The sequence below is a fragment of the Enterobacter sp. SCRI0065 genome (assembly GCF_059766475.1).
The window spans coordinates 1-115,343 of record NZ_JCBAJB010000009.1 but is presented as its reverse complement, the minus strand read 5'-3'; the positions used below and the strand labels follow the sequence as shown (position 1 = coordinate 115,343).

Genomic DNA, 115,343 nt, shown 5'->3' with positions numbered 1-115,343 from the left:
ATTTTACCGGTGAGCCAAGCCGCGCCGCGCTCAAAGTCTCTTTCTTCGGCCCATTCTACGGTGGCTATAACGTGATTGCGTTAGACAAGGAATATCGCCACGCGCTGGTGTGTGGGCCGGATCGCGACTATCTGTGGATCCTCGCTCGCACACCGACCATTTCAGCAGAAATGAAACAGCAGATGCTTGATGTCGCGACCCGGCAAGGGTTTGATGTCACTAAATTAATCTGGGTCGAACAGCCTCATTAATGCGTGCTGAGTTTCAACCCAATAATCCCCGCGACGATTAACCCGAGGCTGGCGATGCGCGCCAGACTCGCGGACTCCCCCAGCAGCAGGATGCCGGTAATTGCCGCGCCTACGGCACCAATACCCGTCCAGACAGCATAGGCCGTTCCGACTGGCAGCGTTCGCATCGCCCAGGAGAGCAGCGCAATACTGACAACCATTGCCGTTACGGTAATGATGCTAGGTGTGAGGCGGGTAAAGCCGTGGGTATATTTCAGGCCAATCGCCCATACCACTTCGAGCAAACCGGCAATCAAAAGAATTATCCAGGACATATCAGGCTCCTTAACTTAAATAGCAGTTTGGGGCCGTCCCCGAGATCAGAAGCGCTTACAGGTCGTCCCGTAAGGCATAGTTGAGCATTATATTTTGCGCAAAAAGCGAATTTTTTTCAATCCATTTGCGTTTAGTGGGTAAAAGCAAGAAATAGCCTCAGTATGCAGCGCAGTTCAGTCCTTTATCACTCATCGGACTTCCCTATGATGGTGTACTTTCTGAGAGCAGGAAGCTGAAACCATTTGCCGATTGCGAAAACAATATGTTCAAAATTCTTTTGATTGACCGTTGTCACTTCACCCGCACCGGGTTTGAAGCGTGGATCAATCATTCCGGTCTGTTTCCCGCGACGTTCAAGGTCACCGGGCTGAACAATCTTTTTCTTGCCCGAGAACACATCCTGCAGTGGAAACCGACGTTAGTTATTGCTGATTTAAACAGTTTTACGCAGGATATGAATCATATCGAGCAGCTATCATCTCTGCTGATCGCGAGTGAAACGATCCCGTTCATTTTGCTGCAGTCGGGCGAGAAAAAGGAGATGCCCAGTTATTTAAAGCAATTCCCACTGTGGGCATCGCTCTATAAAAATACGCATCTTGATAAACTCGCCTCGGTTATTAATGACGCGCTGGCCTCTTACGCCAGTTTTGAATTGCCGCAGGTTGCTACGCCGCTATTAACCCGACAAGAAGAGAAAGTGTTAACGCTGTGGCTGGAAGGGGCAAGCAATCAGAAGATTGCCAGTAAGCTGAGTATCAATGGAAAGACGGTTTATACCTACAAGCGTAATATCCGTATGAAGCTGCACATGGACACGCGGTTTTCACCGTTTCTGACGCTTCAGGAAGTTGAAAGCTGACGGTACGGCAGTCGTTCCAGCCCCGTACCGTCCTGACATCACTGCTTAGTTCTGTGCTTTCGTTGCTGCACCAGAAATTGCGCTGCCGCCATCCGAAATATCTTCGCCGACACCCCGGGTGGTGTTACAGGCGGTCAAAACCGAAGAAAGCACCAGAACAGAAAAGATCGCTGCAATTGTTTTCTTAACCATAATATCTTCCTTTTATAGCCAAAGTTATTTGTGTATAGCTACTTAAGAATAGACAAGATCCCGCCGAGTGACGGAAAACGACGTATTTTTAGGAAAATTTACGGAATGAACAGGCACGACGAACGCCGCGCCTGTTATCAATGACAGGAATTACTTCACGCGGGAAACGTATTCGCCGGAGCGGGTATCCACTTTGATCACTTCGCCAGTCTGTACGAACAGTGGCACTTTAACCACTGCACCGGTAGACAGTTTCGCTGGCTTGCCGCCAGTACCTGCGGTGTCACCCTTCAGGCCTGGATCGGTTTCGATGATTTCCAGTTCAACAAAGTTTGGTGGGGTCACAGTGATAGGCTGACCGTTCCACAGGGTCACGATGCACTCGGCCTGATCCAGCAGCCATTTAGCGCTTTCGCCTACTGCTTTCTCGTCAGCAGACAGCTGTTCGAAAGTAGAGTTATTCATGAAATGATAGAACTCACCGTCGTTGTACAGGTAAGTCAGGTTCATATCGACCACATCAGCGCCTTCAGCGGAGTCAGTAGACTTGAAGGTTTTCTCTACACGGGTACCGGTCAGCAGGCGACGCAGTTTAACGCGCGCAAATGCCTGGCCTTTACCTGGTTTAACGAATTCGCTGGCTTCAACCGCATACGGTTCGCCATCCATCATGATTTTAAGACCAGCACGAAAATCGTTGCTATAGTAAGTCGCCATAAGGCCCTCTGAAAATTGTTAACTGGTAGCTAAGCCACAAAATGGCGCATATTGTAACCCTAAATACCCCATCCAGAGAAGATTGGTTATCGCAACTTGCCGATGTAATCACCAGTCCTGATGAACTGCTGCGTCTGTTAGAACTCGACACGGATGAAAACTCGCTCGCGGGCCGTGAGGCAAAGCGCCTCTTCCCCCTGCGTGTCCCGCGTGCTTTTGTCGCTCGCATGACAAAGGGAAACCCTGACGATCCATTGCTAAAACAAGTACTTACCTCGCAGAATGAGTTCATTACTGCGCCTGGTTTTAGCACCGATCCGCTCGATGAGCAGAGCAGCGTGGTGCCCGGATTGCTGCATAAATATCTTAACCGCGCGCTGCTGCTGGTGAAAGGTGGCTGCGCGGTAAATTGTCGTTATTGCTTCCGACGCCACTTCCCGTACGCCGAAAATCAGGGCAATAAGCGTAACTGGCAGGTTGCGCTGGACTATATTGCTACCCATCCTGAACTGGACGAGATCATTTTTTCTGGTGGCGATCCGCTGATGGCAAAGGATCATGAACTGGACTGGTTACTCACCCAGTTGGAAGGGATTGCGCATATTAAACGTCTGCGGATCCATAGCCGTTTGCCCATTGTGATCCCGGCACGAATCACCGATGAACTGGTCGCCCGATTGGATCGTTCTCGATTGCAGATCCTGCTGGTGAATCACATCAACCACGCCAATGAAATCGACAGTGCGTTCCGTTTTGCGATGGCGCGTCTGCGCAGCATCGGCGTCACGTTGCTTAACCAAAGCGTGCTGCTACGCGATGTGAACGATAATGCGCGTACGCTTGCCGACCTGAGTAATGCTCTGTTTGATGCGGGCGTGATGCCTTATTACCTTCACGTACTCGACAGAGTCCAGGGCGCGGCACATTTCATGGTAAGCGATGAAGAAGCCCGGCAAATTATGCGCGAACTGTTGACGTTGGTTTCGGGCTATATGGTGCCAAAACTGGCAAGAGAAATTGGCGGCGAGCCAAGTAAGACGCCGCTGGATTTGCAGCTACGACAGTGCTGAATTTCCCTCTCCGAGGGGAGAGGGAATTGACAATCAGTTCGGGCACTTATAAACCTGACCGTTCATTTCGCTGGCAGTTGGGACAAAGCTTGAAAGCATTCCCTGCGTTGGGCTGCTCGCGCCGTAAATCACGTTGCCACCCATTGCCGCAGCCTGATTACGCAGGGCATTTGCCGCACCGCGCATTGAGCCACCTTCGTCGCCATGTTGACCGGACATCCAGTTACTTTGTTGACCCGTCGCCGTGCCGACCAACTGACACTCGCTGCCCGGCTTATCTTCCACAAAGCGAACGCCCTGACCACCCGCGGATAGCTCATTACTGGAGCTACAACCTGCCAGCAGCATTGCTGCCCCTACGATCCCTGCACAGACTATTACGCGCATGTTATTCCTCGATTTCAATAAGCTGGACAAGAGTTGTCCCTGTGTAAACCTTATACTAAAAAGATGACCAAAAGAAAAACCCCCAGACATTTCTGCCTGAGGGTTTTTCAATTCTGGGAGATGAACACCCTAATCATTCTGTTTGCAGAATGTAGGGTGTGGGCAATTACATCATGCCGCCCATTCCACCCATGCCGCCTGCGCCTAAGTCAGGACCGTCGCCTTTCGGCGCATCGGTAATCATGCATTCGGTGGTGATCATCAGACCCGCTACGGACGCCGCATACTGCAGAGCAGAACGGGTCACTTTAGTTGGGTCCAGGATACCCATGTCGATCATGTTGCCGTATTCTTCGGTTGCTGCGTTGTAGCCGTAGTTGCCTTCACCCGCTTTCACGTTGTTAGCGACTACAGAAGGTTCTTCGCCGCAGTTCAGAACGATCTGACGCAGTGGGGATTCCATTGCGCGCAGCGCAACTTTGATACCCACGTTTTGATCTTCGTTCTGACCACGCAGGTTGCTCAGTTTAGACGCTGCGCGAATCAGCGCTACGCCACCACCAGCAACCACGCCTTCTTCTACCGCAGCGCGAGTCGCGTGCAGAGCATCGTCAACGCGTGCTTTCTTCTCTTTCATTTCAACTTCGGTAGCCGCACCGACTTTGATAACCGCAACGCCGCCAGCCAGTTTCGCTACGCGTTCCTGCAGTTTTTCACGGTCGTAATCAGAGGTCGCTTCTTCGATCTGTTTACGGATCTGAGTCACACGGCCCTGAATGGCCACTTCTTCACCCACGCCATCAATGATGGTGGTGGTGTCTTTGTTGATGATAACGCGCTTAGCCTGGCCCATATCTTCCAGGGTGGCTTTTTCCAGCTCCATACCGATCTCTTCAGAGATAACGGTACCGCCAGTCAGGGTCGCGATATCCTGCAGCATTGCTTTACGACGATCGCCGAAGCCAGGTGCTTTAACCGCAGCCACTTTCACGATACCGCGCATGGTGTTAACCACCAGAGTCGCCAGCGCTTCGCCTTCAACGTCTTCAGCAATGATCAGCAGTGGTTTGCCTGCTTTCGCAACGGCTTCCAGAACTGGCAGCATTTCGCGGATGTTGGAGATTTTTTTATCAGCCAGCAGAATGAACGGGCTTTCCAGCTCAACAGCACCGGTTTCCGGCTTGTTGATGAAGTAAGGAGACAGGTAGCCGCGGTCAAACTGCATACCTTCTACTACGTCCAGCTCGTCTTCCAGACCGGTACCGTCTTCAACGGTGATCACGCCTTCTTTACCGACTTTATCCATCGCTTCAGCGATCAATTTACCTACAGTTTCGTCGGAGTTAGCGGAGATAGTACCAACCTGTGCGATGGCTTTAGAGTCAGAGCACGGTACGGACAGCGCTTTCAGCTCTTCAACAGCAGCGATAACCGCTTTGTCGATACCACGTTTCAGGTCCATCGGGTTCATGCCCGCAGCAACAGCTTTCAGGCCTTCAGTGATGATTGCCTGTGCCAGTACGGTCGCAGTGGTGGTACCGTCGCCAGCAGCGTCGTTCGCTTTAGAGGCAACTTCTTTCACCATCTGTGCGCCCATGTTTTCGAACTTGTCTTCCAGTTCGATTTCACGAGCAACGGAAACGCCATCTTTAGTGATGGTTGGTGCGCCGAAGGATTTATCCAGCACTACGTTACGGCCTTTCGGGCCCAGGGTAACTTTAACTGCGTCTGCCAGTACGTTTACGCCGCGCAGCATTTTCACACGAGCGTCGTTACCGAATTTTACGTCTTTAGCTGCCATTTTATCTTTCCCTTAAATTCGTATGTTCAGTGTCGGTCGCGGATTACGCTTCAACAATTGCCAGAATGTCGCTTTCGGACATGATCAACACTTCTTCATTGTCGATCTTCTCGGATTTCACGCCGTAACCATCGTTGAAAATCACGATGTCGCCCACTTTAACGTCCAGCGGCTGTACAGTACCGTTTTCCAGGATGCGGCCCTTACCGACAGCGATGATTTCGCCACGAGTTGATTTGGCTGCTGCAGATCCAGTCAAAACGATGCCGCCAGCAGATTTGGTTTCAACTTCTTTACGTTTGACGATCACACGATCATGTAACGGACGAATACTCATTGATAGCTCTCCTTTGAGAAAGTCATTATCAGTTGTGGAAGACGCCGGGCCGAAAACGGTTTTCCGACTAGTGCCCTGAGAGATGGGGGTCGGTGCTTACCCCTTCAAGGGGCTGTCGAAAAAAAATTTGCGAAAGTGTTACCATCGCCTCTCTTTTTACGGTGGCAGGACGATGTAAATGAGTGGACTCAAACAGGAGCTGGGGCTGGCGCAGGGCGTCGGATTACTCTCCACATCCTTGTTAGGCACCGGCGTTTTTGCCGTACCGGCACTGGCGGCTCTGGTCGCAGGCAATAACAGCCTATGGGCGTGGCCGGCACTTATCGTGCTGGTCTTTCCGGTAGCGATTGTCTTTGCGATCCTGGGACGACACTTCCCCAGCGCCGGTGGCGTGGCGCATTTTGTCGGTATGGCTTTTGGCACGCGTCTGGAACGCGTAACCGGCTGGCTCTTTTTGTCTGTGATCCCCGTCGGCTTACCTGCCGCACTGCACATTGCGACGGGATTCGGTCAGGCGCTGTTTGGCTGGCACGATGAACAGCTGCTGCTCGCCGAACTGGGCACGCTGGCGATTGTCTGGTGGGTGGGCTCGCGCGGCGCAAGCTCCAGCGCCAATCTGCAAACCCTGGTCGCCGTAATGATTGTGGCGCTGATTGCCGCTATCTGGTGGGCGGGTGATATCGCCGTCGCTGAAATCCCCTTCCCCCCTATCGCCAACGTTGACTATTCGCAGCTTTTCGCGGCGCTTTCAGTCATGTTCTGGTGCTTTGTCGGGCTAGAAGCGTTCGCTCATCTGGCATCTGAATTCAAACAGCCGGAGCGCGATTTCCCCCGCGCCCTGATGATTGGCCTGATTCTCGCAGGCACCGTTTATTGGGCCTGTACCGTGCTGGTGCTGCACTTTAACGCTTACAGCGCGAATACTGCGGCTGCCGCATCATTACCGGGGATTGTCGTTGAACTCTTTGGCGTCAAAGCGTTATGGGTCGCCTGCGTGATTGGCTACCTCGCCTGCTTCGCGAGTCTGAACATTTATATCCAGAGCTTCGCCCGTCTGGTGTGGTCGCAGGCGCAATACAAGCCGAATAGCCGCCTGTCGCGCCTTTCCAGACGTCAGCTACCGCTCAATGCGCTCAACGCCGTACTGGGCTGCTGCGTATTGAGTACGCTGGGGATTTACTGGCTCAACATTAATCTCGACGCACTGATCGTCTATGCCAACGGTATTTTCATCATGATCTATCTGCTGTGTATGCTGGCGGGTTGTCGTTTGCTGAAGGGCCGCTATAAGCTGCTGGCAATCGTCGGTGGCGTACTGTGCCTGCTGTTGCTGGCGATGGTGGGTTGGAAAAGTCTCTATGCCATTGTCATGCTGGCGGGGCTGTGGTTTTTCTTGCCTAAGCGTGGCGCGGTTGCATAAATCAAACGCCCGGAAAAACCGGGCGTGTTGTCACTTAACGATCGTCTTTATTGTCTAAACGGTCGCGTTCTTCGTCCTTACGCTGGTATTCCCCTTCAAAGGTATCCCCATTGCCAGGCCCTGTGCTGAATCCGCCGCCCGGCATCCGGTTAAAGCGCAGATACGGCAGCAGCTTCATGGTCAGGTGCTTTTGCACTGGTGGCAACAGCAGCAACAGACCAAGTAAATCAGTGAAGAAACCAGGCAGAATCAACAGCAGACCCGCAATAATCAGGGATACGCTTTTGATCATCTCGGCTGCCGGGCTTTCGCCTGCCGCCATCTTTTGCTGCATCAACAGGAAATTTTTGAATCCCTGATTACGCACCAGCGACATGCCGATAACCGACGTAAAGATAACCAGCACCAGTGTCAGCAGGACGCCCAGCACATGGGCGACCTGGATAAAAATGGAAATCTCGATGTAAACATAGAGAAAAATGGCAATAAAAGGTATCCAGCGCACTGGCTTCTCCTGTGTGGCAGACGCCCTCTGGCCTCTGTCTGAATGTGTTTGCGACTCGCGTCTTCCAGAGATGGTGACGGTTAGCCAAATTTCAATCGGTTTGCACGGATATTTTTTTCGTAAATATTCAGGCGGTGATTCATTTCACAGATTAATAAATATCATGCCGCGAGGGCGATAATAAGTGATCCAGATTACGGCAATTCGCTATCATCAGCATATGATCTCGAGTATCTGGCTGATTGAGGGAATAATCGTCGGTCAGCAAATATTCAAAACCACATATCTACTGTGTGTTTAGTACAATCCATCGGCAGCTTTAAAAGAAGGTTCACATGTTAAACAACATTCGTATCGAAGAAGATTTGTTGGGTACCAGGGAAGTTCCAGCGGATGCCTACTACGGTGTTCACACTCTGAGAGCGATTGAAAATTTCTACATCAGCAACAGCAAAATCAGCGACATTCCTGAGTTTGTGCGTGGCATGGTGATGGTGAAGAAAGCCGCAGCGCTGGCAAACAAAGAGCTGCAAACCATTCCTAAAAGCGCCGCGAATGCCATCATCGCCGCCTGCGATGAAGTGCTGAACAACGGCAAATGTATGGATCAGTTCCCGGTTGACGTCTATCAGGGCGGCGCGGGGACCTCCGTCAACATGAACACTAACGAAGTACTGGCAAACATCGGCCTTGAGCTGATGGGCCACCAAAAAGGTGAGTACCAGTACCTCAATCCAAATGACCACGTTAACAAGTGTCAGTCCACCAACGACGCCTATCCAACTGGCTTTCGCATCGCGGTTTACGCCTCTGTCTTGAAATTGGTAGACGCTATCAATCAGTTGGGTGATGGCTTCCAGCACAAAGCGGTTGAGTTCCAGGACATCCTGAAGATGGGCCGTACCCAGTTGCAGGACGCGGTACCGATGACCCTCGGTCAAGAATTCCACGCCTTTAACGTGCTGTTGAATGAAGAAACTAAAAACATCCTGCGCACTTCCGAGCTGCTGCTGGAAGTGAACCTGGGCGCAACCGCGATCGGGACTCGTCTGAACACGCCTGATGGCTACCAGCAGTTGGCCGTACAGAAACTGGCGGAAGTGTCTAATCTGGCCGTGGTACCCGCAGAAGACCTGATCGAGGCCACCTCTGACTGTGGCGCTTACGTGATGGTCCACAGTGCGCTGAAGCGTCTGGCGGTAAAACTCTCCAAAATCTGTAATGACCTGCGCCTGCTCTCTTCCGGCCCGCGCGCTGGCCTGAACGAAATCAACCTGCCTGAACTGCAGGCCGGTTCTTCTATTATGCCAGCCAAAGTCAACCCGGTGGTTCCAGAAGTCGTGAACCAGGTGTGCTTCAAAGTCATTGGCAACGACATTACCGTGACCATGGCTTCCGAAGCGGGTCAGCTACAGCTGAACGTGATGGAGCCAGTGATTGGGCAGGCGATGTTTGAGTCTATCCACATCCTGACCAACGCCTGCTACAACCTGCTGGAGAAATGCATTAACGGCATTACGGCTAACAAAGAAGTGTGCGAAAGCTTCGTTTACAACTCTATCGGTATCGTCACTTACCTGAACCCGTTCATCGGCCATCACAACGGCGATATCGTCGGGAAAATTTGTGCCGAAACCGGTAAGAGCGTACGTGAAGTGGTGCTTGAGCGTGGGTTGCTGACAGAAGCGGAGCTGGATGATATCTTCTCGGCGCAGAACTTGATGCACCCAGCCTATAAAGCAAAGCGTTATACCGATGAAAACGAACAGTAACCGTTTCGGTTAAACTTGCGAAGGCATGTCACTTGTGACATGCCTTTTTTCTTTTTAAGCATTACCAATTACACAACAATTTAATATCAACTTGTTAATAAGCAAGGAAGGTCCTTATGTTTGGAGCAGAACTCGTCGTCGTGCTGTTGGCGATCTATTTGGGAGCAAGGCTCGGGGGGATCGGCATTGGTTTTGCCGGTGGTCTCGGCGTGCTCGTCCTTACCCTTATCTTTCAGATTAAACCCGGCGCCATCCCGTTTGACGTTATTGAAATCATCATGGCGGTTATCGCCGCCATTGCCGCCATGCAGGTGGCGGGCGGTATGGACTATCTGGTAAGCCTGGCGGAGCGCATGCTACGCCGTCATCCAAAATACATTACCTTCCTTGCCCCGCTGGTGACCTGGTTTATGACCATCCTTGCCGGTACCGGCCACACCGCGTTCTCTACGCTGCCGGTCATTACCGAAGTGGCAAAAGAGCAGGGTATTCGCCCGTCTCGCCCTCTCTCTATCGCCGTTGTTGCCTCGCAGATTGCGATTACCGCTTCACCGATCTCCGCCGCCGTGGTGTTCTTTGCGGGTATCCTTGAGCCAATGGGCGTGAGCTACCTGACGCTGCTGTCGATCTGTATTCCGGTGACGCTGATTGCCGTCATGATCACCGCCGTGGTGTGTAACTTCCTCGGTGCTGAGCTGAAAGACGATCCGGTTTATCAGGAACGTCTGGCAAAAGGCGAAGTGAAACTGCGCGGCAGCCAGGTGTTTGAGCTGAAGCCACATGCCAAACGCTCCGTGCTGCTGTTCCTGATCGGTATCGTTGCGGTCATGTTCTATGCCACCGCGATCAGTGACACCGTTGGCCTGATTCAGAATCCGGTGCTGCCGCGTAACGAAGCCATCGTGGTATTCATGCTGACTATTGCCACGCTGATTAGCATCACCTGTAAAATCGACACCAGCGAAGTGCTGAATGCCAGTACCTTTAAATCCGGTATGAGCGCCTGCGTGTGCGTACTGGGCGTGGCGTGGCTGGGCGATACCTTCGTGAAAGCCCACATTACCGACATTCAGACCGTAGCGGGCGACCTGCTGCATAACTACCCATGGCTGCTGGCCGTGGTGCTGTTCTTTGCAGCCACCCTGCTCTACTCTCAGGCCGCTACGACCAAAGCACTGATGCCTGCGGCATTGATGCTGGGCGTGACGCCGCTGACAGCTATCGCCTCTTTCGCGGCGGTTTCTGCGCTGTTCGTTCTGCCAACCTACCCGACCCTGCTGGCGGCGGTAGAGATGGACGATACAGGCTCAACCCGAATCGGTAAGTACGTGTTTAACCACGCGTTCTTAATTCCGGGCGTGATAGCGATTACCTTGTGCGTCATCTTTGGCTTTATCATTGGCGGCATCGTGCTGTAAATGTTTTGTAGTTGTAAAAATCGTTAAATTCGGGCCGCTCTGCGGCCCGATTCATTCATACCCTTCGGCCCAGCGTGATATAGTGATTTTTTCGCTGAGACGAGGTCGACCTGTGAACACGCCTGACACTGTCGTTGTACTTTGTACCGCCCCCGATGAAGCCACTGCCCAGGAGCTTGCCGCCAAAGTGCTGGCCGATAAGCTCGCCGCCTGCGTCACGATCCTCCCCGGTGCGACTTCCCTTTATTACTGGGAAGGCAAGCTTGAGCAGGAGTACGAAGTGCAGATGCTGCTGAAAACCAGCGTGGCTCATCAACAGGCGCTCCTCGATTGCCTCAAGTCTCATCATCCTTACCAAACCCCAGAGCTACTGGTGCTGCCAGTGGTTCACGGCGATAACGACTATCTCTCATGGCTCAACGCTTCCTTACGCTGATCCTGCTGCTGTGCAGCACATCAGTCTTTGCCGGATTATTTGACGCGCCCGGCCGCTCTAACGTCATTCCTGCTGACCAGGCGTTCATTTTCGACTTTCAGCAAAATCAGCACGATCTTAATCTGACCTGGCAGGTCAAAGACGGGTATTACCTGTACCGCAAGCAGGTCAGTATTACGCCAGCCAGTGCCACCATCACTGAGCCGCAGCTGCCCGCAGGCGAATGGCACGAAGACGAGTTTTACGGCAAAAGTGAAATCTATCGCCAGCGTTTAAGCGTACCCATCACGGTCAACCAGGCCGATAAAGGCGCTACGCTAACCGTCACCTATCAAGGCTGTGCCGATGCAGGCTTCTGCTATCCCCCTGAAACGAAAGTGGTTCCTTTAACCGAACTAAAAGGCGAACCCGCCCTTTCCCCTCAGCCCTCCGGCGAAAGAGCCAGGGTGGCGGACGAAAAAACCGCAGATCTTCCCTTCTCTGCTCTGTGGGCCTTACTCATCGGCATCGGCATCGCCTTTACGCCGTGCGTATTGCCCATGTACCCGCTAATCTCAGGCATCGTTCTCGGCGGTAAACAGCGTCTTTCCACTACCCGCGCGCTGCTGCTGGCGTTCATCTACGTGCAGGGGATGGCGCTGACCTACACCGCACTTGGCATGGTAGTCGCAGCTGCCGGACTTCAGTTCCAGGCAGCACTGCAACATCCTTACGTGCTGATTGGCCTGTCAGTGGTCTTTACCCTGCTAGCGCTGTCGATGTTCGGCCTGTTCACACTCCAACTGCCGTCGTCCGTGCAAACCCGCTTAACGCTGATGAGCAACCGTCAGAAAGGCGGCTCCGCAGGTGGAGTATTTGCGATGGGGGCGATTGCCGGGTTGATATGCTCGCCGTGCACCACCGCGCCGCTTAGCGCGATCCTGCTTTATATCGCGCAAAGTGGGAACCTATGGCTGGGTGGCGGAACGCTGTATCTGTACGCACTCGGGATGGGACTGCCGCTGATTCTGGTCACCGTTTTTGGCAACCGCCTGCTGCCGAAAAGCGGCCCGTGGATGGAGACGGTCAAAACCGCCTTTGGGTTCGTGATCCTCGCGTTACCGGTGTTCCTGCTGGAACGTGTGATTGGAGATATCTGGGGCTTGCGCCTGTGGGCGATGCTCGGCGTGGCCTTCTTTGGCTGGGCTTTCATCACCAGCCTTTCCGCGCAGAAAACGTGGATGCGTGTGGTGCAAATTGTCCTGTTAGCGGCGGCGCTCATTAGCGTACGTCCATTGCAGGACTGGGTATTTGGCACCCCCGCTGCGCAAACTCAGGCACATCTTAGCTTCACTCAAATCAGCAGCGTTGATGAACTGAACCGCGCGTTAACAGAGGCAAAAGGCAAAACGGTGATGCTGGATCTGTATGCCGACTGGTGCGTCGCCTGTAAAGAGTTTGAGAAATACACGTTCAGCGATCCGCAGATACAAAACGCGCTGAAAGACACCGTTTTGCTGCAAGCCAACGTCACGGCAAATAACGCGCAGGATAAGGCGTTGCTTAAGCAACTCGACGTGCTCGGCCTGCCGACGATTTTGTTCTTTAATGAACAGGGCGAAGAGCAGACAGCCGAGCGCGTGACTGGATTTATGGATGCGGCGGCGTTCAGCGCACATTTGCGCGATCGCCAACCGTAAACGACACTGTTAACGGGAGAAACCGTTAGCATACGGAGGAAAAAACCGTGCAACGTGAAGACGTACTGGGACAAGCCCTACAATTACTTGAAATACAAGGGATCGCCAGCACCACGCTTGAGATGGTCGCCGAACGCATTAATTATCCTCTGGATGAACTGCGCCGTTTCTGGCCGGACAAAGAGGCGTTGCTGTACGACGCTCTGCGATACCTCAGCCAACAGGTCGATACGTGGCGCAGGCAACTGATTCTGAACGAAGAGCTGACGGCTGAGCAAAAAATACTGGCGCGCTATACCGCGCTGGCAGACTGTGTGCGGAATAACCGCTATCCAGGCTGTCTGTTTATCGCCGCCTGTACTTTCTATCCAGACCCCGGTCATCCGATCCATCAACTGGCCGATCAGCAAAAACGCGCCGCGCATGACTTCACGCACGAGCTGCTCACCACGCTCGAAGTGGACGACCCGGCAATGGTGGCCAGACAGATGGAGCTGGTGCTGGAAGGCTGCCTGAGCCGCATGCTGGTTAACCGCAGTCTGACCGACGTTGAGACCGCGCACCGTCTGGCTGAAGATATACTGCGCTTTGCCCAGTGCCGCATGGGTGGCGCGCTAACTTAAGCGAGCATTCCCGCCCAGGCAGAAATGAACAAACACAGCGCCATCAGGCGCTGAAATCGCACCATCGCCACGGTGGTGCGAAACACCCGATTGACTGCTCGCCCCAGCCACGCCCAGCACATCAAACACGCCATCGAGATGATAAAAAACCACATCGCCATCAGTGCGATATCCCGTAATGCATGCTCGTTTGCTGGAGCAAACAGACTGACCACCGCCAGTGCCATCATCCAGGTTTTAGGATTGATGACCTGCAACAATGCCGCTGCGCGCGCGGTAAAACGCTGGTGAGAGACGCCCGAGATATTTGCCGCAGGCGCGTTAAATAGCTGCCAGCTCAGGAAGCTTAACCACAGCACGCCTGCCCAGCTCATTACCTGACGAATAAGCGGATACTGGCGCAATATTTCTCCGGCCCCGGCTCCCGAAATCAAAACAATGGCACTGGCCGCAGCGCATCCACCCAGAATCGCGGGGACGGTATTTTTCACACCAAAGTGCTGACTGTTGGCCAGCACAAGGATATTGGTTGGCCCCGGCGTTATTGAGGCGACAAAGGCAAATATCAGGAAAGGTAACGGGCTCACAGGTGGCTCCTTTTTATATGAGCCATGAATGTGCCGTTATTTATTAGAAACGTCTGGAAGGTTTGTGCACAACCGGCGGTAATGAGCAGGCGAGATACGATACGCGCGCTGGAACCAGCGCCCGAGATGACTTTGATCGGCGAAACCAAGCGCAGCGGCTACCACAACCGGTTGTTCGCCTCGCCCAAGCAGCTGACGGGCTTTTGCCAGCCGCAGCTGAATCAGCCACGCGTGCGGGGCAAGATGGAACTCCCGCTTAAAACAGCGGGTCAGCGTAAAGCGATCTGTACCCGTTTCCCGCGCGAGATCCGAAAGACCGACGTTGTCACCGATATGCGCATAAAGGTAATCCCGCGCACGATGCGCCACCGCCGCACTTTGCAGCTGTGAGGGCAATCTTTTACGCCAGTGGCAGTGGGAGGTGATTTGCGCGAGCAAACCGTCCATCGTGCTTTGCTGCACAATCTTCATCTCATCACTGTGCAACGTGGAAAACGTCCCCCCTATCGCCCGAACCAGCTGCGGCTCACGCGTTAGCGTCTGCGCAAAATGAAGGGAATAACTCCCTGGCGTGGATTCGTATAACCCCTGGAGCGTATCGGTGAGCCACTTCTCGTTGAGATAAAAGGTCAGATAGGTAAATCCGCCGTCTACGGGCGCATCGCCGTCGTGGATTTCGCCGGGTTCGAGTAAAAATGCATCGCCTGGATGGCTACGATGTTGTTCGCGTCTGCAGTGAAATTGCTGAGTGCCAGAAAGCGTGATGCCTACCAGATAACTGTCGTGCCAGTGCGGATCAAACGCGTGACCTTCGAAATGCGCTTTAATCGTTTCAATACCCGTATCTGCATGCTGACGTAGCTCAAGCCAGTCTTTCGCCATATCGCCCCCTTTTTTAGCTATCAGCATTGCCATTTCACATCACGTCTGTCTGGAAGATTTGTGCAAATTCGATGCCCAATCCGTCAGATTGCCGTAAAGTTAATCAGTTGAACAGCTTTTCCCGAAATAGGGTTGACGATCATACGGGATTAAGGTTTAATGCGCTCCGTTGCCCGGATAGCTCAGTCGGTAGAGCAGGGGATTGAAAATCCCCGTGTCCTTGGTTCGATTCCGAGTCCGGGCACCACTATTTAGAAAAACCAGCCCTAGGGCTGGTTTTTTGCTTTTGTACGCTCAGTCACCGCCCATCATTACTTCTCTTCGCGGTGTTTCAGATCGCCATACTGCGCCGTTAGCTGCTTTAGATGCATTTCCAGTTGCGATTGCGCCACAGCAGGCAGTGGCTGCCCGGCTGGGGTTTGCGCCAGCGTCCGCAGTTGCTCTTCAGCCGGTACTGTCCGGTTAAACGCCTGCATTGCTGTGAACATCACCGATTTCAGTTCGCTGACCGTTATATATTTTCCCTTCTGTTCATCTAGCCCGTTCAGCTTGTCGCTCAACTGCTGGAGCTTTGTCATCCCCTCATTCCAGCCGTTGAGGCTTTCCATCGGTAAAGCGGCTCCTTTACGCTGCTGTTGCCACTCCTGCGCCAGCGGTTTTGCCTGTTCTGGCCATAAAACCAATGCCTGCTGTACCAGTTGACGGCTATAGTCGACGGACCAGTCCGGCGGCAACTGGCTCAAGCGAGTGAGCTGCTGTCGAGTGTTTTTGATAGCCGCTTGCGCCGGAAGGTTTTGCTGACGCAACCCCTCCAGTTGCGCGGACGAAAGCCGGGCAGGTAATGGCGCGAACGTAGTAGCGAGCGCTGTTTGTAACCGGTCTGGTTGATGAAAAGTATTCCAGCCCCACACCGTGGCGGCACTTATCACCAGCATAGCCGCCATTCCCGCCGCAAAAGGTTTCCACGGTTTCGTCGGGGAAGGTATTACCGACATGACCTCCACGTTGGGCTGGAACTCAGGCTGCGCGACGTATACCCACTTCACCGCCTCTGCTGGCTCATTTGTTGCAGCGATCGAGATATCGGGCAAAGCGACAGCACTCCGATCCGACTCACTATCACTGTTTTCCAGCCGGACAGCACTGTTGTGCATCAGAGTTCGCAGCGTCTCTAGCTGACTCAGATGTTTAAGCTCCAGCCGCTGAAATATCGCTTCAAGACGCGTCAGCAACTGCTCGGCCTGATAAAGCTGGCTGAGATCGCTGTAATTCAGCGACAGCGTACGCATCATCTGCTGGATGCGCTGGCTCAGACTGCTGAGGATCTCAATTCTGGCATGCACCGCCTGCGGCCATAGCCCGCCCCACTGATGGCTGATCAGCGCCTCCAGAATGGATAACCCTTCGTTCAGCCCAAACAGCCCAGCAAGATGTGTACGCGCAAGCGTGTACCAGGCCGCGGTCTGAAGCTCTACGCCGTTTTGCTCGAACAGTGAGAGGCAGAGTTTCTCGGCATACCGCCAGTTGACGTCCGGGCGAGCCGGATGGGCCAGCTTGCCGATTTCATCGCGCAAGGCGGTATAGTCCGGCAGCGTACGCGGGTCACCGCCGGTTTTAAGTTGCAAAGCGTTATTCACGGCAGAATTTCCGTCGTTAGAAAGTAATAAGGCTGACAGTGAGGGAAGCCGTCAGTCTGAAAGCAGACCGTCGAGCATCATGAAGAATGCCTCTTCACCGAAGTCGCACCTGGACCAGGAAGAGCCCCCCGAAAGGGTATAAGTCCAGTCAGTGCTTTTGCCTGAGCGCATAAATAAACGGCTCAGCGGAATGAGTCGGCCCTCTGCACAAAGGCTGACTTCCACACATCCCGTCACGTCTTGTCCATACAAGAAAAGCGGGGTGAATTTTATCGTTCTTTTCTCGTAGTGAAGCTGTATCCCCGGAATCTCGAAAGCCCGGCTGTCCACCAGCAGGTCGGTGAGCGGCACACTCGTCCATTCAAGACTGATACCGGTGTTCTCTAGCCAACCCCCCATCCGCTCCTGAAGCTCACTCATTTGCTGACGAAACATCGCAATATCTGATTCACTCTTGCTGCCAAAAGAACAAGGAGAAGGCTGTCGTGCTTGTAGTTTTTTGAGAAACTGTGTTTTTGCGGACATATACTCTGTGTTACCCCAGAACCTTTAAAAACAAAGACTAAATTCGCGCATGTTTGTCGACATACTGCTGCTGTTTCAGATGGCGTAAAAGCACCCGGCCCTCAGGCATAAACTTAGTACCGTATCGCACCAGACCGAGACCCTTAAGTTCAGCATCAATGGCATAGCGCAGCTCTCCAGGCTGAATTTGTTCCAGTATCACCACCTCAACATTTTTCAGGCGTGGTTCATATTTCAGCAATATCTCGGAAAGCGTGATCGTGAGCTGATGCGCTGTACCCGGCATTCCCTGCAGGATTTTGGACATTTCAGGCAAGCCATAATCAGGCAAATGCGCCAGCGTCCCCGCTCGGGCGTTAAGGATTCGCTGCATATTGTCCAACACAGAAAGAATCACCTGGTTTTGCTCACTGACCTGATTCAATTCAAGTCCTCCAGTGAAGTTGCCAGCCAACATTTCGTACAACGACGGTGTAATGTGCTCCAGTGGCATTAATCCTCCTTAATGGGCTTCAAAGTCAGATAGTTATTACCCGCTTCCAGAATGCGCGGTTTATCAGGATCCAGCGCTTCACGCTCCAGCACCTGCTTCCAGGTATTGCTCTCCATATCCGGATGGCGGAATAAGCCGATAACGGCGACGAATTGCGTATCAGCTTCCAGTGGAACATCAAGGCTCGCATCCCCTCCGGGTTTGACCACCACATCGCGACTCGCCAACAGGTCATCTTTCAGTATGGTATCGCCCTCCTTCAGTAACTGCTGGTACACCGTCTTATCGAAGACTTTTCTGTCCTTCAGTTGGTAAATGCGCACTACCACCGGCTCAGAGAGCGAATTACTTTCACGCGCATCGGTGTTAAGCGTTTCACGGGCAGTGAAATCCAGATGTAGTACTTTGATTTTTTTATAAAAAACGGAGTTAAAAGCCGATTTACTCCCATCAGCGACACTCTGCGTAAGGCCACATCCAGTCAGAGTGCATGCCAACACCGGCAGCATCCAGCGTAGGGTTTTAGTCAAACTTGTACGTAACACGTTGGTTTCCTTGTTGTGGTGTAGCAGGCTGCAGACCGGTATAACGGCCCAATTCCGTGGTAAAGGCCTGTGGTATATCGTCCGGTAAAACCTCACCGTCAATGCCCAGCACACCATTCATGCCCAGCCAGAAAGGTCCCTCACCCAGCGGGGGCGCCATCAGCAAACGGGTGCTAACCGTCAGGGTTATTCGGGCTTTAAATCGCCAGCCCAGGTACACCCGCAGCATCACCAGAAAGTCCTGATAGAGCAGGCTATCGGGCTTCCAGCCCTGCGCTTCCTGTTCGTCATCAGTCGAGAGTGCAATCAGCAGTTGGCTGCTGGCATCCATCGCTTCGTCACCCAGTGGTGTGTTGCCGTCAAGAAGAAAACCCTCATCCTCATAAAAACCCAGAGGTTGCTTGATTTCGACTGGACGCAGACAGTACGGACTGACTTTCACCCTGGTGTTCGGTGCCAATAAGTTCACCAGTGCCTGCATTCCCTCCTCTGTTTTACCCGGTTGTCGCAGTACGCCAAGCAGAGCCAGAAAGCGTGATACTGGTGTGGCAATATGGTTTGCCGTGCCGGGAATGCCCAGCCCCACCAGGCCAAGCAGCGACTGGGAAATGGTGTCCGTGCCACCCGCCTCGAACGTGGCTGGGTAACAGAGGCAACACAAAGTCCGGGAACAACGACATGATCGTGCTATCCGTCCCCACCGGCTGCCATCCCGCCACGTGATGCATCGCAGTATGGCGAGAGAGCCAGGCCGTCCAGGCCGACGATGCAAGGCTTCCGCCCAGAATAGGGCCCAGTCCCCACAGCACAGCTGTAGGTGCGATAGCAGGGATATCCGAATTCTTATCCATCAGCACCGCTTTAACGTGCTGATGGAGCCACGTCATCAGGCTGTTCATCAGAACCTGCTGCTGCATGGCCATCGCACCACCAGTGGTCACCCAGGTGGCAATCGAACTGGGCGATGAGGACCCACGCCAGACGCTGATGCCCTCTCCCGGAAGACCAGCCTGCCAGAGCATATCGTTCATCATCGAACTGCCCACCAGCCCGCTGAGCACCAGGGGTACTGAATGTCCGATCTCCTTGCGCAGTTGGCTAATTTGCCAACGCAGCGTCAGAAGGCGGCTGGTCAACGCTTCGGTATCCGCATGCTTTTGCGGACAAACGCTAACCATGACCGAGAGCTGACGTCCCCAGTCAGGGCGCAAACAAAGCACCTGGCGGGCTACCTGGCCTAAATCTTGATGATCTTCAACCCGGATCCAGCAGCCCTGAGTAACGGTCAGCACTTGTGACTTTTCTGGCCAGGCCTGTGGTAAGTCGCCACAGACCAGTACCACTGGCTGACGCCAGGTTGGCTCAGGAAGATTATCGAGACATAGCGTGGCTTCATGCTCTGAACGACGGCTGACCACATACCAGACCACAGCAATCAGTCCCCAAATTAACAGCAGGATAAGCACTGCAACCAGTCGGGAAACGGGCAGAAAGCCCAGACAAACCACGCCGCTTAGCAATGCCGCCCATAGCGATAGCAGGCGCTGTTGCGCAGGACTCATTTCAATGCCCCAGGCAACAGAGTGACCAGCATCTGATCGAGCCAGTGGTTCAGACCCCACCACAGGGCATCCTGAACGCCACGGCCCTTAACGGCTTCATCAAGCAGCGCGCACTGGGCAGAGAGAATATGCTGACAGCCTGCCTCATCCAGTTCACTTGCTTTCAGAGCCTGCTGTACTCTTTCCACGTCTGCCACACAGCGATCCCATAGCTCACGCCCCTCTCCTTCCTGAAAGGAAGGGCCGTACCGCAGACTGATAACCTGTAACCACGTGTTCTGTAGCAATGCATCGATATCAATGGGCGCGACAGCGTCGCGTTTACGTTCACTCATGTTCTCAATACCGCATAGAGTTCAAGTTCAGGTTCACCCAACATGCCCGGGGTATAAAACATGCAATTCCCGCTCTCGAGCATTTCCTGAGCGGCCGGATGAGACAGGTCGAGGGAGAAATACTGGTTTTCGAGCCGTAGCGGTATGGCTGCGGGCACGTGTCGAAGCGGTCTGAGTGGGATCCCCTGGCGGGAGGTATTCACAAGACTGGTCACAAAATCCGGACTGCCCACTTTGCACTGAAGCGGGAACTGCTCCTGCAACTGTGCTACCGGGATCAGCGAACGCACGGAGAGGTAATAATCAGCTCCCTCACGCAAACGCGGGTCCTGCAGCCGGGCCAACCATTGACGCAGACGCTTGTCATGGGTGAGTTCGACAGACACCACACGGGACGGTAGGCTCGCTTCCAGCAAATCGCTTAACAGATCGAATAACGGTGGGAAAACGGCATTCAGCGCTTCATGCTGATACGCTGGAATGGCGCTGACCTGATGCTCCAGTGAGAAGGTCAGAAGGCTACCCGCCAGGCGGGCCAACTCCGGATACAGGCGCTCCACCGGACTTTCTGGGTTTCTCTGAAACTGACCGAGGACTGGCTCTGCGCTGTTGAGCGCATTCAGCAGCCAAAAGAGGGAAACGTCAGCTACGGCAAAATCAGCCATCCTTTCGTTGCTTTCACGACGCATAGCCATCAGACGAATCAGTCGAGCGCGGAGCTGAATCATTAGCTGTTCAAGCTGGATGCTCAGCCAGCGGCTGCTCTTCACCATCAGCAACGGCGGGAGGAAGGTTTCATCCAGCGTCCAGACACCCTGCGAATCCTGCAGTAAACGGGCAACCGGACAGGTCAGATAATCACTGTTGTTCTGATGGGCAAAGCGCAGCGTCAATTCTGGCTGCATCACCGCAATCTGCCGGGTGTCATCACCATAGGTGTTGCGCACATCATGCCAGCGCTGACGGTAACGTACCGGGCGCTCAGCCACCTCATCCGGGGTCAGGCAATTACCGCCGTTGGCACGCAACAGCGGAAGTGCCAGTACCACCAGGGTTTCGCGAGATTCACCATCCAGTAACAATGCTGGTGGTAGGGCATCGGCATTGTCGGTATCGGTCAGCGTGCCATCCTGAAAACGCACATGCAGCCTGCGGGCCTGCAGACGTCCGAGTTTCAGCACCTCCGGCTCAAACGTCGACTCGATCACTCCCCAGGGATGGTTAAGTCCCATCTGAGCAATACATTCCGCAGACCAGGCCGCATACGCGGCCTGTTGCTGGAAGTGCTGGGGCGAGACCATGATCCCTCTGCCCCATAACGGTTGTTCCGTTTTCATTGGCTTCCTGCCTTAGTTAGGATTTCGCCTTCGGCATTTGCGAGACCAGGGACAGATTTACGTCCATGCCTTCCACCTGGAAGTGCGGGATCGCGAAGAGCTTAACGCGGAAGAAGCCCGGGTTATCTTCGATGTCTTCCACGACCACTTTCGCATCACGCAGCGGGTGAGAAGCCTGCAGGTCATCGCCCGGATTGGTCATCTCGGTGACAAGACTGCGCACCCAGGTATTGAGCTCCAACTCCAGCAGGCGGCGGTCTTTGGTGGTACCGATGTTTTCGCGCTGAATGAGTTTCAGATAGTGCGCGATACGGGACAGCAGGAAGATGTATGGCAGACGGGAGTTGATGCGGCTGTTTGCGGTTGCATCGGCCGTTTCATACAGCGCTGGCTTCTGGGTGGAGTTCGCCGAGAAGAAACACGAGTAGTCGCGGTTTTTGTAGTACGACAGCGGGATAAAGCCCAGGTTGGCAAATTCAAACTCACGGGTTTCTGGGATCATCACCTCAGACGGGATTTTCACCTGATTACCGGTGCCGAGATCGTACAGGTGGATCGGCAGATCTTGTACCGCCCCGCCGGCCTGCGGGCCACGGATTTGGACGCACCAGCCATTATTGATAAAGCTGCGCACCATGTTTGCCGCGAAGGCGAATGACGCGTTAGTCCAGAGGTATTTGTCGTGCTCGGGTCCTTTGACCTCTTCAACATAGTTAAAGCTGCGTACAGGTACGGTGTCCGGGCCATACGGCAGACGGCCCAGCACGCGCGGCATCACCAGACCGATATAACGGGAATCATCGGTATCGCGGAATGATTTCCACTTGATGTACTCGGCGCGGTCAAAGTAGTTACCGATATCCTTGATGGCCGCCACTTCTTCCATTGAATCCTTCAGGAAGAATTTCGGGCCAGCGGAGCCGATAAACGGCATGTGGGCCGCAGCAGATACTTTGGAAATATTACGCAGCAGCGCCACGTCTTGTGCTGAGGCATCAAACTCATACGAGGAGATCAGCGCACCGATAGGTTCGCCGCCTGGGGTGTCGTATTCATCGATATAAGTATGCTTGTATAACCCACTTTGAATGATTTCAGGCGCATCTTCAAAGTCCTGGCGCAGGGTCTCTTTCGACAGATCGAGCAGCTCAATTTTGACGTTCTGGCGGAAATCGGTTTTATCCACCAGCGATTTTACACCACGCCACAGCGACTCAACGGCCTGAAACTCTTCATGGTGCATGACCGCATCAAGCTGGCGACTGATCTGGTAGTCGAGTTCCGCGATATGATGGTCAATCAGGTTTTTGTCCAACTTATCGACTTTAACGCCAGCTTTGCTGAGGCACTCCAGGAACACCTGCATACCCGCCGTCAGGCGTTCATCTGCCGTGGCGTCAGACATGGCCTGCGCATCCTGCCAGATATCCAGCGTGCTCAGTTCAGAAACCGGGCTTAAATTGATTTTTTCAAAAAGGGAGGCGTACACACCCACTGTTTCAGGACGTTCCAGCACTACGCTTTCGCCGCCAGCGGCATTTTCATTTTTTACAGACATCAGCATCTTCTCTTATTAATCCGTTAAATATCGCGACCGTTATGCTTGTTTCGGCGCCAGGGCAGACAGCTCACTGCGCAGTTCAGCGCTAAGCGCTGGGTCAAGCAGGATTTTTTCCAGTTCTTTACGGAATGCCTGGTTATCCAGCAGATTGGCTTTCAGGTCGCGCAGGAGATTGCGCATGGCGAGCATGGCTTTAAGCTGAGGGATCTGGCGGGCGACCTGTTCCGGCGTGAAGTCTTTCATGTCGCGGAAGGTCAGAGAGACGGCCTCTTCGCTGCCATCGTTGGCAAGCGTATTTTCTACAGAGAGTTTTACGGAAGGCGAAAATTCGGCCAGCACGCTGTCGAAGTTATTTTTATTGACGTTGACCTTTTCACGCTCAGAAACCGGACGCTGCTCTTCGCCGTTGCTGTAATCCCCCACGACAACCAGCTTGAGGGGTAATTCAACTTTCTTCTGCGCGCCACCGGTGTGCAGGCTTAACTGAATATTGACGCGGGCTTTGGGGATCTCGGACTGATAGGAGTTAGACATAGCTGTCCCTGTTCTATGGAGTAATAGAAGCGGTCAATGCCAGAGAGAAATTAATAAGAAAGGCTTACCCTGCCAAAACAACGTCCCTGCTTACGTCATCCGACGCAAATCAAAATCCGGGGGTCAAAAGCGAGCACATTCCATTCACTAGCAAGCATGACACAATGTTATAGGTCTAAAATTCGACTTTAAAAATTTAGGATAAGACCTATTGAGAGGAGTGTAGAAATGTTGACAAGACGATGGGAAACAAAAACATGTAACACAATGTTACAGCAATGGATTTACAAAAGAAAGATCATCCCACTGATATATAAGAAATTTCTTATCTTAATCCCTACACACCTTATAGGATAGGGCTGGACGATAAACATTCAATTTAGCTTAAGAGTAAAAAGGATTAAAAAATAACCGGTTACCTGAAAAGTCCGAATTATGACACTGCGCGAAAATTGTGAAGCCCGTCGTGAGTAAATGAGGTGAAAAAATAAAAATATTTTCCATGACTCTAAAAGGCTAACTTTATACTTAAGCGGCGCTAAATAATCTTACCGTGAAGATTGCCCTTATCAGCATTTCGGCTCTTCCTGAGCTAACAGTTGTGGCCAGATCGCCGCCCAGTCCGATCCATGCGACATCCCACTGACAACATCAACCTGGGCACATTTTCCACCAACCGCCTGCTGAAAGCGCCGAGCAACAGCGGGCGAAACGGTGTTGTCTTTTTCACCGGTGTAATGTATTTGCGCAAGCGTGCGAAGTGAGGAAGCCTTATCGATAGCGCTAATAGCCGCTGGCATTGCGGTGACATGATGCTGCGCGTTGACATACGCAACGTCCAGATTGCCTGCAACGGTACGCAACGAGCGCACATCACCGCGCCGTTCGGCGAGTAAAGCCGCGATATTCCCACCCCCCGAATACCCCACCATTTCGAGCGTCACGCCGGGAAAGCGTTTCACAATCTGATCAAGAGCATCATTCATGGCTCCAATGACGTCAGGTGAGAAACGATCGTTCGTCCACCAGTTCACGCTGCAATGGCTGGGCAAAGGAGTGACAAACTGGCAGGGGCGCGCCAGATAAAGCACGTTTACATGGATATCTGATGCGGCCATGGCCAACCCTAGCGGATTACGCGGCGTAGGGTTGTCAGAGGGTAACGTACGGCTTTTCCATGCAAAGCCGTCTCCTTCGATGTACACACGTAATGAATGAACCGGGGGCGTTATTCGGCTCCATGATCTGATAGTGAAGTTTTTAGTTTGTAAATTTTCGCTGATCAGACCAGCGCGCGTAGCCAGGGTATCTGCTCGTACTCGTGGATCTTCAGAAACACAGCCGACGAATAAAAAAGATAAATTAATCAATACGACTGCTAAGAATATATTCTTTGTAACCCACAAATCGCCGCCCACCCTAACTTAAATTAAAATCCACATAATAAAAGTGGCATTGTTTTATCGCGTAATAATTAAGAAATCCTTATTGTTTTCTTTTGCAGAATCGATATTCTGCGCCCGAATAATATCGGATTAATCCGAAGACACACTCATCTGCAATAACATCTTTCGCAACATCGTGACGGTATACCATGGAAAAGAAACACCTCAGCCAGCTGATTTCTCTGCTGGTGGCTTCAACGGCAGCACAGGCGTTTTTAGTGAATAATGCCTTTGCTATCTCTGGCATTGTTATCGACAACGCTTCAAATAATCTTCAGGTCATTAATTCAAACCCGCTGGTTCATATCACCCACACCGGATCACTGACCGGCGCTCCGACTACAGCGCTTAATGTCAACCAGAGCGCCATCGTAAGCACTCTCACCAACGAGGGTGTGATCAGCGACTCAGGCGACAACACTACCAATTCGAACAATAATATTGTCCAGATTGATGGAACGGTAGAGACATTAACTAACGCCGGGATAATTTCCAGTAATAATCGCTATCATTATGGCAGTATCGTTTCGCTAAGCGCCTCGGGCGTCGTAGAGACATTTATCAATAGCGGCACAATTAAAAATGCCCCCGATAATTATAACTTTGGCCTTTACGATGTTGGCGCAATCAGTAATGCGGGAAAGATGGGTGAATTTACCAATACCGTTGATGGCACAATTACCGGATACCGCGGGATCAGCAATCAGGGGACCATTGATAACTTATTGAATGCCGGTGTGATCACCTCTGACACCAGCGACTTTGGCATGTTCCCTGGGCAAAATGGGGCAATTTACAATAACGGAATTATTGGCACACTCCACAATACCGGCACTATTCAAACTGGCGATCTCAATTTCTTTGACAGTGCGGGAATTTTTAACTGGGGCACAATCAATACCCTTATTAACGATGGTGTTATTAAAGGCAGTTCATACGGCATCACCAACCACAACACCATTGATACTATTGAGAACAATGGTCAGATCACCGCAGACGGTTATGGCATTTTTGCGAACAGTTCCAGCGGGACGGCTATCGGAAATATCATTAACAACGGTTTGATCAGCGGCGGTTACAGCGGTATTTATCTGTCGAGCTACAGTAATCTGAACCCATCAACTGTCATCGTGAATAACGGTGAGCTGAGCGCTAACACCTACGCCCTGTATGTTTATAGCGATGCGTCTGCCAACACTGACGTCACGCTAACCAACACGGGGCTCGTCACAGGCGATATTTATTCCACCAGCGCTACGCCACTAAAAATTAATGGCGGGACTACCGCAACCGGTACGCTAACCGGAATCAATGGTATCGGCACTATCACCAGTTCACGCTCGAATGTCGTCTTTGGCAACGGTTCAGTACTTCTGGACGATCATGTTATTGCCAGTGCCGTTATGAACGATGCCGCCTCATTGCAGGTGAATAATCACATCACAATTTCGGGTGATTACCATCAGAAAGCGGCTGCTACGCTTATCTCGGGGATCTCAGATCTCACCACCTTAGGCGATGAGCTGATTGCGGATACCGGTTATGGTCGCTTGAACGTCACCGGCAACGCGATCGTTGACGCGGGATCCAACGTTAAACTGCTGCGCACGGGTAGCACCTATCGTTTCGCTGAAGGTCAGCGTTACGTGGTGATAAGCGCTGCGGGGGCGGATACCGATTACAATGCACAGAACCTAAACTACCAGGCTGTTGGCTATAACGGTGCGGTAACGGGAGCAGTCTATGCGGATGGTGCCAATAAAGCGCTAGTACTTACCGTTGGCGCTGAGCCAGTTGTGGTTCCACCGGTTGTGACGCCGCCAGTTGTCACTCCACCTGTTGTGACGCCACCGGTTGTCACTCCACCGGTTGTGACGCCACCCGTTGTGACTCCACCCGTTGTGACGCCACCCGTTGTGACTCCACCTGTTGTGACGCCACCCGTTGTGACTCCACCTGTTGTGACTCCACCCGTTGTGACGCCGCCGGTTGTGACTCCGCCGGTTGTGACTCCACCGGTTGTGACTCCACCAGTTGTGACGCCTCCAGTTGTGACGCCTCCAGTTGTGACGCCTCCAGTTGTGACTCCGCCGACTGACCCTACGCCTGCCAAACCGGTTCTGGCAACCATCCCTAGCGCCACAGCGGCACTGGGCGGTCTGGCGAGTTATTCAGGAATCGCTTCCCCACAACTGCTTGAGCTTTATAACGCCTCATTAGCGATCGATAGCAAAAGTGAAGCCAATCGAGTCGGCGAACGTCTGTCCCCAGGGCAGAATATCAACACCAGTTCAGCGGCCACCGTCGCAACCTCTACCGCTCAGGCCGTCGTAGGTGCGCACATTGACGCCGTCCGCGCCCCTGGCACTTCAGGCACCAGTGGCGTCGCAACGGGTGACGATTACGCCAGCAGCTGGATTGTCTGGGGTCAACCGTTTGGCGGCTATGCTCGTCAGGGCAGCACGGATGATGTCAGTGGTTACACCGCGAAATTTGGTGGTCTGATCCTCGGCGCGGACCGCGCGCTTGGCGACGACTGGCGTCTGGGTGCGGCAGTGAACTACAGCAACACCTCCGTCCACGGTAAAGACAACCTAAGCGGCAATACCTCGACCGCCGACAACTATGGCGTGATCGGTTACGCAGGCTACACCGGCGATCCGTGGTACCTGAACCTTTCCGCTGGCGTAAACCGTCAGAACTACAGCTCTGTTCGTCGTGCTGACTTCACCGGCTTCTCCGGCGCAGCAAAGGGTAAGTTCAACGGTCAGTCAATCACGTTGCAAACGGAATTCGGTTATCCGTTCACCCTGCCAGCAAACATCGTCCTGACGCCGCTGGCGAGCCTGACTTATGGTTATCAGCACGTTGATGGTTATAAAGAAACGGGCGGCAACGGCATGGCTCTGGATGTTGAAAGCATTCACTCCCAGTCCGTAGTGAGCGATATCGGTGCTCGCCTCGAGAAAACCTTCGCAACTGGCCTTGGCAACCTGACGCCATTCGCGCAGGTCTCGTGGATCCACCAGTATGACGATCGTCAGGTCAGCAGCAGGGCAAGCTACGCTGCCGATACCATTGGTGAAACCAGCTTTATCACCAAAGGGGCATCGCCTGTGGCTGACATGGCCGGCCTGGCTATCGGTAGCACATTGTATGATGCGAATGAACTGAGCTTTGACGCGCGCTACGACCTGCAAGCGGGCGAGCGCTATCAGGCGCACACCTTCAGCCTGCGCTTACGCAAAATGTTCTAATCGTTGTTAGTGTGAAACGGGGCCATGCATGGCTCCGTTTTTTTTCGTACTGCGCAAAATATTGAGTTTTCCTCAACGCGAGTCGATAGTAGTCATTTTGCCGATAAGTAAAATGCTATGACCCAATTTGCCCTCTCCTCTGTGTTAAAAGGCGGCGCGTTACTTTTGCTGCTGATTCTAATTTATACCGGCCTGTTGACCCGCGATCGCATGACCTGGCTTATGGAAGTCACGCCAGTTGTCATTATTGTTCCGCTGCTGCTCGCCACCCATAAGCGTTATCCGCTCACGCCTCTGCTTTACACCCTGATTTTCCTTCACGCGATCGTCCTGATGGTGGGGGGTATGTACACCTACGCCAAAGTGCCGATTGGATTTGACGTACAGGAAATGTTCAATCTCAGCCGCAATCCGTACGACAAGCTGGGGCACTTTTTTCAGGGACTCGTCCCTGCGCTGGCCGCTCGGGAAATACTGCTGCGTGGCGGTTACGTTAACGGGCGCAAAATGACAGGTTTTCTGGTGTGCTGTATTGCCCTAGCCATTAGCGCGACTTACGAGTTGATCGAATGGTGGGCAGCACTGGCGATGGGGCAAGGCGCAGATGATTTTCTGGGCACCCAGGGCGATCCGTGGGATACCCAGTCAGACATGTTCTGCGCTCTGCTCGGTGCGCTGACAACGGTGCTGATCCTTGGGCGCTACCATCAACGCCAACTCGCCCGCCTGCTATAACTGACCTGGAATCGCCACCTCCCACACACAATTCATAACGCACTCATTCAGCGTGTGAACTATAAATGTGGGAGGTTTATTCTGGAAATACACTCATGATGCGACTGACCCTGATTTTGCTTGGCGTGGATTTTTTGCGTTCGCACTGGCGCGGGCTTCGTCGTTTCGGCTGGCTAACACTCATCGCTGGCGTCGTCATTTTTATCGACGCGATGGATGGCGTACTGTTTTTCCCCATCGAGCCCTTTGCCTGTTTGCTGCTCTTTGAAGGCTTCGCCACGCTGATGGTGGCGCACAGCGGCATGGGCGGACAACGCCTGTTACGCTACGTGAAAGGCGCGACATTTTCGCTGGCTGCCATCCTGATTCTTGTCGGTAACCATGATGGAAACTTCATTCTGGCGATGATTTTTGGCACGCTGTTCTTGCTCGATGGCACGCTGCAAATTGCTTCAGCAATCGTGGTGCGCTACCGGCGTTGGCGACCCGCAATGTGGGGCGGGATTGTGGAGATTGCGTTAGCCATCTTCTTTTTCCAGCCCTGGCCCTCCCACTATTCCGGAACCGTACCTTATTGTCTGGGGTTAGGCCTGGCCTTTGCAGGCTGGAATATGTTTATCCTCGCCAACCGTGTCAGGCTGGCGGCTGCCAATCCAGGCCTGAAGGGAGAGGAGTATATGGAAGAAGCAGACACCCATCCGCCCGCCGTGGTCGAATGGGATGGGCCGCCCGAAGATGATGAAAAAGCGCTCACCATCCACGTCTGGACACCCGTTGGTTCAGCGCCGGGAGAAGCCATCCCCCGGCCGGTCATCAGCCGTTATATTGCAGCCGTCGATGTTAACGGCGTGATTTCGACGGGGCACGCCGCACTGGAATCGCCTGGCGGGATCTACATCAGCTTATACCCCGCCGTTCTGATCGATCGTTCCCCTGATGCCTTCGCCCGCCTTTTACGTGCCACGCCGGAGAATAACGTGCCGGGTGAGTTTCAACCCGATTACGCCACCGAGTCGGTAAAATGGTGTCCCTCAACGCGAAAAGTGCGCATCCGAAACTACAGCGAAGCGCGTCTACAGGCTTTCTGGGAAAATTACCGTAAAAACGAATCCTATAACCTGACGCACCGTAACTGTTCCAGCAGCGTGGCACGCGCGTTGGAAGCCGCGCTTGAAGGCTCGGTCGGAAGATTATGGCAATCGCGCGGTTTCTGGCTGGCAATGGGAAAACTGATGTCCACGCCCGAACTCTGGGTGGCGCTACAGCTACGCAAACGTGCAGAAACGATGGCCTGGACGCCAGGTCTGGTACTGGATTACGCCCGCGCCCTAAGCATGCTTGCCGACCCGCGTCCAACCGGCTGGTTCAACACGCTTGGACGGGCGATGAAAAAAATGTTCCATCGCCGCGTCGCCTGGGAAAAAGGGAAAAGCGGCGAAGGATTAACGGAAGATTAACAATGCGAAAATTCGGCAGCGTTAAAATTAATGATTCAGATTTTCATTTACCCAGAGCATGGCCTGGACTCTATTTTTAACCGCGATTTTTTTAAAGATATTATAAAGATGCGCCTTTACCGTTAGCTTACTAATAAACAGAGTGTCAGCAATCTGATCGTTAGTCGCTCCATCACGCAACGCCAGTAATACCACCTTTTCACGCTCGGTTAATAACGTATAAGCATACGGCCATGTTTTCCTGTCCTGGAAGCGTTTATTTAAATTATCGGATAAGCAGGATTCATCTTGCAGCACCTTATTGATGCCATGAATAAGGCTGTGATGATCGTCCGCCATGCAAAAAAGCCCGCGAACGGAAGGCCAGTCAAAGATATGATCTGATTGCTCGTCCTTAACATGATCAATGAGCAACAGCTTGAAGGAGGTAGGGATTTTTTTCAGGTAGCACTGCCATCTTAAATCACACTTTTCGTTGGTTGCCGTCCTGTCATACAAGATCAGCGCATTATCAGGCGGTACAACGAAGGGGTGCGTAATATTATGTAATACTGCTGTGACCGGTAATGAAGATGATAATAACTTAACCAATGCCTTCGCCTGCAACGATGGCTTGGTCACGACGAATAACGTCGAGTTTTGCTGTGAATATTTCATTGACTCACCCAAGGATAGAGATAATGAAAAAGTTATTCTCAATATTTGAGATTTTATTTTTAAAATAGTTTATGTCTGTCAACCTACTTAAAATAGTAGGTGCTCGAATATAAAATTAGTCGGAACGTTTCAGGCTGTCAATTTAGACACCACCCAAAATGGCATTTTTTTTACTGTTTTATGACAGGGCCAAAACAACGCGGGGTATAAAAAAACCCGCCGTGGCGGCGGGTTCTTCGTCTTACTCGTTAATGCGTGGATGCTGATCCACCAGCCGAGAACGTTTCTTCTGTAGCTCCTCAATCTCCACGTCAATGTTATCAATCTTCTGCTCAACATTGTCGTAGTGCTCGCGCAGGATCTCTTTCGCTTCCTGGATATCCGATGCCGCAGGCGTCGCGCCTTTAAGCGGACGATTAGCGGTCTCTTTCATGGTCAGGCCAGTCAGCAGACCAATTACCGCCACCACCATCAGATAATAGGCTGGCATCATCAGGTTCTGCGTACTTTCGACCAGTGATGCGGCAATGGTCGGCGTCAAACCGGCAACCAGTACGGAGATATTAAACGCCGCCGCCAACGCACTGTAACGAATATGCGTTGGGAACATCGCTGGCAGCGTAGACGCCATCACCCCGATGAAGCAGTTCAGGATCACCGCCAGCATCAGCAGGCCCGCAAATATCAGCCCCAGCACATTGCTGTTAATCAGAATAAAGGCCGGGATGGCCAGAGCAAACAACGCCACACTGCCCATTATAATGAACGGGCGACGACCAAAGCGGTCGCTCAGCAGGCCCATAATCGGCTGCACAAACAGCATACCCACCATGATGGCGATAATAATCAGCACACCGTGATCTTCGGAGTAGTGCAGGTTGTGCGACAGGTAGCTCGGCATGTACGTCAGCAACATGTAGTAGGTGACGTTGGTCGAAATCACCAGACCAATACAGGTCAACAGGCTACGCCAGTGCTTGGTTGCAATCTCGATGAAGGAGACTTTCGGGCCTTCCTGCAAGCCTTCGCGATCGCCCTGCTCCAGTTTCTCAACGTGCTGCTGGAACGCCGGGGTCTCTTCTAATGCATGACGCAGATACAGGCCAATCACGCCTAACGGCAACGCCATAAAGAACGGTATACGCCAGCCCCATTCGAGGAAGTTCTCTTCACCGATGACGGTAGAAATCAGTACCACTACGCCCGCACCCAGCACGAACCCGGCAATGGAACCAAAGTCCAGCCAGCTGCCCATAAAGCCGCGTTTACGGTCCGGGGAATATTCCGCGACGAAGATCGACGCACCGGTATATTCACCACCAACGGAAAAGCCCTGCGCCATCTTACACAGCAGCAGCAAAATCGGTGCCCATATACCGATAGTGGCGTAGGACGGGATCAGACCTATACAGAAGGTACTGATCGACATAATCACAATCGTGATAGCCAGTATCTTTTGGCGACCATATTTATCGCCGAGCCTGCCGAAGAACAGGCCGCCAAGGGGACGAATCAGGAAGGGAACGGAGAAAGTACCGAGCGCTGCAATCATCTGCAAGCTGGGATCGGCACCTGGGAAGAATACTTTACCTAACGCATAGGCGACAAAGCCGTATACACCAAAATCGAACCACTCCATTGCATTACCCAACGATGCAGCGGTAATAGCTTTACGCAGTTTGCCATCATCAATGATGGTCACATCACGTAGCGTAATGGGTTTTACCTTTTTCCTTTTAAGCATACCTTTCCTCGTAGACTTAGCCCTGTCCCTACCACAGATCTTCTTGCGGTCTGTGAACCAGTCATTCGCCTCATGCGAATCACCTTATTCAAGCGTAGCAGGTTTACTTACATTGACGTTTTGCGTCGATACAACCGAACCTGTTGACGCCTGATGGGCAGTTAATGACTTTCTTACCCTACCAGCGTTTAAATTCGTGATCAACTTCACATATATTTTAGGGTTATGTCAGGTGCGGTCAGCAAACGTAAAAAGGGGTTAAATGCTTCGTCCTTATCTCACCGTCAGTAAAATTCTTCCATGCGTTAATACTTTCTCAAAAAATAGAAAAACACATCACATTCATTCACATTCAATTCACAGCAATTTTAATTACCAATAATGTAGACACGCGTTTACAAAAATATGTGATCGAGATAACTAAAACACTGTTTTATTTTCATTGAATCATAATTCCAATGATCGCATGATACGTCCGAACACGCCGCTCCGGGTGCATTGCCCCGATCGTTTAAAAGGTAAAACTGTTAACGATTCAGGTAATAACAATCGGAACGCCAGACGGTTTAAATTCACAATACGTTGAATTGACTCAGCATTTTTTACCTGACTTGTCCGCCAGCACCGCGAGATAAGATGTGAGGATTTATCATGAAAATTAAAGCCACAATCGAACGCATCCCTGGCGGGATGATGCTGGTTCCACTGGTACTTGGCGCAATATTAAATACGCTGGCACCCAATACAGGGGCTTATTTCGGCGGATTTACCAAAGGTATGATAAGCGGTACGGTACCGATTCTGGCGGTCTGGTTCTTCTGTATTGGCGCATCCATTAATTTGCGTGCAACCGGCACCGTTTTACGCAAATCCGGTACGCTGGTTCTCACCAAAATTGCCGTCGCATGGGTTGTCGCTATGGTTTGCGCCATGTTTATTCCTGAGAATGGTATTCAGACTGGCTTCTTCGCAGGGCTCTCGGTGCTGGCGATCGTATCCGCGATGGACATGACCAACGGCGGCCTCTATGCCAGCCTGATGAATCAATACGGCACCAAAGAAGAGTCCGGCGCATTCGTGCTGATGTCCCTGGAGTCTGGCCCGCTGGTCACCATGCTCATCCTGGGTTCTGCTGGCCTGGCATCGTTCGAACCGCACCATTTTGTCGGTGCCGTCCTGCCGTTCCTGATCGGTTTTGCCCTGGGCAACCTCGATACCGACCTGCGTGATTTCTTCAGCAAAGCGACGCCAGTTCTGATTCCGTTCTTCGGCTTTGCGCTGGGTAACACCATCAATCTGAACGTGATTATGGATACTGGCCTGCTGGGTATCGTGCTGGGTGTGGCGGTAATCATCATCACCGGTATTCCGCTGATTATCGCTGACCGCATGATTGGAGGAGGGAATGGTACTGCCGGTGTTGCGGCCTCTTCCGCCGCCGGAGCGGCGGTGGCAAACCCCATGATCATTGCGCAGATTAACCCGTCATTCGAGCCTGTTGCAGCATCCGCGACAGCACTGGTGGCCGCGTCAGTCATTGTGACGGCGATTCTGGTTCCGATAATCACGGCACTCTACGCAAAACGTTATGGCAATATCCCGAAAGCCGCGTCAGAGCCACAAGCCGTAGAGTCGCTGCACCACTAAGTACCTCTTCTTCACAACCCTCTCATCAGAGAGGGTTTTGCTTTTACGACTCGTTAAACATCTCACCGACCATGGCATCTGCCAGACGTTTCGCCGAACACAACCTCGGCATACCCAGCGCCACCGTTTGCCAGCTCTGCGTCACCGACCAGCTCACCGGATGACGTTCTGGATGACACCAGTCTCCCAGCCAGCCCAACATATCTTTGTGATCCATTAATCGGGTCGTGACGGGGGTCGTCAGCCATTGATGATAGAAATGACGCGTTGTCGGAGAGGCATTAATTCCCTGAGCAAGATAATTCGCCGCAAGGCTACGCAGGTTATCTTTCAGCATGGCGGCAACGTCTTCATTTGCCAGACGACACGCATCACCAAACGCGCCCCAGCGCAGCTCTTCCAGGGCGATATAGCACCGTCCTGCCAGCGACCAGCCGTCGTACTGCCCTGCGTGCCAGCGGGTAAAAATTTGCTCGCTGTGTTCGCCAGCCTGCACCGTTAACCCACGCTGCGACAAGGCTTTTTCTTTATACGCCGCGCGCTGGCAAAAATGAGCAGAAAGATCGTCGTATTGCTGCATCAGCCCCGGCGTGTGCTGCCCTGGGCGATTGACCTGCTGGCGCAGTGAGGTGAGTTTATCGGTCATGCGGGTTAGGGCAAGGTGGCCCGGATCGAACATTCCGGCCAGTTTCTCCGCCAGCCCTAGCTTGAGGGCAGCATTTTCGCTGAACATTCCCGTTATCGCCCAGGGCCGAAGCCTGGTCTGAGTCATGATTTCCTGGGTTAAACGCTCACGAAATTGCTGCTGTTGAGGCACTAAAAGGGTGTGACGCGTCGCGTCCACCCCATGCACCAAATCGACCATAAATTTGGGATGAATACACTCTAGCGTCCGCCCGGGACCGTCCAGTAGTTGTGTTGTCATGTTTGCTCTGTCGCGAAAAGGGTTTGAACATCATCGCGTAACAGTCGGGTATCTTCCTGAATCCACGTCGCAGTGGTAATACTTTGCTGCAACAGCTGGCTAAGCGCTCGTGTGGAATGCTCATTTTGCTGTCGCACTGCGAGGCTATCACGCAAGCTTTCCTGTAACCCGGTCAGGCATAATGAGAATTCTGCAAAGAACGTTGCCATACCTGCCGTAACAGAGACATCGACCTGCGCCGCCAAAGCTTTACAGATTTGTTCACAAAAATGATCAATATGTTGCTTAAACCGTTCGTGAAGCTGTCCGACATCAATCACGTAGCGGGTTCGCGTCACCACACAATCTTCCCAGCCCCAGCCCGGATTGTTCAGCCAGCGTGACACCGTTTCGCGCACGCTGCTGGCCCCTGACATCTCACCTGCCGGGCGATTTTCCATCGCAATCGCATCGTTAAATAACACGCGAGTATTAAAGTTCAGCTGGCTTGCCTGGAATGCCGGGAAGCTAATTCGAGCGCGAAAACCAGCATGGCTTAACTCTTCTTTTATCCGTTTTTCAATCGGGCGCATGGCTTCGTTGAGCGAACGCGCAAGGGTTGATTCAAGCTGGTCGAAACGCAACGCCAGCTCACGGCTGATTTTACCCTGCGCATCCAGCACGATCAGCTCGCAAGAGGAGCGAATTTTACTGAGCACAATTTGCGCCTGCCCTTCATCTTCCAGCACCAGTTGTCCCATTTCAATCTGCGAATCCTTGCGCAAATTCATCTGGCTGATGCCGGCTAAATCCAGAATATTGTCACTGCTAAAGACATGGCTTATTGCCTGTTTGATGGAATTTTTCTGCTGATGAATAAAGGCATTCGACGCATCGAGCGCCTGCTCGACTTCATGCCCGACTTCATCATTCACCACTTCCTGACGCATCTGTAACAGCGCCATATCCTCTTCCAGACGCGCGATATTCACCTGCAGTTCTTCAAAGGCGACGGTCAGCCCCTGATAGCGGAAATCGAGATATTCACGCGCGTTTTGCGCGTAGTTGAGCAACTTATGCGACGCCGAACGCAGAGCATAAAGCGACGCGTTAGCGTAAGCCGCGTAGATAAGCTTGCGAATCGGTTGCTCAAACAGCGAATCTTCCCACAGCAGATCGGCCGCATGACGAATATGTTCCACGTCTTCTAAATCGGCCGTGCGCCACCGACGCCCAAGTGCGGCTTCCGCAAAATCCTGAACCCAGCGTTGCTCCTGATGGTCAGGGAGTTTTCCGTTTACGGTTAATTCATTGCGCGCGCGGTTCGCCAGGTAGGCCCACATTGATGAGACCGGGTAAATTTGCCCAGGCGAAATATTGCCCTTCATCAGCGTGCCGGAAATCATCGCCTTAACTTGTTCTTCATCGTCGCTATTACGGTCTTTTTGATCGAACTTATTAACCAACGCGTATAGCGGCACCGATTTACCCACGGCGGAAATCGCCTGGCGGACCTCTTCATCCGAGATCGATTTAAGCTGGGTATAATCCATCACCGCCAGCACCGCCGATGAGCGAGCCAGTTGTTCATTCAGCATCTTTTGCAGATGCGGCTGGCCGGCTTCATTCGGCCCCGGCGTATCCAGCAGCGTCAACTGCCCTAAATGAGAATCCAGCCCCGCAAGATGAACAAACTCCACCTCAATCACCGGAATATGTTCAACTGCCGCATATTCAGAGAACGGGAAATCAACGCCCAGCGCCTGAGAAAGTCGTACCAGGTCGTTGAGGTTTTTCAGGCACTGAAAAATTGGCTGAGCGCCAAGATAATGTTTTTCAAACGCTTCGCCTTGTTCAATTCGCCCTAACAGCGCGTTCATGTCTTTATCGATCTCAAGACGTTGGGTCAGTTTACCGCGATCGTGATTACACAGTTTCACCTGCAATAGCTTTATCAGCGTGTCGATAGGCGCAACGTGGGCGAAATGCAGGACCGGTTCCTTCTGGCCCGGCGTATGGCGGATCATGGTGGGCAGCGCGGTCATCGGTCGATTACGATTTGGCAGAACCTCCGTTCCGACAATCGCGTTAATCGTGGTCGATTTACCCGCTTTCATGGTCCCGACAATAGCCAGTACCATTTCAAGACGGGTTATCTTGCGTAATTCGTTATTCAGCATTGAAAGCTGAGCGTCAACACCACGCGAGCTAAAATGCAAAGGAAGCACATTGTTGCTTTCCCCTGTTATGGCCGCTGTAGTGCTATCCAACATTGCGATAGGTATTGATTTCAATGCATCAAGGTTTTGCAAAGCAAGTTGCAGCAACCTTTCGGCTTCCTGGCTCAATTCAAATATTGTCTGTGTATGCATGATAAAAGTCTTTCCTTAACGCAAATTTATTACTTTTATTAAGCCAGATAGTTTTAATAATGAAATTTCGGCTTTTATGATTAAGCGTGGAAAATATGTTCAACAAATATAAATGCCTGATGGCAATACAGAATATATTCTTTTCGCAGCGTAAAGCGGCCGTACACTCTTTTCAGCAAGAAAAGCCGAAAGATAAAGAGCGTAGACCATTTTTTATGAAGCTAAAGAAAGTATCTAAATAATTTACCCACCTAAAAAGAGAGGTAATTCCCGTTTGCCAAAGTAGGGTCGGCAATGCTGGGTGCCATTGATATATAACATTTGCTCGCCTCACCTTATCCGAAATGTCTGAACCTGGCAATTTACGCAATACAATATGCGATATATTTCGTTTCATTGTTTATCTCCTACGCGTGCTGTAAGCATCGCTTAACTGACTGACAAGAATTGTCACCACAATCACTTTTTTTATGTATTCTGAAAAAAAACAATGCCACCGACAAAAGTGGGGATTTACGCTATACTTGACGCCTTTTTCGGCAATCTGCCGTCTTTTGGCTGGCGCTTTCCAGCTCCGTTAGCCCTTTTTTGAGGATATAGATATGTCACTCCCGCACTGCCCTAAATGCAATTCTGAATACACCTACGAAGATAACGGGATGTTCATCTGCCCGGAATGCGCCCATGAATGGAACGATGCCGAGCCTTCTCAAGACAGCGATACGTTGATCGTAAAAGATGCCAACGGTAATTTGCTGGTCGATGGCGATAGCGTCACCGTTGTTAAAGACCTGAAAGTTAAAGGCAGTTCTTCAATGCTGAAAATCGGCACGAAAGTGAAGAATATTCGCCTGGTTGAAGGCGATCATAATATTGACTGCAAAATTGACGGCTTCGGTCCAATGAAACTCAAATCTGAGTTCGTGAAAAAGAACTGATTCGCCCGCCCGGCGGCGAAAGCTTGCCGGGCCGCTCCCCGCGCTTCCTGTCATCACACTCACCTCAACTCTTCAAACTCCCGCAACCAATACTTAACCAAAATGTCACATTAATCCGCCAGCATGAGGCCACATTTATCGTGAGGCCAGCACATGCAAACTGTCATCCGCGTCGAGAAACTGAGCAAGTCCTTTCATCACAATAAGGCCCTGCATGCCGTTGATCTGACCGTCGAAAAAGGTGAAATGGTGGCGCTGCTTGGGCCTTCCGGTTCAGGAAAATCCACGCTTCTGCGCCATTTGAGCGGCCTCATCACCGGGGATAAAACGCCGGAGAGCCACGTTGAGCTGCTGGGGAAAACCGTGCAGCGTGCGGGCCGCCTGGCGGGCGATATTCGGCAAAGCCGCGCGCAGACAGGCTGCATCTTCCAGCAGTTCAACCTCGTGAACCGCCTGTCAGTGCTGGAAAACGTGCTGATTGGCGCGCTTGGTAGCACTCCTTTCTGGCGCACTTGTTTGCGCTGGTTCTCACCGTCTCAAAAACAACAAGCGCTCCAGGCGCTGACCCGCGTGGGTATGGCGCATTTCGCCCACCAGCGCGTCTCTACCCTGTCCGGCGGACAACAGCAGCGCGTCGCCATTGCCCGCGCGCTGATGCAAAAGGCGAAAGTGATTCTGGCCGATGAGCCGATTGCTTCGCTGGACCCGGAATCTGCCCGCATCGTGATGGAAACCCTGCGCGATATTAACCAGAACGACGGCATCACCGTGGTCGTCACACTGCACCAGGTCGATTACGCCCTGCGCTACTGCGAACGCATCGTCGCGCTGCGCCAGGGTCACGTGTTTTACGACGGCACAAGCCAGGCATTTGACAACGAACGCTTTGACCATCTCTATCGCAGCATTAATCGCGTCGATGAGAACGCGCAGGCTGCTTAATTAAACCCGATCCGAGGAAAGTACATGAGCTACAAAGCCGTTGCCGCGCTGGCCTTCACCAGCATGTTCAGCATCAGCACTCTGTTAAGCCCGGCGTACGCGGAAGAACAGGAAAAAGCGCTGAACTTTGGCATTATTTCGACCGAATCACAGCAAAACCTGAAACCCCAGTGGGAACCGTTCCTGAAAGATATGGAAACCAGGCTGGGTATCAAAGTGAACGCCTTCTTCGCTCCGGACTACGCGGGCATCATCCAGGGAATGCGCTTTAACAAAGTCGATATTGCCTGGTACGGCAACCTTTCAGCCATGGAAGCGGTAGACCGCGCCAACGGCCAGGTGTTTGCTCAGACGGTCGCGGCAGATGGTTCTCCGGGTTACTGGAGCGTGCTGATCGTTAATAAAGACAGCCCAATCAATAACCTCAACGACATGCTCGCCAAACGCAAAGAGCTGACCTTCGGCAACGGTGACCCTAACTCGACCTCTGGCTTCCTGGTCCCCGGTTACTACGTTTTCGCCAAAAACAACGCCTCTGCCAGTGAATTCAAGCGCACCGTTAACGCGGGGCACGAAACCAACGCCCTGGCCGTGGCAAATAAGCAGGTCGACGTCGCCACCAATAACACTGAAAACCTCGACAAGCTGAAGACTTCTGCACCGGACAAACTGAAAGAGCTGAAGGTTATCTGGAAGTCTCCGTTAATCCCAGGCGATCCCATCGTGTGGCGTAAAAACCTCTCCGAAAGCACCAAGGACAAGGTGTACGACTTCTTTATGAACTACGGCAAAACGCCAGAAGAGAAAACCGTACTGGAACGTCTGGGCTGGGCACCGTTCCGCGCCTCAAGCGATCTGCAACTGGTGCCCATTCGCCAGTTGGCGCTGTTCAAACAAATGCAGGGCGTGAAGGACAACAAAGGTCTGAACACCGAAGAGAAGACCAGCAAAGTGTCTGAAATTCAGGCGCAGCTGGAAGATCTCGACCGTCTGACCGCCGCGCTGAGCGCCATGACTAACGTGAATAAAGTGGTGCAGTAAAACCTTGCCCCTCACCCTGCCCTCTAAAAACCGCACCGAGCTGTCCCCTCTCCCCTATGGGGAGAGGGAAGGGTGAGGGGAACATAAACCAACGGAGCTACCATGCAAACCATCACCGTCCCAACCCCGAAGCGAAGCTGGTTCTCGCTGCTCAGCTGGGCGATTCTGCTGGCGATACTCGTTATCTCCTGGAAAGGTGCGGAAATGGACCCGCTGATGCTGGTCAAAGATTCCGGCAACATGGCGACCTTCGCCGCTGACTTCTTCCCCCCTGATTTTAGCCAGTGGCGTGATTACCTCAGCGAAATGGCCGTCACCATGCAAATCGCCGTCTGGGGCACCGCGCTGGCGGTCGTTCTCTCCATTCCGTTTGGCCTGATGAGCGCAGAAAACATCGTTCCCTGGTGGGTTTACCAGCCGGTGCGCCGCCTGATGGACGCCTGTCGCGCCATCAATGAAATGGTCTTCGCGATGCTGTTCGTCGTTGCCGTCGGTCTGGGTCCTTTCGCGGGCGTCATGGCGCTGTTCATCCACACCACTGGCGTGCTCTCCAAGCTACTTTCAGAAGCGGTCGAAGCTATCGAACCCGGCCCGGTGGAAGGGATTCGCGCCACGGGTGCCAATAAAATCGAAGAAATTCTCTACGGCGTGCTCCCCCAGGTGATGCCATTGCTTATCTCCTACTCCCTGTACCGTTTTGAGTCCAACGTCCGCTCTGCAACGGTGGTCGGCATGGTGGGTGCGGGCGGGATTGGCGTCACCCTGTGGGAAGCGATTCGTGGTTTTCAGTTCCAGCAAACCTGCGCGTTGATGGTGCTCATCATCATTACCGTCAGCCTGTTGGACTTCCTTTCTCAGCGTTTGCGTAAGCACTTCATCTAAGAAGCGAGGCATTGATTGATATGCACTTATCCAGACATCCGACCAGTTACCCTACCCGCTGGCAAGAGATCGCAGCAAAGCTTGAAGTCGAGCTTCGCGCCCACTACCGCTGCGGCGACTATCTGCCCGCCGAGCAACAGCTTGCCGACCGCTACGAGGTCAATCGTCATACCCTGCGTCGCGCCGTCGATCAGTTGGTGGAGCGCGGCTGGGTACAGCGCCGACAGGGCGTCGGCGTCCTGGTGCTGATGCGCCCGTTCGACTATCCGCTGAATGCTCAGGCGCGCTTTAGCCAGAACCTGCTCGACCAGGGCAGCCATCCGACCAGCGAAAAAATGCTGTCCGTACTGCGCCCGGCCTCCAGTCACATCGCCGATGCGCTCGGCATTCGTGAGGGCGAGAACGTGGTGCATCTGCGCACGCTGCGCCGGGTGAACGGCGTGGCGGTTTGCCAGATAGACCACTATTTCTCTGACCTGAATCTGTGGCCAGTGTTGCAACGATTTTCCAGCGGTTCGCTGCATGACTTTCTCTCAGACGCCGCCGGAATCAACCTGAAACGCACCCAGACCCGCATCAGCGCCCGCCGCGCCCAGGCTAAAGAGAGCAAGGTGCTGGAGATCCCGAACATGGCGCCACTGCTGTGCGTGCGCACCCTTAACCATCGTGATGGCGAGGTCAACGCCACGGAATATTCCGTCAGCCTGACCCGCGCCGACATGATCGAATTCACCATGGAGCACTGAATGCACTTCGATACCTCCACTCGTCAGCGCTGGATGTCAGCGCTCGCTCACAGCCAGCCTGCGGCCCTGCATGAACGCATGCGCCTGTTGAATCTCGCGCCGGTTTACGAACCGATTCGTGCGGCAGAATCCGGTCTGGTGCAAATCCAGGCGCGGATGGGCGGCACAGGTGAACGCTTCTTCGCAGGCGACGCCACCCTGACCCGCGCGGTCATCCGCCTGGCCAGCGGTACGCTTGGATACAGCTATCAGCTAGGTCGCGATAAACAACACGCCGAACGCTGTGCGGTCATTGACGCCTTGCTACAGGAACAACCTCATTTCCAGACACTGATGGAAACCCTAATTACTCCGCTGGAAGCCGACCGCGCCGCACGCCTTGCCGCGCGTCAGGCCGAAGTGAATACCAGCCGGGTCGACTTCTTTACGCTCGTTCGCGGAGACAACGCATGACGCTTAAACCTGCTTTTACCCTGCCCGTCCAGGATGCCCAACATAGCTTTCGTCGTCTGCTCAAAGCCATGAGCGAGCCGGGCGCAATCGTCTCCCTGCATCAGCTCACACACGGCTGGCAGCCGCTGAACGTCGCCACCACCAGCGTGCTCCTGGCGCTGGCCGATAACGACACGCCGGTGTGGCTATCCGCTGCGCTGGCGAACGATATCGCCAGCCAGAACCTGCGTTTTCACACCAATGCCCCGATGGTCGAACATCCCCAGCAGGCGGTATTCGCGGTGGCAAACGAGCACATTAGCCACGAGCAGCTTAACGCCCTGAGCGAAGGCAGCGCCGTGGCACCCGAGTCCAGCGCCACGCTGATTTTGCAGGTCGCAAGCCTGAGCGGTGGCCGTATGCTGCGCCTGACCGGAGCGGGTATCGCCGACGAGCGCATGGTTGCCCCACAGCTGCCGGAATGCATCATCCACGAGCTAACCGAGCGCCCGCATCCGTTCCCGCTGGGTATTGATCTGCTCCTGACCTGCGGCGAACGCCTGCTGGCCATTCCACGGACCACGCATGTCGAGGTGTGCTGATGTACGTTGCCGTTAAAGGGGGCGAAAAGGCGATAGCCGCCGCCCATGCGCTACAAGAGCAGAGACGTCGTGGCGACAGCCTGCTTCCCGAGCTGAGCGTCGCGCAAATCGAACAACAGCTGAATCTCGCCGTCGACCGGGTAATGACCGAAGGCGGCATCGCCGACCGCGAGCTGGCGGCGCTGGCGCTCAAGCAGGCCAGCGGCGATAACGTCGAAGCCATCTTCCTGCTTCGCGCCTACCGCACCACCCTTGCGAAGCTGGCGGTGAGCGAGCCGATAAATACCGCAGAGATGCGCCTTGAGCGCCGAATCTCCGCCGTTTACAAAGACATTCCCGGCGGTCAACTGCTTGGCCCAACCTACGACTACACCCATCGCCTGCTCGATTTCACCCTGCTGGCGAACGGCGAATCTCCGGCCCTGAAAACCACGGATACCGCGCAGGAAGCCGCTCCGCACGTCTTTAGCCTGCTGGCCAATCAGGGGCTGGCAAAAGCCGAAGCGGACACTGGCCGCACGCCCGATGACGTGACCCGCACGCCGCCGGTCTACCCGTGCTCACGTTCGTCACGCCTGCAACAGCTCATGCGCGGCGACGAGGGTTATCTGCTGGCGATGGCCTACTCCACCCAGCGCGGCTATGGGCGTAATCACCCCTTTGCGGCGGAAATTCGCAGCGGCCACGTCGAGATTGAAATTGTGCCCGAAGAGCTGGGTTTTGCGGTGAACGTCGGCGAACTGCTGCTCACCGAGTGCGAAATGGTTAACGGCTTTGTGGCCCCAGAAAACGAAGCCCCGCACTTTACGCGCGGTTACGGCCTGGTGTTCGGCATGGGCGAGCGTAAAGCGATGGCGATGGCGCTGGTTGACCGCGCGCTCCAGGCAGCGGATTACGATGAAAATATCGCAGGCCCGGCGCAGGACGAAGAATTTGTGCTGGCGCATGCGGATAACGTCGAGGCAGCAGGCTTTGTTTCGCACCTCAAGCTGCCTCATTACGTCGATTTCCAGGCCGAACTGGAACTGCTGAAACGTTTGCAACGGGAGCGCAAAAATGGCTAATCTCAGCGGCTACAACTTTGCTTATCTGGACGAGCAAACCAAGCGCATGATCCGCCGCGCCATCTTAAAAGCGGTAGCCATCCCCGGCTATCAGGTACCGTTTGGTGGCCGCGAAATGCCGATGCCCTACGGCTGGGGTACCGGCGGGATCCAGATCACTGCCAGCGTAATTGGCGAGGCGGACGTGCTGAAGGTCATCGACCAGGGCGCGGACGATACCACCAACGCCGTGTCGATTCGTAGCTTCTTCAAACGGGTGACGGGCGTGAACACCACCGAAAAAACCGAAGACGCCACGCTTATCCAGACCCGTCACCGCATCCCGGAAACACCGCTGGCCGAAGATCAGATTTTGATTTTCCAGGTACCCATCCCCGAGCCACTGCGCTTTATTGAGCCGCGCGAAACCGAAACCCGCACTATGCACGCGCTGGAAGAGTACGGCGTGATGCAGGTGAAGTTGTACGAAGATATCGCCCGCTTCGGCCATATCGCCACTACCTACGCCTACCCGGTGAAGGTGAACGGGCGCTACGTGATGGACCCGTCGCCAATCCCTAAATTCGATAACCCGAAGATGGACATGATGCCCGCGCTCCAGCTTTTCGGTGCCGGACGCGAAAAACGCATCTACGCCGTGCCGCCGTACACCTGCGTCGAGAGTCTCGATTTTGACGATCACCCGTTTACGGTCCAGGAGTGGGACGAGCCGTGCGCCATCTGCGGCTCAAAACACAGCTATCTCGATGAGGTGGTGTTGGATGACACAGGCAAACGCATGTTTGTCTGCTCCGACACCGATTTCTGCCGCCAACAGAGCGAGGCGAACGGCCAATGAATCCGCTGCTTTCGGTGAATAATCTCACCCATTTATATGCGCCAGGTAAAGGCTTTAGCGACGTGTCGTTCGACCTGTGGCCGGGCGAAGTCATGGGAATTGTCGGCGAATCTGGCTCTGGCAAAACCACCCTTTTGAAGTCGATCTCCGCGCGTCTTACGCCGCAGCACGGCGAAATTCGCTATCAGGACCAGTCGCTGTACGCCATGAGCGAAGCCGAGCGCCGCCGCCTGCTGCGCACCGAATGGGGCGTGGTGCATCAGCATCCGATGGACGGCCTGCGCCGACAGGTATCGGCAGGCGGCAACATTGGCGAACGGCTGATGGCCACTGGCGCGCGGCATTACGGCAATATCCGCGCCACCGCACAGCAATGGCTTGAAGAGGTAGAAATCCCCGCGTCACGCATCGACGATCTGCCGACCACCTTTTCCGGCGGCATGCAGCAGCGTCTGCAAATTGCCCGCAATCTGGTCACCCATCCGAAGCTGGTGTTTATGGACGAACCCACGGGCGGGCTGGACGTTTCGGTACAGGCGCGGCTGCTCGACCTGCTTCGCGGCCTGGTGGTGGAACTGGATCTGGCGGTGGTGATTGTGACCCACGATTTGGGCGTCGCGCGCCTGCTGGCCGACCGTCTGCTGGTGATGAAGAACGGTCAGGTGGTGGAAAGTGGCTTAACCGACCGCGTGCTCGACGATCCGCACCATCCGTACACCCAACTGCTGGTGTCGTCCGTTTTGCAGAACTGAGGCCAACATGATTCATGTAGAAAACGTCAGTAAAACCTTCGTGCTCCACCAGCAAAACGGCGTGCGCCTGCCGGTGCTGCAAAACGCCTCGCTCGACGTTAAGCCGGGTGAATGCGTTGTGTTGCATGGTCATTCCGGCAGCGGGAAATCGACACTATTACGCTCGTTGTACGCCAACTACCTGCCGGACGAAGGCCACATTCATATTCGTCACGGCGACGAGTGGGTTGATCTGGTGCAAGCCCCGGCGCGCAAGGTGCTGGAAGTGCGCCGTTCGACGATCGGCTGGGTGAGCCAGTTTCTGCGGGTGATCCCGCGGATCTCCGCTCTGGACGTCGTGATGCAGCCGCTGCTGGATCTGGGCGTCCCACGCGACACTTGCGCCGTCAAAGCCGCAGACCTCCTGACACGACTCAACGTGCCGGAACGCCTGTGGCATCTGGCTCCATCGACTTTTTCCGGCGGCGAGCAGCAGCGGGTGAATATCGCCCGCGGTTTTATCGTCGATTACCCGATTTTACTGCTCGACGAACCCACCGCCTCGCTGGACAGCAAAAACAGCGCGGCCGTCGTTGAGCTGATCGAACAGGCCAAAGCGCGCGGAGCGGCGATCGTCGGGATCTTCCACGACGCCACCGTCCGCGATCGTGTGGCGGATCGTCTTCATGCGATGGGAGTCGCGCCATGATCATTAATAACGTCAAGCTGGTGCTAGAAAATGAAGTCGTCGACGGTTCCATTGAGATCCAGGACGGCGTGATACGCGCCTATGCTGAAACCCAAAGCCGAACGCCGGAAGCGATGGACGGTGAAGGCGGCTGGTTGCTGCCGGGCCTGATCGAGCTGCACACCGATAACCTGGATAAATTCTTCACCCCGCGCCCAAAGGTCGACTGGCCCGCCCATTCGGCGATGAGCAGCCACGACGCGCTGATGGTCGCCAGCGGCATCACCACCGTCCTGGACGCCGTGGCGATTGGTGATGTGCGCGACGGGGGGGATCGTCTGGAGAATCTGGAGAAGATGATCAACGCCGTGGAAGAGACGCAAAAGCGCGGCCTGAACCGCGCCGAGCACCGCCTGCACCTGCGCTGCGAACTGCCTCACCACACCACCCTGCCGCTGTTTGAAAAGCTGGTCGGGCGCGAGCCGGTCTCGCTGGTGTCGCTGATGGACCACTCGCCGGGGCAGCGCCAGTTCGCCAACATCGAGAAGTATCGCGAGTACTATCAGGGCAAATATTCTCTGACCAATGACGAAATGGCACGCTACGAGGAGGAACAGCTCGCGCTGGCGGCACAGTGGTCGCAGCCCAACCGCCTGTCGATTGCTGCACTGTGCCGCGAGCGCAATATCGCGCTCGCCAGCCACGACGATGCCACCCACGATCATGTGCGCGAATCCCACCAGCTTGGCAGCGTGATCGCCGAATTTCCCACCACGTTCGACGCGGCTGAGGCCTCGCGCCAGCACGGCATGAGCGTGCTGATGGGCGCGCCGAACATCGTGCGCGACGGGTCGCATTCCGGCAACGTGGCGGCCAGCCGTCTCGCCTCGCTGGGCCTGCTGGATATTCTTTCGTCCGATTACTACCCGGCCAGCCTGCTGGACGCGGCGTTTCGGGTGGCGGATGACGCTGAAAATACCTTCACGCTGCCGCAGGCTATTCGTCTGGTGACGAAGAATCCAGCGGACGCGCTACAGCTGCACGATCGCGGCAGAATTGCGGAAGGCAAACGGGCGGATCTGGTGCTGGTGCATCGCAAGGGCGAGCATGTTCATATCGACCACGTCTGGCGTCAGGGAAAAAGGGTGTTCTGATGGGAAAACTGATCTGGCTGATGGGGCCGTCCGGCTCCGGAAAGGACAGCCTGCTGACGGCGCTGCGCCAGCAGGAACATACGCGACTGTTAGTGGCGCATCGTTACATTACCCGCTGTGCCAACGCAGGCAGTGAAAACCATATTGCCCTGAGCGAACAGGAGTTCTTTACTCGCGCCGGGCAAAACCTGCTGGCATTAAGCTGGCATGCAAACGGTTTTTACTACGGCGTGGGCATCGAGATCGACCTGTGGCTGCACGCCGGTTTCGACGTGCTGGTGAACGGTTCTCGCGCGCATCTCCATCAGGCGCGAGCCCGTTATGCACAAGCTTTACTGCCGGTGTGTTTACAGGTTTCGCCCGACGTGTTGCGCCATCGCCTGCAACAGCGTGGGCGTGAAAATGCGCGGGAGATCGATGAACGACTGGAACGCGCCGCGCGTTACACGCCGTCGGATTGTCATCTCCTCAATAACGACGGAAGTTTGCTAAAGTCAGTCGATAACTTTTTATCGCTTATCCGACAGAAGGAAACGCACCATGCCTGACTCCGTACTCCGCGCCGCCACCCCTGCTGATGCCCAGGCCGTTTACGGGCTAATCTGTGAACTCAAACAGGCGGAATTCGACCATCAGGCGTTTCAGGCCGGGTATTTGTCGAATCTTCAGGACCGCAATATGCACTATCAGCTGGCTGAACTGGACGGACACATCGTCGGCATGGTGGGCCTGCACATGCAGTTTCATCTGCATCACGCCAGGTGGATCGGCGAGATTCAGGAGCTGGTGGTGTTGCCGCAGGCTCGTGGCCTGAAGGTCGGCAGCCAGCTGCTGGCCTGGGCCGAAAACGAAGCGCGCAACGTCGGCGCGGAGTTGACCGAGCTTTCGACCAGCGTGAAGCGCGTCGATGCGCACCGTTTTTACGTTCGCGAAGGGTACACGCAGAGCCATTTCCGATTCACTAAACCGCTGTAGAGGTGCGTTATGAGTCTGACGATCACGCTAACCGGAACCGGTGGCGCGCAGCTGGTACCAGTATTTGGCTGCGACTGCGCGGCGTGTCGCCGGGCGCGTCTACAGGAAGAATACCGCCGCGGTCCCTGTAGCGGGGTGGTCAAATTCAACGATGCGGTGACGCTGCTGGACGCGGGTATTCCGCACCTGATGGACGATTGGCCCGCGGGCAGCTTTCAGCAATTCTTGCTCACCCACTATCATATGGATCACGTGCAGGGCTTGTTCCCGCTGCGCTGGGGCGTAGGCGCAACGATCCCGGTATACGGTCCACCGGATGAAGACGGCTGCGACGATCTGTTTAAGCACCCCGGCATTCTGGATTTCAGCCACGTCGTTGAGCCTTTTGTGGTCTTCGAGTTGCAGGGTTTGCGGGTGACGCCGCTGCCGCTCAACCATTCTAAGCTGACCTTCGGCTACCTGCTGGAAAGCGCCCACAGCCGCGTAGCATGGCTCTCGGATACCGCCGGGCTGCCGGATAAAACGATCAAGTTCCTGATCAATAACCAGCCGCACATTATCGTGATTGATTGCAGCCATGAACCCCGCGAAGAAACGCCGCGTAATCATGGCGACCTGAATACGGTGATAGCGCTAAACGAGGTGATTGGCTGTCCGCAGGTGATCCTCACCCACATCAGCCATCAGTTCGACGTGTGGATGATGGATAACCCGCTACCGGACGGGTTTGAGGCGGGGTATGACGGAATGGTGCTGGTGCTGGACTAGTTTTCTCCCTCAGCCTGTGGATTGAATAATCCCCAGTCATTTTCAAATCGAAAGCTATTGAAATTACTGCATCAAATAAATGGCTTACAGCGACGCCATACTCCGGCTGTAAATCGCCGAAGCGTTTCCGCAAGGCCGTGGCGAGGCGCAGGGATGCGCCGAGAGGGCATAGCCTGCATGGAGGCAGGCTGGTGCCCGACACGATAGCCTGAAGGAATAAGCAGAGGGGACCGCGTAGCGGCGATTTTCTTGCCGGGAGCCCGGGTCGCCAGGGCGGCGGCGATTGAGCCGCCATGGCACGTTCACCGTTCCCGGTATCACAGAGAAGCACGTGTCTGGAAGTGAACGGAACAACCAACTGAGCCGCATGTTCCTCTCAACCCCATGGGGAATGGCGCCAGCCCGCACCTGTCACCGATCGTAATCATCTTCCAGCCGCCGCTCATCATCCTCTAACTGGCGTCTGTCCTGATCGAGCTGGCGTTGACGCTCATCCAAACGCCGACGCTTTTCCTCCAACTGTCGGCGGCGGTCGTCATACTGACGGCTGTCGCTTCGTCGGCGCTCATCATAGCGTTCATCGTCGTCATTATTGCTGCGGTTGCTGCTGGGATTGTAGGCGTCATTAATCGCCTGCTGGATGTTGCCAATGGCTTCATCAACAATATCGGCATGCACCAGCGGGGTTACGGTCAGCAAAGCGAACAACATCGTGGAAGCGTATTTTTTCATAAAGCCAGTCTCGCAGGTGGGCTGGCTTTACGGTAATCAACGGCGTAGGACGGGAGTAGCGGAGGAATCTCAAATTCGAGAGCGGGCAGGGTTTTCCATCCATTGACTGGCTCGCTGTTTATTTTCCGCGACTAAAACAATCCCATGACATTTTTGATCGGGTGAAATACTCCAGATTTTTTCCTCTGGAATACAACCACCATCGTAAACGACCTTACTTCCATCATAAGGCCAGAAAGCACTTTGTTCAGTGTCTAACACGAATACAGCGATGAGGTCGGACTCACGAGCAATCTTTTGCCACAGCATTTTACCGCCATCATATTGCTCAAAATCGCTGATAAGGGTAATGCCGCATTTCAGTATTAATGCTTCATAAAGACGCGTCGCCAGTCCCTTATCACGCTCGGTAGGATCGACGCATACGCCCTCGACCTGAATGAGATTTGCATCTTCCCAGCAGCGTTCAACAGCAACGATGTCTTTACCTAAATTGGTTTTACGCTGTAAATCAAGAGCGGCCACAACGCGGTGTCGGGGCACACCATCAAACGTTTCGATGTCGGCTTCAATAATTGCAGCACGAGGTGTCTGGCTGTCATAAATCACATGCAACACTCGCCCGGATAACTCAAGCTCTTCAACAACATTGAATGAGCGGGCGACCGTTTTTGGGCTGTAAGTTGTAGGCATCACGATCATATGTGAGTCCCCTCTCGTTAGTACTGGCATAATTCCCTTTATATCCTAATCAGCTAAATTTTGCGCAGATTAGCACTCCCCGTTTCGTTGATGCCCTTGATGAATTCCTAAATTAAGATTCTATTTTTGCAATTCTTTGCAGCGCCTGCGCCAGCTGTACGCGGGTAAAAGGCTTACGCAGCAGCTCGACGTCCGGCAGTTGCGGGTTTTGCGCGGGACGGAGATCCTGGCCACTCATCAGCAGGATCGGCAGGTGGGGAAAATGAAGCCGAACGTGATGAATGACTTCTGCCCCGCTTAAATCACCCGGTAGCATTAAATCACTGATAAACATCTCAATATCGGGCGATGCCTCCAGCATACGTAACGCCTGTTGGCCGGTTTCGGCTTCAAGCGTCAGGTAGCCCAACTGATGCAGTTGTTCGCATAAGGTCTGGCGCACGTCGGCTTCATCCTCCAGTACCAGCACCAGCCTGTCGCTTTGAAGCGTCTCGTCGGCAGTTTGCGTTTCAGCGTGTGTCACCGCCATCTGTGCCGATCGCGGCAGTTGCAAACGCACGGTGGTGCCCTGTCCTGGCGCACTTTCAATTTCAACGCGCCCGCCGGACTGACGCACAAAACCATAGACCATCGATAGCCCAAGCCCGCTGCCGCTGCCGGTCTGTTTGGTGGTGAAGAACGGTTCAAAAACCTGTGATTTCACCTCCTGTGACATGCCGCTCCCGTGGTCAACGACTTCCAGCGCCACCATATCCTGCCTGCGCCCGTCGCTGCGGGTCACGCGCTGGTTCCAGGTGCGAATTTTGATGACTCCGCTTAACCCCTCCATTGCATCTCGCGCGTTCATCACCAGATTGATGATCGCGTTTTCCAGCTGGCTCACGTCAATCCACGCGGGCCACGCGGGATGCTGCGCTTCGATCTCAAGCGTAATGGTTGCCGGCAGCGAGTGACGCATCAGCTCATCAAGGTTTTCGAGTAGCGGTTTCATCTCTACCGCGTGGGGATGCAGGGACTGTTTGCGCGAAAATGCCAGCAGACGCTGGGTCAGCAAGGCCCCGCGTTCAGCCGCCTTGAGCGCGCGGTTGATACGAGGCGCATCGGGAGAATCGGGGTTTACCAGCTCCAGGCTGCCGATAATGACGGCCAACAGGTTGTTGAAATCATGCGCCAGCCCGCCCGTTAACTGCCCGACGGCCTTCATTTTTTGGCTGTGCAGTAGCGCTTCTTCCAGCCCTTGACGTTCGAGCCGATCGATTTCCATTTGCGTGGTTTTTTCTTTGAGCAGACGGGTGGTGTGCTCCAGCGAGGCGGTGTTGCGGGCAAACACGTTGAACGAACGCGCCAGATCGCCCAGCTCATCGCGTCGCTGGAGCGCAGGCACCGACACATCTTGCTCACCGTGCGCCAGCCGCGACATGGCTCTCGAAATCGCCGTCAGGTTAGAGCCTAAATTGCGATAGATATACCAGCCAGCAAAGCCGGTAATAATCAGTGCTAACACCGCGAAAATGCTAATGAAAACGCTGACGGAGCGCAGTTCTTTATGACTCTGGACAATGCGCTGCTGCGAGGCCTGAGCCACCTGTTCCACATACTGATTAATATCGATGTTTAAGATCGCGACCAGCGCCTTGATATGAAACATATACCAGCTGATGGCGAGATCGCTCTCTTCAAGCTGCTTTGACAGCGGCGACAGTTTGCGCAGTTCGGCGTTAAAATCCGGCAGGACAAAATCGACCACCGGCTGCGCGGCTGTCTGCGGCAGCGTGGATGTCACCTCCTCCAGTTGACGGAGAGTCGCACGCGGAGAAGGCGTTTCAATGGCAGCGACGATCAACCTGTCCATTTCGCCAAGCTGCTGCGCGTCCGGGACGTTGCCCCCAAAGCGACGGTTAATGTCCTGCAAATGACGCAGATAGCTTTGAGTCTGGTAGAGCGCGCTGAGCAACGTATTTCGTTCTAAATGCCGTCGCTGTCCGCGCTCAAGCATACCGTTCACACTTTGCTGTAACTCATTACTTCTACGAATGATTCGCGCCACCAGCGCTGGCTCCTGTTGCGCCAGCGGGGCATCGGCCAACTGTTCCAGAGAACGACGCAGAGCCATCTGGGTCTGTTTTAGCCTTTCCGCCTCGCTTTTATATTCCAGCGCCCCCACGACCTGCGATAGCCGCACCGCCGCCGTCGCCACGTTAGCGGTGTCACGCGCCAGGTTCATGCTGCCGGTCATGTCGCTTAGCGTTTGCTGCTGAACTTGTTCCTGAATCTGGCTGGCATGACGAAAACCCAGCACCGCGACGCTGCTCACCATCAACGTCACCGCCACCACCAGCAGATTGAAAATCAGCAGGCGGCCACGGGCGCTGGCGAAAAAAGGCGTGCGGCGAGAGGACATATTGGCTCCATAACTGTGATCCACATTAACTATTCATAACTATGACAAATATGAACGGCTTCTGACATTTTGCATTTACCAACCTGTGATGAACTGCTGATATCGACCTCCACAGGAGATCCACCATGAGCAGTCACCCGGTATTAGAGATGCGCAACATTGCCAAAACCTTTGGCAACTTCCATGCGCTGAAGGGTGTGGATCTGACGGTTTTCCCCGGCGAGATCCACGCGTTAATGGGCGAGAACGGCGCAGGTAAAAGCACGCTGATGAAAATCCTCGCGGGGGCATATATCGCCTCCAGCGGCGAAATTCTGATCGACGGGCAGCCGTTTACCATTAAAGGGCCGAAGGACGCGCTAAAGGCAGGCATTACGCTTATCTATCAGGAGATGCAGCTCGCACCCAATCTCACGGTGGCAGAAAACATCTTCCTGGGTAGCGAACTGTCGCGTGGCGGGCTGGTGCAGCGTAAAGAGATGGCAGCGCAGGCTCAGGCGGTGATTGACCGCCTCGGCGCGCATTTTAAGTCTACCGATCTGGTGATGAAGCTCACCATCGCCGAGCAGCAACAGGTGGAAATCGCCCGCGCGCTGCATCGCAACAGCCGTATTTTGGTGATGGACGAACCCACCGCCGCCCTCTCCTCGCGTGAAACCCATCGCCTGTTTGAACTGATCCTGCGCCTGCGCGAGGAAGGGATGGCGATTATCTACATTAGCCATCGTATGGCGGAGGTGTATGAGCTGTCCGATCGCGTCAGCGTGCTGCGTGACGGGCAGTACGTCGGCAGCCTGACCCGCGACAAACTCAACGCCTCGGAACTGGTGAAAATGATGGTGGGCCGCCCGTTAAGCGATCTGTTCAACAAAGAGCGCGATATCCCGATCGGCAGCCCTCGGCTCAATGTGCATCACCTGACCGATAGTAAAAAAGTGCAGCCGTGCAGCCTACAGGTACGATCCGGTGAAATCGTCGGTCTGGCGGGGCTGGTCGGCGCAGGGCGCTCCGAGCTGGCGCATCTGATTTTTGGCGTACGCAAAGCGACGGGCGGGATGATTGAAGTCGACGGTGAACCGGTGGTTATCCACTCCCCACGCGCGGCGATCGACCACGGCATCGGCTATCTCACCGAGAACCGCAAGGAGCAAGGGCTGTTTCTGGAGCTGGCGGCGCAGGAAAACATCACCATGGCAACGCTGGAGCGCGACGCAAACTTTGGCATGCTCAATCGTAAAAAAGCGCAGTCGATATCCGACGACGCTATTGCGCTGCTTAACATCCGCGTGCCGCACGCGCAGGTGCGGGCGGGTGGTTTATCCGGGGGCAATCAGCAAAAGCTGCTGATCTCACGCTGGGTGGCGATTGGCCCGCGCATTTTGATTCTGGATGAGCCGACGCGTGGCGTAGACGTGGGGGCGAAAAGTGAGATCTACCGGATCATGAATCAAATGGCGCGTAAGGGCGTGGCGATCCTGATGATCTCCAGCGAACTGCCGGAAGTCGTCGGCATGAGCGATCGTGTATACGTGATGCGCGAAGGCAGCATAGCCGGTGAGCTTCATAGCCAAAACATTACCCAGGAAAACATCATGCGGCTAGCAACCGGCGTGAACGACTCTCATCAGCAGGCGGTGCAATCATGACACACTCAACTAATCCGCAGCAGGTCGCGAAATCCGCCTCTGCTAAAAAAATGCTGATGAGCGATCTGATGCAAACGGTCGGTATTTTGCCGATTCTGATCCTGATCGTGGCGGTATTTGGCTTTATCGCACCCAACTTCTTCACTGAAAGCAATCTGCTGAACATTACCCGTCAGGCGTCGATCAACATCGTACTGGCGGCGGGGATGACTTTTATTATTTTAACCGGCGGGATTGACCTGTCGGTTGGCTCGATTCTGGGCACCACGGCGGTAGCGGCGATGGTGGTATCGCTGATCCCTGAGTTCGCGATGCTCTCTATTCCCGCCGCGCTGATGCTCGGCATGGTGCTGGGGTTGTTTAACGGCGCGCTGGTGGCGTTTGCCGGGCTACCGCCGTTTATCGTCACGCTCGGGACCTACACCGCGCTGCGCGGCGCTGCCTATCTGCTGGCGGACGGCACCACGGTGATCAACTCCAACATCAGTTTTGAATGGATTGGCAATAACTACCTCGGTCCGATCCCGTGGCTGGTGGTGATCGCCCTGGCGGTGATTGCGGTGTGCTGGTTCATTCTGCGCCGCACCACGCTGGGAGTTCACATTTACGCGGTGGGCGGCAACATGCAGGCGGCACGCCTGACCGGGATCAAGGTATGGCTGGTGCTGCTGTTTGTATACGGCATGAGCGGCCTGCTCTCTGGTCTTGGCGGGGTAATGAGCGCCTCACGGCTGTACAGTGCCAACGGCAACCTGGGAATGGGGTATGAGCTGGACGCTATCGCGGCGGTGATCCTCGGCGGCACCAGCTTTGTCGGTGGGATCGGCACGATCACCGGCACGCTGGTTGGCGCGCTGATCATCGCCACGCTGAACAACGGCATGACGTTAATGGGCGTGTCGTACTTCTGGCAACTGGTGATCAAAGGGGCGGTGATCATCATTGCAGTACTGATAGATAAATACCGTACCCGACATCATCAAAGTGCATAACAACAAAACCCTACAGCTTCGAGGAATACAACATGCGTTTGAAACCTCTCGTTACCGCGCTCTGTGCTGGCGCACTGCTTGCCTCCGCTCCGTTTGCGCAGGCAAAAGATTTGAAATCCATCGGCGTGACGGTGGGCGATCTGGCGAACCCGTTCTTCGTGCAGATAACCAAAGGCGCAGAGCTAGAAGCGCGCAAGCTGGCGGGCGATAACGTCAAAGTGACGCTGGTTTCCAGCGGGTACGATTTGGGCCAGCAGGTGGCGCAAATCGACAACTTTATCGCGGCAAAAGTGGACATGATCATCCTTAACGCTGCGGACTCCAAAGGGATCGGCCCGGCGGTGAAACGCGCGAAAGAGGCGGGGATCGTGGTGGTGGCAGTTGACGTGGCGGCCGAAGGGGCCGATGCAACGATCACCTCCAATAACACTCAGGCGGGCGAGATGGCCTGTAAATACATCACCGACCGTCTGAAAGGGAAAGGCGACGTGGTGATCATCAACGGACCGCCGGTGTCTGCGGTGCAAAACCGTGTGGAAGGTTGTCAGACCGAATTTAAGCGCCATCCGGGGATTAAGGTGCTGTCCTACAACCAAAACGCCAAAGGCAGCCGTGAAGGCGGCCTGGAAGTGATGACCGCGCTGCTGGCGGCCAATCCGAAGATCGACGGCGTGTTTGCGATTAACGATCCGACCGCGATCGGTGCCGATCTGGCCGCAAAACAGGCGCAGCGTAACGAATTCTTTATCGTCGGCGTAGATGGTTCACCGGACGGGGAAGAGGCGCTCAAGCGCGAGAACTCGCTGTTTGTCGCAACGCCAGCGCAGGATCCGCAGGTGATGGCAGCCAAAGCGGTCGAGATTGGCTATGACATTTTGCAGGGTAAATCAGCACCGAAAGAACCCGTGCTGATCCCGGTGACGATGATCGATAAAAAGAGCGTCGCGAACTATAAGGGCTGGACGGTTAAATAAGGTTGGTGCGGTCTGATGCCCCTCACTCCTTTGGGGAGAGGGGCACAGCGCGCACATTCACTTAAGGAGTCCACATGAAACGCTCCGACATCAACGAAATCCTCGGCCATACACGACAGTTTTTCTCAAAACATGATGTGCATTTGCCGCCGTTTGCCAGCTTTCCGCCGACCCAATGGCAACAGCTTGACCACCACGCGTGGCGCGAAGTGTTCGACCTGAAGCTCGGCTGGGACGTGACGGCTTTTGGCGGGGAGAACTTCGCCGCACAGGGGCTAACGCTTTTTGCACTGCGTAACGGGTCGCCCAACGGCACGCCTTACGAAAAGTGCTACGCCGAAAAAATCATGCACGTCCGTGACGGGCAGGTGACGCCAATGCATTTTCACTGGCGCAAGCGCGAGGACATTATTAATCGCGGCGGCGGCAATCTCATTATTGAACTCTGGAATGCCGGCGCGCATGAAGAAACGCAAGCCACCGACGTCACCGTCAGCGTTGACGGCTGCTTTCAGACGCATGCGTCAGGCAGTCAGTTGCGCCTCCAGCCAGGGGAAAGTATCTGTCTGACGCCGGGGCTTTATCACAGCTTTTGGGGCGAGCGAGGCTTTGGCGACATGCTGGTTGGCGAAGTGTCCTCGGTGAACGATGACGATCACGACAACCATTTTTTACAGCCGTGCTTACGCTTTAACGACATTGAAGAAGACGAACCGGCGGTGCTGGTGCTGTGTAATGAGTACAGCCTGTTTCGCACATAAGGAGTGAATGATGCCGCTTATTTCTCTTGCCGCCGGGCTGGAACATGCCCGTGAACACCACTACGCACTCGGGGCGTTTAACGTGCTCGACTCGCACTTTCTGCGCGCCCTGTTTGCCGCCGCAAAGCAGGAACGATCGCCCTTTATTATCAACATCGCCGAAGTGCATTTTAAGTATCTTTCGCTCGATTCCTTGGTGGAAGCAGTGAGGTTTGAAGCCGCACGCCATGATATTCCGGTGGTGCTCAATCTCGATCACGGCCTGCATTTTGAGGCGGTGGTGCGGGCACTGCGCTTAGGATTCAGCTCCGTGATGTTTGACGGCTCGACCCTGAGCTATGAAGAAAATATTCGCCAGACCCGCGAAGTCGTGAAAATGTGTCACGCGGTTGGCGTATCGGTAGAAGCCGAGCTGGGTGCTGTCGGCGGTGACGAAGGCGGTGCGCTGTACGGTCACGCCGACGAGGCCTATTTCACCGATCCCGCTCTGGCACGCGAGTTTGTTGATCAGACCGGAATCGACGCCCTGGCGGTCGCTATCGGCAATGCACACGGCAAATATAAGGGCGAACCGAAGCTCGATTTCCCGCGTCTTGACGCCATTCGCCAGCAAACCGGCCTGCCGCTGGTGTTGCACGGCGGCTCGGGCATTAGCGATGCCGATTTCCGTCGCGCCATTGAGCTTGGCATTCATAAAATCAATTTCTATACCGGCATGTCGCAGGCCGCGCTGGCATCCGTTGAGCACCGAATCACTCATCGTCAGCCCATTTATGATGAGTTCGCCGAGCTGTTGCTGGGCATCGAAGAGGCGATTACCGATACCGTTTCTGAGCAGATGCGTATTTTTGGTAGCGCGGGGCAAGCGTGATGGAACGAAAAGGGATCATCGCGGCGGGCAATATGCTGGTCGATCATGTGCATCAGATTGTGCAGTGGCCGGAGCGCGGCTGGCTGGCAGAGATTGTTCACAGCGAGCGGGCAACCGGCGGCGCGCCGCTTAACGTGCTGCTGACGCTGGCGAAAATGCACGTTGGCCTGCCGCTACAGGCCGTTGGCCTTATTGGGGAAGATGGCGACGGCGACTATATCATGGCGATGCTCGACCAGTATCACGTCAACCGTCAGCGGGTGCAGCGCACAACTTTCTCCCCCACGTCAATGTCACAGGTGATGACCGATCCCAGCGGGCAGCGTACGTTCTTCCACTCACCCGCCGCCAACCGCCTGCTGGACCTACCGGCCTTCGATAGGCTGGATCCGGGCATGAAGATCTTCCATCTGGGGTATCTGCTACTGCTCGACAGCCTGGATATGCCGGACGACGAATTTGGTACCCGCAGCGCGCGCCTGCTGGCGCAAATGCGCGACCAGGGATATGAAACCTCGCTCGATCTGGTGTCCCGCAAGGGCGATCCGCGCTATCAGCCGCTGGTACTCCCTGCCCTACGCTATGTGGATTATCTGGTGATCAACGAACTGGAGGCCGGGGAATTTAGCGGACTGGAGATGCGCGATCACACCGATGCGCCAAATATTGACCATATCGCGCTGGCGGCCACGCAGCTTTTAGCCGCGGGCGTTAAAAAGCGGGTCGTTATTCACAGTCCTGAAGGTGCCTGGGGCGAAGTACCCGGCGAGCCGGGCCAGTGGATCTCGTCCAGACCGCTGATGCAGGAAGAGATCATCGGCAGCGTCGGCGCGGGCGATGCCTTTTGCGCGGGCTTTTTATACGGCTGCCACGAGAGCTGGTCGCTGCCGGAGAGTATTCAGCTCGCGCACGCCTGCGCACGGGCAAGTTTACTGGCGGCAAATGCCATTGATGGCGCCAAAACGCTTGAGGAACTGAAGCTGTTTATCCACGACAACGCTTAGGCTGCTTTATCGCTATGGGACACGTCGGCAGCAAAGACGTAGCCCAGCCCGCGGATGGTTTTGATCAGCAGAGGTTGGTGAGGATTGATCTCGATTTTGCGGCGAAGACGCATAATCAGCACATCGATGGTGCGATCGAACACCTCTGCGCTTTCACTGTGGGTGAGCTCAAGCAGTTGTTCGCGGCTCAGTACCCGGCGGGCGTTCTGCGCCAGTGCGAGCAGGAGCCCATATTCACCCTGAGTTAACGGCACAGCGTTGCGCTGAGCGTCGATTAACTCACACCGCTCGGTGTCCAGCGTCCAGCCATTGAAGCCGATACCGGAAACGCGCGGCGCGGTCGGTTCTGCCGCCAGCGCCCCCATACGACGCAGCACCGCTTTGACCCTGGCAACGACGACGCGGGAGTTAAAAGGTTTACCGATGTAATCATCCGCACCCATCTCAAGCCCCACCACCACGTCAGATTCACTACCCAGCCCGGTCAGCATGATCACCGGCAATTCGGGCCGCCATTTCTGCAACTGCTGCAACACCTGTAGACCATTGATATCCGGCAGCATCATATCGAGCAACACCAGAGCGATGCCGGGCTCACACTGGGCCAGCGCTAAAGCATCCAGGCCGTTGTGACAAACGTGCACGGCAAAAACGTGCTCGTTGAGCACATCCTGTAGCAGTTCGCAGACTGCCGTATCGTCATCTACCACCAGGATCGCCGGTTTCATCGCATGCTTCCGTCAGGGGATTATGTTAAGTCTGAACCATTCTGCAATCGGCTCCAGCCAATTTCTTTTTTCCATGACGGAATTTCAACCGATGTCACATCCGCTGGCCTATCGACACGTCAATTTTGACGATTGTCTGTTTTTCGTCAGGGTTTTGACCAGAAATCAGCCGTAAAGTCAGGAGATACCCACAATAAAAACATGGCATAGAAGCTGCATAATAGGTGCGAAAGAATCGATTAACTGGAGCGAGACCGATGAAAAAAGTCGTCACGGTTTGCCCTTATTGTGCCTCAGGTTGCAAGATAAACCTGGTGGTCGATAACGGCAAAATCGTCCGGGCGGAGGCTGCGCAGGGTAAGACCAATCAGGGGACTTTGTGCCTGAAAGGCTACTACGGCTGGGATTTTATTAACGATACCCAGATCCTGACCCCCCGTCTGAAAACCCCGATGATCCGACGTGCACGCGGTGGCAAGCTGGAGTCTGTCTCCTGGGATGAGGCGCTGGACTACGTCGCCACTCGCCTGAGCGCCATCAAAGATAAGTACGGCCCGGATGCGATCCAGACCACTGGCTCATCGCGCGGGACGGGTAATGAAACTAACTATGTAATGCAAAAATTCGCGCGCGCCGTTATTGGTACCAATAACGTCGACTGCTGCGCTCGCGTCTGACACGGCCCATCGGTTGCAGGTCTGCACCAATCGGTCGGTAACGGCGCAATGAGCAATGCTATCAACGAGATAGACAACACCGATCTGGTGTTTATTTTCGGCTATAACCCGGCGGATTCCCATCCGATCGTGGCGAATCACGTGATTAATGCGAAGCGCAACGGGGCGAAAATCATCGTCTGCGATCCGCGTAAAATCGAAACTGCGCGCATTGCTGATATGCATATCGCGTTACGCAATGGCTCTAACATCGCGCTGCTGAATGCGATGGGTCACGTCATTATTGAAGAAAATCTGTATGACTCGGCGTTTGTCGCCAGCCGTACGGAGGGCTTTGAAGAGTATCGCAAGATTGTCGAAGGCTATACGCCGGAATCGGTCGAAACGATCACGGGCGTTAGCGCACAGGAAATCCGCCAGGCGGCAAGAATGTACGCCGCGGCGAAAAATGCGTCCATTCTGTGGGGCATGGGTGTAACCCAGTTCTATCAGGGCGTGGAAACCGTGCGCTCACTGACCAGCCTCGCGATGCTGACCGGTAACCTTGGCAAGCCGCACGTGGGTGTGAACCCGGTTCGTGGTCAGAATAACGTTCAGGGTGCCTGTGATATGGGCGCGCTGCCGGATACCTATCCGGGCTATCAGTACGTCAAGTTCCCGGAAAACCGCGAGAAATTCGCCAGAGCCTGGGGCGTGGAAAGCTTGCCTGAGCACACTGGCTATCGCATCAGCGAGCTGCCGCATCGTGCGGCGCATGGTGAAGTCCGTGCGGCTTACATCATGGGCGAAGATCCGCTGCAAACCGACGCCGAGCTGTCTGCGGTGCGTAAAGGATTTGAAGATCTTGAGCTGGTGATTGTGCAGGATATCTTTATGACCAAAACCGCGGCGGCGGCGGATGTGATATTGCCGTCAACGTCATGGGGCGAGCATGAAGGTGTTTATACCGCGGCAGACCGTGGCTTCCAGCGCTTCTTTAAAGCGGTAGAGCCGAAGTGGGATCTGAAAACGGACTGGCAGATTATCAGCGAAATCGCTACCCGCATGGGCTACCCGATGCGCTACAACAACACCCAGGAAATCTGGGATGAGCTGCGCAACCTGTGCCCTGATTTCACCGGTGCAACCTACGACAAAATGGGTGAGCTGGGGTATATCCAGTGGCCGTGTCGTGATGAATCGGATGCTGACCAGGGAACCTCGTACCTCTTTGCCGAGAAGTTCGACACCCCGAATGGGCTGGCGCAGTTCTTTACCTGCGACTGGGTCGCGCCTATCGACAAGCTGACCGACGAGTATCCGATGGTACTCTCGACGGTGCGCGAAGTGGGCCACTATTCGTGCCGATCAATGACCGGTAACTGCGCGGCGCTGGCAGCATTGGCTGATGAACCTGGCTATGCGCAGATTAATACCGCCGATGCCAAACGGTTAGGTATCGAAGATGAAGCGCTGATATGGGTTAGCTCGCGTAAGGGCCGCATCATCACTCGTGCTCAGGTCAGCGATCGTCCGAATAAAGGGGCGGTGTACATGACTTATCAGTGGTGGATTGGTGCTTGTAACGAGCTGGTGACGGAAAACTTAAGTCCGATAACCAAAACGCCGGAATATAAGTATTGTGCCGTGTGCGTAGAAGCGATCGCCGATCAACATTCTGCTGAGCAATATGTGATTGACGAATATACGAAGCTAAAAGCCAGCTTGCGCGAAAGCGCCATGGGTTAATAGTATTACGCGTTCAATGAACAAATGGGATGAACTATTCATCCCATTTTTATTTATATATTTCACATTATATTTTTCAATATTAATTATGGAATGCGCTTCGCAAAAAAGATGTAATTATTGAAGAAATGAATTACATCTTTGCATTTTGATTCAGAGAGATAAGATGTGCGGCGGGTGCTTAAGACTTTCTGTCTTAAGCCGTGTTGAGGGACAGAAAGTGGAAAGCCCCGGGAAATTTTCATTCACCCGAGGCTACCCCTCAACTCCCAACAGGTTGAGAGTAGCCTCTTATTCTTTATTTCGCAAGGAGTAAAAGGCATGACGCCATTAAAAACAACGTTAGGCATTGTCTGTATTATTTGCCTGACCATTTTGATTTTCTCTTTTATTCATCGCGGCAAGTTATGCGAGCTTTCAATAAAAGGCGAACATCAGGAGGTGGCGGCTAAATTAGCCTGTATTGCAGGCTAAGCTCAAGGGCGGGGAAACCCGCCCTACCAGTCTGGAAGCGGAGGTCTTAACGCACCCTTTTTCATTCCGGCGGTTCTTTATTATACTGCGCGACATGTACCCAAATGATTAGAATCCATGAAACCCATTTTTTTACTGTTATTCCTGATATCGACTCTCGCCCGCGCCGATGAAATCGGCAGCCAGTATAAAGCACAGGCCGAAGCAGGTGATGCACGCGCGCAGTACTATCTGGCCGATACGTATTTCAGTTCGGGTGATGATGCACAGGCTGGCCTGTGGGCTGAGAAGGCCGCAAAAGGCGGCGATGTCGATGCGATGGCGCTGCTCTCGCAAATCCATTTTAAGCAGGCTGACTACCCGCAGGCCAAAACGCTCGCCCAGCAGGCGACCATTGCGGGCAGCAAGCGCGGCGCGATCATGCTGGCGCGCATTCTGGTGAATACCCAGGCGGGGAAAACAGATTATCCGCAGGCTATCGAACTCCTGAAAAGCGCCACCGACGATATCGATAACGACTCAGCGGTCGATGCGCAAATGCTACTGGGGCTAATTTACGCTAACGGCGTCGAGATGGCCCAGGACGATGCGCAGGCGCAATCCTGGTTAAAACGCAGCTCTGCGCTGTCTCGTACCGGTTATGCCGAATACTGGGCAGGCATGGTGTTCCAGCAGGGCGAAAAAGGGTTTATCACCCCCAACAAACAAAAAGCGTTGTACTGGTTTAACCTGAGCTGTAGCGAAGGGTTTGATACGGGATGCGAAGAGTTTGATGCGTTGAGCGGAGAGTAAACGCGTTCCCTCTCTCTGGCGAGAGAGGGAAAAGACAAGGTTACTGGTCAGCCGTTTTATCGAAACGACCTAATACTTCACGCTCGTAAGCCATCGCTTTTTTGCGGTCAAACTGATGTTCCCACTTCGCAATAACCAGCACTGCCAGCGCATTTCCTACCACGTTCAGCGCAGTACGCGCCATGTCGAGAATACGGTCAACACCGGCAATAAAGGCCAGGCCTTCCAGCGGGATGCCCACGCTACCCAGCGTCGCCAGCAGCACCACAAACGAGACGCCCGGCACGCCTGCGATACCTTTTGAAGTCACCATCAGCGTCAGAACCAGCACGATTTCCTGCCACAGCGACAGATCGATACCGTACAGCTGCGCGATAAATATCGCCGCAATACTCTGATAGAGCGTTGAACCATCCAGGTTAAAGGAATAGCCGGTCGGCACCACAAAGCTGGTGATTGACGCCGGAGCGCCATAGGCTTCCATCTTCTCGATAATGCGCGGCAGCACGCTTTCGGAGCTGGCCGTGGAGTACGCCAGAATCAGTTCGTCTTTCAGTATGCGAATTAGGATCCAGATCCTCAACCCGCAGAGACGCGCTACCAGGCCCAGTACCACCAGCGCGAAGAACAGGATCGCGAAATGTACCAGAATCACCAGTTTTGCCAGCGGCCATAGTGAGGCAAAACCGAAGTTCGCCACGGTGACAGCAATCAGCGCAAATACCCCGACAGGCGCATAGCGCATCACCATATGGGTGACTTTAAACATGGTCTCGGAGATAGAGCGGAATACGGTAACCAGCGGCTCGCGGTGTGTCGCGGGCAGGGATGACAGCCCCAGACCAAACAGTACCGAGAAGAAGATGATCGGCAGCATTTCGCCCTTCGCCATCGACGCCACAATATTGGTCGGCACCAGCGAAAGTAGGGTTCCCATCAGGCCATGAGCATGGCTTTGCACATCAGCTGTTGTGCTTTGGTATTTCGAAATATCCACCGTCGCCAGCTGCGACATATCAATCCCGGACCCAGGCTGGAACACGTTCGCCAGCGTGATGCCGAGAATGATAGCAACTGTAGTGATCACTTCGAAATAAAGGATGGTTTTTGCGCCAATACGACCAAGCTGCTTGGCATCGCCAACGCCTGCAATACCGACAATTAGCGTCGCGATAACGATCGGTACGACAATCATCTTGATGAGGTGAATAAAGATATCCCCGGCAGGAGACAGCATGTTCACCACCAGCCACTCGCGGCTGTCACTGTGATAATGGAGATAACTACCCAGCAAGATACCCAGCACAAGTGCAATTAAGATCTGCCAGGCAAGGCTGATTTTCAAACTTTTCATATAAACAGACTTCCTCAATGAAGCATCCTTCCTGGAGAAATAACAGGAAAGAAACATACTGAAAGGGCATGAATTGTGTTGCGTTGGTTTATGGAGTTTTTTAACGCGCCGTATCAGTATCATTTGCACGGCATGCTGCGCAAGCCTTTAAGAACGAGGCATTTCACTGCAAAAAGGGCATATGACGCTAATTTGTAATAATCCCCATTAATAACCTTTTGTTATAAAAACGCTTTTTTCTCTACAAATGTGAATAATCGTCAGGATAAATTATTTCCCTTCAAAGTTTCATTTGCTGATTTTTCATACAATACATTTAATGCGTGATCTGTCGCCCAAATACCAAACAAAGCTGCCAAAGCCCCTACTATTAACGTTTTTGCGACATATTATTAACATCTCGCAAGGAGAATAAAAACCATGAGCCAAATTCATAAACACGATATTCCCGCAAACATTGCGGACCATTGCCTGATTAATCCGGAGCAGTATAAAGAGAAGTATCAGCAGTCCATTTCTCACCCTGACGCCTTCTGGGGCGAGCAGGGTAAAATTCTTGACTGGATCACGCCCTATCAGACGGTCAAAAACACCTCATTCGCACCGGGTAACGTCTCTATCAAATGGTATGAAGACGGCACGCTAAACCTGGCGGCGAACTGTCTTGACCGCCATCTTGCCGAGCGCGGCAATGAAACGGCCATTATCTGGGAAGGCGACGACGCCTCTCAGAGCAAACGCATTACCTATAAAGAGCTGTACCGCGACGTCTGCCGTTTTGCCAACGTCCTGTTGGAGCAAGGCATTAAGAAAGGCGACGTGGTCGCGATTTATATGCCCATGGTGCCGGAAGCCGCCGTGGCGATGCTGGCCTGCGCCCGCATTGGTGCTGTGCATTCCGTTATTTTTGGTGGCTTCTCGCCGGAAGCGGTGGCCGGGCGCATCGTCGATTCAAACTCAAAGCTGGTGATTACCGCTGATGAAGGCGTACGCGCCGGGCGCAGCATCCCGCTGAAGAAAAACGTCGACGAAGCACTGAAAAATCCGAACGTCAAAACCATCAGCAACGTCGTGGTGCTCAAACGCACTGGCGGCAGCGTGGAATGGAAAGAAGGCCGCGACCTGTGGTGGAGCGACCTGATTGAAAAAGCCAGCGACCAGCATCAGCCTGAAGAGATGAACGCGGAAGATCCGCTGTTTATCCTCTATACCTCCGGCTCGACCGGCAAGCCGAAAGGTGTCTTGCACACCACTGGCGGCTACCTCGTTTATGCAGCCTCCACTTTTAAGTATGTCTTTGATTACCATCAGGGCGAAGTCTACTGGTGTACCGCTGACGTGGGCTGGGTGACTGGCCACAGTTACCTGCTTTACGGCCCGCTGGCGTGCGGCGCGACCACGCTGATGTTCGAGGGTGTGCCAAACTGGCCAACACCGGCGCGCATGAGCCAGGTGGTCGACAAGCATCAGGTCAATATTCTCTACACCGCACCTACCGCGATCCGTGCATTGATGGCGGAAGGCGACAAGGCTATCGAAGGCACCGACCGTTCTTCTTTGCGTATTCTGGGCTCCGTCGGTGAGCCGATTAACCCGGAAGCGTGGGAGTGGTACTGGAAAAAAATCGGTAACGAGAAATGCCCGGTGATTGATACCTGGTGGCAGACCGAAACCGGCGGATTTATGATCACCCCGCTGCCGGGTGCCACTCAGCTGAAAGCCGGTTCGGCAACTCGTCCGTTCTTTGGCGTCCAACCCGCGCTTGTTGATAACGAAGGCAACGTGCTGGACGGTGCGACCGAAGGCAATCTGGTCATCACCGACTCATGGCCGGGCCAGGCGCGGACCTTGTTTGGCGATCACGATCGCTTCGAGCAGACCTACTTCTCGACCTTTAAAAACATGTACTTTAGCGGTGACGGAGCGCGTCGTGATGAAGACGGATATTACTGGATAACCGGGCGCGTGGACGACGTACTGAACGTCTCCGGCCACCGTCTGGGCACCGCAGAGATTGAATCGGCGCTGGTGTCGCATCCGAAGATCGCCGAAGCGGCAGTGGTCGGCATTCCGCACAGCATTAAAGGCCAGGCCATTTACGCTTATGTCACGCTGAACCACGGCGAAGAGCCGTCGCCAGCGCTGTATACCGAAGTGCGTAACTGGGTGCGTAAAGAGATTGGCCCGCTTGCCACGCCGGACGTTCTGCACTGGACCGACTCGCTGCCTAAAACCCGCTCCGGCAAGATTATGCGCCGTATTCTGCGCAAAATTGCTGCCGGTGATACCAGTAATCTCGGCGACACCTCGACGCTCGCGGATCCTGGCGTGGTGGAGAAATTGCTCGAAGAGAAGCAGGCCATCGCGATGCCATCGTAATCCCTCTCACCTGGCCCTCTCCTCATAGGGGAGAGGGCATTAAAACAAAAAAACCTTACCTTTGGAGAGTTCTGTGATGAATGAAAACATTTATCAACGGATAGAAAACAGTGCGCACTTCAGGGAGCTCGTCGAAAAACGGCAACGGTTTGCCTTCACGCTGTCTATCATCATGCTGATTATTTACGTTGGCTTTATTCTGCTAATTGCCTTTGCACCACACTGGCTCGGCACGCCGCTGCACGCGGGTACCAGCGTGACGCGCGGCATTCCAATTGGGATTGGCGTGATCGTGATTTCATTTGTGCTGACCGGCGTATACGTCGTGCGCGCGAACGGGGAATTTGATCGTCTTAATAAAGAAGTTCTGCGTGAGGTAAAAGCACAATGAAGCGAGTCCTGACGGCGCTAGCCGCCACACTTCCTTTCGCGGCTCACGCTGCCGACGCGATTACAGGCGCGGTTCAACGCCAGCCAACTAACTGGCAGGCGATTATCATGTTCCTGATTTTCGTGCTGCTGACGTTGTACATCACCTACTGGGCGTCAAAGCGCGTGCGCTCGCGTAATGATTACTACACGGCGGGCGGCAACATTACCGGTTTCCAGAACGGACTGGCGATTGCGGGCGATTTTATGTCCGCCGCATCGTTCCTCGGGATTTCCGCGCTGGTGTATACCTCCGGCTACGATGGGCTGATTTACTCACTCGGCTTCCTGGTTGGCTGGCCGATTATCCTTTTCCTGATCGCCGAACGCCTGCGCAACCTCGGTCGTTATACCTTTGCCGACGTGGCTTCTTATCGTCTGAGACAGGGGCCAATTCGTACCTTGTCCGCCTGCGGTTCGCTGGTGGTCGTGGCGCTGTATCTGATAGCCCAAATGGTGGGTGCCGGTAAGCTGATTCAGCTGCTTTTCGGCCTGAACTATCACATCGCCGTAGTATTGGTCGGCGTGCTGATGGTGATGTACGTGCTGTTTGGCGGTATGCTCGCCACCACCTGGGTACAAATCATCAAAGCGGTTCTGCTGCTGTTTGGCGCAAGTTTTATGGCCTTTATGGTGATGAAGCACGTCGGCTTTAGCTTCAATAACCTGTTTACCCAGGCCATGGCCGTTCACCCGAAAGGCGAAGCGATCATGAGCCCCGGCGGGCTAGTGAAAGATCCGATATCCGCGCTATCGCTCGGCCTCGGTCTGATGTTTGGTACCGCAGGCTTGCCGCACATTCTGATGCGCTTCTTCACTGTGTCAGATGCCCGTGAAGCGCGTAAAAGCGTGTTCTACGCCACCGGTTTTATGGGTTACTTCTATATCCTGACCTTTATCATCGGCTTTGGCGCGATCATGCTGGTGGGTGCAAACCCGGCGTTTAAAGATGCCGCAGGCACGCTGATTGGCGGGAATAACATGGCGGCTGTGCATCTGGCTGATGCGGTTGGCGGCAACTTGTTCCTTGGCTTTATCTCTGCCGTGGCCTTCGCCACCATTCTGGCGGTGGTCGCTGGCCTGACGCTGGCGGGCGCCTCGGCGGTTTCGCACGATCTCTATGCCAACGTATGGCGTAAAGGTGCGACCGAGCGTCAGGAGCTGCGAGTGTCTAAAATCACGGTGCTGATTCTGGGCGTGGTGGCGATTCTGCTGGGTATCCTGTTCGAAAACCAAAACATCGCCTTTATGGTGGGACTGGCCTTCTCGATTGCGGCGAGCTGTAACTTCCCGATTATCCTGCTCTCCATGTACTGGTCGAAACTGACTACCCGTGGCGCGATGATCGGCGGCTGGCTCGGCCTGCTGACGGCGGTGATTCTGATGATCCTTGGCCCGACTATTTGGGTACAAATCCTCGGTCACGAAAAAGCTATCTTCCCGTACGAATACCCGGCGCTGTTCTCCATTGCCGTGGCGTTTATTGGAATTTGGTTCTTCTCGGCCACCGATAATTCAGCGGAAGGAAACCTGGAGCGTGACAAGTTCCGCGCCCAGTTTATTCGTTCTCAAACCGGTCTCGGTATCGATCAGGGCCGCGCGCATTAATCCACATATCTCCCCGGCCGTTCTGGCCGGGGACGTTCAGAACATCACCCACGCCACCAGCGGCGCTATCAGCACCATCACAACGCCGGATAACATCATTACCAGGCTTGCGACAACACCTTCCTGCGGACCCAATTCGTAGGAACGCGCGGTTCCAGCACCGTGTGACGCCGCACCAAACCCTGCGCCTTTCGCCATTCCTTCACAAATAGACAGACGTAAAAACAGAATATCCCCTACCGCCATGCCAAACACACCGGTCACCACGACGAACAGCGCCACCAGATCGGGCTGACCGCCGAGCGGTTTGGCTGCTGCCAGCGCAAACGGCGTGGTCACGGAGCGAACTGCCAGACTGCGCTGAATTTCATCAGACAACGTGAATAAGCGCGCCAGCCAGACGGAACTGGTCACCGCCACCACCGTTGCGGTGACCACGCCTGCGCTCAGCGACATCCAGTGACGTTTGATAATCGCAAGGTTGTCGTAAACCGGTACGGCAAAAGCGATGGTTGCCGGGCCGAGCAACCACAGTAACCAGTGCGACTCACCAATGTAGTTTTGCCAGGAGATGTGTCCCATCAGCAGCATCAACACCAGCAAAATGGGGGTGAAGACCAGCGGCATAAGCGGCAGTTTATGAAAACGGCGATACAGGCGTTTATTAGCAAAATAGATAACCAGCGTGGCGATAAGACATAAAACACTGACCTGAAAGTTAGTCATGTTTGTGCCTGCTGATTTCAAAACGATACACTTTATCCACCACCCACGCCGTGGTGCCTAACACCATCAAAGTGCTGAGCGCGATCACCGCGAAAATGCGCCAGCCGTCGACCATCAGCAGTTGCGCATAATTCACGACCGCCACCACCGCAGGGACAAAAAACAGCAGCATTTCGGCCAGCAACCAGCGCGCACCTGCCCGGACCCATTTCAGAGGGATAACGCGGCAGACAATCAGCGACAGCATTAACATCATTCCCACCAGATTGGCGGGCAGCGGGAGATGCAGCCAGGTGACGAGATATTCCGCAAAAACGAAAAGACCTGCATACAGCAGTACCTGAACCGGTACCTGGAGTCGTTGCACAACGGCAGGCGTAACACGACTTAACGCCACGGCCATGGGTGATTTCCTCAGAAATGAGATGAAGCGCCAGTATAGAGAGCGCACGTCATGGACAGAAATGAATTAAAATCATCGAAGGTATAGTTTCAAGGAATAATCATGGACATAAGAACGCTGCGCTATTTTGTCGAAGTGGTTCGCCAGCAGAGTTTTACTCGCGCAGCGGAGAAGTTATTTGTCACCCAGCCCACCATCAGCAAGATGCTGAAAAACCTCGAAGACGAACTGAACTGCACCCTGCTGATTCGCGACGGGCGCAAGCTTTTGCTCACCGATACTGGCCGCGTGGTTTTCGAGCGCGGGCTGGCGATTCTGGCGGAATTTCGCCAGCTTGAGGCCGAGCTGGGCGACATCAATCATCTGAATAAAGGCCTGCTGCGCCTGGGTATTCCGCCCATGGTCGGTATGATGATGGCCGGGCCTATCAGCCTGTTTCGCCAGCGCTACCCCGGCGTTGAATTGAAAATATCTGAATTTGGCGGCTTAACCGTTCAGCAGGCGGTGATGAATGGCGAGCTGGATCTGGCGATGACCGCCCTGCCCGTCGAAGAAGACAGCGGCCTGGCGACGCTGTCGCTCTTTAGTCATCCACTGTGCGTATTGGTGCCTCGTTCAGGCGACTGGATGCACATTGATACCGTCAAACCCGAGCGGTTAGCCGAGCATCCCCTGCTGATTTACAACGAAGATTTTGCCCTGAGCCGCCAGCTAATGCAGCTATTTAACCAGCATGGCGTCAAGCCGCGTATCGCGGTGCGCAGCGGTCAGTGGGACTTCCTGGCGGCGATGGTACAGGCGGGCGTCGGCATTGCGATTTTGCCGCAGCCCATCTGCGAACGGCTGGATAAAAATACGCTGCGCTGGATCCCGCTGGAAAGCGATCTGCACTGGCAGCTGGGAATGATTTGGCGCGAGGGTGTGTATTTGTCGCACAGCGCACAGGCGTGGCTGACGTGCTGCGAGGGGTTTTGGGTTTCCCCTAACCCCTCACCTCAACCCCTCTCCCCTTAGGGGCGAGGGGCAAAAATGCACTATTAATTCTCTATCAACAACGCTTCCAGCAGGTCCAGATCGTGCAGTAGCTTTTGCAGCGTCTCGTTGCTTATCTCACGCGTTGCACGCAGATGATACAGCTCGGCGCGCTCGGAGCGCAGAGCCGCCAGGCGGAAACGGCGCTCCAGGTTCTCTTCGAGCAGCGAGCTTTCCGCATCGTTACGCCCGTCAGCGCGACGGCGCAGGTTACCGATCACACGCGAACTGACCTCTTTCAACAGCTGATCGTCGATATTCTCTTCGGCATTGGCGGCAAGACGCTCCTCCATTTTCTGGATCGCCACAATCGCCACCTCTGCGGTCGCGGCGCGGGCGATTCGCTCTTCTTTATGCTGTTGAGAATGGTCTGCCACTTCCAGATGTTGCAGCAAAATAGGCAGCATCACCACGCCGATAAACAGTGAGAACAGAATCACGCCCGCCGCCAGAAATACCAGCTCGTAGCGCGCCGGGAAGACGTCTCCGGTCGGCAGCAGCAGCGGGATGGAGAGCACACCGGCCAGAGTAATTGCGCCGCGCACGCCTGCGAAAGAAGCAATCAGCAGCTCACGCGTGGTCCACGAACCAAACTCCATGGGCTTTTTGGTCAGGAAGCGCATGCTGAACTTCTTCATCGTCCACAACCAGCCGAAACGCACCACCATCAGCGCCACGTAAATCAGCACGATATCGGTGAATAGCATCCAGGTTTCGACGTTCGGGTCGGCTTCTGCGGCCACCAGTGAAGATTCCAGAATACCCGGCAGTTGCAGGCCCAATAGCAGGAACACCATGCCGTTAAAGACAAATTCGAGCATCGCCCAGGTGCTGTTCGCACGCAGACGCATCGCCAGCGGCGCCCTGCGCATCACACCCGCGCGGGTGATGGTCATCCCTGCTGCGACCGCCGCCAGAATGCCCGACACGCCGATATGTTCTGCAATCAGATAAGAGGCAAATGGCAGCAGGAACAGCAGGACAATTTGCGTCGCCGGTTCATCACCGCCCCAACGGCTGAGGAAGCCCAGTGAGCGACCGTACAGCCAGCTCACCACGAACCCGGCGAGGATACCGCCGATCGCAACTTTGAAGAATTCAACGGTGGCACCGCCAATGGTAAAGATCATGGTGCCCATCGCCACGGCGACGGCGAACTTGAGCGCGACCAGGCCAGAGGCGTCGTTCATTAGCGCCTCACCCTGCAAAATACCCATGATCTTCTTCGGAATGCGGCCTTCGCCAACGATACCGGAAAGCGCCACCGCATCGGTTGGTGACAGCACGGCCGCCAGCGCAAAGGCGGGAATCAACGGAATGCCCGGCACAATCCAGTAAATCAGGAAGCCTATCCCGACCACCGTGACGACAACCAACGCCAGTGCCAGACCAAAGATCTCTCGCCCATGCTCAAGGAATTCTCGCGTGGGCGTTTTCCAGCCGTCGGCAAACAGCAGCGGCGGGATGAACAGCACGAGGAACAGCTCGGGATCGAACTCCACGTGCAGGCCAAACGTCGGCCATGCCAGCAGCGCACCGATAGCAATTTGCATCAGCGGGAGGGGTAACTGGAAGGGTAGTACGCGGGTAACTACCCCGGAAAGTGAGACCACGAGGGTCATGATGAGTATTGTGAAGAAAATTTCCATGCGTTCCCTGTTTGCGTGTTTCTTATTGTCTAAAACCTGAAGCGTCGTGCTCCTATTTTACCCTATCCAGAGTAACGCAAATGGCAACGAGATGTGGTCCGAAAATAAAAACGGGCGGCCTAAGCCACCCGTTTTCGCAAGTTTGGTTAAAAATCAGATTGCCCAACCACCCGCGTAGAATGCAACCAGCGCAATGGCGATCACTACCGTACCGATGTTCAGCTTGCGCCATTCACCCGATACCACGCGACCAATCACCAGCGAGGCGAAACCGATCATAATGCCGGTCACGATGTTGCAGGTCAGCACGATGAAGACCGCAGTAATCAGCCCTGACATCGCATCAACAAAGTCAGCAAAGTCGATTTTGCCGACGTTGCTCAGCATCAGCAGACCAACGTACATCAACGCAGGTGCGGTTGCGTAAACCGGGACCAGATAGGAAAGCGGAGACAGGAACAGAATCAACAGGAACAGCACGCCCACGATGATCGCTGTCAGACCCGTTTTGCCGCCCGCCGCGGTACCCGCCGCCGATTCGATATACACCGCCGCTGGCGCTGCACCGACCAGGCCGGAGAATACGCTGCTCAGGGAGTCGGTGGTGAGCGCTTTGCCGCCATCAATAATCTGGCCGTCTTTATCAAGCAGATTGGCCTGGCCTGCGACCGCGCGGATAGTCCCGGTAGCATCGAAGACCGCCGTCATGACTAACGCCAGTACGCTTGGCAGAACGATCGGATTCAACGCGCCCACGATATCAAGGCTGCCAATCAGGGAATTGCCGTTAGCATCGCTCAGCGAAGGCATGGCAAACACGCCGGAGAAATGCACGCTCGGATCGAAAAGCAGGCCGACGATGGAAATCCCAATAATGGTCAGCAGGATACCGCCAGGCACTTTCAGTTTTTCCAGGCCGATAATGACCGCCAGGCCAATCAGCGACATGATCACCGGGAAGCTGGCAAAGTGACCCATGGCAACCGGCAGACCGTCCAGCGGGTTCTTGACCACCAGACCCACGCCGTTTGCGGCAATCAGCAGCAGGAACAGGCCAATACCGATGCCCGTACCGTGCGCCACGCCCTGCGGCAGGTTACGCAAGATCCAGCTACGAATGCCGGTCGCAGAGATAATGGTGAACAGAACCCCCATCAGGAACACGGCACCCAGCGCAACCGGCACGCTGATATGCTGGCCCAATACCAGACTAAATGCGGTGAACGCCGTCAGAGAGATGGCGCAGCCAATAGCCAGCGGCAGATTCGCCCACAGGCCCATCACAATGGAACCCACGCCCGCAACCAGACAGGTCGCCACAAACACTGCCGCAGGCGGGAAGCCCGCTTTGCCCAACATGCCTGGTACGACAATAACGGAATACACCATCGCCAGAAACGTAGTAAGACCGGCGACAACTTCCTGACGTACGGTGCTACCGCGAGCAGAAATTTTAAACATGGCGTCGAGTGAACCGCCATTACGCGCTGAAGGCGTAGACATAGAAAACATCCCCTGAGAGTTTTTATCGTTCGTTTGTCAACGTGGTGGACATTCCACTGCCAGCGAAACGTCATATCCTTGTGCTGCGTTTGCGACAAAAAAGGGGCGTCGCAAAAAAAGCAAACGTTTAGCTCCGCGTTGACAAAACGGGTAGTGAAGTTAAGGCAAACGATTATCTAGCCTCATCCACGGCCTTTTCAAGTTAACTTTGCCGTTTTTCGTTAATATTCCCCTGCAATGATGAAGAATTAACCAGAGGATGCGCAAACGTTATCGTTGATGCGCAATTTGATAACAATTTGCGCTTACCCGGGGATTTCAAACGGGCCACCTTGCTGGATTGCACGCTGCCATGCCGGACGCATTTCGACCTTTTTCTTCCAGGCATGCAGATGCGGAAGATTGTCGATCCCTCCTCGCGCCAGTAGCGCGAATACCGGAAAACTCATCTGAATATCCGCCATGCTGAGATGCTGGCCCGCAAACCAGCTATTTTCGCTGAGATGAGATTCAAGATATCGCGCATGCGTTTCGAGTTGAGGATTCAGCCAGGCTTTTTGCACACCTTGCCCCAACACTTTGCCCAGCGTCCGAAGTCCGAAGGGAACCGGCGGCTTTCCGAGACTGGCGAAAATCAGCTTCATTAACATCAGCGGCATTAGCGATCCTTCGGCGTAATGCAGCCAAAAACGGTACTGGATTTTCTGCGCGGCATCCTGGGGTTTAAGATGCGATTCAGAATCGTAGGTTTCCTGTAAATACTCCAGAATCGCACCTGATTCAGCGAGGATGAGGCCATTGTCTTCAACAACCGGTGATTTGCCCAGCGGGTGTACTTTCTTCAGTGATGGGGGAGCCATCATGGTCTTTTCGCGCTGGTAGCGCACAATCTGGTACGGCAAGGACAGTTCTTCGAGCGCCCAAATCACGCGTTGGGAGCGAGACTGATTAAGATGGTGGACCGTTAACATGGCTTTCTCCTGTAAGACATACCCACTAACTATAGAAAATTGCACAACTCCGCGAAAAAATTTTGGCTAAATAGTGAACGTAATGACTGGCGAAAACAGGGGTTAGACATAGAATTAAAGTGTCAGCACAAACCGGAACCTCCCCAACTTTCTCGACATGAGGGGTGCTGATGTCGGGGGAAACCCTCCCGTGAACCAGCGGGATAGAGAGAAAGACAAAGACCGGGAATAAACTAAAGCGCCCTCGTGTGGCGCTTTAGTTTTTTTAATCCTCTTCCAGCAGACGCGCGCCGGTGCCTAACTCGCCCAACTTATCGCCAGGGTTTCGCAACGGACAATCGCTACGAGACAGACACCCGCAACCGATGCACCCGTCCAGTTCGTCACGCAGTGCCACGAGCGTATGAATGCGCCTGTCCAGCTCCTCACGCCATTGCGAAGAGAGCTCTCTCCACTCTTTGGCACTCAGTGAGTGTCCTTCAGGTAGCACCCCGAACGCATCACTGATCGTCGCCAGCGGGATCCCAATGCGTTGGGCAATTTTGATAATCGCCACATAGCGCAGCACATCACGCGTATAGCGGCGCTGATTGCCCGTATTGCGGATACTTTTAATTAACCCTTTGCTTTCATAGAAATGCAGCGCGGATACCGCCACACCGCTACGCTTTGCGACTTCACCTGGGGTTAATAGCGCTTTAATTCTCGGCAATCTCTTTTCCATAAAACCTCTTTACCTCAAGTTAACTTGAGGAATTATACTCGCCCACAGAGAAAACGACGAATCAACTGAGAAAGTGATATTTAAAGAGGGGCAACCTTATGTCGCATCAGCAAATTATTCAGACACTGATTGAATGGATGGATGAGCATATCGACCAACCGTTAAACATCGACGTAGTCGCTAAAAAGTCGGGCTATTCGAAATGGTACCTGCAACGAATGTTCCGTGCCGTTATGCATCAGACGTTGGGCGATTACATCCGCCAGCGCCGTTTATTGCTGGCCGCGCAGGCGCTGCGTAGCACGCAACGTCCGATTTTTGATATCGCGATGGATCTCGGATATGTGTCGCAACAAACCTTCTCACGGGTCTTCCGCCGCGAGTTTGATCGCACACCCAGCGATTACCGCCACCAGTTAAACTAACGGGTGCGCGGAGCCAGACCGTGAACAGGGTGCTGCTGCCAGGTCATAAATTCCTGCGGCGGCATGGCCTTCGCAAAATGCCATCCCTGACAGTACTGGACGCCACGCTTCAGTAGCCACGTCACCTGTTCCGCCGTTTCCACCCCTTCCGCGATGGTTTTCAGGCGCAAGCTTTGCGCCATCTCAATGATGTGCTCAGCAATCAGGTGGCTCGTGCTGTTTGTGGTTAGCGTATCGATAAACGATTTGTCGATTTTCAGGATATCCACGTTCAACGAGTAGAGGTTGTGCAGGTTGGAATACCCTGTACCAAAATCGTCGATCGCAACTTCGTAACCCGCCTGACGGAAGGCCTGAATCACAGGTGTCGTTTTTGGCACGTCAATAAACCCGCGTTCCGTGACTTCAATTTTGATCTGTTGCGCGCGAACCGAGTAATAGCGGGCTTTATCCGAGATAAGAGCAATCAGGCGCGAGGAGTGGAAATCAGAGGCCGACAGGTTAATCGAGATATAAAGATGCGGATTAGCCCCCAGAAAATGGCCCAGATCGTTGAAGACTTCTTCGACGACGTAATCGGTAATACGCTCAATCATCCCCTCTTTTTCGGCCAACGGGATAAACTCGACTGGGCTCATCACTGGCCCATTAAACCCTGGCCATCGCAGTAACGCTTCGGCACCCACGCAGCGGTTATTTTTAATATCGATAATGGGCTGATAGTGCACACACAGCTGCCGCTTATTAAGTGCCCGGTGCAATAAACGCCCTGGGGAATTAAACTCACGATGGGTTCGCGACCACACCAGCAAGATAATAATGCTGCAAATCATCCCCAGCGGCAGCGTCAGCGTTGCCTGATGATATAGAACGTCATAAAAGCGCGTATTCGAAGTAGAGACGATGGCGGCAATAGGCCGCTTGGTTGAATTGACGCTGGTGTAAAATCGACCATTGCTTTGAAATGCGTGTTCTGCATTTCCTAACAATGAATGTAATAAAGAAATATCGGCCTGGGGACTAACGGAAAAAAAGGCATTCGTCACCGTGTCATATACACCCCAGACCAGAGAATGATCGGTCGACATGACTTCACTGTAGGAAAGTGGATTGACCACTACTACATAATTCCTGCGCTGCATATATGTCATTTTATAACCAGCGAAAAACGGCGTATCGCGGAAATAATAGATAGAAACGTCAGGCTTGCGGGTGTAATTTGGGGTTGGGATCAAATAGGGTTGGTCGGGGGTTGAAACCGTGGAACAAAGAAATCGTTGACCGTCTGCATATATTAAATCAGCCACATAGAGGCGACCACGAACCACGTTCAACATATATTGCCGATGTTCGGGAGTACAACGTTCGCCTTGATATTTTTCTGCGGCGTTGCGAGCTAAATCAACTTGTTCAATAACGAGTTCAGTTTTATCTAAAGCGAGTTGCGCAAAGGTTCGGAGCTGACTGCTGGTTTCGGTGACCGCGCGTAATTGGGCAAACCATAGCGCAAGCATCACCGGCAGCATAACTACCATGATGATCCCTACGACCCTCAGCATCTTGCGCTGCGCGCTACGATTCATTTCCGCCCCATATCCCTGCATTTTGTGTGCCTGTAGTAATGAAGGCCGGATGCTTTGATAAACAGGTGATTACGTTGCATGAATCATGCGAAGTTAGCAACTGACTTTTAGTATTAAAATTTACAAAGTGAGTTATGCCGATAATATTTGTCCGTAACTCAAACTAAAAGTATGCGTCCCGTTTTTATTAAGGAAAATATTTATCCAGTCTAACCGATGGGTTTTAAGTTAACACAACAGAGGATCATTGATTAAGCCAAACTTACAACAGCATGAAAAATTCGCAACAGGATCATGAATTTTCATACTATTTGACGGTATTGACTCCTGGCGAGTGATTTATAAATAATCAACAGAGATAACCGTTTTTCCTCTTCCGCTACGCTTTGCGTCATATAACGCTTTATCCGCCCGCGTAAGCAATGTAGAGGTATCACGCTGGCCGTGGCTGACTTCCACCACGCCCGCACTAAAGGAAAGCATTAGCGTTTTATCCCCCACAAGTAACGGGCGGGTAAACAGCGCTCGACGCAAATTGGTCGACAGCGCCATCGCCGCCTCACCGTCTGCATGTGATAACAGCAGTAAAAATTCTTCGCCGCCAACCCGGCCCAGTGCGGAATTGATGGGGCTTAACTCACGAATACGATCGCAGAAATGAATTAACGCCGTATCTCCCACCTGATGCCCCCACTCATCATTAATCTGCTTGAAGTAATCCAAATCAAACATGAGCACACAAAATTGGCTGTTAGCCTCTTTCCGCTGGTGCTTCTCCAGCGTCGCTTTTAGCTGCTGCAAAATCGCAGAGCGATTGAAGCATCCGGTCAGGTCATCCATGGTGGCTTTCAACGTCAACTGTTGTTCCGCTTTCTTGCGCTCGGTGATATCAAGGCCAATATTCAGAACAGAGCCATCCGGCAACAGAATGTTCGACCACAAAACGGTGAGCTGTGTGCCATCTTTTCGCAGCGGACGCCATTCATACATATCTTTAAGCGGGGATAAATGAATTGAATCACGCACCCGCCGTCGGTCTTCAGGGTCGGGATAAAACAGTGCCAGCGGATCGGCATACTGATTAATTTCCGTCATATTCCAGCCGAACACTTTTTCGCATTCAGCATTCCAGAGTACGCAACGATTGAGTCGATCAAAGGAATTCATCAACACTGGGGCGCGTTCGAACAAGGTTTTGTACTGAGTCACCACGCGTTGCATCTCATGAGCCGTTCGCTCTCGGGAGATCATTTCTGCGAAGTAATCTTTTAGCTTCTCCACCAACACCACGACGATGTTTTTTAGAATCGGCAAGGTCAATAAGCGCTGTGAAAAGGCGAGAAAGAAATAGCCGCCGCAGCGCCCGTCACGGGAAGTGAGCTTACATAAAACACCGCTTTGTAGTTGCTCATAGCTGGGGTGCTGGGGCGCAAATAACGCTCTGCCAACCTTTTCTTTCCAGTAGATGGCGCGCCATGAACGATGATGGCGCTGCATTACGGTACTGGCCAGAAATTCGGTGACGTCGTAAGAATGACAGGCAACCTCCCCGGCACAGATGATGCGCGGCAAACCCGCATCATCATCAACGCTGACCCACGCGAGCGTTGAGCCCAACGAACGGTTGATGGTGTCCAGCATCTCAGACAATGAATTCTGCGATGTCAGTAGCGGCATCAGTTTTGCTAAAGCATGCAAAGCCTGCATGCTGTCATTAACAATTTCGCGGCGTGTTACTTTCATCATTTTTATTCGCAGGCCATTGAATGATAAAAACCGGACGCAACGAATAGCTCAGAACTCGAATAGAAATTAACGGCGAATATTTTCCTGACATCGCATATTTATGTACAAAAAGAGCATGCATGTGTGAAAAATAAATGACAAAGACTAATAAAAAATAATAAATTCAAAGGCCTGAGTTATTAACTGCGCGTATATTTAATTGTCCGTTCAAGCATAATCCATAGTATTAATACTGTAAATATTGTACAGAGAGCCGCTAACGGTATCGATTTCACCTATCCCGATGAATTTTATATAAAGAAACGTTCAAGTCATCTATTAGCCTGCAAAGATATATTCTGCAATCCACATCCTGCGCCTGAAAAAAGGTAGAAAGAGCACATTTCTACGGCAACAAGTCTGGCGAATAAAAGAGCAAATGTGATATAGTTCACAAATATTGTGTAACACGAAACAATGTTTCATTGTTGTTATTTGATTTCGAGGATCGGTTCTATGGCGACCATTACCACCAGCATGGTTCTTTTGCGCTGGCCATTGTTGAGTGCAGTTATGATGTTCTTAGCCAGCACGTTAAATATTCAATTACGCAAGTCTGACTATGCTGGGCTTGCGGTGATCAGCACCCTGCTCGGTGTTGGCGCAGCATGCTGGTTTGCGACGGGTTTGCTGGGTATCACGGTGGGAGATATCGTGACTATCTGGGAAAACGTCAAAGTGGTGATGGTAGAAGCGATGAGCCATACGCCTCCTGACTGGCCGATGGTCATTACCTGATAACCGCTTGCCAGCGACTGTGGCGTTCACGCCCGCTCATTGACGAATAAAACCGGTGGCTTCTGCCACCGGTTTTTTTTATGTCATTTACTGAGCTTGCGGAATATCCGTCGCATCCTGATGTAAATCATCCGTCGCTGGCTGTGCCGCTGCTTGCGATACTGGCGTCATAATACTGTCCCAGGTCGCTTGCAGGTCTTTCATATTGAATTCCGGCTCGCCTTTCGGCTGTAGCAGAACCAACGCCATGTCCTGAGACAGTTGCTGACGTAAATCCTGATTAATCATGTCAACGGTCAAACTGTTCAGGAAATTCTGACGCAACTTCTGGTACTGCTCCGGTGCAATATCCACGACCTGATTTTGTAGCGAGCGAATACGCTGGCTGATCAGCAAGTCAGTGTCGGTACGCGCGTAGGTCGCAAACAGTTTTTGCAGCTCAAGATTTTTCTGCGCAACCAGTGCGTTAAACTCTTCTTCGGCCAGACCGTCTTTACGCACTTTCGCCAGCTCTTTCGCCACAACGCCTAAATTAGCGTTCAGCTTATCGTTGGGTGATTCTACGTTGATGGCACATTGCGCGCGCTGGAACAGCACGCGGCAGTCGAAGCCAATCCCGATGTCTTTAGCGTTGTTTTTGCTCAGCGTTTGCTGAACATGCCAGAACAGCGCTTCACGCGCTAAATCTGCACGCCAGTAGCGCAGCAGCGCGGCAGACTCACGAATGGGCTGCCAGGCGGTATCCCACATTAATGCCAGCCGATCCTGACGCACCGTATCGGTCATGATACTGACCGGTTCAGCGCGCAGCGGAGACAGCGTGGGAACCGGCGCAGGAACTTCGCGCTTACCTTTCAGTTCACCAAACGTTTTACTAATTTGTTCAATGACAGAGCGGCTATCGACGTTACCCACCACGATCAGCGTCAGGGCATCCGGGGTGTACCATTTCTGGTAGAACGATTTGACCTGCTCGATATCAACCGGCTGTTTTAACGGCTCAGCGGGATCGTGGCCCAGAAGCGTTGAGCCTTTAAGGCGATAACGCCACCAGCCATCTTTCGTATCCGTCGGCCAGGTGGCTACCATGTCGCTGTTGCTAAGGGCGTAGTTAACCGTTTCTGGGGTAATGGAGACTTTGCCTGTCGTATCGCCAAGCCAGGTTAATGCTTCTTTTAGCAGATCGTTACGGTTATTCGGCAGGCTCAGATTAAACATGGTGTAGTCGTAGGAGACGACCGCAGGCGGAAGTGGACGTTTAGGGTCGATGCCCTGCTGCCACAATGAACGCACCTGTACTGCTTGCAAACTGCCGCTCTGGGTCAGCGCCAGTCGAGGAATAAAATGACTTAACCCGCTCTGTTGTGTGCTCTCGGTTAACGAACCGGTATTCACAGAAAGGCGGATTTCAATACGATCGCTGGGACGCTGCGGTGTGGCTAAGACTTGCCACTGAAAACCATTTGCCAATGTCCCCTGTTGCCAGGCCGGGTCGGGCTGGAGCGCTTCTGCCTGCACATAACTGGCTGCTGCCATCATCAGCAAACCGCCGGTTAAAAGTCGAATTTTTGTGCCCTGCATGTAAACCCCTGATCAACATTCCTGGTTAAAAAGAGTGTCTTATTGCGTTGAACACTCTGAAGATGACGTTTTAAAACACTTCGATTAGACCGCGTGTACAGCAAAACGTCACGGCAAGAAGTGAAATATACCCGAAAAAAATCTTGTCGAATTATGACAGGTATGAGTAGTTATTATGCGCAGGAGCCCGCCCCCCGACAAGGGTAAGCGGGCATTAGAACGGATTTTAAGAGGATAAATCGTGGGTTTTGCTATCGGACACACGATTATTTAGCGTGTCATCGAGCTTTTTGTGATCCAGCTGTTTCACCCATTTTGCGACCACAACGGTCGCCACGCCATTGCCGACCAGGTTAGTCAACGCACGCGCCTCGGACATAAAGCGGTCAATCCCCAGTATCAGCGCCAGACCCGCCACCGGCAGATGTCCAACCGCAGAAAGCGTAGCCGCCAGCACGATAAAGCCACTTCCCGTGACGCCCGCCGCACCTTTCGATGACAGCAGTAAAACGATCAGCAGGGTTATCTGGTGGAAAATATCCATCTGACTGTTCGTTGCCTGCGCGATAAACACCGCAGCCATCGTCAGGTAAATAGACGTGCCGTCGAGGTTAAAGGAGTAGCCGGTCGGAATCACTAACCCCACGACCGATTTACGGCAGCCGAGCTTCTCCATTTTATCGAGCATACGCGGCAGCACCGACTCCGAAGACGAGGTCCCCAACACAATCAGCAGCTCTTCACGGATGTAACGGATGAATTTGAAAATGCTAAAGCCTGCAGCTCGCGCGATGGTGCCCAGCACGACGACCACAAACAGAATACAGGTGAGGTAGAAACAGATAATCAGCTGGCCGAGCTGGATGAGCGAGCCCACGCCATATTTACCGATGGTAAACGCCATTGCCCCAAAGGCGCCAATAGGTGCCAGACGCATGATCATGTTGATGATGCCGAAAATCACCTGGGAGAAACTTTCAATGACGTTGAAAATCAGCTGACCTTTGCTGCCCAGACGATGCAGCGCAAAACCAAACAGCACAGCAAACATCAATACCTGCAAGATATTGCCACTGGCAAAGGCGCCAATCACGCTACCGGGGATGACATCCAGCAGGAAGGCAACGATACCCTGGTCTTTTGCTTGCTCAGCATAGACGGCGACCGCTTTCGCATCCAGCGTGGATGGATCAACGTTCATCCCCGCGCCAGGTTGCACCACGTTAACAATGATCAGGCCAATAATGAGCGCGATCGTACTGACGACTTCAAAGTACAACAGTGCAACCGCACCGGTACGACCGACCGCCTTCATGCTTTCCATGCCAGCGATACCGGTCACCACCGTACAGAAGATGACGGGCGCGATGATCATTTTAATCAGCTTAACAAACGCGTCGCCAAACGGTTTCATTTGTGCGCCCAGTTCAGGATAGAAATGGCCAAGTAAAATACCAATGGCAATCGCTGTCAGGACCTGAAAATAAAGGCTTTTAAAGAGAGAGGTTTTCATAGGGTGTCCTTAGGAAGAAAAACCACAGGTTCTTTATGGGTACGACTCACCTGCGGCTTTAAAATAACACCCGTAAAACATGACAGAAATGAACTTACATCAATATTGAAACATAAATGTTAAAAACTTTGAGCTGACTCGAACAAGCCAGCAACAAAGTTAGCTTTTTGCGGGAGAAATTTCGCCGCTGAGATAACGTTTTTCGAAAACATCAGCGGGTACCGCGCGAGCAAACAGGAATCCCTGACCACTCTCAACGCCCGCTTCTGCCAGCCAGGCTCGTTGGGCTTCGGTTTCTACCCCTTCAGCGATCACATGCAGATCGAGGCTGCGCGCCATCTGAATAATGGCCTGAACCATGCTGCTGTCATCCGGCAGCCCATCCACAAAGGTTTTGTCGATTTTCAGCACGTCAACCGGCAGCGTTTTCATGTGTTGAAGCTGGCGTAGTCCGGCGTAACCCATACCAAAATCATCCAGCGCGATGCGAATACCCGCATTGCGCAGCGGTTTTAAAATGGCGACGGCTTCGTTAGGGTCGTCAATACGGCGGCTTTCCGTCACTTCAAGAATGAGCGTGTCAGGCTTGATTCGGTAGCGATTAATCAGCTCCAGCATCTCAGAGACCATGGTTGGATGCATTAGCTGTAACGCAGAGAGGTTCACCGACAGCGGCATATCGATACCGCGCTCCTGCCAGGCGGCGAGCTGGCGACAGGACTCCTCCAGTACCCAATGACCGATAGTGATTATCAGGCCACAGGATTCAATGCGTTCGATAAGCCCCTCTGGCAGTTCCCACGAGCCATCCGCCTGCTGCACACGCAGCAGCGCCTCGGCACTTTTCACTTCGCCAGTGACCAGGTTGACCTGCGGCTGTAACCAAATAGCAAACTGGTTGTTATCGAGCGCGGTCAGAATATCGCTCTCTTCGGTCAGACGCTGTTGCGCCTTTTCCATCTGCTCGGGTTCGAAGAACTGAATTTGATTTTTACCTTTGCGGCGCGCGGTAAAGGCCGCCGAGAAGGCGCGACGGTAAAGCTGTTCAGCCGTGAGATCGCCGTAATACATGACAAGACCAATGCTGGCGCTCGGGCGCAGCTGAATTCCCTGAACAGGCAGCCGCTCGTTAATGACAGTGAGCACTTGCTGACCTAACGTAATGGCATGCCACGGCTCTTTCACACCTTGTGCCAGAATCACAAAGTCATACCCGCTTACCTGAGTCAGCACCATCCGCGGTGCCAGCACCGATTTGATTTTCTCCACCAGCGTTAGCAGCAGTATTTCACGCTGGCTCTCTTTTAACACACCAGCGGTATCCTGAAGGGTTTCACAGGCCACGACCATCAGTGCGGTGGTCTGCTGTCGCGCGACGGTTTGTTCGAGCAGGGCCATCAGGAAGGCTTTATTTGGCAGCTCGGAAACCGGGAAACGGGTGGCGTTGCTGTTCAGCTCATCATGGTGGCGCAGTAGCCGTTGCTGATTCATGTTGTAGCTTCGAACCAGCATGCCGATTTCATCGTCATGATGCAGGCGCGGCAGCGTTAGCTGGTGACCCACCTGTTCCTGTGGGGAAAGATTATTCAGCTCGCGGGCAATTTTACGCAGCGGATGAACAATCAGGCGGTTGATACACCAGGTCAGGGCCACAGTCAAAATGAGCGTCAAAAGTAAGTAAGTGGTTACTAACGTTGATATCCAGCTGACGACGAACTTATGCATACGGTACGAATCCGCCTGCAACACCAGATAAGCTAAAGGCTGGGGATTCGCTGGACGCTCAAGTGAATAGAGCGGTAATGAAATTTGTACCGGCAGCTCAAACAGCCGCATGATCATCATCGGAACCGGACGCTCGGGGATAAAGCTCATCCGTAGCGCCTGAAACTGGTTCGGCAGGACCACATCCGCGCGGCTGACGATCCCGGCAGGCTGAATGCGCTGCAGGATGGTTTCTGCTTCGGGGATATCCCCTTTAAGAATGGCGGAAGAGAGCGGTCCACGGACCGCACGGGCGATGCTTTCCAGTTGCGAAGCCGTGTTGTAGCGATTCTGCTGTACGGAATGAAACAGCAAAATGACGCAGAAAATGAATACAAACACCATAGTGACGGCAGACACCATCGCCATTTGTTTGATAGTTAAAGAACGGCTGACGCGCAATTTGACTCTCCACAAAACCCAAAGCGTAGGGTAACAAAACGTTACCCTAATGCCGCCAGAGTATACCCGATTGCGACGAATTTAAGAGAGACTAACAATTCGATTAAGGATAATTCCCTTTACCAGTCCGCATAAGGGGTCAGTGGCTGTGGTGGCAGGTCCATATCTCCCTGCCAGCCCGCTGCGGAGTAGCGAACATAAAGCAACGCATGGCTCGGGGTATAGTCCTTTGCCTCCTGAATATCGACGCCCACACCCACAAACCAGTTCGACGTCACGCGACGCTCAATAATCGCCCGCGCGGTATAACCGGTACCGGAAGAACTGCTACCTTCTTCTGGTTCGCCTCGGTCCGAATAACGCCCAGGCTCATCCGTTGGGATAAGACTCTGGATCGGATAACGCAATCCATCTTTAGTTTTTGAATGTGACCAGGAGACAGAACCGCCCAACTCCCAGGACCAGTTCTCAGTACGTTTACGCCAGGTCACCGGAACCGCAAAGGAGACGTACTCTTGTGGGCTGTAATAACCGCCCTGTCCCAGCGTATAGCCGCTCAAATCTTTATCGTAATGCCAGATCATATTTGAGAGGCCAACCGTCAGGCGCTCGTTGTTTTGATTAATGAGCTTGTAGTAATAGCCGGTCATCCAGCGGATACGCCAGTTATCCTCAACGTTTTTGCCTTCCAGCGCGTCCATATTCAGGCTCGACCAAATACCGTTGGCTTCGCCTTTATCGTAACTCACGCTCACGCCGCCGCCCGTGGCGCGCACGCCGCCCCAGGTGGTATTGGTGTTGGGATCTTTTTGTCCGGCAAACGCCAGCATCGAGCTGGAAATCGGGCGACGATGAGCATTCAGGGTATAACCAATCGGCCCCAGATCGTTGCTGTAGCTCAGGCCACCCACGACATCCACCACGTCAAAGCCCATCGGCGTTGTGCCGATATCCATCATCCAGGTTTTGTTCTGCCAACCCACGGCCACGCTCGCGCCGTTTTGTTTCTGGCTGGTGTTGCCGCGACAAGGCGTCGCAGAACAGGTTCCCCAACTGGGATCGTACTGACCATTCTTCGTAGCAAATGAACCGGCATCCATGTTCACCATATCGCTTCTGAAGAACATTCGGCCATCTGACAGGGGCGCATCCACTTGCAGCATCGTGGTATGCGCTTTTAAATCGGAATATCCGCCCGTACCGCTGGAGCCCCAGAAGTCATGCTGTAGCGTGACGTTAAGATCCTGCTGCTGATACAGATCGCCCGCGTCGCTTCGAACACCGCGCTTCAGCCAGTCATCTTTTTCATCGTTACGCGTCAGCCGGGTAAAGCTGTCGTTATCTTCCGGGCGAGACGTCGTGACGCCAGAGGCGACCATCGCATCTTTATAGGTTTCCAGCGCCTGCTGGGGCTGGCCGTTATTGGCCTGAAAGCGGGCGGCATCACGCAACACCAACGCACTGTCCATTGACGGCGGCTGCGATTTTGCCTGCGGCACCAGCTTGCTAAACGTCTGTTGCGCAGCGGCAGTATCACCCAGTTCAGCCTGGGCAAGCGCAACGCGGCGTTGCATATTGACCGATGGCGGCTCGCCGTTCTGCCCGGCGGGCAGTGTCGCCAATTGCGCGCGCGCGGCGTTTTTGTCACCTTCGGCAATAAACACTTCAGTCAGGCCGAGAATGGCATCCGTATTTTGCGGTTCACGTTGCAGGACCGTCCCGTAGGCCGCTTTCGCCGTGGCGCGATCGCCCCGCTGTTGCGCCCAATCGGCGAGGGTCAATTCGATACGCGTGGAGGCAGGTTGCTGACGCAAGAGCGCTTCGGCGTCCCGCTCCTTGCCACTATCGCGCAGACGATTAGCGGTTTCGAGCACCTGATTACTTTGTAGCCGGTCGGCCAGCTCCTGAATATTGCCGTTCCACTTGTCGCGAGGCAATGTATTCAGATGCGCCAGGGCGGCACGATCCCGATCGTTGCCAGAAAGATATAACCCGTAGGCGTAAACCTGTTCAGGATCGCCAGGCTTTTGGCTCGCTAGCTGGCTCATTAGCGTATCCGCCTGGCTGCGTTGCCCCGCGCTGTCGAGATCGCGCGCCAGACGATAGGTTATCCACACGCTGCCTGGATCGAGTGCCAGACGGCGACGCTGGATTTCTGCTGCCTGAGCATAGCTGCCCTGATTTTCAAATTGTTCTGCCTGCTGGGCCAGCTTATCGTTGTCCAGACTGCGCTGAATATCATCAATGCTGCGCCGCTGGCTGGAAGAGAGCGACTGAATAAATTGTTCGGCTTTTTCCGGCGATTCGGCACGATAAATATTGGCAAGCCCGCGCACCGCGTTGCTGTTGCCGCTATCCATACGCAGGGCCTGACGATAGAAGCGCTCAGCTGCTGCGTTGTCTTTTCGCGCGACGGCAGCGTCACCTAATCCCAGTACCGCGTAGCTATCGGTGTTGTCGATGTTGCGCGCCTGCTGATAATAACGTTCCGCCTGAGCCACGTTATTGGCCTTGAGCGCCTTATCACCCTGCTGGATCAGCAGCCAGTAGCGATTCACTTTTAACAGGCTATCCCATTTTCCACGGTTATCACTCTGCGGATCGAGGGCGATCGCCTTCTCAAACTGAGTCACCGCGCGAGCGCGATCGCCGCGTTGAGAATAAGCCTGCCCCAGCGCGCCCACGGCTTCGCTGTCGGCATGGTTGGCGCTAACGGCCTGTTGCAGTTCTGCCACGGCTTTACCGCCCTGTCCCGCTTCCACGGCGGCTAGACCTTCCGCTTTAGCGCGAAATGCCGGATCGGCGAGCTGTTTTTGCTGCGCATCAAGCTGCGCGCGCGCGGTATCAACATTGTCGCCCGCGCTGAATACCTGCAAATAATCCTGCAACGCCTTCACGCTGGCGGCACTGGCAGGAATATCCTTAATTTGCTGATACCAGATATCTGAAGCGGCATCGCGCCCGGCGTTAGATTTTGCCATCTGCTGGAGTACCGCAAAACCTTCGTCGCGACGCCCGGCCTGGAAAAGCAGTTGCGCCAGCGAATTTTGCAGCTGCGTATCGCCGGGGCTACTGGCATTAATCGTTTTAAGTTGGGTAATCGCCTCGTTACGGCGAGCCGGATTTTTAGCCACTACCGTCCAGTATTCTGTCGCCAGATCGCCGCCCGGCGGGTTTCCGCTAAACAGCTTTTCGTAGGCATCAATGGCTTCTTGCGTGTGGCCTGTCGTGGCCAGCAGGCGTGCCTGTTGCAACGCCTGACGCCCGTCCGGCGTCGAGAGCAGCATCGAATTGAGTGACGACTTATAGGTGCGGGAAGTCGGGGCGATGCCCTTGAGCCGGTCCAGTTCTTTCTGCGCACCCGCGTTATCGCCCTGACGAAGCAGGTAGCGGAAACGTGCGGCAATCACATCCGGATTGTTCGGGTCGATAAGCTCAAGGCGGTAGAGCGACTGGCGAACCAGATCTTCGCGATGCGTCGACTCCCCCAACCGTACCTGCTCCAGGAGCTGTTGCTGCTGGGGGGAATTTGCGGCCTGCGCTAACGGCATCAGCGTTAGACCGAGCGATAAACTGAGTAAACTTAATGAGAAGTTGCGCATTCCTGGCCCCAGTCAGGGTGTAATTCACCCTTTGCGGTGAAGCGAAAACGATGCTGATCCCATCCTTGTCCGAAGAGGGTCAGAACGTAGCTGTAGTAGGCGTCATCACCGGGGAAATGGTCAGCGACACGCTGGCGTTGTACCGCTTGTGCATCGCGGTCTTGTAAAAACGGCAGCAGTGAAGCGGAGAAACCAACCGGGCCATTTCCCGTGCGTTTACCGCTCGCGACATCAACCTTCTCCGGCGGGACACCCTTTGTTGTTGTGATCGTCGCCATCGGTTTAAAACGTGCCAACAGTCGTGCTTTTTGCGGATCGCGGTCGTGCAACATGCCCGTCCAGAGATACACGCGAATAGCATCGTAACTGCCGACAAGTGGCTTTTCTGGCTTCAGTTGCCAGCCCTTATTTTGTTGATACTGCACCCAGTTGGGTGAAAACCCTTTTGGCGCGGTTTCCAACAGCAACCGCAGGTTGGTCTCGCGAAGGGTGGTCCACGGTAAACCAAAGCGGGTAAAATAGTTCGCTAACTGCGGCGGTAAATAGCTTGGATTAAAGCGCCACGCTTTTTCCTCAGCAAAGCCCACTTTTCCGGGCAGGAGCATCAGACCCAGACCCGGCACGTTAACCACTTCTTCGCGGGCAATACGTTTGAGCAGCGCTTTTCCAATTTCGGTATAGCGCGACACCTTCCACAACCGCCCCGCCTCAAGCAACGACCAGGCAATCCAGACATCCCCGTCCGATGCCGAATTGGTATCAATGACCGACCAGGCGTCTGCACCTTTCTGCCCCCATAACCACGCGGGCAGATGCTGACGGAGATCGCCCTCGGCAAGGTTGTCCTGCGTCCAGCCCAGCAGTAAATCAAATGTCTGGCGATCGTTCGCGGCAAGGGCAAAGAACAGCGCATAGCTTTGCCCTTCCGAGGTACTGATTTTACGCGCGTCGCTGGGATCAATAACCCGCCCACCTTCGCTGATATAGGCTTTTTTAAACTGGTCCCAGGCAGGCCAGTGACAGGCGGCACGACCATTCGCCGCCGCGAGGAGAACCACCGCCATGACACACCAGCGAAACGCTTTCATCACCCGTTACTCATGATCCGAATGAAGACGACGGCGGCTGATAATTCGCAGCAGACGCCACATAACCCACGCCAGCAACACGACGCTTATCGCCGCAAAGACCGCCAGCAGTACCGGATGGTTAGATAGCGCATACCATACGCGCTCGAACCACGGCAGGTGCCCAACGTAATAAACATCGCCTACGCGCAGGCTATTAACGCCTGACTCGCGGATAACCGAGACGGAACCAAACATGGCAGCGCGCTTACCGCTGTCATTCATCGCATTGTTCAGCAGTTCATAGCCGCGCGGACTGTCTGCCAGCAGGGCGATGACGCTGCGCTGATCGTTGTATGGAGACTGGAAGCCGACAATCGCCGCCATCGGGCCTTGAGAGGTGATGTTGGTTTTGACGTTGGCCTCACGGTCGGCCTTGTCCGGCATAATGCTCGGGAAGGTGGTTTGACGCAGCGGCATGTTCACCCAGGACTGCGTCGCCTGCACCAGCAAATCGATACGCTTGTCATCTTTCAGCTTATCCGGGATGTTCCCGATAACCATGATATCCGCGTCTTTACCCTGAATCTGACTGCCATCATCCGTTAACGTCACGTTGATGGCCGGCAGACCGGTTTGCGCCCCCACGGCGGCCATGGCATCGAGCAGCGTCGTTATCTGGCCTTCGGTTGGCGTTTTAGGCATGACGACAATCGATTCTGACAGATCGGCCATACGGCTGAACGGGAAGCTGGCGTTGGCAAACGCACGCAGGTCCGGTAGGGCAATAAAGTGATAGTACTTCGAGAAGTCGATAGTCGAATCGTCACCGATAACCACGTGATTCTGCACCGGCTGGAAGGTGATGCAGTTATCCATCGAACCGCCCGGCATGGGGTTCATGTACTGGAAATCAAAACGCAGCTGATTGACCGCACCCAGCTTCAACGCCGGAATGGAGACATCGGTTTTACCGTCCAGCAACCCCTGCAATACCGGCAGACGCAGCAGCAGTTTGTTGGTGTCCTGACTGCTGGTTAGCGGGAAAGATTGCAGGAACTGATTGTTCAGGCTGATATCCATCCGCGAGCTGTCTTTCGTTGGCGGCGCGGTGTAGCGATAATTCAGATTGATATCAATCCCGGTACTGCGCAGCAGATACAGATCCGGCGGCAGGTTAAGCGCGACGTTGATAGCAGAGGGCTCAAGACCCGTTGACTGTAACTGTTCTTCATAGGTTTTCAGCTCACCAAAGGTCACCGCCCGATCGGTACGGATCCAGTTCGGCGCATCGTACGGTTTACGCGCTAACAGCGGCTTCACGTCGTCGATAGTGACGCGACTTCCACGGAACAGAACGTTGCCCTGGGCAATGCCTTTCGCCGCCTGCACCAGATCGTTGTCGTCACGACCAAATACCACCAGCAGCTTCACGTACGGCTTGTCCGGATGGGCGATCATTTCGACGGTCGGAGCGTTAACCGCCGGATGATCGCGCAAGAATGCAGGGCGCTTGTCGTTCGTCGCAAACACAATCGCGTTACGGTCCGGGAGCGTATCAAACAGGACCGGGAAGCTCTGTCCGCGCCAGCCGGAACGAGAACCGAACCAGGAGGTCACAATCGTCGCCGCCTGCTGTTGAGTGATATCAGGCGATCCCGCAAACACCACCGGCAGAGTTAACGGGCGGCTGTCGCGCGGGTCAAAGAAAGGTACCGGGAACGCAGAGAGATCGTTTTTCACCGCCAGCGTTTGATACGTCATGTTCAGCGAGGAGCTGCGGCTGACGTCCATCCACAGCGTGCTGCTGGCTGGGTTTTCACATACGTCGCGATAATGGCCCACAAATTCCAGACGCACGCGGTTAAAGTCGGTGATGAACAGCGGGTTAATCGGAACTTGCGCCAGCGTTTTCTTACCTAACTGCTCCTTGGTCACCGGCAGTACGCTCATCAGTTCGTCGTTGAGGTAAACCTTGAGCTGTGACTGCACCGGCAGCAGAGATGGAGACGGTGTGTATTCCAGGTTTAACATTGCGTTCGACACCACTTCGTCGCTACGCATGCCAAACTCAACGCCGCCATTTGGGTTAATCCCGCGCAGCACCATGCTGCCCGGAGGAGGAGCAATCTGCGCAAACGTCAGCTTCACGTCACGCGATGGGGTGTTCTGCGCCACGATAGGCGCATTCGCCCCCTGCACGCCAGGCATCACCTGTCCAATCGCCTGCTCGCCGGTAGGCACAGCCGGTAGGGTGTTCCCCTCAGCAGGCTGATTTGGCACCACATTTTCAGTTTGCGTTGGCGCAGCCGTTGCCACCGGATCGGTGGCTTGTGCAACGACAGGCACCGTCGGCGCAGGCGTGTCTTCAGGTGCCGCGTGAGCCATCATAGCGGGCAGTGCACTTATTCCAACCGCCACAGCACATATCCAGGAAAGTTTTCTTTTCATCGCATTATCATCATTGTTGGGCCATAACCGGGTCCGGCTGTTGTATCGCTTCATCCCGCTCAGGGCGACGAGGGATAAACGACACCACCCAGGAAACCAGCGAGGTAAGTGACCGGAAAATTATTTTCACTGACGGCGGAGCAAATTCTGCAAGATGGCGATAGCCACGGAACCCCAGCTTCAGAATATCCAGCAGACTTTCCAGTGGTTTATCTTCCGGGAAGCTGTCCTGCCAGAGCGCCCACGTGTCCGCGCGGGCAAACGTGCACTGTACAAAATCGATATGTTGCTTTTTGGTGAGCGGCATCAGTTGCAGCCCCACTTCATTACCCATTACGCGCGCAACCTGCGTCGGGAAGACGTACTCCTGCTGACCACGTTTGAGCAACAGATTGACCTTCTGCCCTTCCAGCACTTTTGCCGCACCGTTGATTTTGATGCCTAAACCGCCGTCGGAGAAGTCATGGACGGTACAGGAGAAGAGATGGCCGTCTTCACGAGCAATCGCCGCTGGCATGGAGATCTCCACGCGATGTGCGCGCCTGACCTGCTTGCTCTCTACGGATACCGCTACCGCACCGCCCAGGATAATCAGGTTGTAGAACACCCACGCCAGGCTGACGAACACGGTCAGGACTTCGTTTTCCGGGCCGTAGAAATAGCGCCAGATGCCCACCAGCACGCCCACAATATTCAGCAGTACGAGGAATATATACGGACGGGAGATAACCCAGTCGACGTACTCTTCTTCCACCAGTCCCCCTTTGGCGGTGACGTTGAACTTGCCTTTATGCGGGTTAATCAGCGCCACCAGCGTAGGTGGAGCGATATACCAGGCCAGCACCGTTTCGTAGATTTCACTCCAGAATGAGTGGCGATATTTGCCCTGAATCTTCGAGTTAGTCAGGCTGGCGTGGATCATGTGCGGCAGTACGAACAGGGCGATCATCAGCGCCGGGGCAAAGATGATATAAGCATGCAACAGCAGGAAAGCCAGCGGCGCAGTCAGGAAGATAAGCCGCGGAATACCGGACAAAAAGTGGAACATCGCGTTGAGATAACACAACCGCTGCGCCAGCTTCAGGCCTTTACCGAACAGCGGGTTATCGAGACGGAAAATCTGCACCATCCCGCGCGCCCAGCGGATACGCTGACCGATGTGTGCGGAAAGCGATTCGGTTGCCAGTCCCGCCGCCTGCGGAATACGCATGTAGGCAGAGGTATAACCCCGGCGGTGCAAGCGCAGTGAGGTGTGGGCATCTTCGGTGACCGTTTCTACTGCAATGCCGCCAATCTCATCCAACGGCTTACGGCGAATGACCGCACAGGAGCCGCAGAAGAAGGTCGCGTCCCACATGTCGTTACCGTCCTGCACCAGGCCGTAGAACAGCGTCCCTTCGTTCGGCGTTTTACGAAAACGCCCCAGGTTGCGTTCAAACGGGTCGGGTGAGAAGAAGTGGTGCGGCGTCTGCATCATTGCCAGCTGCTTCTCTTTGAGGAACCAGCCCATGGTCATCTGCAGGAACGAGCGCGTCGGCACGTGGTCGCAGTCAAAGATCGAGACGAACTCGCCCGTCGCGTATTTCAGTGCGTTGTTAATGTTCCCGGCTTTCGCATGTTCGTGCGATGTACGAGCGATATATTCCACCCCGACGCTTTGGGCAAACTGGCGAAATTCTTCGCGCCCCCCGTCGTCCAGGATCCAGATTTTGAGCTTATCCTTCGGCCAGTCGATACCGAGTGCAGCGTAAATGGTATTTTTCACCACGCTCAAATCTTCGTTGTAGGTCGGAACAAAAATATCCACCGTCGGCCACTGATTAATATCTTTCGGCAGCGGAACCGGTTGTCTGTTCAATGGCCAGACGACCTGGAAATAACCCAGAATCAGGACAATCCACGCGTAGGTTTCGGCAAACAGCAGAACCAGGCCACATACCAGACTCACCGGATCATCCCAGTTAAGCGTGGAGGTGTAGCGCCACCAGATGTAACGGCAAGAGACCGTCAGCGACAGCACAATGAGCATCATCGCAGAGAAACGCCCAGGAATGCGGCGCACCAGCAGCGCCACGCCCCACAGCAGCATCAGGAAGATAAACTGCGCCAGCGGGTTGAACGGCTGGGTAATACACACTAATGCCAGAATCAGTGAGAAAACGACAATAATGCCAAGGATCAAATGGCGTAATGCCGGATGCAGATGCCCGAGCTCTTTTTGACTTTCGAGGTGACGGGTTTGGCTTCTGACGCGGTCAGGCAGGTTTTCCAGCCACTGATGATAGCGACCACGTACATGCTTAATGCGACCAAAACCGCGCCAGCGCGGTTCCGTTTTTTGTTGTTTTACTGGGGTTGCGATAAGCCACAACGTCTGGAGCGCGTAACGAGCCGGATCGAGAGGACGCGGCCGATCGGGATTCAGATGCGGATAGAGTTCACGATGCCGCGCACGAATGCGTTGCCAGCGAGGGTGTTCAAGCGGAATAAATATCCAGGCCAGGACCATCCATAAACAACCGAGCGCGGCGCTAAAAGGCGAAGCACCATGACGACGGTAATTCCGGTAGCGCTCGGTTAAACGCGAGCTGACCGGGGGGATGAGTAACCAGGCGGACAGGCGACTCATACCGGGCTCCCGGTCGCTTCCGGGCGACCGGTATAGTGCAGCAGACACCAGTTAGCCAGCGTAAGGATCTCTTCCGCTGCCAGTGAATCGCTTCGGTATTCTCCCAGCGGCTGTTTAGATGCCAGACATTCCGCCATTGATTCATCGCGATGAACCACCATCGGTAACAGCCGACGCTGGCTTTGTAGCCACACCTGGTACAAATCATCCTGAATCTGGCTGTTGGTTCGTAAATCATTGATCAGGATATGCGCCCCCGCAGGCAATGCCTGTTGATGCAGCCGAATATGGCAGTTTGCATCAGCATTCACGATGGTCAGTGTATGGTCACAATGTTCAATAAGCTGACGGGTGAGCGGAGAAAAACCGCTCGGCAAATCCATTAATATCCAATGATAATGGCTTTTCTCCTGGAGCAGTTGCAGCGCATCAGCAAAATAGCCGAGCGTACCGAAACGCGTTGGTAGCAATTCTTGCTCGCCCGCGGTCAGTTGCCCAAAGGGCAGAATATCAAGCTGGGAAGTGTAACGCTGAGCGGTATCGCGCCAGTCACGGCCATCAAGAAGCGCGCGCGCCCAGCCGTCGGAGACATCGTAATCGACGTTAAAAGACATGCGCAGCAAATTATCAGGGCAGGCATCAATGACCAGCACTGATTCACCCAATAGCTGTAACGACCATCCTAGTGCCGCAGTGATAGACGTTGTGCCAACACCGCCACGGATGCCCTGTAATCCTAGTATGGCCATCAATGGCTCCCTTATTGTTGACGGGCAAATTCAGCTAATAACGGCCAGCGTTTAATAGCCGCCGCCAACTGTTCCCGCTGGGAAATATCGGTGTAATCTATTTCAGGCAATGAAAAAGCCTGGCTTAACGCCAAAAAATCGTTTTGGAATGTGTACCCAAGGCTAGAATCAACCGGCGTTCCGGGTTCATTATTATGCATTATCGTTTCATCCCTTTATTAAAACCCAACAAACAGAGGTAGCACGGCATCCTGCCAGAAAAATTTTCGTTCATATGCTAAGTCTGATGCTCTTTAATTTCAATGTTAGGTTTATTTCTGTGCTTTCGCTAGTAAACTGAGTTACAGGTGAATTAGAGGTTAAGAGGGACATCGTGAACCCCATATTTTCAGTTGGTATCCCGTCCTTATGGGACGAATTGCGCCACATGCCAGCCGGCGGAGTCTGGTGGATCAGCGCGGATCGCAATGAAGACGCTATAAGTCTGTTAAATCAAACCATTGCGGCGCAAGACAAACATGCGCAGGTTGCCGTTGTCACCATGGGTGAAGACCCTAAAAAAATAGTTAAGCTCGATCAAACGCGCGGCCCGGATAAAGTTCGTTTATTTTCCATGCCAAATGGAGAAGATGGTCTATACTTTTTGCCCCGCGACATTCAGTGCAGCATAGTTCCAGAACGTTATTTAGTGTTACTTAAATGTTCAATTAATGCCTGGCAAAATATATCTATCGAAAAAACACGGCGCTGGCTGGAAAAAATCAATAAATGGGCGCGAGATCAAAATTGCACACTGCTGGTTATCAGCCCAGGTAATAATAATGATAAGCAGTTCTCATTTTTAATGAGTGAATATCGCTCCCTTTTTGGTCTTGCCAGTCTACGCCATCAGGCCGATAGCCATCTTTACGATATTGCCTTCTGGTGTAATGAAAAAGGCGTCAGCGCGCGCCAGCAGCTTTCGCTTAATCATATTGATGGCGAATGGCATTTAGCCCAGCAGGAAAAAGCCGTCGTTCAACCGCGAAACGATGAAAAACGCATTTTGAGTAACGTCGCCGTACTGGAAGGCGCACCTGCGCTTTCCGAGCACTGGACGTTATTTGAGTCCAATGAAGGCGTGTTTAATGAAGCCCGCAATACGCAGGCTGCAACGATTATTTTTTCGCTGACTCAAAATAACCAAATTGAACCCATGGCGCGGCAAATCCATACGTTGCGCCGCCAGCGCGGGAGCGTGTTAAAGATAGTGGTGCGTGAAAACATCACCAGCCTGCGTGCCACCGATGAGCGTCTGCTGCTGGGTTGTGGGGCCAATATGGTGATTCCCTGGAATGCACCGCTTTCTCGCTGCCTGACGCTTATCGAGAGTATCCAGGGCCAGCAGTTTAACCGTCATGTTCCTGAAGATATTTCTACTCTGCTCTCCATGACGCAGCCGATGAAACTGCGCGGCTTCCAGAAATGGGATACGTTCTGTGACGCGGTCGGCAACATGATGAATAACACCCTACTTCCAGCAGATGGGAAAGGTGTGATGGTCGCGCTTCGTCCGGTTCCTGGTATTCGTATTGAACAAGCATTGACGCTGTGTCGCCCCAATCGAGTCGGGGATATCATGACCATTGGCGATAACCGCCTGGTGCTGTTTTTGTCCTTCTGTCGCGTCAACGATCTGGATACCGCCCTTAACCACATTTTCCCGTTACCGACCGGTGATATTTTCTCGAACCGAATGATCTGGTTTGAAGACAACCTGATTGCCGCCGAAATTGTGCAGATGCGCATGCTTGAGCCAGAACAGTGGGGTAAACCACTGTTGATGTCGAGTGACGCCAAACCGGTGCTCAATGCAACCCACGATGGACATTCCTGGCGTCGAGTGCCTGAGCCACTGCGTTTGCTGAACGATGCGGAAGAGAGGGCTTCATCATGAATACTACCGATATCATTCAGTTGATCATCGTCTGTGCGCTCGTTTTCTTCCCACTTGGCTATTATGCGCGCCATTCGCTGCGCCGAATTCGCGATACCACCCGATTGCTGTTTGCAAAACCTCGCTACGTTAAACCAGCCGGAACACTGAAACGGGCATCACACGTCAAGGCAAACCAAAAACATGACTAATTCTTCTTATACCGCCTCGGCGCCCTCACCACTTTGGCAATACTGGCGCGGCCTTTCCGGCTGGAACTTCTACTTTCTGGTGAAATTTGGCCTGCTTTGGGCCGGCTATCTCAACTTCCACCCGCTGCTCAACCTGGTGTTTATGGCATTTTTGTTGATGCCCATTCCCAACCTTAAACTGCATCGTTTACGCCACTGGATAGCGATTCCGATTGGCTTCGCACTGTTCTGGCATGATACCTGGCTACCCGGCCCGGAAAGTATTATGAGCCAAGGGTCTGAGGTGGCGGGCTTTAGTGCGGGCTATATTCGGGATCTGGTTGAGCGCTTTATTAACTGGCAGATGATCGGCGCTATTTTCGTGCTGTTTATTGCGTGGCTGTTCCTGTCGCAATGGCTGCGCGTGACGGTATTTGTGGTGGCGATCCTTATCTGGCTTAACGTCCTGACGCTGGCAGGCCCTGGCTTCTCCCTGTGGCCTGCCGGTCAAGGCACGACGACGGTCACCACCACGGGTGGCAGCGTTGCGCCAACGGTGGCAACCGCCGGGGCGACAGCCGTCGTGGGTGATATTCCAACCCAGACGGCACCACCAACCACGACGAATCTCAATGCCTGGCTGTCGAGCTTTTATAACGCAGAAGATAAGCGTCAAACCAAATTCCCAGAGGCCTTACCCGCCGACGCGCAACCTTTTGAACTGCTGGTTATCAACATCTGCTCGCTCTCGTGGGCAGACGTGGAAGCCGCAGGCCTGATGTCGCATCCGCTGTGGTCGCATTTTGATATTCAGTTTAAAGATTTCAACTCAGCCACCTCTTACAGCGGCCCGGCAGCGATTCGTCTGCTGCGCGCAAGTTGCGGCCAGCCATCGCACAAAAATCTGTATCAGCCAGCGGGCAATCAATGCTACCTGTTTGATAATCTCGAAAAGCTGGGCTTTTCACAGCACCTGATGCTCGGTCATAACGGCGTGTTTGGTGGCTTTTTGAAAGAAGTGCAAGAAAACGGCGGGATGCATGCTCCGCTGATGGATCAGACTGGCTTGCCCGTTCCTCTGTTAGGCTTTGACGGCTCGCCGGTTTACGACGATACCGCAGTGCTGCAACGCTGGTTGCAAACGGTCGGCAAGGACGATAACGCGCGTAGCGCAACGTTCTACAACACGCTGCCTCTGCACGACGGTAACCATTATCCCGGCGTGAGCAAAACGGCAGATTACAAAGTTCGTGCGCAGAAGTTCTTCGACGAACTGGATGCTTTCTTTACCGAGCTGGAAAAATCGGGTCGTCGGGTCATGGTTGTGGTCGTGCCAGAGCACGGTGCCGCGCTGAAAGGCGACAGGATGCAGGTGTCCGGACTGCGCGATATCCCAAGCCCATCGATCACCAACGTTCCTGCCGGAATCAAATTCTTTGGAATGAAAGCACCGCATCAGGGTGCTCCCATCGAAATTAACCAGCCGAGCAGCTATCTGGCGATTTCTGAACTGGTGGCTCGCGCGGTAGACGGTAAATTGTTCGTTGAAGACAGCGTGAACTGGAACCAGCTCACCAGCGGTTTACCGCAAACGGCGGAGGTATCAGAAAATGCCAACGCGGTGGTGATTCAGTACCAGAATAAACCGTATGTACGTCTGAATGGTGGAGATTGGGTGCCGTATCCGCAGTAAGTTTTCCCCCTCTCCTCTCATCCCCACTGTAGGACAATTTGCACAATGTACTCCCTCTCCATTTAAGGAGAGGGCAGTGCTTTGGAGCCAAAATAGTCGGTGCGGTCATTATTGCTCGGCAAGCCACACCAGCATCTTCAGGCTTGCTGAGTAATAATCATCTTTCGCGGTGATTTGCGGCTCGCCAGAGGGTTGCCCCATCGTTAAATCACGCACCGCCAAAAGCCCACCTTCCATCATGTACGGGGCATATTCGTTGGTCGTGACGTTCACCCAGGCTGGCGTTTTTTCGCGGCTAAACTGACCAAACCAGGCGCGCCACGGCGTCAGCTGTGGGCTTTGCTGATTCAGCCAGGCGATGTACAGCGGGATACGAATCGCATCGTAACTCATGCGCGGCGGCCACGCTTTTGCAGGCGTTAACGTGCCGCCAGCCGACAGCGATTCCCAGTCAGTCGGAAGATTCGCTTCGCCCGACCCCATTTTCCCCAGCAATTTTTGTCCGTCCTGAATCAGCTCTCGCCACACCTGCAAATGACTGCGTTCGGCGAATGCCTGCCAGGCGGGGAAGATAAAGTACGACGGGTTCAGAATCACTTCGCTGTTGAGATTAAATCCCTGTACGCCAGGCAACATAATCTTATGGCCCGCATAGCTTATCACCGTGTGGCTGACAAGCGATCGGGTGATAGCATCGGAGGCATTGCTGTAACGATTGTCATGCCAGCGAGCATCCGCTTTTAACAATGCCCAGGCGATTAACGCATCACCGTCAGTCGCATTGTTTTTATCGGGAATCGGATTGGGTTGTACCGGGTTATAACGCCAGTAAAACAGACCGTTCTCTTTGTTCTTCAGCGTACTATTCGTCCACTGCCAGAGCTTATCAAACGCCGGTTTATCATCGCTCGCTACGGCCATCAGCATGGCAAAGCCCTGCCCTTCGGTATGCGAGACGTTGCCATTGCCGGTATCGACAATGCGACCATCCGGCATTAAAAATCGCGCTTTATAGCTCTCCCAGGCCTGACCCGCCTGAGAGAAAGGAGAGAAAAACAGACTCACCATGACCGCCAGTGCGGCACATGCGGGCTTTTGCATAATTAGCTCATTGTGGAATGTGGTAGCGGAACTGAACGTCCGAAGTGGAAAAGAGGCGCTCACGGCTGACCGTGACATGCGCTTTTCCGCCCTGCCCCTGGATCCAGTGGGCATACAACCCTTCGAGTATTGCACAGAAGGCGTGACACCAGCGGCTTTGCTGATGCTCACGTCGACTCACCGGCAGAGCCTGATGGCGTAACGTAAGGTATGTATCCCCGGGAGTGACCTCTACGCAGCCCCAGCCAAAACGCGCTAGCTGAGCATTCATATTGGCCTCCAGTTCGCCCACCGTTTCGGAAGGCGGAAGCGGAAACTGTTCCGCAAGGGCATCGCCCATCTGTCGAAGGAACGGCTGGCTTTCCATCTCACCCACGTTGCGCACCATGCCGTCGACAATTAACGCCAGCAGATCGAACCACCCTTCCGGCGTTTGTTGCCCACGAAACCAGCTTAACAGCGCAGGGTTTTCCATCGTCGTTGTCATTATTTGTCTCCCAGCATGTAGCGGAAATAGAGTCCCGCCGTACTTTCGTTATAGCTGCCAAAGGTGTCGTAACCCACTTTGCCGCCAATCGTCATATCTTTGTTGACGTTATAATCCACGCCGGCACGCATCGTATAGCCTATGCCGCTCTCTGAGGTGCCTTTGTAATGTGCTTCCTTGGCGAAACCAGCATCGACGGCATTCTCGAGTAACTGCTGCCATTCATTGTTCGTTGGGAAGTAATCGCTACTGTCCTGGGTGTAGGATTGATACCCCACGGAGCCGCCGAGTTTGACTTTCCAGTTGTCGATTTTTTGTGAGTAATCAATTGGCAGCGCGACGCTAACGTAGTTTTGCGGGCTGAAATAGCCCCCCTGGCCAAAGGTGAACTGGCTAAGGTTTTTCGAGAAGTCCATCCAGCTCATGCTCAGCCCGGCCTTAACCTCACGCAGATCGTCGTGATAAGGCCGCAGGTAGACACCCGCATTGGTATTCATGCTGGTATTGCTCGCGACGTTTTCACCGAGATAACTGTAACCGCCGCCACCCACGTAGAAACCGGCGTCACCATCGTCATAGCTCAGTTGCAGGCTGCCGCCGTTTTTGGTCACGCGACCCCAGCGCTTACCGGAGTATTTGTCTTCCATTCCGACGTAAGAAAGCAGGCTATCGGTCACCGCGCGGCGTTCACCGGTCAAGATCAACGACAGGTAGTTTGTCAGTTTTGGCGACCATTTCACGCCCCCCACCAGCGTACTCAAATCCTGCCCTAGCGGTGTACTGCCGACATCCAGACGATAATCCTTACCGCTGAGCGCCATGTTCAGTTCAACACCGTTCGCCTTTTGGGAATCCGTGGACACATCGCCGGGCTGGTTAACGTTCGGCTTCAGATTTGATGCTTCGAGATAATCACCAACCTTCCCGCCATCATATCCGCCCAGTTTCGCCAGGTTTAGCTGACCGTCAGAGCTGGTAAGGTTGTAGTCTCCGGCATCAAGCGTACCGAGATCTGCAATGGTTTGTGCTTCGGGATGCGCAGCCAGATAGGTCGCCCGGTCTGCTGCACTCATGGCGGCCAGCGTCTTTTGCTCGTTGGTCACCGTCGAGATGACGTTTGACGATACGTTGGCGAGCGGGTTCGATCCGGAACGACGCCAGGCGTCGCCGCTGGCGCTACCCGAACTCAGCATGACTGGTGTGGCCGTGAACTCGAAGCGAGATTCGCCAAACGGTGAGCTGGACCAGGTTAGCGGTGCTTTGGCTTCGGTCAGCTTGCTGGTACCCGACTCGCCATCGCGACCACGCACTTCGACTCCGCCCTGCAACCACATGCCGGTCTGCTCGTTCATCTGCTGCATCATGTCGTCAACCTGACGCAAGGCACGGCTTTGCGCGGTCTCCTGCGGCAAATCGGTACGCATGGTGCCCGGCAGCGTTGAGCCTGCCTCGCGCGCCGTTTGCGACAGCTGCCAGGGCAGGGAGCTATCCGTAGAAGCCGTCGTTCCCACAGCCTGAGACGTACGGCTGGTGGTGACGAAAGGGTTATCCGCCAACAGCAGGCCGCCCATAGTCGGCGTGGCTGAGCTATTGGTGGATTGCAGTCCCAGCAGCTTGCCGCGCGCGCTGCGAAGATAGGTCATCGCTTGCTGATGATTGCCCTGCGCATCTTCAAGACGCGCCAGCAAAATCAGACGCTGCGGCGAAGTATCGCTTTGCAAGCCGTTGGCAAGCTGCTTCGCCTTCGCGACGTTGTCTTCCGCCAGTGCCACATCAATGGCACCGACGCGGGCATCCTGAGTTGGCGTATCGCGCGTCATCAGGTAGTCATAGACCACGCCAGCCTCTTTGTTCATTTTGCCGGTCTGATACAGACGCGCCATCGCAAACATCAAATCCGTATTTTGCGGATCGCTTTGCAGGGCGCGAATCAGCTTGTCGTAAGCCGCCGCATAGTTACCCTGCTCGCGTAAGCGATCGGCTTCGTTGATCACATAGCCGTTTCGCACGCCTGCAAGCTGAGTTGGGGTGCTTCGTGACAGCAGTTCCGGATTAGACAGGAAGCTCTGCGCTTCGCCGTTTAGCCCGGCCTGATTCAGTACCGCTACCTGATCCGCATAGTCACCTGCGTTACCCTGTACGCCTTCACGCATATTGCTGCGCACGACCGAAACGGCACTGGTTAAATCGCCGCTTTGTGCCAGCATTCTCGCCAGCTTGCCCGCATCTACCGGGCTTTCCGGCGGACGCGCCGAAAGTGTTTTCAGCGTATTCGCCGCGGCAACGGAATTCCCCTGCGCCAGATAGCGCTCAGCGGTAACCATCTGCAGGTTGTAATTCACCCGTTGCGATAGCTCACGAACCTGCGGCGTTTGGCTGGCAGGTGAGATGCGAGATAGCAGCATCTGGGCCTGTTGCCAGGCACCATTTTCGCTGGAGAACAGCGCGGCGGCGTAGAGTGAACTGGCCCCAGCTCCCGGGCGAGAAGCGGGCTGCATCACCGAGGCGGCTTCGCCGTCCGCACCTGATTTTTGCAACAGGCGCGCCAGGTCCAGGCGTAGCCATGGATCGTCCGGTAAACGTGCCACACCCTGGCGCAGGATCGCGATGGCCTGTTCGGTATTTCCGCTGGCGGCAGCCTGCTGCGCCTGACGGCGAATCGGATCGCCCGGTAACCCCGCCACGACACGTGGCTGAAGTTTTGACTGCAAACTGGCCGGCAAGGTACGCAACATCGCCTGGGCTTCGTCGGTTTTATTCTGTTCTTTCAGGACGTAGTAGAGATTTTCCCGCGCCGCGCCATTTTCTGGCTGCTGATTGACCAGCTCGCGAAGCGTCTGCTCGGCCTGCGGGTAGTCTTTGTTATGGCGTAAGACGTCGGCACGGAACAGTTTGGCAGCCGTACCGCGCTCACCGCTCTGTTGCACCAGCGGCGCAGATAGCGCCAGCGCCTGGCTGATGTTCCCCTCTTTCAGCGCCTGCTGCGCCTGAGCCAACTGACCATAAAACGCGGCGTCGTCGGCCTGCGTCTGACGATCAGCAGAGGCGTCGCCGCCCTGGCTTGCAGCGCGACCGAGATACTGCGCTGCGGCCTGAAAATCTCCGCTGCGCTGGGCGATATAGCCCATTCCTGCCAGCGCGTCGGCATCCTGCGGGTTCGTTTGCAGAACCTGCTCAAACTGACGTTTCGCCGCATCGGCGTTGCCGCTGTTCAGTGCGGTATAACCTTCACCTTTCGCCGCGCCACCGATGTTTTTACGGTAATACGCCTGCACTTCACTGTCCTGCGGATGACGCTGTAGCCAGGTGTCGTAGAACTGCTCATCGCCCGCTTTTGGCCCTAACCACAAGAGCGCCTGACGAAGACCGGCGTCCGCGTCTTTGCTCCCGCTTGCCATTTGTTGCAACTGGATAATCCCGTCACGACGCGTCTCCTCCCGCCAGGTGAGCATTTTCCCCAGCGCCACACGCGCGGCGTTGTCCTGCGGGTTTTGCGCCGCAAAGCGCTGCAATTCACTCAGTGCCTGCGGGTAGCGCGATTTGTCGCTCCCCATGGTCTGATAATATTCAGGTGCAAGGCTCGCGGGTGGTGTATCACCGTTGAACAGGGTTTTCCAGGTCTCCATCGCGGCGGGGATATTCCCGCCGCGCGCCTGCTGTCGTGCCAGCGTCAGCGTCCCCTGCGGGATCTGCGTCATCTGTTTTGCGTTATCCAGCGCCTGCAAACCACCATCGGTCGGCGAAACTTTTGCCAGCCGCGCGCGCCACTGGGCCGCCCCCTGCAAATCGCCGTTTTGCTGCGCCCATAACGCCATCAGATACAGCGCCTGGGTGTTATTGGCATCGACCATCAACACCTTTTTGAGCGATTCACTCGCGAGGTCGTCGTGGGATTTTTCGTGCCAGTAGTTAGCCTGATCGAATAGCGCCTTAAGCGCAGCGTCGTTTTGCGCAGCTATAGCGGCAGATCCAAATGCCAGTACGCCGGAGAGGCAAATGGCCGATTTAATCGTTATTTTTTTCACTTTTCCGTCTCCGGATTCAAACGCTTATGCGCACGCCTTTTCAGCCAGGCATAAAGACCCAGACCGGTGAGCGTGCTCATGATCAGACCCAATAGTGCCAACAACGCCGAATGCTGGTTGGCGTACCAGACAATCATCATCTGGGTTGGCATCTCGCCGCTTGGGAACTGCGTCCCCACACGGAAGCTGCGCACACCGTTTTCGTTGGTGATGATCGCTGCATCGCCGCGGATCCCTGCGTTAATGCGCGCGGAGGTTAAATCCTCATGCAGGCGTGAAAGCTGCTCATCGTTACTGCCAAGCGCCATGACGACCAGGCGGTCGCTGCTCCACGGCGAACGGAAGCTGACGAATCCGCGCCAGGCCTCATTCGAGGAGAAATAGCGGTCGGCATCAACGCCATTCGACGTCCAGTCACCCGCGACCCAGCGTTGCAATTTTTGCCAGGTCGTTGGCGTGCGTACACCTAATGTGTTGTCGTGCGAAGTAAACGGCGAATCCTTTAGCAGCGCCTGGTTGAACTCGTGCTGCACCATGCCGCTGACCGCCAGTACGTCGCGCGTGCGCAGTAGCTCAAGATTGCCTCCCGCTGTCGGCACACCGAGCACCACGCGGTTGTTATAGAGCGCAGTACCGGTCGCATTCCCTGAACGGGCGGCCATATTCAGTAGCGTGGCGATCTGCGTTTCGGTCGGTTGTTCAGGCAGCAGCAGCACCGTCTGTGAATAGTCGGCAAGACGGGTAAAAGGGAAAGATGCCCCGACAAAATATGAGAGGTTCGGCAACAGTGAAAAGTGGCGCGTGTGGCTCAGATCAATCCACGAATCTTCGTCGATACGGCTCTTAATGTTGTTGTTTAACAGCACGCTACACGGCGCGTTCTCTTTTGCCGTGATGTTGAAATAGAGCGAGAGCTGGTTGTCACCGTAAATCATGTACGGCTCCAGCGGCATATCAAACTTCTCCTGCCGCGCGTCGCCGCCAAGCTTATGCCACAGCGTTTCCAGCGCACCTTGCTTATTAAAGTCTCTCCCGCCATGGCGACTCGGAACGCAACGATGCAGTTGATGCTCAACGGTCAGCCGTTGGGCACCGTACCGCTGGGGGCGGCGGAAAGTGATATCTCGCGCTTCCAGCTGGATATCCCTGCGGCGCTGCTGGTTTCCAGCAATAGCCTGAGTTTTAAGATTAACGATGGCGACGCCATGCAGTGTCAGCGTGACCTGTCCGAGAAATACCGCGTCACCATCCTGCCCGATTCCCGTTTCGAGCTGGAAGGCCAGCAGCTGGATATTGGCTCGGATCTGAGCCATTTCCCGCGTCCGTTCTTCGACAGCATGCAGATGACCCCTGCCACGATAGCCTTCGCCTTCGGGCCGACGCTCAGCAGCGATACGCTCAGCGCCGCGGCGTCTATTTCCTCGTGGTTCGGTATTCAGGCAGATTACCGTGGCGTTTCTTTCGCGGCGTTACACGACACGCTGCCCGAGAAAAACGGCATTTTGATTGGTCATCCGGGCGAGAAAATCGGTGGTCTGACGCTGCCGAAAACCTCTCAACCTACGCTACAGGTTATCGATAACCCGGCGAACCCGGTGTATAAGCTGCTGTTGATCGTCGGCAATGACGAGGCCGCGCTGCGTACCGCTGCATGGCGTCTGACGCGAGGCAACTTCGCGCAGCAAACGGCCAGCCTGGCGATCCCCTCACAGACGATCCCTGCCAGCAAAGCCTACGATGCACCTCGCTGGATCCCAACGGATCGCCCGGTGAAAATCTCTGAGCTGATCCGTAAAGATCAGAGCCTGACCGTCACTGGGATCTGGCATGCGCCATTGCGCGTGGCGTTCCGTGCCGCCCCGGATCTGTTCCTGTGGGATGGGGAAACCATACCGCTGCATATCGGCTACCGTTTTCCGACCGAAAGCTGGATTGACGAAAACAAATCCTGGCTCAGCCTGACCATGAACGACACTTTCCTGCACAACCTGCCGGTTCAGGTTCAGCGATAGCTTTGCATTCGTCACTACCTGATCGACTGGCAGAGTAAAGTTCATTCCCCCCTGCAACTGACCGCCGCTCAGCACGACGCCCTGTGGCTGCCCCATCTGCGCCACGCTGATGCTGTTAACCGTTGAAGGCACAAATACCGTGGGCGCAACGGCCACCGGGGCCGGCATGTCGACAGGTAAAAGCGCGTCGATGGTCGTTTCTTCACTATGCAACGGCAGCGCGAAAAGCGAGGCCGTTAATAGCGTGAGTGTTGTCAGACGTTTCATACGCTGCTGTCCTCCTGCACCTGCGCACGCGCACGGCGGTTCTCCCGGCGCGTTTTCCACGTCATCCAGAAGAGGTCAAACACGCAGCGCACGATGGTCAGCAGCGAACGGAACGGGTTGTCCTGCGGTTTTGGTGGCTGGATCCATGCGTCGGCGCGTGCCAGTACCACACGGACCAGCTCGCGGCGGCGGGAGAGTGGAATATCTTCAAACATCAGGCGAATGTAGTGTTCGTCGGTGGCGACTACTTTCACCGGAATACTGATCGCCCCCGAGTGCAAGAGCAGCTCGACTTCTTCGATTTCATCCGTCAGGTGACGATCGTCTGGCAACTCAATACGGCAGCCACCCATCGACAGATCCGCCGTCTGACTGCGGGAGGAAATACCGCTGGCATAGTGAATCAGAACCGGAATAGTCACATCAATGCGGATTGTTTTGCGGGTCTGCCGCGTTTCACGAGCGACGGCGATTGCCGCCAGCAGGAAGATCAGACTGTACAGCCCCCAGCCAACGTTAAGCGCGATAACGCTCGGATCAACGCCGTAATAGTCATGAGCACAGGCGCGAACGATACCGGCGATGACGCCGATACCCAGCAAAATGGCAATCACCAGATGCGGGCGTACGACCCTGAAATCGAAGTAACCGACGTTCAGCAGTGCGCCTTTATCCGTCACGTTGAACTTGCCGCGTTTCGGGAAAATCATGGTCACTGCCGTTGGCAATACCAGATGGAATGCCAGCACCAGATCGTAAATTTCACCCCAGAAGCTGTAGCGATAGCGTCCGTTCATACGCGAATTGAGATAAATCGCGAGGAACAGGTGTGGCAACGCATAGGCAAAAACCAGGCCTGCCGACGAGTGAATGATATTGAGGTTGAACAGCAGATAGGCTAGCGGCGCGGTTAAGAACGCGATACGTGGCAGCGCGAACTGGTAATACAGCATGGCGCTGAGGTAACACAAGCGCTGCTGGATAGTCAGACCGCGACCAAGCAGCGGGTTATCCAGACGGAAAATCTGCGTCATGCCACGCGCCCAGCGTGTACGCTGGATCACATGCAGTACCAGACGTTCAGTGGCGAGGCCTGCCGCCAGTGGAATATCCAGGAAAGCGGATTTCCAGCCGAGGCGCTGCATCTTCAGTGCGGTGTGGGCATCTTCAGTCACCGTCTCAACCGCAAAGCCGCCAATCTCTTCCAGTGCACTACGACGAATAACCGCGCAGGAGCCGCAGAAGAAAGTGGCATTCCAGTTGTCATTACCCTGTTGAATAGGGCCGTAAAATAGCGTGCCTTCGTTCGGAATATTGCGCCCAACGGAAAGGTTGCGTTCAAAAGGATCTGGCGAGTAGAAATAGTGCGGAGTTTGCACCAGTGCCAGTTTCGGATCTTTCAAGAAACCGCCCACAGTGGCTTGCAGGAAAATACGCGTGGCGACATGGTCACAGTCAAATACCGTAATGAGCTCGCCCTGCGTCAGCTTCATCGCGTGGTTGAGATTCCCGGCCTTAGCGTGAGAGTTATCATTACGCGTGATGTATCCGACCCCGACGTCTGCAGCGAATACTGCAAATTCACGGCGTTTCCCATCGTCGAGCAGGTAAATCTTCATTTTGTCGCGCGGGTAATCAATACATTGTGCCGCCAGCACGGTGTCGCGCACGACCTCCAGCGATTCGTTGTAGGTGGGAATGTAGACGTCCACGGTCGGCCACTTCGACATATCATCAGGCAGCGGGACGATTTCACGTTTTAATGGCCAGACGGTTTGCAGATAATTCAGCAGTAAAAGAGCCCAAACGTAGACTTCCGCCAGAAATAACCCCATCCCGAGGATGGTTTCAATCTCAGAATTAAAATGCAGTGTTTGCGTCAGGCGAAAATACATATAGCGGGTCGACATCAATAATGACATTACGACCATAATCACTGAAATACTGCGTCTTTTACTGAAACCCATTAAGAACAGCAGACCAATACTGATAAAACCAAAGATATATTGTTTCTGGCTATCCATGGGGGTAATGACGATCAGCAGGGCGATGGGAACCATTGCTAACGCCAGCAAAATAAAAAGAAACTTTTTCATAGTTTGCTCTGGGTGAAGTTAGAACCCTGACTGACGCGGAAGGGTATGAACGGTACCGTCGCCCACTTTCACGCCTAAAATACCCGCGACTTTCTTGGCAATAAGCTCAATGTCGAAGGCAGCGGCTGACGCCGGGCTAAAGTCGAAAACGGACTGTTGGGAAGCGTTAGCTTCTCCGACGCTTTCATCACGATGCACGACGCCCAGAAGCTTATCGCCAAGTTTGTTTTCAACAAACGTAGTAACGTCGCGGCTAATCTGGCGGCGGTTATCGCTTTGGTTTAGCACAAAATAATGTCCTGCCTTGTGGTTAAGCACGCCGCCCGTAAGACGCTGATTTTCAATTTGCGGAAGTAGAGAGAGCGACGCGGTATCTGCCAGAAGGGTAATTAAATGCAGATCCGCCAGACGCGACATGGCTTTTAACGCGGGCGATGGGCCTGGGGGAAAATCAGCGATAATAATCAGCCCAGGGTAATTCAGCAGCGTGCTTAACCCACGCGTCAGAAAGTGTTCGTCATGAGTCAGACGTTCTTCAAACGCTAGCCGCTGTGGCTCGCTGGCATCGCCATAAGGCAGCACAAACAGATTCCCCCCGGCAGTAAGGACAAACTGGCTCCAGTCGGAGGACTCAGCGGCTTTGGCGACATAGCCACGCGTGTCAGAAAGCGGCACGCCAAAGTGCAGCCGCAGCGCATTTTGCACATCGAAATCCAGCGCTAAAACTTTGCTGCCCGAACGCGCCAGCGCATAAGCCAGGTTTGCGGTCATGGTGGTTTTACCCACACCGCCTTTTGGCGAACAAACGCAAACTAACGGCATGTGGCGATCCTTTCCAACAGGGAATTCAGAGGCTGATTTTTTTCAGCCGTAGGCTTCGGCGTGCTGACGGCGGGTGCAAACAGGCGTGAAAAATTCACCTGCTCCTGAGGACGAACAGGTTCGGGTGAGTGAATGCGCGCAGCCGCAAGGACGGGTGTTTGCACCGTGGCAACGACATCCTGATGTTCGCTGGCAAGCTGCTGAGCAACGTCCTTGAGAATCGAAGGTACTTCCGTATGCGCCAGATGTGCAGGAGTCATCTCTTCTGCGATGGCAGACTCACCCAACGCAAACGTTTCTGCCGAAACGGGCTGTGGGGCAGCCACAGAAACATGCCCCCCGGCGGCTAATGTGTTTGCGTCAGTGGCCGGAAGAAGCTGGTTGAGAATGGCCCAACTGCCCTGATCGTTTGCCTGGCTTTGCGCAGAAAAGTCTTTGAAGTCGAGCGCTTGATTGCGCGTTTTGTCCTTAAATCGCTGCAAATCATCATAATGATTCATAGTTATACTCATGATTTACAAATAAATAATGTACACCCACCATTTACAGAATGTGGTGCAGACGTATTTTATTCAGGTGTAGGGGTACAGTTGCATCACAACTTTAATCGGATGCTTATTTTGGCATGTTGAAATTAGGGTTTTAATCTCAAATTGCTTATTTTTGGCAAGAACATAAAGATCGGTTTGACACATGCTATCTGTTTTTAACACAAATAACACGGCAGCTTTTTATATGTGATTATTTAGAATAATTGATAATAAATACTATTGGGATTAATAAATGCAGTGATAAAAGTCATTTAGAGTGGGATAACTAGCACTTAAATCCGATTGCGATGATTCTAATTTTAATAATTTGTTACTCAGTGAAATATATAGAAATACTTCTCCGTCGTTATTTTTTTAGCTTTTATGTTAACTCCTTATTCTTATTAGCATTCTACCCTTCCCTACTAGTTTAGGCAGGTAGGGTAATTTTGGTTCAGCCATAAAAAAGGGAGCACCAGGCTCCCTCTCGATTATTCTGCACTTCGCAGAGAAATTTCTCCACCAACCCACGGCTTCAAGATGCCATCCTGCTCAAGCAAGAGTGCTCCCTGAGCATCAATCCCTCGTGAAATCCCAAAGATTTCTTTATCACCGATGATCAATTTCACCGGGCGATGGATGAAGTTATCCAGTTTCTCCCAACGCGGTAGAAACGGCGCGAGGCCTTCTTGTTCAAAGAGGACCAGTGATTCACGCAGTTCTTTGATGAGGCGAACTGCCAGGGCGTTACGATCGATATTCACCCCTGCTTCCTGCAACGTTATCCAGCCTTGATTGACGATATCCGTTTCAACATGACGCATGACCATATTGAGACCGGCACCAATCACGATCTGCGCGGCATCGCCGGTTTTTCCGGTGAGTTCGACGAGAATACCGGCAAGTTTTCGATCCTGGAGATAGAGATCGTTTGGCCATTTTACCCGGACTTTATCCGCACCTAAGTCTTGCAGAACTTCCGCCATTACGATTCCGATGACCAGACTTAGACCTATCGCAGCAGCGGGCCCCTGTTCGAGACGCCAGAACATGGAGAGATAGAGGTTAGCACCAAAAGGTGAGAACCATTTACGCCCACGACGGCCACGACCAGCCTGCTGGTACTCAGCAATACAACTATCGCCGGAGCTGAGCTCACTTAGACGATCCAATAAATACTGATTGGTTGAGTCAATAACGGGTAATACGGCGATCGTACCTTGGTCAAACTGGCTGCGGATCGCCTGTTCGTCCAGCAACTGCATGGGCTCCGGCAGGCTGTAACCTTTTCCCGGCACCGTGAAAACATCAACGCCCCAGTCACGCAGGGTTTGAATATGTTTATTGATAGCCGCACGGCTCATGCCCAGACGTTCACCCAACTGTTCACCTGAGTGAAATTCTCCGTCTGCAAGGATGCCGATCAGCGTTAATGGAACGGTATTGTCTTTCACGCAATAATCTCCACGGCGTTGACTTCACCCGAGCGGCCGATGAACCGGACTTCTGGTTCGAGCCAGACATTGAATTTTTCGCCGACGCGCTGACGTACATAATGGGCTAACTGTATAACGTCTTCGCTGGTCGCATTGTTTTCATTGATTAATACCAACGCCTGCTGCCGATGCACTGCTGCGCCACCTTTTACCGTACCTTTCAGCTGACACTGATCGATAAGCCATCCAGCCGCGAGCTTAACGTGGCCCCCAGCTTGCGGGTAATGTGGTGCGCCAGGCCATTCAGCTATTAACTTCTGAGCAACGTCACTGCTAACGACAGGGTTTTTGAAGAAACTGCCCGCGTTACCGTTCACTTTTGGGTCAGGAAGTTTCGTCATGCGCATGTGGCAAACCGCGTCGAATACTTCGCGAGGAGTAACGGTGACAGGATCAAGGCGGGTTAAATCACCGTAGGTTAATACGGGCTGCCAGTGTTTTTCCAGACGCAAACCTACAGAGACGATGACAAAACGATCCTGGTATTCATGCTTGAAAATACTGTCACGGTAGCCAAAGCGACATTGTTCCGCGGTCAGTCGGCTCGCCTTACCTGTCGCCAGTTCTACACAGTCAACATATTCACAAACATGTTTAAGTTCAATGCCATAGGCACCGATATTTTGAATTGGAGATGATCCTGCACAACCCGGTATTAGCGCCAGATTTTCCAGGCCAGCCATACCTTTTTCAAGGGTGAATTGCACCAGGCTGTGCCAGTTTTCACCTGCGCCAACATGTAAATGCCAGCTTTGGTCGGTCTCATTGACATCAATTCCCATAATACGGTTCACAATGACCGTGCCCGCGAAATCGTCGAGAAAGAGGACGTTACTTCCCTCGCCCAAAATCAATACAGGTTGATGGCTTGTTGTTGCAGTTTTCCACGCATCAAGAAGTTGCTGAATATTTTCAGCACGGACAATGCGATCGGCATTTCGTTGAATACCAAAGGTATTCCAGGGCTTAAGGGAGTGGTTCATAGAGGCTATCCTGATGCAAAATCGAGGATAGTTTACCGTATATACGGGGAGATAGGTGATTAGTTTGGTGGCTGCGGTGTGACTTCTTACTAATGACAAAAACGCAAAAAGGCCATCCTTGCGGATGGCCTTTTCACTTAATTAATGCCTGGCAGTTCCCTACTCTCACATGGGGAGACCCCACACTACCATCGGCGCTACGGCGTTTCACTTCTGAGTTCGGCATGGGGTCAGGTGGGACCACCGCGCTAAAGCCGCCAGGCAAATTCTGTTATCAACACGCATCTCTGCATATCAATTAATCTGTTATCAAGCTGAAAATGATGTCTGTCTTTTCGCCAAAACATCTTCGGCGTTGTAAGGTTAAGCCTCAC

The 115,343-nt window shown here is 53.9% G+C and carries 97 protein-coding genes, 1 tRNA gene, 1 rRNA gene and 6 pseudogenes (1 of these 105 running past the window's edge); 48 read left to right on the top strand and 57 right to left on the bottom strand.

Annotation, left to right across the window (positions count from 1 at the left end; genetic code table 11):
* Positions 1-251, top strand: the final stretch of a protein-coding gene (locus AC6EMZ_RS19715; RefSeq protein WP_498404442.1) for a lipocalin family protein. The gene continues 280 nt to the left of window position 1, outside the view; 251 of the gene's 531 nt are visible here — the last part of the coding sequence; its start codon lies off the left edge, out of view; the stop codon is at positions 249-251.
* Here AC6EMZ_RS19715 and sugE read toward each other — a convergent pair.
* Entirely contained in the window at positions 248-565 is a 318-nt protein-coding gene (gene sugE, locus AC6EMZ_RS19710) for a quaternary ammonium compound efflux SMR transporter SugE (protein WP_498404441.1), read from the bottom strand. The two genes, AC6EMZ_RS19715 and sugE, sit on opposite strands and share 4 nt — an antisense overlap.
* A 263-nt stretch (positions 566-828) precedes the next feature.
* On the opposite strand from sugE, the gene AC6EMZ_RS19705 reads away from it, so the two are divergent.
* Positions 829-1,428 carry a LuxR C-terminal-related transcriptional regulator gene (locus AC6EMZ_RS19705; RefSeq protein ID WP_498404440.1) on the top strand — a complete coding sequence of 200 codons (600 nt, stop codon included), beginning with the start codon at positions 829-831 and terminating at the stop codon, positions 1,426-1,428.
* Positions 1,429-1,473: 45 nt separating this feature from the next.
* Here the strand turns inward: AC6EMZ_RS19705 and ecnB are convergent, their stop codons facing one another.
* Both ecnB and efp read right to left on the bottom strand, forming a co-directional pair.
* Positions 1,474-1,620: a lipoprotein toxin entericidin B gene (gene ecnB, locus AC6EMZ_RS19700; protein WP_006178941.1), complete on the bottom strand. Its 147-nt coding sequence runs from the start codon at positions 1,618-1,620 to the stop codon at positions 1,474-1,476.
* A gap of 150 nt (positions 1,621-1,770) precedes the next feature.
* A complete protein-coding gene (gene efp / locus AC6EMZ_RS19695) occupies positions 1,771-2,337 on the bottom strand; it encodes an elongation factor P (protein ID WP_498404439.1) in 567 nt (188 codons plus the stop codon).
* A 41-nt stretch (positions 2,338-2,378) separates the two neighbouring features.
* Here efp and epmB point away from each other — a divergent pair, with 41 nt between their 5' ends.
* Complete coding sequence (gene epmB / locus AC6EMZ_RS19690; RefSeq protein ID WP_498404438.1) at positions 2,379-3,407, top strand: EF-P beta-lysylation protein EpmB; 1,029 nt, start codon at positions 2,379-2,381, stop codon at positions 3,405-3,407.
* 33 nt (positions 3,408-3,440) lie between these two features.
* On the opposite strand, the gene AC6EMZ_RS19685 is transcribed toward epmB, so the two are convergent.
* The 3 genes from AC6EMZ_RS19685 to AC6EMZ_RS19675 all read right to left on the bottom strand — a co-directional run bounded on the left by AC6EMZ_RS19685 (position 3,441) and on the right by AC6EMZ_RS19675 (position 5,932).
* Positions 3,441-3,794, bottom strand: a complete 354-nt coding sequence (locus AC6EMZ_RS19685) for a DUF4156 domain-containing protein (protein ID WP_498404437.1) — start codon at positions 3,792-3,794, stop codon at positions 3,441-3,443.
* Positions 3,795-3,960: 166 nt separating this feature from the next.
* Positions 3,961-5,595 (bottom strand): chaperonin GroEL, encoded by a 1,635-nt coding sequence (gene groL, locus AC6EMZ_RS19680; protein ID WP_498404436.1) that lies wholly within the window; start codon positions 5,593-5,595, stop codon positions 3,961-3,963.
* A gap of 43 nt (positions 5,596-5,638) precedes the next feature.
* A complete protein-coding gene (locus tag AC6EMZ_RS19675; protein WP_003855929.1) occupies positions 5,639-5,932 on the bottom strand; it encodes a co-chaperone GroES in 294 nt (97 codons plus the stop codon).
* 178 nt (positions 5,933-6,110) lie between these two features.
* On the opposite strand from AC6EMZ_RS19675, the gene yjeH reads away from it, so the two are divergent.
* The gene (gene yjeH, locus AC6EMZ_RS19670; protein ID WP_498404435.1) at positions 6,111-7,352 is read left to right on the top strand and encodes an L-methionine/branched-chain amino acid transporter; all 1,242 of its coding nucleotides are present in this window, start codon (positions 6,111-6,113) and stop codon (positions 7,350-7,352) included.
* A gap of 34 nt (positions 7,353-7,386) precedes the next feature.
* Here yjeH and AC6EMZ_RS19665 read toward each other — a convergent pair whose 3' ends face one another.
* Complete coding sequence (locus AC6EMZ_RS19665; RefSeq protein ID WP_498404434.1) at positions 7,387-7,857, bottom strand: FxsA family protein; 471 nt, start codon at positions 7,855-7,857, stop codon at positions 7,387-7,389.
* A 335-nt stretch (positions 7,858-8,192) separates the two neighbouring features.
* Between AC6EMZ_RS19665 and aspA the strand changes: the two genes are divergently transcribed.
* The 5 genes from aspA to AC6EMZ_RS19640 all read left to right on the top strand — a co-directional run bounded on the left by aspA (position 8,193) and on the right by AC6EMZ_RS19640 (position 13,785).
* Positions 8,193-9,629 (top strand): aspartate ammonia-lyase, encoded by a 1,437-nt coding sequence (aspA, locus tag AC6EMZ_RS19660; RefSeq protein ID WP_498404433.1) that lies wholly within the window; start codon positions 8,193-8,195, stop codon positions 9,627-9,629.
* Positions 9,630-9,745: 116 nt separating this feature from the next.
* Complete coding sequence (locus tag AC6EMZ_RS19655) at positions 9,746-11,047, top strand: anaerobic C4-dicarboxylate transporter (protein ID WP_498404432.1); 1,302 nt, start codon at positions 9,746-9,748, stop codon at positions 11,045-11,047.
* A 112-nt stretch (positions 11,048-11,159) separates the two neighbouring features.
* Positions 11,160-11,483 (top strand): divalent cation tolerance protein CutA, encoded by a 324-nt coding sequence (cutA, locus tag AC6EMZ_RS19650; protein ID WP_498404431.1) that lies wholly within the window; start codon positions 11,160-11,162, stop codon positions 11,481-11,483.
* Positions 11,459-13,162, top strand: coding sequence for a protein-disulfide reductase DsbD (locus AC6EMZ_RS19645; protein WP_498404430.1), 1,704 nt, complete (start codon positions 11,459-11,461; stop codon positions 13,160-13,162). The genes cutA and AC6EMZ_RS19645 overlap by 25 nt, the downstream gene beginning before the upstream one ends.
* A gap of 47 nt (positions 13,163-13,209) precedes the next feature.
* A complete protein-coding gene (locus AC6EMZ_RS19640; protein WP_498404429.1) occupies positions 13,210-13,785 on the top strand; it encodes a transcriptional regulator in 576 nt (191 codons plus the stop codon).
* On the opposite strand, the gene AC6EMZ_RS19635 is transcribed toward AC6EMZ_RS19640, so the two are convergent.
* Both AC6EMZ_RS19635 and AC6EMZ_RS19630 read right to left on the bottom strand, forming a co-directional pair.
* Complete coding sequence (locus AC6EMZ_RS19635; RefSeq protein ID WP_498404428.1) at positions 13,782-14,372, bottom strand: LysE family translocator; 591 nt, start codon at positions 14,370-14,372, stop codon at positions 13,782-13,784. The two genes, AC6EMZ_RS19640 and AC6EMZ_RS19635, sit on opposite strands and share 4 nt — an antisense overlap.
* A 36-nt stretch (positions 14,373-14,408) precedes the next feature.
* Positions 14,409-15,254, bottom strand: a complete 846-nt coding sequence (locus AC6EMZ_RS19630) for an AraC family ligand binding domain-containing protein (RefSeq protein ID WP_498404483.1) — start codon at positions 15,252-15,254, stop codon at positions 14,409-14,411.
* Positions 15,255-15,425: 171 nt separating this feature from the next.
* Between AC6EMZ_RS19630 and AC6EMZ_RS19625 the strand changes: the two genes are divergently transcribed.
* A tRNA-Phe gene (locus AC6EMZ_RS19625) sits at positions 15,426-15,501 on the top strand.
* Positions 15,502-15,565: 64 nt separating this feature from the next.
* On the opposite strand, the gene AC6EMZ_RS19620 is transcribed toward AC6EMZ_RS19625, so the two are convergent.
* From AC6EMZ_RS19620 to AC6EMZ_RS19570, 11 genes and pseudogenes are all read right to left on the bottom strand, one after another.
* Complete coding sequence (locus AC6EMZ_RS19620; RefSeq protein ID WP_498404427.1) at positions 15,566-16,891, bottom strand: VasL domain-containing protein; 1,326 nt, start codon at positions 16,889-16,891, stop codon at positions 15,566-15,568.
* Between the two features lie 51 nt (positions 16,892-16,942).
* Positions 16,943-17,416 (bottom strand): hypothetical protein, encoded by a 474-nt coding sequence (locus tag AC6EMZ_RS19615; RefSeq protein WP_498404426.1) that lies wholly within the window; start codon positions 17,414-17,416, stop codon positions 16,943-16,945.
* Between the two features lie 37 nt (positions 17,417-17,453).
* Positions 17,454-17,909 (bottom strand): type VI secretion system baseplate subunit TssE, encoded by a 456-nt coding sequence (gene tssE, locus AC6EMZ_RS19610; RefSeq protein WP_498404425.1) that lies wholly within the window; start codon positions 17,907-17,909, stop codon positions 17,454-17,456.
* Positions 17,909-18,454, bottom strand: a complete 546-nt coding sequence (tssJ, locus tag AC6EMZ_RS19605) for a type VI secretion system lipoprotein TssJ (RefSeq protein ID WP_498404424.1) — start codon at positions 18,452-18,454, stop codon at positions 17,909-17,911. Before tssJ ends, tssE begins: the two co-directional genes overlap by 1 nt.
* A pseudogene (locus tag AC6EMZ_RS19600) lies at positions 18,432-19,100 on the bottom strand (type VI secretion system baseplate subunit TssG); the annotation flags it as partial. The gene tssJ and the pseudogene AC6EMZ_RS19600, both read right to left, overlap by 23 nt.
* Positions 19,096-20,016 (bottom strand): annotated as a pseudogene (locus tag AC6EMZ_RS19595) (OmpA family protein); the annotation flags it as partial. The pseudogenes AC6EMZ_RS19595 and AC6EMZ_RS19600, both read right to left, overlap by 5 nt.
* A 68-nt stretch (positions 20,017-20,084) precedes the next feature.
* A pseudogene (locus AC6EMZ_RS19590) lies at positions 20,085-20,351 on the bottom strand (DotU family type IV/VI secretion system protein); the annotation flags it as partial.
* Positions 20,348-21,688 (bottom strand): type VI secretion system baseplate subunit TssK, encoded by a 1,341-nt coding sequence (gene tssK, locus AC6EMZ_RS19585; protein ID WP_498404423.1) that lies wholly within the window; start codon positions 21,686-21,688, stop codon positions 20,348-20,350. The gene tssK and the pseudogene AC6EMZ_RS19590, both read right to left, overlap by 4 nt.
* 16 nt (positions 21,689-21,704) lie before the next feature.
* Complete coding sequence (tssC, locus tag AC6EMZ_RS19580) at positions 21,705-23,252, bottom strand: type VI secretion system contractile sheath large subunit (RefSeq protein WP_498404422.1); 1,548 nt, start codon at positions 23,250-23,252, stop codon at positions 21,705-21,707.
* 33 nt (positions 23,253-23,285) lie between these two features.
* Positions 23,286-23,783 (bottom strand): type VI secretion system contractile sheath small subunit, encoded by a 498-nt coding sequence (tssB, locus tag AC6EMZ_RS19575; RefSeq protein ID WP_498404421.1) that lies wholly within the window; start codon positions 23,781-23,783, stop codon positions 23,286-23,288.
* Positions 23,784-24,352: 569 nt separating this feature from the next.
* Complete coding sequence (locus tag AC6EMZ_RS19570) at positions 24,353-24,988, bottom strand: alpha/beta fold hydrolase (RefSeq protein WP_498404420.1); 636 nt, start codon at positions 24,986-24,988, stop codon at positions 24,353-24,355.
* Positions 24,989-25,377: 389 nt separating this feature from the next.
* On the opposite strand from AC6EMZ_RS19570, the gene AC6EMZ_RS19565 reads away from it, so the two are divergent.
* The 3 genes from AC6EMZ_RS19565 to AC6EMZ_RS19555 all read left to right on the top strand — a co-directional run bounded on the left by AC6EMZ_RS19565 (position 25,378) and on the right by AC6EMZ_RS19555 (position 30,677).
* The gene (locus AC6EMZ_RS19565) at positions 25,378-28,485 is read left to right on the top strand and encodes an autotransporter family protein (RefSeq protein ID WP_498404419.1); all 3,108 of its coding nucleotides are present in this window, start codon (positions 25,378-25,380) and stop codon (positions 28,483-28,485) included.
* A 117-nt stretch (positions 28,486-28,602) separates the two neighbouring features.
* Complete coding sequence (locus tag AC6EMZ_RS19560) at positions 28,603-29,220, top strand: DUF2238 domain-containing protein (protein WP_498404418.1); 618 nt, start codon at positions 28,603-28,605, stop codon at positions 29,218-29,220.
* 95 nt (positions 29,221-29,315) lie between these two features.
* Positions 29,316-30,677 (top strand): HdeD family acid-resistance protein, encoded by a 1,362-nt coding sequence (locus AC6EMZ_RS19555; RefSeq protein WP_498404417.1) that lies wholly within the window; start codon positions 29,316-29,318, stop codon positions 30,675-30,677.
* A 27-nt stretch (positions 30,678-30,704) separates the two neighbouring features.
* Here AC6EMZ_RS19555 and AC6EMZ_RS19550 read toward each other — a convergent pair whose 3' ends face one another.
* Together AC6EMZ_RS19550 and proP are read right to left on the bottom strand one after the other, a co-directional pair.
* Positions 30,705-31,334 carry a LuxR C-terminal-related transcriptional regulator gene (locus AC6EMZ_RS19550; protein ID WP_498404416.1) on the bottom strand — a complete coding sequence of 210 codons (630 nt, stop codon included), beginning with the start codon at positions 31,332-31,334 and terminating at the stop codon, positions 30,705-30,707.
* Between the two features lie 241 nt (positions 31,335-31,575).
* Positions 31,576-33,078: a glycine betaine/L-proline transporter ProP gene (gene proP, locus AC6EMZ_RS19545; RefSeq protein WP_498404415.1), complete on the bottom strand. Its 1,503-nt coding sequence runs from the start codon at positions 33,076-33,078 to the stop codon at positions 31,576-31,578.
* Between the two features lie 651 nt (positions 33,079-33,729).
* On the opposite strand from proP, the gene kdgT reads away from it, so the two are divergent.
* A complete protein-coding gene (gene kdgT, locus AC6EMZ_RS19540; RefSeq protein ID WP_498404414.1) occupies positions 33,730-34,725 on the top strand; it encodes a 2-keto-3-deoxygluconate transporter in 996 nt (331 codons plus the stop codon).
* A gap of 43 nt (positions 34,726-34,768) precedes the next feature.
* Here the strand turns inward: kdgT and AC6EMZ_RS19535 are convergent, their stop codons facing one another.
* Together AC6EMZ_RS19535 and crfC are read right to left on the bottom strand one after the other, a co-directional pair.
* Entirely contained in the window at positions 34,769-35,650 is an 882-nt protein-coding gene (locus AC6EMZ_RS19535) for a diguanylate cyclase regulator RdcB family protein (RefSeq protein WP_498404413.1), read from the bottom strand.
* Positions 35,647-38,001: a clamp-binding protein CrfC gene (gene crfC / locus AC6EMZ_RS19530; protein WP_498404412.1), complete on the bottom strand. Its 2,355-nt coding sequence runs from the start codon at positions 37,999-38,001 to the stop codon at positions 35,647-35,649. Before crfC ends, AC6EMZ_RS19535 begins: the two co-directional genes overlap by 4 nt.
* A 602-nt stretch (positions 38,002-38,603) precedes the next feature.
* Between crfC and AC6EMZ_RS19525 the strand changes: the two genes are divergently transcribed.
* The 15 genes from AC6EMZ_RS19525 (at position 38,604) to phnP (ending at position 49,802) form a co-directional block, all read left to right on the top strand.
* Positions 38,604-38,939: a zinc ribbon domain-containing protein YjdM gene (locus tag AC6EMZ_RS19525; RefSeq protein WP_498404411.1), complete on the top strand. Its 336-nt coding sequence runs from the start codon at positions 38,604-38,606 to the stop codon at positions 38,937-38,939.
* 153 nt (positions 38,940-39,092) lie between these two features.
* The gene (phnC, locus tag AC6EMZ_RS19520; protein WP_498404410.1) at positions 39,093-39,881 is read left to right on the top strand and encodes a phosphonate ABC transporter ATP-binding protein; all 789 of its coding nucleotides are present in this window, start codon (positions 39,093-39,095) and stop codon (positions 39,879-39,881) included.
* A 24-nt stretch (positions 39,882-39,905) separates the two neighbouring features.
* A complete protein-coding gene (gene phnD / locus AC6EMZ_RS19515) occupies positions 39,906-40,922 on the top strand; it encodes a phosphonate ABC transporter substrate-binding protein (protein WP_498404409.1) in 1,017 nt (338 codons plus the stop codon).
* Positions 40,923-41,024: 102 nt separating this feature from the next.
* Positions 41,025-41,804, top strand: coding sequence for a phosphonate ABC transporter, permease protein PhnE (gene phnE, locus AC6EMZ_RS19510; protein WP_498404408.1), 780 nt, complete (start codon positions 41,025-41,027; stop codon positions 41,802-41,804).
* A 20-nt stretch (positions 41,805-41,824) separates the two neighbouring features.
* Complete coding sequence (gene phnF / locus AC6EMZ_RS19505) at positions 41,825-42,550, top strand: phosphonate metabolism transcriptional regulator PhnF (protein ID WP_498404407.1); 726 nt, start codon at positions 41,825-41,827, stop codon at positions 42,548-42,550.
* Entirely contained in the window at positions 42,551-43,003 is a 453-nt protein-coding gene (gene phnG, locus AC6EMZ_RS19500) for a phosphonate C-P lyase system protein PhnG (RefSeq protein ID WP_498404406.1), read from the top strand. It begins immediately after the preceding gene.
* Complete coding sequence (gene phnH / locus AC6EMZ_RS19495) at positions 43,000-43,584, top strand: phosphonate C-P lyase system protein PhnH (RefSeq protein ID WP_498404405.1); 585 nt, start codon at positions 43,000-43,002, stop codon at positions 43,582-43,584. Before phnG ends, phnH begins: the two co-directional genes overlap by 4 nt.
* Positions 43,584-44,648, top strand: a complete 1,065-nt coding sequence (locus AC6EMZ_RS19490) for a carbon-phosphorus lyase complex subunit (protein WP_498404404.1) — start codon at positions 43,584-43,586, stop codon at positions 44,646-44,648. Before phnH ends, AC6EMZ_RS19490 begins: the two co-directional genes overlap by 1 nt.
* Positions 44,641-45,486, top strand: a complete 846-nt coding sequence (locus AC6EMZ_RS19485; protein WP_498404403.1) for an alpha-D-ribose 1-methylphosphonate 5-phosphate C-P-lyase PhnJ — start codon at positions 44,641-44,643, stop codon at positions 45,484-45,486. The genes AC6EMZ_RS19490 and AC6EMZ_RS19485 overlap by 8 nt, the downstream gene beginning before the upstream one ends.
* Positions 45,483-46,238 carry a phosphonate C-P lyase system protein PhnK gene (gene phnK / locus AC6EMZ_RS19480; RefSeq protein WP_498404402.1) on the top strand — a complete coding sequence of 252 codons (756 nt, stop codon included), beginning with the start codon at positions 45,483-45,485 and terminating at the stop codon, positions 46,236-46,238. Before AC6EMZ_RS19485 ends, phnK begins: the two co-directional genes overlap by 4 nt.
* A 7-nt stretch (positions 46,239-46,245) precedes the next feature.
* Positions 46,246-46,926 (top strand): phosphonate C-P lyase system protein PhnL, encoded by a 681-nt coding sequence (phnL, locus tag AC6EMZ_RS19475; RefSeq protein WP_498404401.1) that lies wholly within the window; start codon positions 46,246-46,248, stop codon positions 46,924-46,926.
* Positions 46,923-48,059, top strand: coding sequence for an alpha-D-ribose 1-methylphosphonate 5-triphosphate diphosphatase (phnM, locus tag AC6EMZ_RS19470; protein ID WP_498404400.1), 1,137 nt, complete (start codon positions 46,923-46,925; stop codon positions 48,057-48,059). The genes phnL and phnM overlap by 4 nt, the downstream gene beginning before the upstream one ends.
* The gene (gene phnN / locus AC6EMZ_RS19465; protein ID WP_498404482.1) at positions 48,056-48,607 is read left to right on the top strand and encodes a ribose 1,5-bisphosphokinase; all 552 of its coding nucleotides are present in this window, start codon (positions 48,056-48,058) and stop codon (positions 48,605-48,607) included. The genes phnM and phnN overlap by 4 nt, the downstream gene beginning before the upstream one ends.
* Complete coding sequence (phnO, locus tag AC6EMZ_RS19460; RefSeq protein ID WP_498404399.1) at positions 48,600-49,034, top strand: aminoalkylphosphonate N-acetyltransferase; 435 nt, start codon at positions 48,600-48,602, stop codon at positions 49,032-49,034. Before phnN ends, phnO begins: the two co-directional genes overlap by 8 nt.
* A 9-nt stretch (positions 49,035-49,043) precedes the next feature.
* Entirely contained in the window at positions 49,044-49,802 is a 759-nt protein-coding gene (gene phnP / locus AC6EMZ_RS19455; RefSeq protein WP_498404398.1) for a phosphonate metabolism protein PhnP, read from the top strand.
* 411 nt (positions 49,803-50,213) lie between these two features.
* Here phnP and yjdP read toward each other — a convergent pair whose 3' ends face one another.
* The 3 genes from yjdP to AC6EMZ_RS19440 form a co-directional block, all read right to left on the bottom strand.
* Complete coding sequence (gene yjdP, locus AC6EMZ_RS19450; RefSeq protein ID WP_498404397.1) at positions 50,214-50,534, bottom strand: DDRRRQL repeat protein YjdP; 321 nt, start codon at positions 50,532-50,534, stop codon at positions 50,214-50,216.
* A 69-nt stretch (positions 50,535-50,603) separates the two neighbouring features.
* The gene (locus tag AC6EMZ_RS19445) at positions 50,604-51,236 is read right to left on the bottom strand and encodes a GNAT family N-acetyltransferase (protein ID WP_498404396.1); all 633 of its coding nucleotides are present in this window, start codon (positions 51,234-51,236) and stop codon (positions 50,604-50,606) included.
* Between the two features lie 112 nt (positions 51,237-51,348).
* Entirely contained in the window at positions 51,349-53,637 is a 2,289-nt protein-coding gene (locus AC6EMZ_RS19440; RefSeq protein WP_498404395.1) for an ATP-binding protein, read from the bottom strand.
* A gap of 125 nt (positions 53,638-53,762) precedes the next feature.
* Here AC6EMZ_RS19440 and AC6EMZ_RS19435 point away from each other — a divergent pair, with 125 nt between their 5' ends.
* From AC6EMZ_RS19435 to AC6EMZ_RS19410, 6 genes are all read left to right on the top strand, one after another.
* On the top strand, positions 53,763-55,283 hold the full coding sequence (locus AC6EMZ_RS19435; RefSeq protein WP_498404394.1) for a sugar ABC transporter ATP-binding protein: 1,521 nt from the start codon (positions 53,763-53,765) through the stop codon (positions 55,281-55,283).
* The gene (locus AC6EMZ_RS19430) at positions 55,280-56,275 is read left to right on the top strand and encodes an ABC transporter permease subunit (protein ID WP_498404393.1); all 996 of its coding nucleotides are present in this window, start codon (positions 55,280-55,282) and stop codon (positions 56,273-56,275) included. The genes AC6EMZ_RS19435 and AC6EMZ_RS19430 overlap by 4 nt, the downstream gene beginning before the upstream one ends.
* A 32-nt stretch (positions 56,276-56,307) precedes the next feature.
* Positions 56,308-57,249: an ABC transporter substrate-binding protein gene (locus tag AC6EMZ_RS19425; protein ID WP_498404392.1), complete on the top strand. Its 942-nt coding sequence runs from the start codon at positions 56,308-56,310 to the stop codon at positions 57,247-57,249.
* A 74-nt stretch (positions 57,250-57,323) separates the two neighbouring features.
* Positions 57,324-58,010, top strand: a complete 687-nt coding sequence (locus tag AC6EMZ_RS19420; protein WP_498404391.1) for a D-lyxose/D-mannose isomerase — start codon at positions 57,324-57,326, stop codon at positions 58,008-58,010.
* Positions 58,011-58,020: 10 nt separating this feature from the next.
* Positions 58,021-58,881, top strand: coding sequence for a ketose 1,6-bisphosphate aldolase (locus AC6EMZ_RS19415; RefSeq protein WP_498404481.1), 861 nt, complete (start codon positions 58,021-58,023; stop codon positions 58,879-58,881).
* Positions 58,881-59,885, top strand: a complete 1,005-nt coding sequence (locus tag AC6EMZ_RS19410; RefSeq protein ID WP_498404480.1) for a carbohydrate kinase family protein — start codon at positions 58,881-58,883, stop codon at positions 59,883-59,885. Before AC6EMZ_RS19415 ends, AC6EMZ_RS19410 begins: the two co-directional genes overlap by 1 nt.
* Here AC6EMZ_RS19410 and AC6EMZ_RS19405 read toward each other — a convergent pair.
* Positions 59,882-60,613: a response regulator transcription factor gene (locus tag AC6EMZ_RS19405; RefSeq protein WP_498404390.1), complete on the bottom strand. Its 732-nt coding sequence runs from the start codon at positions 60,611-60,613 to the stop codon at positions 59,882-59,884. The two genes, AC6EMZ_RS19410 and AC6EMZ_RS19405, sit on opposite strands and share 4 nt — an antisense overlap.
* 257 nt (positions 60,614-60,870) lie before the next feature.
* Between AC6EMZ_RS19405 and fdhF the strand changes: the two genes are divergently transcribed.
* From fdhF to AC6EMZ_RS19390, 3 genes are all read left to right on the top strand, one after another.
* Positions 60,871-63,018 carry a formate dehydrogenase subunit alpha gene (gene fdhF, locus AC6EMZ_RS19400; protein ID WP_498404389.1) on the top strand — a complete coding sequence of 716 codons (2,148 nt, stop codon included), beginning with the start codon at positions 60,871-60,873 and terminating at the stop codon, positions 63,016-63,018.
* A 321-nt stretch (positions 63,019-63,339) separates the two neighbouring features.
* Positions 63,340-63,492 carry a Hok/Gef family protein gene (locus AC6EMZ_RS19395; RefSeq protein ID WP_498404388.1) on the top strand — a complete coding sequence of 51 codons (153 nt, stop codon included), beginning with the start codon at positions 63,340-63,342 and terminating at the stop codon, positions 63,490-63,492.
* Between the two features lie 117 nt (positions 63,493-63,609).
* Complete coding sequence (locus AC6EMZ_RS19390; protein ID WP_498404387.1) at positions 63,610-64,284, top strand: tetratricopeptide repeat protein; 675 nt, start codon at positions 63,610-63,612, stop codon at positions 64,282-64,284.
* 40 nt (positions 64,285-64,324) lie between these two features.
* Here the strand turns inward: AC6EMZ_RS19390 and gltP are convergent, their stop codons facing one another.
* Complete coding sequence (gltP, locus tag AC6EMZ_RS19385; RefSeq protein ID WP_498404386.1) at positions 64,325-65,638, bottom strand: glutamate/aspartate:proton symporter GltP; 1,314 nt, start codon at positions 65,636-65,638, stop codon at positions 64,325-64,327.
* Positions 65,639-66,058: 420 nt separating this feature from the next.
* Between gltP and acs the strand changes: the two genes are divergently transcribed.
* From acs to actP, 3 genes are all read left to right on the top strand, one after another.
* Positions 66,059-68,017, top strand: coding sequence for an acetate--CoA ligase (acs, locus tag AC6EMZ_RS19380; protein ID WP_498404385.1), 1,959 nt, complete (start codon positions 66,059-66,061; stop codon positions 68,015-68,017).
* Positions 68,018-68,093: 76 nt separating this feature from the next.
* Positions 68,094-68,408, top strand: coding sequence for a DUF485 domain-containing protein (locus AC6EMZ_RS19375; RefSeq protein WP_498404479.1), 315 nt, complete (start codon positions 68,094-68,096; stop codon positions 68,406-68,408).
* Entirely contained in the window at positions 68,405-70,054 is a 1,650-nt protein-coding gene (actP, locus tag AC6EMZ_RS19370; protein ID WP_498404384.1) for a cation/acetate symporter ActP, read from the top strand. The genes AC6EMZ_RS19375 and actP overlap by 4 nt, the downstream gene beginning before the upstream one ends.
* A gap of 36 nt (positions 70,055-70,090) precedes the next feature.
* Here the strand turns inward: actP and AC6EMZ_RS19365 are convergent, their stop codons facing one another.
* Together AC6EMZ_RS19365 and AC6EMZ_RS19360 are read right to left on the bottom strand one after the other, a co-directional pair.
* A complete protein-coding gene (locus AC6EMZ_RS19365) occupies positions 70,091-70,780 on the bottom strand; it encodes an LrgB family protein (RefSeq protein ID WP_498404383.1) in 690 nt (229 codons plus the stop codon).
* Positions 70,773-71,183 carry a CidA/LrgA family protein gene (locus AC6EMZ_RS19360; RefSeq protein WP_498404382.1) on the bottom strand — a complete coding sequence of 137 codons (411 nt, stop codon included), beginning with the start codon at positions 71,181-71,183 and terminating at the stop codon, positions 70,773-70,775. The genes AC6EMZ_RS19365 and AC6EMZ_RS19360 overlap by 8 nt, the downstream gene beginning before the upstream one ends.
* A gap of 102 nt (positions 71,184-71,285) precedes the next feature.
* Between AC6EMZ_RS19360 and AC6EMZ_RS19355 the strand changes: the two genes are divergently transcribed.
* Positions 71,286-72,197: a LysR family transcriptional regulator gene (locus AC6EMZ_RS19355; RefSeq protein WP_498404381.1), complete on the top strand. Its 912-nt coding sequence runs from the start codon at positions 71,286-71,288 to the stop codon at positions 72,195-72,197.
* A gap of 23 nt (positions 72,198-72,220) precedes the next feature.
* Here the strand turns inward: AC6EMZ_RS19355 and AC6EMZ_RS19350 are convergent, their stop codons facing one another.
* From AC6EMZ_RS19350 to soxR, 4 genes are all read right to left on the bottom strand, one after another.
* On the bottom strand, positions 72,221-73,864 hold the full coding sequence (locus AC6EMZ_RS19350) for a Na+/H+ antiporter (protein WP_498404380.1): 1,644 nt from the start codon (positions 73,862-73,864) through the stop codon (positions 72,221-72,223).
* Between the two features lie 153 nt (positions 73,865-74,017).
* The gene (gene ghxP, locus AC6EMZ_RS19345) at positions 74,018-75,367 is read right to left on the bottom strand and encodes a guanine/hypoxanthine transporter GhxP (RefSeq protein WP_498404379.1); all 1,350 of its coding nucleotides are present in this window, start codon (positions 75,365-75,367) and stop codon (positions 74,018-74,020) included.
* A 305-nt stretch (positions 75,368-75,672) separates the two neighbouring features.
* Complete coding sequence (locus AC6EMZ_RS19340) at positions 75,673-76,338, bottom strand: glutathione S-transferase family protein (RefSeq protein ID WP_498404378.1); 666 nt, start codon at positions 76,336-76,338, stop codon at positions 75,673-75,675.
* A gap of 265 nt (positions 76,339-76,603) precedes the next feature.
* Entirely contained in the window at positions 76,604-77,062 is a 459-nt protein-coding gene (gene soxR, locus AC6EMZ_RS19335) for a redox-sensitive transcriptional activator SoxR (protein ID WP_498404377.1), read from the bottom strand.
* 98 nt (positions 77,063-77,160) lie between these two features.
* Between soxR and soxS the strand changes: the two genes are divergently transcribed.
* Positions 77,161-77,487: a superoxide response transcriptional regulator SoxS gene (gene soxS, locus AC6EMZ_RS19330; RefSeq protein ID WP_498404376.1), complete on the top strand. Its 327-nt coding sequence runs from the start codon at positions 77,161-77,163 to the stop codon at positions 77,485-77,487.
* Here soxS and pdeC read toward each other — a convergent pair.
* Together pdeC and AC6EMZ_RS19320 are read right to left on the bottom strand one after the other, a co-directional pair.
* The gene (gene pdeC, locus AC6EMZ_RS19325) at positions 77,484-79,070 is read right to left on the bottom strand and encodes a cyclic di-3',5'-guanosine monophosphate phosphodiesterase PdeC (RefSeq protein ID WP_498404375.1); all 1,587 of its coding nucleotides are present in this window, start codon (positions 79,068-79,070) and stop codon (positions 77,484-77,486) included. The two genes, soxS and pdeC, sit on opposite strands and share 4 nt — an antisense overlap.
* A 339-nt stretch (positions 79,071-79,409) precedes the next feature.
* A complete protein-coding gene (locus AC6EMZ_RS19320) occupies positions 79,410-80,813 on the bottom strand; it encodes a sensor domain-containing diguanylate cyclase (RefSeq protein ID WP_498404478.1) in 1,404 nt (467 codons plus the stop codon).
* A 498-nt stretch (positions 80,814-81,311) separates the two neighbouring features.
* On the opposite strand from AC6EMZ_RS19320, the gene AC6EMZ_RS19315 reads away from it, so the two are divergent.
* On the top strand, positions 81,312-81,593 hold the full coding sequence (locus AC6EMZ_RS19315) for a YjcB family protein (protein WP_498404374.1): 282 nt from the start codon (positions 81,312-81,314) through the stop codon (positions 81,591-81,593).
* An 87-nt stretch (positions 81,594-81,680) separates the two neighbouring features.
* Here AC6EMZ_RS19315 and AC6EMZ_RS19310 read toward each other — a convergent pair whose 3' ends face one another.
* From AC6EMZ_RS19310 to bcsR, 9 genes are all read right to left on the bottom strand, one after another.
* Positions 81,681-83,174 (bottom strand): M16 family metallopeptidase, encoded by a 1,494-nt coding sequence (locus tag AC6EMZ_RS19310; RefSeq protein ID WP_498404373.1) that lies wholly within the window; start codon positions 83,172-83,174, stop codon positions 81,681-81,683.
* Between the two features lie 226 nt (positions 83,175-83,400).
* Positions 83,401-84,687 carry a dicarboxylate/amino acid:cation symporter gene (locus AC6EMZ_RS19305; RefSeq protein ID WP_498404372.1) on the bottom strand — a complete coding sequence of 429 codons (1,287 nt, stop codon included), beginning with the start codon at positions 84,685-84,687 and terminating at the stop codon, positions 83,401-83,403.
* A gap of 159 nt (positions 84,688-84,846) precedes the next feature.
* Positions 84,847-86,853 (bottom strand): biofilm formation regulator HmsP, encoded by a 2,007-nt coding sequence (gene hmsP, locus AC6EMZ_RS19300; RefSeq protein WP_498404371.1) that lies wholly within the window; start codon positions 86,851-86,853, stop codon positions 84,847-84,849.
* Between the two features lie 119 nt (positions 86,854-86,972).
* Entirely contained in the window at positions 86,973-90,455 is a 3,483-nt protein-coding gene (bcsC, locus tag AC6EMZ_RS19295) for a cellulose synthase complex outer membrane protein BcsC (protein WP_498404370.1), read from the bottom strand.
* On the bottom strand, positions 90,437-91,543 hold the full coding sequence (gene bcsZ, locus AC6EMZ_RS19290; RefSeq protein WP_498404477.1) for a cellulose synthase complex periplasmic endoglucanase BcsZ: 1,107 nt from the start codon (positions 91,541-91,543) through the stop codon (positions 90,437-90,439). Before bcsZ ends, bcsC begins: the two co-directional genes overlap by 19 nt.
* A 6-nt stretch (positions 91,544-91,549) precedes the next feature.
* Complete coding sequence (gene bcsB, locus AC6EMZ_RS19285) at positions 91,550-93,973, bottom strand: cellulose biosynthesis cyclic di-GMP-binding regulatory protein BcsB (RefSeq protein WP_498404369.1); 2,424 nt, start codon at positions 93,971-93,973, stop codon at positions 91,550-91,552.
* A gap of 10 nt (positions 93,974-93,983) precedes the next feature.
* Positions 93,984-96,602 carry a UDP-forming cellulose synthase catalytic subunit gene (bcsA, locus tag AC6EMZ_RS19280; protein WP_498404368.1) on the bottom strand — a complete coding sequence of 873 codons (2,619 nt, stop codon included), beginning with the start codon at positions 96,600-96,602 and terminating at the stop codon, positions 93,984-93,986.
* Positions 96,599-97,351 (bottom strand): cellulose biosynthesis protein BcsQ, encoded by a 753-nt coding sequence (gene bcsQ, locus AC6EMZ_RS19275; RefSeq protein ID WP_498404367.1) that lies wholly within the window; start codon positions 97,349-97,351, stop codon positions 96,599-96,601. Before bcsQ (AC6EMZ_RS19275) ends, bcsA (AC6EMZ_RS19280) begins: the two co-directional genes overlap by 4 nt.
* Positions 97,352-97,362: 11 nt before the next feature.
* Entirely contained in the window at positions 97,363-97,551 is a 189-nt protein-coding gene (bcsR, locus tag AC6EMZ_RS19270) for a cellulose biosynthesis protein BcsR (RefSeq protein WP_154128201.1), read from the bottom strand.
* A gap of 173 nt (positions 97,552-97,724) precedes the next feature.
* Between bcsR and bcsE the strand changes: the two genes are divergently transcribed.
* Genes bcsE through bcsG form a run of 3 tightly spaced genes read left to right on the top strand, consistent with a single transcriptional unit; the run spans position 97,725 to position 101,150 of the window.
* Positions 97,725-99,287: a cellulose biosynthesis c-di-GMP-binding protein BcsE gene (bcsE, locus tag AC6EMZ_RS19265; RefSeq protein ID WP_498404366.1), complete on the top strand. Its 1,563-nt coding sequence runs from the start codon at positions 97,725-97,727 to the stop codon at positions 99,285-99,287.
* Complete coding sequence (gene bcsF, locus AC6EMZ_RS19260; protein ID WP_498404476.1) at positions 99,281-99,478, top strand: cellulose biosynthesis protein BcsF; 198 nt, start codon at positions 99,281-99,283, stop codon at positions 99,476-99,478. The genes bcsE and bcsF overlap by 7 nt, the downstream gene beginning before the upstream one ends.
* On the top strand, positions 99,471-101,150 hold the full coding sequence (gene bcsG, locus AC6EMZ_RS19255; protein WP_498404365.1) for a cellulose biosynthesis protein BcsG: 1,680 nt from the start codon (positions 99,471-99,473) through the stop codon (positions 101,148-101,150). Before bcsF ends, bcsG begins: the two co-directional genes overlap by 8 nt.
* Positions 101,151-101,258: 108 nt before the next feature.
* On the opposite strand, the gene AC6EMZ_RS19250 is transcribed toward bcsG, so the two are convergent.
* The 4 genes and pseudogenes from AC6EMZ_RS19250 to AC6EMZ_RS19235 all read right to left on the bottom strand — a co-directional run.
* Positions 101,259-102,251: a family 8 glycosyl hydrolase gene (locus AC6EMZ_RS19250; RefSeq protein ID WP_498404364.1), complete on the bottom strand. Its 993-nt coding sequence runs from the start codon at positions 102,249-102,251 to the stop codon at positions 101,259-101,261.
* 7 nt (positions 102,252-102,258) lie between these two features.
* Positions 102,259-102,738, bottom strand: a complete 480-nt coding sequence (gene bcsD, locus AC6EMZ_RS19245) for a cellulose biosynthesis protein BcsD (RefSeq protein WP_498404363.1) — start codon at positions 102,736-102,738, stop codon at positions 102,259-102,261.
* The gene (locus tag AC6EMZ_RS19240; RefSeq protein WP_498404362.1) at positions 102,738-106,763 is read right to left on the bottom strand and encodes a cellulose biosynthesis protein BcsC; all 4,026 of its coding nucleotides are present in this window, start codon (positions 106,761-106,763) and stop codon (positions 102,738-102,740) included. Before AC6EMZ_RS19240 ends, bcsD begins: the two co-directional genes overlap by 1 nt.
* Positions 106,760-107,785: pseudogene (locus AC6EMZ_RS19235) on the bottom strand (cellulose biosynthesis cyclic di-GMP-binding regulatory protein BcsB); the annotation flags it as partial. The gene AC6EMZ_RS19240 and the pseudogene AC6EMZ_RS19235, both read right to left, overlap by 4 nt.
* On the opposite strand from AC6EMZ_RS19235, the pseudogene AC6EMZ_RS19230 reads away from it, so the two are divergent.
* Positions 107,783-108,769: pseudogene (locus tag AC6EMZ_RS19230) on the top strand (cellulose biosynthesis cyclic di-GMP-binding regulatory protein BcsB); the annotation flags it as partial. The pseudogenes AC6EMZ_RS19235 and AC6EMZ_RS19230 sit on opposite strands and share 3 nt — an antisense overlap.
* 48 nt (positions 108,770-108,817) lie before the next feature.
* Here the strand turns inward: AC6EMZ_RS19230 and AC6EMZ_RS19225 are convergent.
* The 7 genes and pseudogenes from AC6EMZ_RS19225 to rrf form a co-directional block, all read right to left on the bottom strand.
* Positions 108,818-108,871: pseudogene (locus AC6EMZ_RS19225) on the bottom strand (hypothetical protein); the annotation flags it as partial.
* A 167-nt stretch (positions 108,872-109,038) separates the two neighbouring features.
* The gene (bcsA, locus tag AC6EMZ_RS19220; protein ID WP_498404361.1) at positions 109,039-111,138 is read right to left on the bottom strand and encodes a UDP-forming cellulose synthase catalytic subunit; all 2,100 of its coding nucleotides are present in this window, start codon (positions 111,136-111,138) and stop codon (positions 109,039-109,041) included.
* A gap of 18 nt (positions 111,139-111,156) precedes the next feature.
* Positions 111,157-111,960: a cellulose biosynthesis protein BcsQ gene (bcsQ, locus tag AC6EMZ_RS19215; protein ID WP_498404360.1), complete on the bottom strand. Its 804-nt coding sequence runs from the start codon at positions 111,958-111,960 to the stop codon at positions 111,157-111,159.
* Positions 111,951-112,460, bottom strand: coding sequence for a cellulose biosynthesis protein BcsO (gene bcsO / locus AC6EMZ_RS19210; protein ID WP_498404359.1), 510 nt, complete (start codon positions 112,458-112,460; stop codon positions 111,951-111,953). Before bcsO ends, bcsQ (AC6EMZ_RS19215) begins: the two co-directional genes overlap by 10 nt.
* A gap of 521 nt (positions 112,461-112,981) precedes the next feature.
* On the bottom strand, positions 112,982-113,944 hold the full coding sequence (gene birA / locus AC6EMZ_RS19205) for a bifunctional biotin--[acetyl-CoA-carboxylase] ligase/biotin operon repressor BirA (RefSeq protein WP_498404358.1): 963 nt from the start codon (positions 113,942-113,944) through the stop codon (positions 112,982-112,984).
* Complete coding sequence (gene murB / locus AC6EMZ_RS19200; protein WP_498404357.1) at positions 113,941-114,969, bottom strand: UDP-N-acetylmuramate dehydrogenase; 1,029 nt, start codon at positions 114,967-114,969, stop codon at positions 113,941-113,943. The genes birA and murB overlap by 4 nt, the downstream gene beginning before the upstream one ends.
* Positions 114,970-115,115: 146 nt before the next feature.
* A 5S ribosomal RNA gene (gene rrf, locus AC6EMZ_RS19195) occupies positions 115,116-115,231 on the bottom strand.
* Between the last annotated feature and the right edge of the window lie 112 nt (positions 115,232-115,343).

Coding starts and splice junctions, on each gene's coding strand:
- phnK (WP_498404402.1), top strand. CDS start 45,483: ATGAATCCGCTGCTTTCGGTGAATAATCTCACCCATTTATATGCGCCA.
- AC6EMZ_RS19685 (WP_498404437.1), bottom strand. CDS start 3,794: ATGCGCGTAATAGTCTGTGCAGGGATCGTAGGGGCAGCAATGCTGCTG.
- AC6EMZ_RS19395 (WP_498404388.1), top strand. CDS start 63,340: ATGACGCCATTAAAAACAACGTTAGGCATTGTCTGTATTATTTGCCTG.
- tssC (WP_498404422.1), bottom strand. CDS start 23,252: ATGCTGATGTCTGTAAAAAATGAAAATGCCGCTGGCGGCGAAAGCGTA.
- AC6EMZ_RS19425 (WP_498404392.1), top strand. CDS start 56,308: ATGCGTTTGAAACCTCTCGTTACCGCGCTCTGTGCTGGCGCACTGCTT.
- phnM (WP_498404400.1), top strand. CDS start 46,923: ATGATCATTAATAACGTCAAGCTGGTGCTAGAAAATGAAGTCGTCGAC.
- phnD (WP_498404409.1), top strand. CDS start 39,906: ATGAGCTACAAAGCCGTTGCCGCGCTGGCCTTCACCAGCATGTTCAGC.
- soxR (WP_498404377.1), bottom strand. CDS start 77,062: ATGGAAAAGAGATTGCCGAGAATTAAAGCGCTATTAACCCCAGGTGAA.
- ecnB (WP_006178941.1), bottom strand. CDS start 1,620: ATGGTTAAGAAAACAATTGCAGCGATCTTTTCTGTTCTGGTGCTTTCT.
- AC6EMZ_RS19655 (WP_498404432.1), top strand. CDS start 9,746: ATGTTTGGAGCAGAACTCGTCGTCGTGCTGTTGGCGATCTATTTGGGA.
- AC6EMZ_RS19360 (WP_498404382.1), bottom strand. CDS start 71,183: ATGGCCGTGGCGTTAAGTCGTGTTACGCCTGCCGTTGTGCAACGACTC.
- aspA (WP_498404433.1), top strand. CDS start 8,193: ATGTTAAACAACATTCGTATCGAAGAAGATTTGTTGGGTACCAGGGAA.
- AC6EMZ_RS19615 (WP_498404426.1), bottom strand. CDS start 17,416: ATGTCCGCAAAAACACAGTTTCTCAAAAAACTACAAGCACGACAGCCT.
- AC6EMZ_RS19375 (WP_498404479.1), top strand. CDS start 68,094: ATGAATGAAAACATTTATCAACGGATAGAAAACAGTGCGCACTTCAGG.
- AC6EMZ_RS19320 (WP_498404478.1), bottom strand. CDS start 80,813: ATGAAAGTAACACGCCGCGAAATTGTTAATGACAGCATGCAGGCTTTG.
- AC6EMZ_RS19490 (WP_498404404.1), top strand. CDS start 43,584: ATGTACGTTGCCGTTAAAGGGGGCGAAAAGGCGATAGCCGCCGCCCAT.
- AC6EMZ_RS19675 (WP_003855929.1), bottom strand. CDS start 5,932: ATGAGTATTCGTCCGTTACATGATCGTGTGATCGTCAAACGTAAAGAA.
- AC6EMZ_RS19560 (WP_498404418.1), top strand. CDS start 28,603: ATGACCCAATTTGCCCTCTCCTCTGTGTTAAAAGGCGGCGCGTTACTT.
- ghxP (WP_498404379.1), bottom strand. CDS start 75,367: ATGTCTACGCCTTCAGCGCGTAATGGCGGTTCACTCGACGCCATGTTT.
- AC6EMZ_RS19485 (WP_498404403.1), top strand. CDS start 44,641: ATGGCTAATCTCAGCGGCTACAACTTTGCTTATCTGGACGAGCAAACC.
- groL (WP_498404436.1), bottom strand. CDS start 5,595: ATGGCAGCTAAAGACGTAAAATTCGGTAACGACGCTCGTGTGAAAATG.
- AC6EMZ_RS19630 (WP_498404483.1), bottom strand. CDS start 15,254: ATGGCGAAAGACTGGCTTGAGCTACGTCAGCATGCAGATACGGGTATT.
- AC6EMZ_RS19445 (WP_498404396.1), bottom strand. CDS start 51,236: ATGATCGTGATGCCTACAACTTACAGCCCAAAAACGGTCGCCCGCTCA.
- AC6EMZ_RS19440 (WP_498404395.1), bottom strand. CDS start 53,637: ATGTCCTCTCGCCGCACGCCTTTTTTCGCCAGCGCCCGTGGCCGCCTG.
- yjeH (WP_498404435.1), top strand. CDS start 6,111: ATGAGTGGACTCAAACAGGAGCTGGGGCTGGCGCAGGGCGTCGGATTA.
- actP (WP_498404384.1), top strand. CDS start 68,405: ATGAAGCGAGTCCTGACGGCGCTAGCCGCCACACTTCCTTTCGCGGCT.
- AC6EMZ_RS19365 (WP_498404383.1), bottom strand. CDS start 70,780: ATGACTAACTTTCAGGTCAGTGTTTTATGTCTTATCGCCACGCTGGTT.
- soxS (WP_498404376.1), top strand. CDS start 77,161: ATGTCGCATCAGCAAATTATTCAGACACTGATTGAATGGATGGATGAG.
- AC6EMZ_RS19550 (WP_498404416.1), bottom strand. CDS start 31,334: ATGAAATATTCACAGCAAAACTCGACGTTATTCGTCGTGACCAAGCCA.
- epmB (WP_498404438.1), top strand. CDS start 2,379: ATGGCGCATATTGTAACCCTAAATACCCCATCCAGAGAAGATTGGTTA.
- AC6EMZ_RS19415 (WP_498404481.1), top strand. CDS start 58,021: ATGCCGCTTATTTCTCTTGCCGCCGGGCTGGAACATGCCCGTGAACAC.
- bcsB (WP_498404369.1), bottom strand. CDS start 93,973: ATGAAAAGAAAACTTTCCTGGATATGTGCTGTGGCGGTTGGAATAAGT.
- gltP (WP_498404386.1), bottom strand. CDS start 65,638: ATGAAAAGTTTGAAAATCAGCCTTGCCTGGCAGATCTTAATTGCACTT.
- bcsQ (WP_498404360.1), bottom strand. CDS start 111,960: ATGCCGTTAGTTTGCGTTTGTTCGCCAAAAGGCGGTGTGGGTAAAACC.
- AC6EMZ_RS19410 (WP_498404480.1), top strand. CDS start 58,881: ATGGAACGAAAAGGGATCATCGCGGCGGGCAATATGCTGGTCGATCAT.
- AC6EMZ_RS19350 (WP_498404380.1), bottom strand. CDS start 73,864: ATGGAAATTTTCTTCACAATACTCATCATGACCCTCGTGGTCTCACTT.
- bcsA (WP_498404368.1), bottom strand. CDS start 96,602: ATGAGTCGCCTGTCCGCCTGGTTACTCATCCCCCCGGTCAGCTCGCGT.
- AC6EMZ_RS19390 (WP_498404387.1), top strand. CDS start 63,610: ATGAAACCCATTTTTTTACTGTTATTCCTGATATCGACTCTCGCCCGC.
- acs (WP_498404385.1), top strand. CDS start 66,059: ATGAGCCAAATTCATAAACACGATATTCCCGCAAACATTGCGGACCAT.
- AC6EMZ_RS19405 (WP_498404390.1), bottom strand. CDS start 60,613: ATGAAACCGGCGATCCTGGTGGTAGATGACGATACGGCAGTCTGCGAA.
- tssE (WP_498404425.1), bottom strand. CDS start 17,909: ATGCCACTGGAGCACATTACACCGTCGTTGTACGAAATGTTGGCTGGC.
- bcsR (WP_154128201.1), bottom strand. CDS start 97,551: ATGCATAATAATGAACCCGGAACGCCGGTTGATTCTAGCCTTGGGTAC.
- pdeC (WP_498404375.1), bottom strand. CDS start 79,070: ATGAATCGTAGCGCGCAGCGCAAGATGCTGAGGGTCGTAGGGATCATC.
- AC6EMZ_RS19355 (WP_498404381.1), top strand. CDS start 71,286: ATGGACATAAGAACGCTGCGCTATTTTGTCGAAGTGGTTCGCCAGCAG.
- murB (WP_498404357.1), bottom strand. CDS start 114,969: ATGAACCACTCCCTTAAGCCCTGGAATACCTTTGGTATTCAACGAAAT.
- AC6EMZ_RS19645 (WP_498404430.1), top strand. CDS start 11,459: ATGGCTCAACGCTTCCTTACGCTGATCCTGCTGCTGTGCAGCACATCA.
- AC6EMZ_RS19420 (WP_498404391.1), top strand. CDS start 57,324: ATGAAACGCTCCGACATCAACGAAATCCTCGGCCATACACGACAGTTT.
- phnO (WP_498404399.1), top strand. CDS start 48,600: ATGCCTGACTCCGTACTCCGCGCCGCCACCCCTGCTGATGCCCAGGCC.
- AC6EMZ_RS19315 (WP_498404374.1), top strand. CDS start 81,312: ATGGCGACCATTACCACCAGCATGGTTCTTTTGCGCTGGCCATTGTTG.
- AC6EMZ_RS19310 (WP_498404373.1), bottom strand. CDS start 83,174: ATGCAGGGCACAAAAATTCGACTTTTAACCGGCGGTTTGCTGATGATG.
- bcsZ (WP_498404477.1), bottom strand. CDS start 91,543: ATGAAAGCGTTTCGCTGGTGTGTCATGGCGGTGGTTCTCCTCGCGGCG.
- bcsG (WP_498404365.1), top strand. CDS start 99,471: ATGACTAATTCTTCTTATACCGCCTCGGCGCCCTCACCACTTTGGCAA.
- bcsQ (WP_498404367.1), bottom strand. CDS start 97,351: ATGGCCATACTAGGATTACAGGGCATCCGTGGCGGTGTTGGCACAACG.
- bcsD (WP_498404363.1), bottom strand. CDS start 102,738: ATGACAACGACGATGGAAAACCCTGCGCTGTTAAGCTGGTTTCGTGGG.
- AC6EMZ_RS19555 (WP_498404417.1), top strand. CDS start 29,316: ATGATGCGACTGACCCTGATTTTGCTTGGCGTGGATTTTTTGCGTTCG.
- AC6EMZ_RS19535 (WP_498404413.1), bottom strand. CDS start 35,650: ATGACAACACAACTACTGGACGGTCCCGGGCGGACGCTAGAGTGTATT.
- sugE (WP_498404441.1), bottom strand. CDS start 565: ATGTCCTGGATAATTCTTTTGATTGCCGGTTTGCTCGAAGTGGTATGG.
- phnL (WP_498404401.1), top strand. CDS start 46,246: ATGATTCATGTAGAAAACGTCAGTAAAACCTTCGTGCTCCACCAGCAA.
- phnP (WP_498404398.1), top strand. CDS start 49,044: ATGAGTCTGACGATCACGCTAACCGGAACCGGTGGCGCGCAGCTGGTA.
- phnF (WP_498404407.1), top strand. CDS start 41,825: ATGCACTTATCCAGACATCCGACCAGTTACCCTACCCGCTGGCAAGAG.
- phnE (WP_498404408.1), top strand. CDS start 41,025: ATGCAAACCATCACCGTCCCAACCCCGAAGCGAAGCTGGTTCTCGCTG.
- AC6EMZ_RS19525 (WP_498404411.1), top strand. CDS start 38,604: ATGTCACTCCCGCACTGCCCTAAATGCAATTCTGAATACACCTACGAA.
- phnC (WP_498404410.1), top strand. CDS start 39,093: ATGCAAACTGTCATCCGCGTCGAGAAACTGAGCAAGTCCTTTCATCAC.
- AC6EMZ_RS19430 (WP_498404393.1), top strand. CDS start 55,280: ATGACACACTCAACTAATCCGCAGCAGGTCGCGAAATCCGCCTCTGCT.
- bcsA (WP_498404361.1), bottom strand. CDS start 111,138: ATGAAAAAGTTTCTTTTTATTTTGCTGGCGTTAGCAATGGTTCCCATC.
- AC6EMZ_RS19565 (WP_498404419.1), top strand. CDS start 25,378: ATGGAAAAGAAACACCTCAGCCAGCTGATTTCTCTGCTGGTGGCTTCA.
- tssK (WP_498404423.1), bottom strand. CDS start 21,688: ATGAAAACGGAACAACCGTTATGGGGCAGAGGGATCATGGTCTCGCCC.
- bcsO (WP_498404359.1), bottom strand. CDS start 112,460: ATGAATCATTATGATGATTTGCAGCGATTTAAGGACAAAACGCGCAAT.
- AC6EMZ_RS19305 (WP_498404372.1), bottom strand. CDS start 84,687: ATGAAAACCTCTCTCTTTAAAAGCCTTTATTTTCAGGTCCTGACAGCG.
- AC6EMZ_RS19435 (WP_498404394.1), top strand. CDS start 53,763: ATGAGCAGTCACCCGGTATTAGAGATGCGCAACATTGCCAAAACCTTT.
- proP (WP_498404415.1), bottom strand. CDS start 33,078: ATGCTTAAAAGGAAAAAGGTAAAACCCATTACGCTACGTGATGTGACC.
- AC6EMZ_RS19340 (WP_498404378.1), bottom strand. CDS start 76,338: ATGTTAACGGTCCACCATCTTAATCAGTCTCGCTCCCAACGCGTGATT.
- AC6EMZ_RS19705 (WP_498404440.1), top strand. CDS start 829: ATGTTCAAAATTCTTTTGATTGACCGTTGTCACTTCACCCGCACCGGG.
- crfC (WP_498404412.1), bottom strand. CDS start 38,001: ATGCATACACAGACAATATTTGAATTGAGCCAGGAAGCCGAAAGGTTG.
- kdgT (WP_498404414.1), top strand. CDS start 33,730: ATGAAAATTAAAGCCACAATCGAACGCATCCCTGGCGGGATGATGCTG.
- AC6EMZ_RS19250 (WP_498404364.1), bottom strand. CDS start 102,251: ATGCAAAAGCCCGCATGTGCCGCACTGGCGGTCATGGTGAGTCTGTTT.
- bcsC (WP_498404370.1), bottom strand. CDS start 90,455: ATGCGCAACTTCTCATTAAGTTTACTCAGTTTATCGCTCGGTCTAACG.
- yjdP (WP_498404397.1), bottom strand. CDS start 50,534: ATGAAAAAATACGCTTCCACGATGTTGTTCGCTTTGCTGACCGTAACC.
- phnH (WP_498404405.1), top strand. CDS start 43,000: ATGACGCTTAAACCTGCTTTTACCCTGCCCGTCCAGGATGCCCAACAT.
- efp (WP_498404439.1), bottom strand. CDS start 2,337: ATGGCGACTTACTATAGCAACGATTTTCGTGCTGGTCTTAAAATCATG.
- phnG (WP_498404406.1), top strand. CDS start 42,551: ATGCACTTCGATACCTCCACTCGTCAGCGCTGGATGTCAGCGCTCGCT.
- tssB (WP_498404421.1), bottom strand. CDS start 23,783: ATGTCTAACTCCTATCAGTCCGAGATCCCCAAAGCCCGCGTCAATATT.